This window comes from Pseudomonas sp. ABC1, from assembly GCF_013395055.1.
Taxonomy (GTDB): domain Bacteria; phylum Pseudomonadota; class Gammaproteobacteria; order Pseudomonadales; family Pseudomonadaceae; genus Stutzerimonas.
Genome location: NZ_CP058349.1, coordinates 287423 through 402765, shown reverse-complemented (window position 1 = coordinate 402765; position 115343 = coordinate 287423). Strand labels below are relative to the sequence as shown.

Here is a 115343-nt window from a genome sequence, read left to right as displayed (position 1 = left end):
GTGTTTTTCGATCAGCGCGGCCAGTTGGTGCGGCCTGGCGCGCAAGCCGTTGATATTGAAGGAGACGAGTTTCATGGTCGGGCCTTTCAGTATGGAAGCGCCATTTTAGGCAGGCCGGGTGGATGGAGGGAACCTCGGCAGCGCCAGCGGTTCGAACATGCACAATGGGCGCCTGCACTGCACGGATAGGGCCGGCCGGAGCCGTCGTCGATGCCATCGATGTCATTAAGGAAGAACGACAATGTCTGCCGATATTCACCTGCTCGACAGTGCCCATGCACGTGAAGCCCGTACCCTGTTGTACCAGGCTTACCTGCATGACCCGACTTTCACCTACCTGTTCGAGTCGGAGCGTCCCGGCTACGAGCAGCGCCTGCGGGCGACGATCCGTGCCTTGGTCGACCAGCATTTCACCCAGGAGCAACCGGCCATTGGCCTGTTGCTGCGTGACCGGCTGATCGCGGTGGCCCTGATCGCGCCGCCCCAGCGTCGTCTGGCGATCACCGACAGCTGGTTGTGGCGGTTGCGCATGCTGCTTTCTGTCGGTGTCGGCAGTACCCGACGCTACCTCGAATACCAGCGCACCCTGCTGGGCAGCCTGCCGCCAGGCGCCTTCCATATGCTGCCACTGCTCGGCGTGCACCCTCAGTTCCAGGGGCAGCAGCATGGCGAGCGGCTGTTGCGGGCGGTGCATGACTGGTGCATGGCGGACGAGCAGTCCCAGGGGCTGGTCATCGATACCGGCAATTCGCGCTACCTGGAGTATTTCCGCAAGCGTGGCTATGAGGAGCTTGGGCAGATCGCCATCGGCCCGGTGGTCGAGCATGTGTTCTTCTACCCGATAGCGTCGAGCTGATTGCACGGTCCAGGGCCGCGACACCCGCCGCCAGAGCCAGCATGTCCGCTTGCGAGCGGACCTCAACAACCCCTAGCATTCGCCCCCATGAAAGAACTCAAACGCTACGGCGCCTGCCTTGGCCTCTTCCTGTCGCTGGCAGGTGCCGAGGCGTTTGCCGCTGAACTGAACGTCAAGGTCAAGCCGGGCAACCGCGAACTGCGGCAGAACATCGAGAATTATGTCGGCGAGCTGGGCGATCGCGATGAGCGGGAGTTGCTGCGTTACAGCCGGATAGCCTTGCAGCAGGCGGAAAAAGCCCTGCAGGCCCTCGGCTATTACCAGGGGCAGGTGAGCAGCGAGGTGATCGCCGGTGAAACGCCTCGCCTGGTGTTGAACGTGGTTCCGGGCGAGCCGGTGCGTTTGCGCAGCGTGGTGCTCGGGCTGGATGGCGAGGCTGCCGACATACCGACCTTTCGCGTACCCCGGCGCCTGTTGAAAGAGGGCGAGGTGCTCAACCACGGGCACTACGAGGATGCCAAGCAGCAGTTCCTCAACCAGGCTTCGCGATACGGCTTCTTCGATGGGCGTTTTACACGCCAACAACTGCAGGTCGATCCCCACGAAGGCGTTGCCGATATCGAACTGATCTTCGACAGCGGCCCGCGCTATCGCCTGGGCGATGTGAGCTTCCAGGGGGAGTTTCCCTTCGAAGAAAGCCTGCTGGCGCGCATGGTGCCGTTCCAGCCCGACACGCCCTACGATTCCGAACTGATCGCCGACCTGAACCAGGCGTTGCAGTCCAGCGGCTATTTCGCCGGGGTGCGGGTCGACGCCAACCCGAGCCGTGCAGAGGCGCAACGCATTCCCGTGGACGTGCTGCTGACCACCCGCGAGCCGCGCACACTGGGCCTGGGCTTTGGGTTCTCCACCGATGTCGGGCCGCGCATGCGCTCCGACTGGACGCGGCACTGGGTCAATCCCCAGGGGCACAGCTATGGCGCGGAAGCCGAGCTGTCGGCGCCGAGGCAGAACGTTGGGCTCTGGTACGAAGTGCCGCTCGATCCGCCCTTGAGCAACAAGCTGCGCTATGCCGGCGGCTACCAGTATGAAGAGCTGGCCAACACCGACAGCCTTAGCCGGCTGTTGACCCTGGGGCCGGAATGGCACCGTGACCTGCCCAATGGCTGGCAGCGGGTGCTGTCGCTCAAATGGCAGCGCGAGGAGTATCGCCTGGGCGATGACTCGGGATTGAGCACGCTGCTGATGCCTGGCATCGCCTACAGCTACCTGCGCAGCGACAACCGCATGGACCCGAGCGAGGGCTATCGGTTGCAGTTCGAGTTGTCGGCGGCCAAGGAAGGGCTGCTGTCGGACGCCAACCTTATCCACGGCAACGCCACGATCAAGGGCCTGACCACCCTGGCACGCAATCACCGCTTCCTCGGGCGTGTGCAACTGGGTGGCAACCTGACCGACGGTTACACCAAGGTGCCACCGTCGCTGCGTTACTTCGCCGGTGGCGACCAGAGCGTGCGCGGTTACGACTACCAGAGCCTGTCGCCGACCAACTCCGATGGCGACCGTATCGGTGGGCGCTACCAGTTCGCCATGAGCGTCGAATACCAGTATTCCATCGCCGAGCGCTGGCGCCTGGCGAGCTTCGTCGACCAGGGCAATTCCTTCAACTCGCTGGATTTCCCCTCGCTCAAGAGCGCCGTGGGCCTGGGTGTGCGTTGGGTTTCCCCGGTGGGACCGATCCGTATCGACCTGGCACATCCGCTGGACGGCGACGGCGGCGTTCGCCTGCACTTCTCCATGGGGCCTGAATTATGAAGCGGGGTATCCGCATTGGCCTGGCGCTGTTGCTGGCCATCGTGCTGGCCGCAGTCCTGGCGCTCGCGAGCCTGTTGGCCAGCGAGGCGGGCAGTCGTTGGCTGCTCGGCTGGGTGCCCGGTTTGCAGGTCGAGGGGTTCGAGGGGCGCCTGGGGGGGCGCTGGCAGGCGCAGAGCCTGCGTTGGCAGCAGGGTGAGCAGCAGGTCCAGGTGGATGGGCCGCGTTTCCAGTGGTCGCCGTCCTGCCTGTTGCGTCTGCGCCTGTGCATCGACGAGTTGGCCGCAGACAAGGTCGAACTGGTCTTCCCGCCCTCGACGGAGCCGGCCAGTGACGAGCCTTTCGAGCTGCCGGATATCCGCCTGCCCGTCGGCATCCAACTGTCCCGGGTCGACATCGGCCCGGTCAGCCTGAATGGTGATGAGCTGCTGCGCAGTGCCCATCTGGAGGCCGACTGGCTGGCGCAGGGGGTGAAGATTGCCGCCCTGCGTGTGACGCGCGAAGACCTGCAGGCCGAACTGACGGGTACGCTGCGCCTGGACGGCACCTGGCCGCTGGATTTGACCGGGCAGGCCAGCCTGCCGGCACCGGATGCGCGCCCCTGGCAGGTGACCTTCGCGCTGTCCGGTGACGTGCGTGAAAACCTGGCGCTCAAGCTCGACAGCGAGGGTTATCTGGTGGCTGCCCTGAACGGCAGCCTGCAACCCTTGCATGAGCATTTGCCAGGCAGCTTCCTGGTGCAGGTGCGGGACTTCAAGGCCGCTCCCGAACTGCCCGAGACCTTGCGTCTGGATGAACTGGAACTGACCGCCCGAGGCGATTTGCAGGATGGCTACGCCGTGCTCGGAACGGGGCGTTTCCCTGGCCAGGGCGGCGCGGTTCGCCTGGCGCTGGAGGCGCGGGCCACGGCGCAGGGCGCACAGGTGCAGGTACTGGAGCTGGACGCCGGCGAGCAGCAACGCCTGGAGCTGAAGGGCGATTTCGACTGGGCCCAGGGCCTCAAGGCGGACGCCTCGCTGCACTGGAACGAATTCCCCTGGCAGCGCTTGTACCCGCTCGACGAGGCGCCGCCGGTCACGTTGCACCGCTTGACGACACAGGTCCAATACGACGATGGCCGTTACCTGGGCAACCTCGACGCCAACCTGAGCGGTCCGGCGGGTGCGTTCACCCTGGTCAGTCCGTTCAGCGGCACCTTGCAGGAGATCCATCTGCCGCAACTGGCGCTGGTGGCCGGGCAGGGGCGTGTCGCCGGCAGCCTGAGCGCGGGCTTTGCCGACGCCATCGACTGGAAGGCCGACCTGACCCTGAGTGATTTCGATCCGGCCTATTGGCTGGCCGAACTCCCCGGCAAGCTGGCAGGCACGTTGAAGAGCCAGGGTGGCGTGCAAGGCGGTGTCCTGCGGGCGGACGCCGACCTGAACCTGCAAGGCGAACTGCGTCGCCGCCCCGCACGCCTGGCCCTGCAGGCCAATGGCGCGGGCGAGCAGTGGAACGTGCCGCAGCTACAGCTGCAACTGGGCGATAACAGCGTCAAGGGCAGCGGTCGCTGGGCCGAGCGCCTGGCTGGCCAGCTCGATCTCGACCTGCGCAACCTTGGCCAGCTCTGGCCAGGGCTGGCGGGGCAACTGTCCGGTGCATTGAAGCTGGCCGGTACCGCCACGGCACCTGAAGGTGAATTGAACCTCGGCGGGCAGCGCCTGGCTTTCGAGGACAACAAGGTCGGGCAATTGCAACTGGACGCTGTGCTGGACGCGGGCGAGCGTGCACGGCTGGGTCTCAAGGCCGATGGCATCCGGGTGGGCGAGAACGATCTGGGGCAGGCGACACTCAGCGCCAGCGGTACCCGCCAGCGCCATGAGGCGGCCCTGGCGCTGCAAGGCCCGCTGCTGAAACTGGCGCTGGGCCTCGACGGCGGTCTGCGCGGTGACGCCTGGCATGGACAACTGGAGCGGCTGGACCTGGATGCCCAGCAACAGCGCTGGAGCCTCCAGGCACCGGCGACCTTGTCGCGCCTGGCGAATGGCCGTATCGACCTGGGCGCCCATTGCTGGGTCTCCGGGCCTGCCAGCCTGTGTGCCGAGAAGCAGCGCTTGCTGCCCGACACCCAGGTTCGCTATCGCCTGCGGGATTTCCAACTGGCGAGCCTGGAACCCTATCTGCCCGACGATTTCGCCTGGCAAGGCGTGCTCAGTGCCGATATCCACCTCGACCTGCCGAGTGCCGGGCCGTCCGGGCGCATCACCCTGGATGCCGGGCCGGGGCTGCTGCGTCTGCGCGAAGCGCAGGAATGGGTCGACTTTCCCTACCAGACCCTGGCCCTGGACAGCCAACTGACACCGCGTCGTGTCGACGGCACCCTGCGCTTCAAGGGCGCCTCGCTGGGTGAGCTGGAGGTCCGTGTCGGCATCGATCCGCGCAGCGAGCTCAAGACGCTCTCCGGTGATTTCCAACTGAGCGGGCTGGACCTGTCCGTGGCGCGTCCCTTCGTCGAGCAGATCGACCGACTGGAAGGCAAGCTCAATGGTTCCGGGCGCTTGTCCGGTAGCCTGATGAAGCCGGTGGTCAACGGGCGGCTGGTGCTCAGCGACGGAGAGATCGCAGGAAACGAATTGCCGCTCTCGGTCGAGGCCCTGCAGGTGACGGTATTGATCGATGGCGAGCGCCTGCAACTGGACGGTGGCTGGCGCAGCGGTGAGCGCGGCCAGGGGCAATTGAGCGGGCGCCTCGACTGGCACGAGGCACTCGATCTGGAGCTGAGTGTTACTGGCAGCGACCTGCCGGTGGCCGTCGAGCCTTATGCCGAACTCGATGTCACGCCAGACCTGCGGATCACGCTGCTCGACCAGCAACTGTCGATCAGCGGCAAGGTTGCCGTGCCGCGTGGCAGCATCACCGTGCGTGAGCTGCCGCCCTCGACGGTGAAGGTGTCGCAGGATGCGCAGATCGTCGGGCAGGACGTGGAGGGCGAGCAGGCTGGCATGGCCATGCGCATGGACATCGCCGTGGAAGTCGGCCAGGAGCGGTTGCGCTTCTCCGGGTTCGGCCTGACGGCGGACCTGGCTGGCCACCTGCACATCGGCAACGATCTGGATGCCCGGGGCGAGCTGAATCTCAACAATGGCCGCTACCGCGCCTATGGCCAGCGCCTGACCATCCGGCGTGCGCGCCTGCTGTTCACCGGCCTGCTGTCGCAACCCTACCTGGATATCGAAGCCATCCGGCGCATCGATGCGGAGAACGTGGTGGCCGGGCTGCGTATTTCCGGCAGTGCCGAGCAGCCGCGCATCGACGTGTTCTCCGAACCGACGATGAGCCAGGAACAGGCGCTGGCCTATCTGGTGCTGGGGCGCGCCCTCGGTGCTGATACCGGCGACAGCAACCTGCTGGCCCAGGCGGCGCTGGGGCTCGGCCTGATGGGCGGTTCCTCGGTGGCCGGCGGGCTGGCGGAGCAACTGGGGATCGAGGACTTCATGCTGGATACCGAAGGCACCGGCAACAGCACCAGCGTGGTCGCCAGCGGGCAGATCACTGAGCGTTTGTCGCTGCGGTATGGGGTCGGTGTGTTCGAACCGGCCAATACCATCGCCCTGCGTTATCGGCTGACCCGGCGCATATTCCTGGAAGCGGCCAGTGGGCTGGCCAGCTCGCTGGATATCTTCTACCGGCGTGATTTCTAGGTTTCGCATGGAAAGCGCCCGGCGGACTGTCGGGACGCGGCGATGCGCCTGTCGGCGCCATGCGGCTCGCATCCTGTCCGGGCTGAGCCTAGAATGCCCGTCTTTGCCTGGGGCCGATGATGCGTATTGTCGCCGATGAAAACATCCCACTGGTCGATGAACTGTTCTCGGCCTTCGCCACCATAGAGCGCAAGCCTGGACGTGCGATCGACAGGAGTATGTTGCAAGCGTGTGATGCGCTGTTGGTGCGCTCCGTGACCACGGTGGACCGCGAACTGCTGGGGGGCAGTCCGGTGCGCTTCGTCGGTACCTGCACCATCGGCACCGATCATCTCGATCTGGACTTCTTCCGGCAGGCCGGCATTCAGTGGGCCAGTGCGCCGGGCTGCAATGCACGTGGCGTGGTCGACTATGTACTGGGCTGCCTGCTCGCACTGGCCGAGCGCGAGGGCAAGGCGCTGGCCGAACGGCGCTACGGCATCGTCGGCGTTGGTCAGGTCGGTGGGCGCCTGCTGCAACTGCTGCGTGCTCTCGGCTGGCAGGTGCTGGCCTGCGACCCACTGCGTGAAGCGCGTGAGGCAGGCGATTTCGTTTCCCTCGATGAAGTGCTCGAGACCTGCGACGTGATCAGTCTGCACACGCCGCTGACGCGCGAAGGCGAAGCGGCCACCCGTCACCTGCTGGACGAGCGCCGCCTGGAGCGGCTGTTGCCGGGAACCTGGCTGATCAATGCCAGCCGTGGCGCAGTGGTGGACAACCAGGCCTTGCTGCGGACGCTGCGCAAGCGGCCGGACCTGCAGGTCGCACTGGACGTCTGGGAGGGCGAGCCATTGGTGGATACCGAGCTGGCCGCGCTCTGCCGGATCGCCACGCCGCATATCGCCGGTTACAGTCTGGATGGCAAGCTGCGCGGCACCTGGCAGGTCTATCAGGCATTCTGCGCGGCGATGGGGATCGCGCCACGGTCGCATATGGACGATCTGGTGCCGCCCCGGCAATTGCAGTCACTGGCGTTCGACGCAGCGGCGCCTGCCGAGGACGTCATGGCGACCTTGTGCCGTGCCGTCTATGACCCTCGCCGGGACGATGCGGATTTTCGCCGCAGCCTGATCGGGGACGAGGCGCAGCGGCGGGCAGCGTTCGACTGTTTGCGCAAGGCTTATCCACCGCGCCGAGAGATCGAGGGGCTGGCTGTCGGTGTTCGGGGCGGGAGTGCCGGGCTTGAGCGACTGGTTGCCGCGTTGGGCGCTCGCTTGGCCTGATTGTGCCGCGCCGGATGCAATTTATGGCCTGCTCCGCTAGCATTGGCCGTCTTTGGTTTTAACCCGTGATGGTGCTATGAGTTATCAGGTTCTTGCCCGCAAATGGCGTCCGCGCTCGTTCCGTGAAATGGTCGGGCAGACGCATGTGCTCAAGGCCCTGATCAACGCGCTGGACAGCCAGCGCCTGCACCATGCCTACCTGTTCACGGGTACGCGTGGCGTGGGCAAGACCACCATCGCCCGTATCATCGCCAAGTGCCTGAACTGCGAAACCGGTATCAGCTCCACGCCCTGTGGGCAGTGTTCGATCTGCCGTGAGATCGACGAGGGCCGTTTCGTCGACCTGATCGAAGTCGATGCCGCCAGCCGCACCAAGGTCGAGGATACCCGCGAGCTGCTCGACAACGTGCAGTACTCGCCCAGCCGTGGCCGCTACAAGGTCTACCTGATCGACGAAGTGCACATGCTCTCGACCAGTTCCTTCAACGCCCTGTTGAAGACCCTGGAAGAGCCGCCACCCCACGTCAAGTTCCTGCTGGCCACCACCGATCCACAGAAGCTGCCGGCCACCATCCTGTCGCGTTGCCTGCAGTTCTCCCTGAAGAACATGCCGCCGGAGCGTGTGGTCGAGCACCTGACCCATGTGCTGTCGGCCGAGCAGGTGCCCTTCGAGGAAGATGCGCTGTGGCTGCTCGGTCGCGCCGCCGACGGTTCGATGCGCGATGCCATGAGCCTGACCGACCAGGCCATTGCCTTCGGCGAGGGGCGGGTACTCGCAGCCGATGTGCGGGCCATGCTCGGGACCCTCGATCATGGGCAGGTCTATGGCGTGCTGCAGGCGTTGCTCGAAGGTGATGCGCGGGCATTGCTGGAAGCGGTTCGTCACCTGGCCGAACAGGGGCCGGACTGGAGCGGTGTACTGGCTGAGATGCTCAACGTATTGCACCGTGTCGCGGTCGCCCAGGCATTGCCTGAAGCGGTCGACAACGGCCAGGGTGACCGCGAGCGCGTGCTGGGCCTGGCCCAGGCGCTGCCCGCCGAGGATGTGCAGTTCTATTACCAGATGGGCCTGATCGGTCGTCGCGACCTGCCACTGGCCCCTGATCCACGCAATGGCTTCGAGATGGTGCTCTTGCGCATGCTGGCCTTCCGGCCGGCGGGGCAGGGGGCAGCACCGCAGGTGCCGCTAAAGCCACTGGGAGTCACAACGGCCACGACTGACTCCCGGACGACTCGGGAGGCCACGCCAGAGGCGGTTCCCGCGCCGGTGGCCGTGGCGTCTGCTGACGAAACCGTTGAGCCCGTTGCCACGGTCGCCCCCGCGACGGTCGATACTCCCGTAGAGCCAGAGCCAGAGCCAGAGCCAGAGCCAGAGCCAGAGCCAGAGCCAGCGTATGCGCCTGTGCTGGAGGATCTGCCGCCGCCCATCGATCTGCCCTGGGAAGAGTCGCCTGCTCCGCCGATGCCTGAACTGGGCAGTGTGCCGGCCCCTGCGCCGGATGAGCGCGATGACGGTGATGACGAAGAGCCGCCCGTCTCGGATGAAGACTACTTCGTGGCCGACAGTTACGCCGATGCGTTTGTCGATGCCCTGGAACACGCCCCCGAGCGAGCCGATGCCGCGCCACAACTGGCCATCGAGCCGGCGACCGGCCTGGCGGCGGATTGGCAGGCGCTGTTCCTCAAGCTTGGGCTGTCCGGCCTGACGGGCAGTATCGCGGCCAACTGCACCCTGATTTCCGTGGAAGGCGACCGCTGGCTGATGCACCTGGACCCGGCCCAGAGCGCCTTGTTCAACAGCACCCAGCACCGTCGCCTGAACGATGCCTTGAACCAGTACCACGACCGCACGCTGACGCTGGTGATTGAGCTTGAGAAGCCGCGTCAGGAGACACCGGCCCAGGCCGCCGCACGCCGGCGCCTGGAACGACAGAAAGCGGCCGAGGCGTCCATTCATGCCGATCCGCTGGTGCAGCAATTGTTGCAGCAGTTCGATGCGAGCATCCGCGATGACAGCATCGAACCCGTAGAACAACAGTAAAACGACCGATCCAACCCGATTAGGAGATTCCCACATGATGAAAGGTGGCATGGCCGGCCTGATGAAGCAGGCGCAGCAGATGCAGGACAAGATGCAGAAAATGCAGGAAGAGCTGGCGAATGCCGAGGTGACGGGGCAGTCCGGCGCAGGCCTGGTCAGTGTGGTGATGAATGGCCGTCATGACGTCAAGCGCGTCAACCTGGATGACAGTCTGATGCAGGAAGACAAGGAAATCCTCGAAGACCTGATCGCCGCAGCCGTCAACGACGCAGTGCGCAAAATCGAACAGAACAGCCAGGAGAAGATGTCCGGTATGACCGCCGGCATGCAGTTGCCACCTGGTTTCAAGATGCCCTTCTGATTGAGTTTCAGGCCTCGGATAACCGCCGGGGCCTGAGCGCGCGCAACGACCGAGATACCTATGAGTTTCAGTCCCCTGATTCGGCAGCTTGTCGAAGCCCTGCGTGGCCTGCCCGGTGTCGGGCAGAAGACCGCCCAGCGTATGGCCTTGCACCTGCTGGAGCGTGACCGCAGTGGCGGGCTGCGTCTGTCCGAGGCGTTGTCCCGGGCCATGCAGCACGTTGGCTATTGCCAGCAGTGCCGCACCCTGAGCGAAGACCCTATCTGTGCACTGTGTGCGGATCCACGGCGCGACGACCAGTTGCTGTGCGTGGTGCAGAGTCCGGTGGATGTGTTCGCGGTGGAGCAGACCGGCTTTCGCGGACGTTACTTCGTGCTCAAGGGGCATCTGTCGCCGCTGGATGGCCTCGGGCCGGAGGCCATCGGTATTCCCGAACTGCTGGCGCGGATCGCCGAAAGCGCATTCGTCGAAGTGATCCTGGCCACCAACCCGACGGTGGAGGGCGAGGCGACTGCCCATTACATCGCACAGATGCTGAGTGATCGCGACATCGTCATCAGCCGTATCGCCCATGGCGTGCCACTGGGTGGCGAGCTGGAACTGGTCGACGGTGGAACGCTGGCCCATGCCCTGGCGGGGCGCAAGCCGATCAGCCTGGGTTGATGGCTGTCTTGTGTAGGGTGCGCTGTGCGCACCAGGAATGACGGCGCTGATGGTTCAGGTGCGCATGGCGCACCCTACAGGAGGGTCGGTGTGTGTCGCGACCCTAGCGTTCGTCGAGGCTGAAGGCGGTGAGGGTGTAGGTGGTGAGGCCGGCTTCCTGCAGTTTCTGCGAGCCGCCCAGCTCAGGCAGGTCGATCACCGCTGCGATTTCGTGCACCTTGGCATTCATGCGTCGCACCAGTTGTGCGGCGGCCAGCAGGGTGCCGCCGGTGGCGATCAGGTCGTCGACCAGCAGCACGGAGTCGCCTTCGCACAGGCTGTCGGCATGGACTTCCAGAAAGGCTTCGCCGTATTCGGTGTTGTAGCTTTGGCTGAGTACTTCGGCCGGCAACTTGCCTTGCTTGCGGAACAGGATCAACGGCTTGTTCAGCTCGTAGGCGAGGATGGAGCCGATGATGAAGCCACGGGCATCCAGGGCGCCGATATGGCTGAACTCCGTTTCCACATAACGCTGGATCAGGCTGTCGGCCACCATGCGCACGGCACGGGGCGACTGGAACAACGGGGTGATGTCGCGGAAGATCACGCCAGGCTTCGGAAAGTCAGGTACCGGACGTACCAGTTTCTTGATGCTGAACTCGTCGAAGATCATCCGCCGTTCCTCTTGTGTCAGCTATCCAGGGTGCCGCCGGCCAGTGCACAAAGGCTGGTCGAATCGAGAATGCGCACTTCCTTGCCTTCCGCCTCGATCAGGCCGTTCTGCTGGAAGCGGGTGAACACGCGGGAAACGGTTTCCACCGCGAGGCCCAGGTAGTTGCCGATCTCGTTGCGCGACATCGGCAGGCGGAACTGGTTGGCCGAGAACCCACGGGCGCTGAAACGCGCCGACAGGTTGATCAGGAAGGTGGCGATGCGCTCGTCGGCGGTCTTCTTCGACAGCAGCAGCATCATCTGCTGGTCGTCGCGAATCTCGCGGCTCATGATGCGCATCAACTGGCGACGCAACTGAGGCAGGGAGACGCTCAGTTCATCCAGGCGCTCGAAGGGAATCTCGCAGACGGAGGTGGTCTCCAGTGCCTGCGCGGACACCGGATAGCTCTCTGTATCCATGCCGGACAGACCGACCAGTTCGCTGGGCAGGTGGAAGCCGGTGATCTGCTCCTCACCGCTGTCGGTGACGCTGAACGTACGCAGCGCACCCGAGCGCACCGCGAATACGGAGTTGAAGGTCTCGCCCTGGCGGAACAGGCTTTCACCCTTCTTCAGAGGACGGCCACGCTTGACGATCTCATCCAGCGCGTCCATGTCCTGCATGTTCAGGGAGAGGGGCAGGCACAGGGCGGAAAGGCTGCAATCCTTGCAGTGAGCTTGTCGCTGCGTGCGGACCTTGATCGACTCGGACATTCGGCATTCCTGAAAAACCTTACTGGCCGTGCAAGGTTACCCCACCCTGGCGTGTGTAGCCAATTGTCTATGGAACTTAGCACCGCACGCCGAGTCGTCAGGCCGGTTGATACCAGTCCTTTGGCTCCAGTTGGCTGGCCTGGTAGTGGTCGAACAGCATGCACACCGCACGCACCAGTAGGCGTCCGGGCGGCAGTATCAGCAGGCGTGCTTCGGACAATGCGATCAGTCCGTCGCTTTCCATCTGGCCGAGCTGAGGGCGGATGTCCGCGAAGTAATCGCCGAAGTCGATCGAGAAGCGGGTCTCCAGCGCGGCGATGTCCAGTTCGAAGTCGCAGATCAGCGAATGGATGATCGAGCGGCGCAACAAGTCGTCCTTGTTGCAGTGCAGGCCGCGCTGGGTGGCCAACTGGTCCTGTTGCAGGCTCTGCTGATAGCGATTCAGGTCGGTGTGATTCTGGCAATAGAGTTCGCCGACCTGGCTGATGGCCGAAACTCCAAGGCCCAGCAGGTCGCAGTGGCCGTGGGTGGTGTAGCCGAGCAGGTTGCGTTGCAGCGTGCCGTCTTCCTGGGCGATGGCCAGGTCGTCATCCGGCAGGGCGAAGTGGTCGATGCCGATATAGCGGTATCCGGCCTCGGTGAGGCGTTCGATACCATGCTGGAACATGGCGATCTGTTCGCTGGCATCGGGCAGGGCTCCTGCGTCGATGCGTCGCTGGCTCGCATGCTGCTCTGGCTGGTGCCGGTAGCGGCTGATCGAGAGGCTGTCCGGCTGCAGCTCGATGATCGAGTCCAGCGTCTGCGAGAAGTTGTCCAGGTTCTGCCGGGGCAGTCCGTAGAGCAGGTCGATATTGACCGAGCGGTATTGCAGGGTGCGCGCGGCTTCGATGATGGCGCGGGTCTGCTCCGGGGTCTGCAGGCGGTTGATTGCCTGCTGCACGTCGGCGGACATCGGCTGGGCGCTGATGCTGATGCGGTTGAAGCCCAGTTCGCGCAGCAGGCCGATGGTCGGCCAGTCCGCTTCGCGCGGGTCGATCTCGATGCCGTAGTCGCCGGAGCCGTCGTCCAGCAGGTTGAAGTATTTGCGCAGCGACGCCATCAGGCGACGCAGTTCCTGGTGGCTGAGAAAGGTCGGCGTACCGCCGCCCAGGCGCAACTGCTCGACGCACTGGCCCGGGCCGATGTGCCTGGCCAGCAGCGCCATTTCCCGCTCCAGGCTGTCGAGGTAGGCCTGGGTGCGACCACGGTCCTTGGTGATGACCTTGTTGCGATTGCAGTAGTAGCAGGCGTTGGCGCAGAACGGCAGGTGCAGGTAGAGCGATAGAGGGCGACCGGCCCGGCGGCTGTCGCGCAGCGCGTGCAGGAGGTCGAACGAGCCAATGCCACCGTCGAACCTGACCACGGAGGGGTAGGCAGCATAACGAGGCGCCGCCTGATCGTAGCGGCGAATCAGGTCGGCGTCCCAACGGATGGCGTCTAGCATGTGACTTTTCCGGTTTGGGTGGCGGTGACCGGATTCTAGGTTGGAGGTTGCCGAGCTGACTTGACCTGTATCAAGCTTGTCTTGACCCTTGGCGGCCTTTGACGCCGCCCGAATGAGTTCCCTCGATCACCAGGAGAATAGAGATGCAGAGTCGCCAGCAGGAAATCGCCGTTGCCCTGGGGGTGCGTGGCCCTCTGGAGAATGATGCCGCTGTGGCTGCCGAGATCGAGCGTCGCGTGGCGTTCATCCAGGACTGCCTGCGCCAGTCGGGCATGAAGACGCTGGTGCTGGGGATCAGCGGTGGCGTCGACTCGACCACGGCAGGGCTGTTGTGCCAGCGTGCCGTCAGGGAGTTGCGCGAGGCCGGCGAGGGGGATGACTACCGCTTTATCGCCGTCCGCCTGCCTTATCAGGTCCAGCATGACGAGGAAGAGGCTGCCCTGGCCGTGGCCAGTATCGCCCCGGACGAGGCCCATACGGTGAACATAGGCCCGTCGGTGCAGGCGCTGGCCGGTGTGGTCGATGCCTTGCAAGGGCTGTCGCCCGCCGCCCGGGATTTCGCCCTGGGCAATACCAAGGCACGCATTCGCATGGTCGCCCAGTACACCATTGCCAATGCCCGCCAGGGCTTGGTTGTGGGCACCGACCATGCGGCGGAAGCGGTCATGGGGTTCTTCACCAAGTTCGGCGATGGCGCGTGCGATCTCACGCCATTGGCTGGCCTGGTCAAGGGGCAGGTGCGGCAACTGGCTGCCGCACTCGGTGCGCCGCAACAATTGGTGCACAAGGTGCCGACCGCCGATCTGGAAGAACTGGCGCCCGGCAAGCCCGATGAAGAAGCCCATGGCGTGAGCTACGCGGATATCGATGCGTTCCTGCTCGGGCAGCCGGTGAACCCGGACGCAGCCAGGGTGATCATTGCCACCTACGACAAAACGGCGCACAAGCGCCAGCAGCCGAAAGAGCCGCAGGCCTGAGGCCTGGCAGGCCATGGAAAGCGTGCTATGGCCGCCAAGACGCAGTCTTGCGCCCGGATTGGCAAGTGAGTCACTGATTAGGCATAGAAGCAATTGCAGTGCCCTTGATTCCTGCGACATTGCGATCCCGGCCAACCCCTCTACGAAACACGCATAAACCCATCCATGGGGCTCTTCGTCGGCGTCCCTGCCGACGAAGGTTTCTCCGAGGGGTTGACCGGGATCGCAGTCAATACTGAAGTGGCCATAAGAAAAAACACCGATACCCGTCGCTCCCGCGCAGGCGGGAGCCCAGGTGCGCAGGCTCATGACCGACGAATGTCTTCCTACAGTCGCCACTAAAGATGGCTGTGCGGGAGCGGGACGGGGCCTTCGCCGCCAGGGATGGCGGCGAAGAGCTACAGGGATGTATTCACGCGTGCCCCGTTCCGCTACCTGGCATTCGCACAGGAGCGATGACCGCAAGGCCACTGCATCGAAACGTATCGACGGCATGAGCATGTACGCCCGCTCAGTGCCCCATCAGCCAGTGCTGGTGCGGGCCTGGCAGTGTCCACAGGCCGAAGAGCATCACGAGCAGCCCGGCTGCCCGGCGTACGTTGCGGTTCTTCAGGAATGCGCCGAGGCGCTCGGTGGCAAGGCCGGTGGCCAGTAGCAGCGGCCAGGTGCCGAGGCCGAAGCAGAACATCAGCAGGGCGCTGTCCAGGGCGTTGCCCTGGCTGGCCGCCCAGAGCAGGGTGCTGTAGACCAGCCCGCAGGGCAGCCAGCCCCACAGGGCGCCCAGCAGCAGGGCGCGGGGCAGGCTGCTGACTGGCATCAGTCGGCTGGCCAGTGGCTGGATGAGTTTCCACAGGCCTTTGCCGATGGCTTCCACCCGTGTCAGCCCGCTCCACCAGCCCGCCAGGTAAAGCCCCATGCAAATCAGTAGCAGCCCCGCGACGATGCGCATGGCGGTCGCCAGGGGGCCGCTGGCGATGGCCCAGCCCGCGAGACCGAGGAGAAAGCCCGCGAGGGCATAGCTGAGGATGCGACCGAGGTTATAGCCCAGCAGCAGGCCGAAGCGGCGGGCCCGCTGCTCCGCTGGAATGGCCATGGTCAGGGCACCCATCAGGCCACCGCACATGCCCAGGCAGTGGCCGCCGCCGAGCAGGCCCAGCACCAGCGCGGAAATCATCAGCGGCAGCAGTTCAATCACGCTTCGGCGGCTCTTCAGGTTCAGCGGGTGGCTCGTCGCCCGACACGGCTTTTTGCTCGGGCCGTGGTGGCAGGTCGTCGTCGAACAGGACGCTGTGTGCCGGCCCTTCCAGGTCGTCGTACTGGCCGCTGTCGACCGCCCAGAAGAAGATCCAGATGGCCAGCCCGACCAGGGCCACCGCGACGGGAATCAGGATATACAAAGCTGCCATGGGTACTCCGGGGCGACCAGCGTCAAAAGGGCCGTAGCGGCAGGTGTGGTGTCGAGTGCATCGGGGTCAATGCCGGGCCAGCCGCAAGGCATTCAATACTACCAGCAGTGAGCTGAGCGACATGCCCAGTGCGGCCCAGAGTGGCGTGACCCAGCCCAGTGCGGCGAAGGGCAGTACCAGGCCATTGTAGAGGCTGGCCCAGAGCAGGTTCTCGATGATGATGCGGCGGCTGCGGCGGGCGATCGAGAATGCCTGGATCAGGCTGCCCAGTCGATTCGACAGCAGCACCGCATCGGCGCTGGTCTTGGCCAGGTCGGTGGCCGAACCCATGGCGATGCTGATGTTGGCGGCGGCCAGTACCGGCACGTCATTGACACCATCGCCGAGCATCAATACGCGCTGCCCTTGTGCTTGTAAGGCTTGCAGGCGTTGCAGCTTGGCGTCCGGCGTCAGTCCGCCGACGGCCTCGTCCATGCCCAGTTGTTCGGCGATCTGGCCGACCATCGGCGAGCTGTCACCGGAGAGCAGGACCGTGCGCCAGCCCTGGTGTCGGCAGGCATCGAGCAGGGCCGGCGCGTCTTCGCGCAGGCGGTCGTCGAGGACCAGCCAGGCCAGTGCGCCCTGGTCATCGCCCAACAGTAGCCATTGGCCCTGTTCGCCCGGGATCACTGGTGTTTCGCCGCCATAGCCGGCTGCGACGAAGGCGGGCTGGCCGATACGCAGGTGGCGCCCGCCGAGGGTGCCGGACAGGCCCAGGCCCGGATGGCTTTCCACACCGTCGGCGGCCTCCGGAGCGCGGCCGAAGGCTTTGGCGATGGGGTGTTCCGAGCGGTTTTCCAGCGCGGCGGCAAGGCCCAGGCAGGTGTCGGCATCCAGTTCGCGCAGGGGGTGTACGGCGCTCAGGGTCAGGCGGCCTTCGGTCAGGGTGCCGGTCTTGTCGAAGATGACCGTGTCGATATGGTTCAGGCCTTCCAACACATGGCCTCGTGTCAGCAGCAGGCCAAGCGTGTGCAGCGTGCCGGTGGCGGTGGTCAGGGCGGTTGGCGTGGCCAGCGACAGCGCGCAGGGGCAGGTGGCGACCAGCAGGGCCAGGACGATCCAGAAGGCTCGCTGCGGGTCGATCTGCCACCAGATCAGGCCGACTGTCGCCGCGACCAGCAGAACCACCAGCAGGAACCATTGCGCGACCTTGTCGGCCAGTTCGGCCAGGCGTGGTTTTTCCGCCTGTGCCCGCTCCAGCAACCGGACGATTGCCGACAGCCGCGTGTCGTCGCCCAGGGCACGCACGCGAATCACCAACGGGCCTTCGACGTTGAGGGTGCCGGCGGTCACCGTATCGCCGGCGGCGCGTGGCAGCGGCAGGTATTCGCCGGTCAGCACGGATTCGTCGATGCTCGACTGACCTTCGAGGATGTCGCCGTCCGCCGGGATCAGGGCGCCAGGCTGTACCAGCACGCGGTCGCCGATATTCAGTTCACTGAGCAGGATGCGTGTGCCTTGCCCGCCTTCTTCCAGGCGCAGGCAGGAGGTGGGCAGCAGGTTGACCAACTGGGCGGTCGCCGAGGCGGTACGTTCCCGCGCCCTGCGTTCCAGGTAGCGGCCGGCCAGCAGGAACAGCGCGAACATGCCGACCGCGTCGAAGTACAACTCGCCCTGGCCGGTGATGGTCGACCAGATGCCGGCCAGGTAGGCGCCGCCGATGGCCAGCGAGACGGAGACATCCATGGTCAGGTGGCGCGTGCGCAGGTCGCGTATGGCGCCACGGAAGAAGTCGGTGCAGCAATAGAAGACGATCGGGGTGGTCAGCAGCAGGGCGGTCCAGCGCAGGATGCTGGCCATGCCCTCGGAAAGGTCGAGGTTGAACTCCGGCCAGGTGGCCATGGTGGCCATCATCACCTGCATCCACAGCAGGCCGGCGGCTCCGAGCTGGCGCATGGCGCGACGGTTCTCGCTGGCGATGCGTTCGGCGGCCTGGTCGGGCTGGTAGGGGTGGGCGGCGTAGCCGATACGGCGCAACTGCGCGAGCAGCTCGCTGAGTGGCAGCCGTGCATCATCCCAGTGGATGCGCAGGCGGTGGTTGGAGAGGTTGAGGCTCGCCTCGCTGACGCCTTCCATCGAACGCAGGTGGCGTTCGATCAGCCAGCCACAAGCGGCACAACTGATACCTTCTATATGCAGTGCGGTGCTGGCCAGTTCGGTGTCGTGGCTGACGAAGGGCTGCTGCACGTCCGGACGGTCGTAGAGCGCCATCTCCTCCGAGAGCACCTGGGGCAGCTCCTGGGGGTTGATCGCGGTGTCGCTGCGTTGCTGGTAGTAGCTTTCCAGGCCGCCGGCGACGATGGTCTGAGCCACCGCCTGGCAACCAGGGCAGCAGAAGTCACGGGTCTGGCCCAGCACGTCGGCATGGAAGGCGCTGCCGGCGGGAACCGGCAGGCCACAGTGGTAGCAGGGAGTCGGCTGGGCCATCGTGCACTCAGGGGGTCAGTTCGACGGCTTGTCCGCTGACGATGGTTTCTTCCTCGTAGAGGCGCCATTCCTGGTCGCCTTCGCGGCCCAGCAGTTCGATGAAGCGACGCCCGGTCACGGCTTCCTGCATGAGTCCTTCATAGTTGCCAGCCTCGCCCTGGGGTTGCAGGACGATGCGGCGGTCCTTCTCCGGCTGGGTCGGGGAGATCAGGTTGAGCACCAGTTGCGGTGGGCGGCTGATGCCTTCGAGGGTCAGGCGGGCGGTGCCGGTGTCCTCGTCGAGTTGCAGGCGCGCCTGGATGCCGTAGCGCGCAGCCAGTTTCTCTCGCTCCAGCGAGGTGTTGATGCCCTTGCCCACGTCGTAGTAGTTCTCCACCACCAGCGACACCGGGTTACGGATGGCGATGGTCAGCAGCGAGGTGCCGAGGATCACCGAGGTCGCCAGGATGGCGATGATGAACCAGGCCCAGGGCTGGGTGTACCAACGGGTGACTTGCTCGTTGTCGGAACGCATGTGTGGCCTTGTTTTCAGCGGACGCTCGGGCCGATGAATCGGCTGTCTGCGTCGTCGTTGATGGATGCATCATCTGCCGACTGGACGTGGAAGATGATCTCGTTGGTGCTCGATGGCAGTTTTTCCGGCGCGATGGACAGTTCCACGGGCAGGGTGACCAGCTCTCCGGCATTCGCGCGGACTTCGGTACGCCCTTCGTAGCTCAGGCCATCCAGCCCCGACGCACGGATGGTGAAGGTCTGTGCGTGCTGTGCCTTGTTCATGATCTTCAGGGTGTAGACGTTCTCGACATAGCCCTTTTCGTTCTCGCGATAGAGCACGCGGTCTTTCAGCACGTCCAGCTTGACCAGCGGACGCTCGGCCACGGCATAGGCGAAGATGCTCATCATCGTGACCAGGGCGATAGCATAGCCGATCAGGCGTGGGCGGATCAGGTGGGTCTTCTGTCCCGACAGGTTGTGTTCAGTGGTGTAGCTGATCAGCCCTTTGGGGTAGTGCATCTTGTCCATGATGGCGTCGCAGGCGTCGATACAGGCCGCGCAGCCGATGCATTCGATCTGCAGGCCGTCGCGGATGTCGATGCCGGTGGGGCAGACCTGCACGCACATGGTGCAGTCGATGCAGTCGCCGAGGCCGGCGGCCTTGTAGTCGGCATCCTTCTTGCGCGGGCCGCGTGTTTCGCCACGGCGCGGATCGTAGGAAACGATCAGGGTGTCCTTGTCGAACATCACGCTCTGGAAGCGTGCATAAGGGCACATGTGGATGCACACCTGCTCGCGCAGGTAGCCGGCGTTGCCGTAGGTGGCGAGGGTGAAGAAACCGATCCAGAAGGCGGCCCAGCCACCGACCTGCAGGGTCAGCAGGTCGCTCACCAGCTCGCGAATCGGGGTGAAGTAGCCGACGAAGGTGATGCCGATCAGCAGGGAGACGCCGAGCCATATGGCGTGCTTGGCGATCTTGCGGGTGATCTTGGTGCCGCTCATGGCGGCCTTGTCGAGTTTCATGCGCTGGTTGCGGTCGCCTTCGGTGACCTTTTCCGCCCACATGAAGACCCAGGTGAAGACGCTCTGCGGGCAGGTGTAGCCGCACCAGACGCGACCGGCGAATACCGTGATGAAGAACAGGCCGAAGGCACAGATGATCAGCAGCGCGGACAACAGGATGAAGTCCTGCGGCCAATAGGTGGCGCCGAAGATGTGGAATTTGCGTTCCGGCAGGTCCCACCAGACAGCCTGACGGCCATCCCAGGTCAGCCAGGCCGTACCGAAGAACAGAAGGAAGAGGAAGGCGCCACCAACCCGTCTCAGGTTCCGGAACAAGCCGGTGAAGGCGCGGGTGTAGATCTGGGCGCGAGAGGCATAGAGGTCGGTGGAGGCGTTCTTGGTGTTCGGTGGTGTGACATCCCGAACGGGTATCTGCTGCTCAGTCATCTAATGCGTACCACGGCGAAGTGTGGGTGTCCCGGTCGATACGTGCCGACCGGGATCTCTTTGGTTCCGCGCCAATGGTACTCCCGAAATCCCGGGGTCAGGTGCGACAGTGCGTCACTGACTGCCACACCCTGGGGGGTATTGCACTGATCCGGGGATCAGTCCTCCGCTTTCTGGGACAGGCTGTACACATAGGCTGCGAGCAAGTGCACCTTGTCGTTACCCAGGATGCCTTCCTGCGCTGGCATGCGGCCGTTGCGTCCATGGCGGATCGTCTGCTGGACCTGGGCGAAACTGGAACCGTAGAGCCATATGTTGTCGGTCAGGTTCGGTGCGCCAAGCATGGCGACGCCCTTGCCTTCAGGACCATGACAGACTACGCAGTTGGTCGCGAAGATGTTTTGACCACGCTCAAGGTCGACGTCGATTCCCTCGGGATTCTCGCGGCCGGACAGGCTACGCACGTAGCCGGTGACATTGCGGATACCGTCTTCACCGATCACGTCGCGCCAGGCCGGCATGGTGGCGATGCGGCCATGCAGGATGGTGGTCTTGATGGTCGCGGCATCACCGCCCCACAGCCAGTCGTCGTCGGTCAGGTTGGGGAAGCCGTAGGCACCCTTGGCGTCCGAGCCGTGGCAGACCGAGCAGTTGGAGGCGAACAGGCGTCCGCCCATCTTCAGCGCTTGAGGGTCCTTGGCGACATCCTCCACCGACATGGCAGCGTATTTCGCGTAGAGCGGGCCGTACTGTTCGTTGGCCTTGTCCATCTCCCGTTGCCAGGCCTTGGCCTGGGTCCAGCCGCCTTCATATCCCGGCAGCAGGCCTTTCCAGTTGCCCAGACCAGGGTAGAGGGCTAGGTAGCCGAGGGCGAACACGACGGTGCCGACGAACAGCATGAACCACCACTTGGGCAGTGGGTTGTCGTACTCCTCGATGCCATCGTAAGAATGGCCGACGGTTTCTTCGGTACCGCCGATGCGTTGCCCCTTGCGTGTTGCAAGCAGCAGCCACACCAGTGCAACGATGGTGCCCAGGGTCAGCAGCGTTATGTACCAACTCCAAAACGACGTCATTTATTTTTCTCCGGATGCTTCTTCATCACGCTTCTTGGGTACGGGCTCGTCGTCTGCGAAAGGGAGGTTGGCGGCTTCGTCGAAGCTTTGCTTGCGCTTGCTGCTGTAAGCCCACACCACGATGCCGGTGAAGGCGACGACGACCAGTAAAGTGCCCAAACCGCGAAGAGTCCCGATATCCATCATGCGTTACCGTTTATTAGTGAGTGCAGTGCCGAGCACTTGCAGATAAGCGACCATGGCGTCCATCTCGGTCTTACCCTTGACGGCGTCTTTGGCGCTGGCGATGTCTTCGTCGGTATAAGGAACGCCAAGGGCGCGCAGCGCCTGCATTTTCTTGGCGGTGTCCTTGCCGTCGAGTACGTTTTCGACCAGCCATGGATAGGCTGGCATTTTCGATTCGGGGACCACGTTGCGCGGGTTGTACAGGTGCGCACGCTGCCAGTCGTCGGAGTAGCGACCGCCGACACGGGCCAGGTCCGGACCGCGACGATTGGAGCCCCACAGGAAGGGGTGGTCGTAGACGCTCTCGCCGGCGACGGAGTAGTGGCCGTAGCGCTCGGTTTCGGCGCGGAACGGACGGATCATCTGCGTGTGGCAGCCGACACAGCCTTCCTTGATGTAGAGGTCGCGGCCTTCCAGTTGCAGTGCGGTATAGGGCTTCATGCCCTCGACCGGTTCGTTGACCACATCCTGGAAGAACAGCGGAACGATCTGCGTCAGGCCGCCGATGCTCACGGCCAGCACCATGAAGATGGTCAGCAGGCCGATGTTCTTTTCGAGTACTTCATGATTCTTCATTGCACGTTCCTCAGGCGATCTTCGCGGCGGCTTCGTATTCGGCCGGTTTGGCGGCACGCACGGTGCGCCAGGTGTTGTAGGCCATCAACAGCATGCCGGTGAGGAAGAACGCGCCGCCGAGGGCACGGATGATGAAGCCGGGGTGGCTGGCTTCCAGCGCTTCGACGAAGGAATAGGTCAGGGTGCCGTCGTCGTTGACTGCACGCCACATCAGGCCCTGGGTGATGCCGTTGACCCACATCGAAGCGATGTAGAGCACTGTACCGATGGTGGCCAGCCAGAAGTGCGCGTTGATCAGGCCGATGCTGTGCATCTGCCCACGAGCGAAGACCTTCGGAATCAGGTGGTACATGGAGCCGATGGTGATCATCGCCACCCAGCCGAGGGCGCCGGCGTGTACGTGGCCGATGGTCCAGTCGGTGTAGTGGGAGAGGGCGTTGACGGTCTTGATCGCCATCATCGGGCCTTCGAAGGTGGACATGCCGTAGAAGGCCAGGGACACCACCAGGAAGCGCAGGATCGGGTCGGTGCGCAACTTATGCCAGGCGCCCGAGAGGGTCATCATGCCGTTGATCATGCCGCCCCAGCTCGGAGCCAGCAGGATGATCGACATCACCATGCCGAGGGACTGCGCCCAGTCAGGCAGTGCGGTGTAGTGCAGGTGGTGCGGACCGGCCCAGATGTACAGGGTGATCAACGCCCAGAAATGCACGATGGAGAGGCGGTAAGAATAGACCGGACGCTCGGCCTGCTTGGGCACGAAGTAATACATCATGCCGAGGAAGCCGGTGGTCAGGAAGAAGCCCACGGCATTGTGGCCGTACCACCACTGGACCATCGCATCGGTGGCGCCCGCGTAGATGGAGTAGGACTTGGTCAGGGTGACCGGGATTTCCAGGTTGTTGACGATGTGCAGCATCGCCGTGACCAGGATGAAGGCACCGAAGAACCAGTTGCCGACATAGATGTGGCGCGCCTTGCGCTTCATGATGGTGCCGAAGAACACCACGGCGTAGGTGACCCAGACGACCGCCAGCAGGATGTCGATCGGCCATTCCAGCTCGGCGTACTCCTTGGAGCTGGTGAAACCCAGCGGCAGGGTGATGACCGCCAGTACGATGACCAGTTGCCAGCCCCAGAAGGTGAAGGCGGCGAGGGCATCGGAGATCAGGCGAGTCTGGCAGGTGCGTTGCACCACGTAGTAGGAGGTGGCGAACAGGGCGCTCCCGCCGAAGGCGAAGATCACCGCGTTGGTGTGCAGGGGGCGCAGACGGCCGAAGCTGGTCCACGGCAGGTCGAAGTTGAGTTGAGGCCACACCAGTTGTGCGGCGATCAGCACGCCCAGACCCATCCCGACGATTCCCCATATCACCGTCATGATGGCGAATTGGCGAACCACTTTATAGTTATAAGCAGTTTCTGTTATCGCAGTGCTCATACAAGGCTTCCACGCTATAGGCATTTTTTTATTAAGGGCAAAAATCGGCGGCAAGTATGGAGAAAGGAGGGGGGCAATGCAAACCACGCCCGCCGCCGTTTCTGGCCGCTCAGGCCCTGATTTCAAGCGTCTTCCGTTCGCTATTCAGGGGGCCCTGGCACCAGGCCGGTGCTTGCTAGGAAAGGTTTCGCCTTGTGGTTATGCGGTGTGTGGCGAATGACGAAAGCTTAGAAGCTGGGGCGGAAAAGGGGAAAGGTGTTTATCGAAGTAACTGTGCGTCAGAGAGTCGCACGGACAAGGAAGTAGTACTTCAGAGGGAGGGGGCGGTACTTGCGTACCGCCCGTGCGGAGCTTATTGCTCGTCCGCTTTTTCACTGCCATGGGACAGGTTGTAGACATAGGCCGCCAGCAGGTGGACCTTGTCGTTGCCCAGGTATTGCTCTTGTGCAGGCATCTGGCCGTTGCGGCCGTGGCGGATGGTCTGCTGCAACTGAGGCAGGCTGCTGCCGTAGATCCAGCCAGCCGGGCTGTTCAGCGCAGGTGCGCCGAGTGCGGCCATGCCGTCGCCAGTCGCGCCGTGGCAGACCGAGCAGGTCTGGGCGTAGATGGCTTTGCCGGCTTCCAGATCGACTGCGGTGCCTTCCGGCAATGCCAGGCCGCCCAGGTCCTTGCGGACGAAGGCCGCGACGTTCTTCACGCCTTCCTCACCGATGACCGCGCCCCAGGCCGGCATGACGCCGATACGGCCATGGAGGATCGACATCTTGATGGTCTCCGGCTCGCCGCCCCAGCGCCAGTCCTTGTCAGCCAGGTTGGGGAAGCCCACCGAGCCCTTGGCATCCGAACCGTGGCAGATCGAGCAGTAGGTCGCGAAGAGGCGGCCGCCCATTTTCAGTGCCTGCTCATCCTTGGCCACCTCGGTGATGGGCATGGCGGAGTACTTGGCGAAGATCGGGCCGTACTTCTGCTCGGCCTGGGCCATTTCACGCTCCCATGCCTTGGCCTGGGTCCAGCCACCTTCGTAACCGGGCAGTACGCCTTTCCAGTTACCCAGGCCCGGATAGAGGATCAGGTAGACGATGCCGAACAGCAGGGTGCCGATGAACAGCATGAACCACCACTTGGGCAGCGGGTTGTCGTACTCCTCGATGCCATCGAAGGCATGTCCCATGGTCTTGTCGGTGGTCGTGGCCGACTCGCCCTTGCGCGTGGCGAAGATCAACCAGAACAGAGCGACAATGGTGCCCAGCGTCAGCAGGGCGATGTATCCACTCCAGAAAGTGCTCATGTGCTACTCCTGGACAGCCTGAGCAACTCCGACTGTCCGCGATTTTAGTCCCAGGCGGCCGTCAGGCGGCCGCCGTCCGATGATCAGCGCTTGTGCTGCAAGGCAGTGCCGAGCACTTGCAGGTAGGCAACCATTGCGTCCATCTCGGTCTTGCCCTTGACGGCATCGGAGGCACCGGCGATGTCCTCGTCGCTGTAAGGCACGCCGAGGGTACGCAGCGCCTGCATCTTCTTGGCGGTGTCCTTGCCGTCGAGTACGTTCTCGACCAGCCACGGGTAGGACGGCATCTTCGACTCAGGCACCACGTTGCGCGGGTTGTACAGGTGCGCACGCTGCCAGTCGTCGGAGTAGCGACCGCCTACACGGGCCAGGTCCGGACCGCGACGGTTGGAGCCCCACAGGAAGGGGTGGTCATACACGCTTTCACCGGCGACGGAGTAGTGGCCGTAGCGCTCGGTTTCAGCACGGAAGGGACGAATCATCTGGGTGTGGCAGCCGACGCAGCCTTCCTTGATGTAGAGGTCACGGCCTTCCAGCTGCAGCGCGGTGTAGGGCTTCATGCCCGCCACCGGCTCGTTGACCACATCCTGGAAGAACAGCGGGACGATCTGCGTCAGGCCACCGATGCTCACGGCGAAGATCATCAGAATGGCCATGAGGCCGATGTTCTTCTCGATTTTCTCGTGTTTGGTCTCGTTATGCGTTGTCATTTCAGGTCGGCTCCTCAGGCAATCTGCGCAGCGGCATCGTATTCAGCCGGTTTGGAGGCCTGCACGGTCTTCCAGGTGTTGTAGGCCATCAGCAGCATGCCGGCGAAGAAGATCGCGCCGCCGATCACACGTACCACGAAGCCGGGGTGGCTGGCTTCCAGCGCTTCGACGAAGGAGTAGGTCAGGGTGCCGTCGTCGTTGACTGCGCGCCACATCAGGCCCTGGGTGATGCCGTTGACCCACATCGAGGCGATATAGAGCACGGTGCCGATGGTGGCCAGCCAGAAGTGGCTGTTTATCAGGCCGGTGCTGTACATCTGCTCGCGTCCGAAGACTTTCGGGATCAGGTGGTACAGCGCGCCGATGGACACCATGGCAACCCAGCCGAGGGCGCCGGCGTGTACGTGGCCGATGGTCCAGTCGGTGTAGTGGGAGAGGGCGTTGACGGTCTTGATCGCCATCATCGGGCCTTCGAAGGTGGACATGCCATAGAAGGCCAGGGACACCACCAGGAAGCGCAGGATGGGGTCGCTGCGCAGCTTATGCCAGGCGCCGGACAGGGTCATCATGCCGTTGATCATGCCGCCCCAGCTCGGAGCCAGCAGGATGAGCGACATCACCATGCCCAGGGATTGCGCCCAGTCAGGCAGAGCGGTGTAGTGCAGGTGGTGAGGGCCGGCCCAGATGTACAGGGTGATCAGCGCCCAGAAGTGCACGATGGACAGGCGATAGGAATAGACCGGACGCTCGGCCTGCTTGGGTACGAAGTAGTACATCATGCCCAGGAAGCCAGCGGTCAGGAAGAAGCCCACGGCGTTGTGGCCGTACCACCATTGCACCATGGCATCGGTTGCACCGGAGTACAGCGAGTAGGACTTGGTCAGCGTGACCGGGATTTCCAGGTTGTTGACCACGTGCAGCAGCGCGACGGTCAGGATGAAGCCACCGAAGAACCAGTTACCTACATAGATGTGGGAGACCGTGCGCTTGACGATGGTGCCGAAGAACACCACGGCATAGGAAACCCAGACGATGGTGATCAGGATATCGATCGGCCATTCCAGCTCGGCGTACTCCTTGGAGCTGGTGAAGCCCAGCGGCAGGCTGATGGCCGCCAGCAGGATCACCAGTTGCCAACCCCAGAAGGTGAAGGCTGCCAGCTTGGGTGCGAACAACACGGTGCGGCAGGTGCGCTGTACCGAGTAGTAGGAGGTGGCGAACAGGGCGCAACCACCGAAGGCGAAGATCACCGCGTTGGTGTGCAGTGGTCGCAGGCGGCCAAAGCTGGTCCAGGGGAGGTCGAAGTTGAGTTGCGGCCAGGCCAATTGTGCTGCGATGAAAACGCCGAGCCCCATCCCGACGATTCCCCACACCACCGTCATGATGGCAAATTGGCGGACCACCTTGTAATTGTAGGCGGTACTGGTTGCTGTGTTCATGTATGGGCTTCCATCCACGGCTAATGAGCGGTTTTTTTCTTTCTAAAAGAAAGCGGGAGCAAGCATGGAGAAAGGGCAAATAAGCGGTATTGACCCGGATCAATACACGTCGGGCGCACATTTAGTTGCTGGTATCTGGGCCCGCCCCGAAGCGGCTCCGTGGCATACCCTGATCCTCGCCCACGGCGCGGGCGCGCCCATGGACAGCGCCTTCATGAATGACGTGGCCGAGCGGCTCGCAAGCCTAGGCGTGGCGGTGTTTCGCTTCGAATTCCCCTACATGGCGCAACGGCGCGAAACGGGTCTTCGGCGCCCCCCGGACACCGCCCCGAAACTGCTGCAGGCGTGGCGTGAGGCCCATGCCTTCGTGCGACAGCAAACCGCAGGGCCATTGGCCATCGGCGGCAAGTCCATGGGCGGCAGAATGGCCAGTCTGCTGGCGGACGAGCTTGAGTGCGACGCACTCGTCTGCCTGGGCTATCCATTCCACCCCGCCGGGCGCAAGGACAAGCCCCGGGTAGAACACCTGGCCAACCTGAATACGCCGACCCTTATCGTGCAGGGCGAGCGCGATGCGCTTGGTGGTCGGGAGACGGTCGCCGGTTATGTCCTGGCCCCAGCGATCGGCGTCGTCTGGCTGGAGGCCGCGGATCACGACCTGAAGCCACTCAAGCGCTCCGGTTTCACCCATGAAGCGCATCTGGCCCGCACGGCACGGGAGATCGCCGTTTTTCTGCGTGGATTGGCTGCATAATTGCGACTTTCGTATAGCAGCCAAGAATGCTGAGGGCTCTAGAATCGGGGAGACTTTGGGGGCGAATCATGTTATCCATCGACGACGGGCAGGACCTTGGTACAGGTTCCCGCCTGCACGCTCGGGACGTGGAATGTGCGCTATCGTTCCCACCGTGCTCCGCTTCTATTGCAGCGTTCCATCGCTGTAGCCATCACAAAACAGACAAACACGGCTATCGAGAGGTGCTTTATGGAAACTGACCTGAACCAATTCATCCGCAACGAGGCGTTCCGCGACAAGATCGTCTCCGCAGAAGAGGCGGCATCCTGGATCGAGGATGGCATGAGCCTCGGGATGAGTGGCTTCACGTTGTTCGGCGAGCCGAAGGAATTTCCCAGGGCACTGGCCGAGCGTGGCAAGCAGGAAAAATTCAAGGTCAACCTGTACACCGGCGCCTCCATGGGTCCGGCCGCTGACCAGGCCATGGCCGAGGCGGGCATCATCAACCTGCGCCTGCCCTACCAGGGCAACCCGGTGCTGCGTGGCAAGATCAACAGCGGCGAAGCCTTCTACATCGACCAGCACCTTTCCCACACCGCCGAGTGGATTCGCCAGGGCGTACTGCCGGCGGTCGATTACGCGATCATCGAGGCGGCTGCGATCACCGAAGACGGTCAGATCATCCCGACCGGCTCCGTCGGCAACTCGCCGATCTTCGTGCAGACCGCCAAGCACGTGATCATCGAGCTGAACACCTCGGCGCCGCGTGAATACGAAGGCATGCACGACATCTACGTGCCCGAGCCTGCCGGCCAGCGCAAGGACATCCCGGTCTACGACATCAGCAAGCGCATCGGCACCAAGGGTATTCCGGTCGATCCGGCCAAGGTGCGCGGCATCGTGCTGTCGAGCCAGCCGGACATCCCGTCGCCGCTGTTCGAGCCCAATGCCGAAACCCAGCAGATCGCCGACAACCTGCTGGATTTCCTGCGCGCCGAGGTCAAGGCCGGGCGCCTCACCGAGAGCCTGGCGCCGTTGCAGTCGGGTGTGGGTTCGGTGGCCAACGCGGTGCTCAACGGCATGAAGACCTCCGAATTCCGTGACATCGTGGTCGCTTCGGAAGTGCTGCAGGATGGCATCTTCGACCTGATCGACGCTGGCGTGGTGAAATTCGCCGCGGCCACGGCGCTGTCGCTGTCGAAGAAGCGCGTGGAAACCCTCGGCAAGGACCTGGCGCGCTACAAGGACAAGCTGGTCTTCCGCCCGCAGGAAATCTCCAACCACCCCGAGGTCATTCGTCGCCTGGGCATCATTTCCTTCAACACCGCGCTGGAAGTGGATATCTACGGCAACGTGAACTCCACCCACGTTGGCGGCACGCGCATGATGAACGGAATCGGCGGCTCCGGCGATTTCGCCCGCAACGCCCGTATCACCATCTTCGTCACGTCCTCCACGGCGAAGGATGGCAAGGTGTCGTCCATCGTGCCGTTCGTGTCCCATGTCGACCATACCAACCACGATGTCGACGTGATCGTCACCGAACAGGGCTATGCCGACCTTCGCGGGCTGGCGCCGGTGCAGGCGGCGGAGCGGATCATCGAGAACTGCATGCACCCGGACTTCCGGGCCCAGGCCTACGAGTACTTCAACGAGGCCAAGGCGCGTGGCGGCCATACCCCGCATATCCTGGAGAAGGCGTTCTCCTGGCATACGGCACTGGCCGAGAAGGGCACCATGCGCAAGGAGTGATCCTGCGTAGTTGAGTCGCGACGAAGGCCATGGGCAGCGATGCCCATGGCCTTTTTCTTTCAGCGGTTGAAGCGCTCGACCAACGAGTACTGGCTTTGCGCCGTCGAGGTCAGCTCTTCGCTGAGCAGCGCTGATTTCTGCGCGCCCACGGTGGTTTCCCCGGCCAGTTGCGCGATGGTGGCGACGTTCTGGCTGATTTCTTCGCTGACGCTGCTTTGCTGCTCGGTGGCCGAGGCGATCTGGGTCGTCATGTCGATGACCTGCTCCATGGCCTGGTTGATCGCGTTCAGTGCCTGGTCGGCCTGGACGATATGTTCCACGCCCTGGTCCGCCTCCACATGGCCCAGGCGCGTGGTGTCCACCGCATGCCGCGCCTGCTGTTGCAGTTGCTCGATCAATGTGTGGATCTGCCCGGTGGCGTCGGCGGTACGTTGCGCCAGGTGACGCACTTCGTCGGCGACCACCGAGAAGCCGCGCCCGCTCTCGCCGGCGCGGGCGGCTTCGATGGCGGCGTTGAGTGCCAGCAGGTTGGTCTGTTCGGCGATGCTCTTGATCACGTCGACCATGCTGCCGATCTGCTCGCTGCCACTGGCCAGTTGTTCCACGGCATTGCCGGTCTTGGCCACCGAGTCGGCCAGGCTCTCGATGGTGCGGCGCGTCTTGGCGGTGACGTCGCGGCCTTCGCGGGTCAGGTCGCTGGCCTGGCGTGTGGCACTGGCGGCCTGGGCGACGTTGCTGGCGACTTCCTGGGTAGTCGCGGTCATCTGGTTGATGGCGGCTGCGACCTGTTCGGTTTCCTGGCTCTGGCGCGACAGCCCGGACGAACACTCCTGTGCCAGCCGGTCAGCCTCGCTGGCCTGTTTCTGCAGTTGCACGGCGCTGTCCTGCAAGCGTGTCAGACACGTCTTCAAATGTGCCTGCTGGCTGAGCATGGCCAGTTCCAGTTGTGCCTCGGAACCCCTGCTGTCGGTGTACATCTGTGCGATCAGCGGATCGCAGGTCGCCTGCCGGGCCAGTTGCAGCAGGCGTTGCATGCCGCGCTGCTGCCAGCGCATGCCGGCCAGACCCAGGGGGACCGACAGCAGGGCGGCGAAGATGAAGCCCCAGTAATGGTCCAGCCAGATACCGACCATGAAGCCGATCTGGCTGATCAGGATGAAGGGTAGCCAATTGAGTATGAACGGCAGCCAGCGGTCCCGGCGCGGGACGCCAGTCTTGCCGGCATTCAACCGGTCGTAGAGATTCCGGGCGCGCCGTACCTGTTCTTCGGTCGGTTTCGTACGCACCGATTCATAGCCGATGATCTCGCGCCTGTTGTCGAGAATGGGCGTGACATAGGCGTTGACCCAGTAGTGATCGCCATTCTTGCGGCGGTTCTTGACGATGCCCATCCAGGGCTTGCCCTGTTGCAGGGTCTGCCACATATGGGCGAAGACCGCCGCAGGCACGTCCGGGTGGCGAATCAGGTTGTGCGGCGCATTGATCAGTTCCGCCCGTGTGAAGCCGCTGACTTCGGCGAAGATGTCGTTGCAGTAGGTGATCTGCCCCTTGAGGTTGGTGGTCGAGATCAAGCGTTGCTGATCCGGGAACGAGTATTCGCGCTGTGTGACAGGTTGGTTGTTACGCATTGGAAAAGGCGCCTGGCAAGGGGACGGGCGGACACACCTCGTTGGGCGCGTCTCGTTCTTCGAATGGATGGAAGTGACAATGAACGGGTAACGTAAAATCTGGCGTCAAATTTTACGGTATTGTGACCGGCCTGTATTCCAGAATCCTCTCTGGGACGTTACGACCAACGTCGCGATACGGGTTTGCCTTTGGAGCGAACACGTCCGCTCCAAAGGCCTCACACGTCAGTGTTCGCCAAGCAGTTGGCGCAGGACGAAGTGCAGGATGCCGCCTGCCTTGAAGTATTCGACTTCGTTGAGGGTGTCGATGCGGCTCAGTACTTCGAAGCGGTCCAGCGAACCATCGCTGCGTTCTACCGTGACCCGCAGGCGCTGGTGCGGTGCAAGTCCGCCTTCCAGTCCTTCGATACTGAGCTTCTCGTCACCCACGATGCCCAGTGTCTGGCGTGTCTGCCCCTCCACGAATTGCAACGCCAGCACCCCCATGCCGATGAGGTTGGAGCGGTGTATGCGTTCGAAGCTCTCGGCAATCACCGCCTTGACGCCCAGCAGGTTGGTGCCCTTGGCCGCCCAGTCGCGGCTGGAGCCGGTGCCGTATTCCTTGCCGGCGATGATCACCAGGGGTGTACCGGCCTGCTGGTAGCGCATGGCGGCGTCGTAGATCGGCAGTTTTTCCGCGCCGGGTTGGAAGAGGGTGTTGCCACCTTCCTCGCCGCCGAGCATTTCATTGCGGATACGGATGTTGGCGAAGGTGCCGCGCATCATCACCTCATGGTTGCCGCGCCGCGAGCCGTAGGAATTGAAGTCCTGTGGCGCGATGCCCAGGTCTTGCAGGTAGAGACCGGCCGGCGAGCTGGCCTTGATATTGCCGGCGGGGGAAATATGGTCGGTGGTGATGGAGTCGCCGAACACGGCGAGTATGCGGGCACCGTGGATATCCGTCGGTGGCGGCGCTGGTTTGTCGATGTCTTCGAAGAACGGCGGGTTCTGCACATAGCTGGAGTCGGCATTCCATTCGTAGGTGGTGCCTGCGGTGACCGGGATGGCTTGCCAGTCGGCATCGCCGCTGAAGACGTCGGCATAGCGCCGGCGGAACATCTCGCCGTCGATCGTCGCGACCGCCTTGGCGATTTCCGCGCTGCTGGGCCAGATGTCGCGCAGGAACACCGGCAGGCCTTGCCGGTCATGGCCGATTGGCTGTTTTTCCAGGTCGATGCGTGTGGTGCCAGCCAGCGCGAAAGCCACCACCAGCGGCGGCGAGGCCAGCCAGTTGGCCTTGACCAGTGGGTGCACGCGGCCTTCGAAATTGCGGTTGCCGGACAACACCGAGGACACGATCAGGTCATTGCCGGTGATCGTGGCGCCGATGTTCTCGTCCAGCGGGCCGGAGTTGCCGATGCAGGTGGTGCAGCCGTAGCCGACCAGGTTGAAGCCCAGTTCGTTCAGGTAGGGCGTCAGGCCGGCTCGTTCCAGATAATCCGTGACCACCTTGGAGCCGGGCGCCAGCGAGGTCTTCACCCAGGGTTGGCGTTGCAGGCCGCGCTCCAGGGCCTTCTTCGCCAGCAGGCCGGCGGCCATCAGCACATTGGGGTTCGAGGTGTTGGTGCAGGAGGTGATGGCCGCGATCACCACGGCGCCATGCCGGAGCGAGAAATCCTCGTCGGCCACCGGAAAGGCGGTATCGGCCTGGCCCATGCGTCCGCTGGTCTCCAGCAACAGGTCGAAGGACGCGCCGATATCGCCGAGGCTGACGCGATCCTGCGGGCGCTTCGGGCCGGCCAGGGATGGACGCACGCTGGCCAGGTCCAACGCCAGGCTGGCGCTGAACGAAGGTTCCGGGCTGTCGTGGTCGTGCCACAGGCCTTGTGCCTTGCTGTAGGCCTCGACCAGGGCGATTCGCTGCTCGTCTCGGCCGCTCAGGCGCAGGTAATCCAGCGTGACCTGATCGACCGGGAAGAAGCCACAGGTGGCGCCATATTCCGGTGCCATGTTGGCGATGGTGGCGCGGTCGGCCAGTTGCAGGTTGTTCAGGCCAGGGCCATAGAACTCGACGAATTTGCCGACCACACCTTGCTTGCGCAGCATCTGCGTGACCGTCAGCACCAGGTCGGTGGCGGTCACGCCTTCCTTCAGGCGCCCCGAGAGGCGGAAACCGACCACTTCGGGAATCAGCATCGACACCGGCTGGCCGAGCATGGCCGCTTCCGCCTCGATGCCGCCGACGCCCCAGCCGAGCACGCCGAGGCCGTTGATCATGGTGGTGTGCGAATCGGTGCCGACCAGGGTGTCGGGGTAGGCGAGGGTGTCGCCGTCTTCGTCGCGGGTCCAGACCACCTGGGCCAGGTACTCCAGGTTGACCTGGTGGCAGATGCCGGTGCCCGGCGGCACCACACGGAAGTTGTCGAAGGCCTGCTGGCCCCAGCGCAGGAACTCATAGCGCTCGCTGTTGCGCTGCATCTCGATCTCGACGTTGCGCGCAAAGGCCGCTTCATCGCCGAAGCGGTCGACCATCACCGAGTGGTCGATGACCAGGTCCACGGGCGACAGTGGATTGATCTTCTGCGGATCGGCACCGGCACGGGATACGGCATCGCGCATCGCCGCCAGGTCGACCACGCCAGGGACGCCAGTGAAATCCTGCATCAGCACGCGCGCCGGGCGGTACTGGATCTCTCGCTCCGAGCTGCGCGTCTGCAACCAGTCGACGATGGCCTTGAAGTCCTCGGGTCTGACACTCAGGCCATCCTCCCAGCGCAGCAGGTTCTCCAGCAGGACCTTGAGCGAAAAGGGCAGGCGGCTGATGTCGCCGAGACGGGCGGCGGCCTCGGGCAGGCTGAAATAGTCATAGCCCTTGCCGTTGACCTGCAGGCTGCGGCGGCAATCGAGGCTGTCCAGGGATGGCATACCATATCTCCTTGAGCCCGCACGGTCGGGCCTTCTGGGAATGGGCGCGTCTTTGACGGTGATCGCGGTCGTCTCGCCCTGAGTCTTGATGCCCGGTTGTCGTGGCGGTACGTGCGATCGGCAGGCGGTGCATGCTGTGCGCGCCCCTGTCTTACTGGACTGATACGGCGCGCGTCGGTTCCCTCTCTTCCGTTATCATGCGCGCCCCACGCCAGCATCCGGAACGTCCGCCATGAATACATTGCTACTGCATTGCCGCCCGGGTTTCGAAGGCGAGGTCTGCGCGGAGATCAGCGAGCAGGCGGCACGTCTGGAGGTCGCCGGATATGCCCGTGGCAAGGCGGGCAGTGCCTGCGGCGAGTTCGTCTGCCTCGACGCGGACGGTGCACAGAGGCTGATGACGCACCTGCGCTTCCAGCAACTGATCTTTCCCCGGCAGTGGGCGCGTGGCAGCTACCTGCCATTGCCGGAGCAGGATCGCATCAGCGTGCTGTTGCAGTACCTGGCCGATTACCCGGTGTGCTCCGGGCTCTGGCTGGAAGTCTTCGACAGCAATGACGGCAAGGAGCTGTCGACCTTCTGCCGCAAGTTCGAGGCGCCTTTGCGCAAGGCGCTGGTCGCGGCGGGGCGCTTGCGCGAGGGCGGGAGCGGCCCGCGTTTGCTGCTGACCTTCAAGAGCGGGCGCGAGGTGTTCGTCGGGCTTGCCGATGCGAAGAACAGCGCCCTGTGGCCGATGGGCATTCCCCGGCTGAAGTTCCCGCGCCAGGCGCCCAGCCGCTCGACCCTGAAGCTGGAAGAGGCCTGGCACCATTTCATTCCCCGTGATCAGTGGGACAAGCGTCTGGCCGAGGGCATGACAGCGGTCGACCTCGGCGCCTCGCCGGGGGGCTGGACCTGGCAACTGGTCAATCGCGAGATGCATGTGACCGCGGTGGACAACGGGCCGATGGCCGAAAGCCTGATGGGCAGCGGCATGGTCGAACACTTGCAGGCCGATGGCTTCGCCTTCCGCCCGCGGCGACCGGTGGACTGGATGGTCTGCGATATCGTCGAGAAGCCGGCGCGCAATGCCGCCTTGTTGGAAACCTGGATCGGCGAAGGCCTGTGCCGCGAGGCGGTGGTCAACCTCAAGCTGCCGATGAAGCAGCGCTATGCCGAGGTCACGCGATTGCTCGAGCGTATCGCTGATGGCTTGGCCGAGCGGGGTGTGAAGGCCCAGATCGGCTGCAAGCAGTTGTACCACGACCGAGAGGAAGTGACGTGCCACCTGCGGCGGTTGGGTTGAGTCGCTTGGTTCGTCGATGGCTTTGCGCAACAATCTTGCGCTTTCGTGTGCGCTTTTGCGCTCTTTTCCAAGGGGAGATGAATGATGACCGCCGATGAGGTGCTCGATGCCAGCGGGCTGAATTGCCCTGAGCCCGTGATGATGCTGCACAACAGTGTGCGGGGGCTGGAGGCTGGTGCCTTGCTCAAGGTCATTGCCACCGACCCTTCCACCCGGCGCGATATCCCCAAGTTCTGCCTGTTCCTCGGTCATGAGCTGGTCGAACAGCAGGAGCAGGACGGTACTTTCCTGTACTGGATTCGCAAGAAAATCGACGCCTGACAGGGCGTTTTCGAAGGGGCCGCGGGGACTTTTCAAGGTGTTCGCGTTATGACAGGGCCTGCGTCTACCTCTTTGGGCCCTATTACCTGGGCTGTTTGTCCCTGCGTCCCGATGCTCTTGTTTCTGCGTGTCGCGAGCCCGACCAGCCCCTCTACGCAACACGCATGAACCCATCCATGGGGCTCTTCGTCGGCGTCCCTGCCGACGAAGGTTGCTACGAGGGGCTGGCCGGGCTCGCGGTCAATACCGCAGTGACCCTGAGAAAAAGCACAGCATGAAAAACACACCTCGTCGTTCCCGCGCAGGCGCACTGCTGTCCGGTACGGGTTTTGCTTGGCCCACGATACGGTGGCCTTGCGCTCATCGCTCCTGTGCGAATGCCAGGTGGCGGGACGGGGCACGCGTGAATACATCCTTGTAGCTCTACGCCGCCATCCCTGGCGGCGAAGGCCCCGCCCCGCCACCTGGCATCCGCACAGCCGTCTGCGGCGGTGACTGTAGGAAGAAGCCCGCTGGCCTTAGCCTTGTGTACCTAGGCTCCCGCCTGCGCGGGAGCGACGGGTTGAGCTTTTTCCCCTGGGCCCCTTCGGTATTGACTGCGAGCCCGGCCAGCCACTCGGAGCAACCTTCGCCGACAGGGATGTCGGCGTAGAGCCTCAGGGATGAGTGCATGCGTGTTGCGTAGAGGGGCTGGTCGGGCTCGCGATACGCGGTCATGAGAGCGAACAGCCTAGGACGCGATATTGAGTCGGCAGAGCAAGCCTCAAACCGCACGTCCAGGCTTCATAAGCCTTGCCGCCCTCAGGAGCAAAACCCGTACCGGACAGCAGTGCGCGCAGGCGGGAACCCAGGTGCCACAGTCGCCTGTTCACCTGCGTTTATTCCATAGTCACCACCTAAGGTGGCTGTAGAAAGAGCTCGATAGCCATAAGCCTGCACGCCTGGGTTCCCGCCTGCGCGGGAACGACGAGTGGGCGGTGTTCTCATGCAGTGCTTACCCTCAGCATGCATGTCGGCAAGGATTGGACCGGGTTGCCCGGCAAAGCAATCAATCCCGCCTCACCCCCCGCGACTCATCCGCCCCAGCCGCTCCGAGAGCGCATGCATGTTGCCGCCCAGCTCGCGCAGGGTCGAGGCGTCGCGGGCGGCTTCTTCGCTGGAGGAGTGGATGCGGATGGCCAGCTCGCTAATCTCCTGGGCGACATGGCTCTGCTCTTGTGCGGCCACGGCGATCTGCTGGGCGCGCTGGACGATATCGTCGAAGCTGCTCACCGTGCCGCCGAGGGTTTCGGCCACGCCGCCTGCCTGGCGAACGGCGTTCTCGGTCAGGGTGACACCGGCCTGCATGGTCTCGACCGCGAGTCCCGAGGCCTGGCGCAGTTGCGTGATCATGTCCTGGATTTCGTTGGCGGAAGCCTGGGTGCGGCCGGCCAGTGTGCGCACCTCGTCGGCCACCACGGCGAAGCCACGGCCTTGCTCACCGGCGCGGGCAGCTTCGATGGCGGCGTTGAGCGCCAGCAGGTTGGTCTGTTCGGAAATCGACTTGATCACATCCAGCACGCTGCCGACCCGTTCGATATCGGCCCCCAGCTGAGTGATGGCCGAGGCGGCGCTGCCGATCTCGCCGGCCAGGGCCTGGATCGACTCGCTGTTGAGCCGCACATTGCTCTGGCCTTCATGGGCCAGGGTGAGTGAGCGCCCCGCTGTGTCCGAGCAATCGGTGGTGTTATGGGCGACTTCCTGGGCGCTGGTGGACATCTCGGTGATGGCGGTGGCCAGCATCGTGTTGTCTTCGCGCTGGGCTTCGGCGCGTTCGGCGATGTTGTGCGACAGGCTGGCCAACTCGGCGGACTGGCGCTCCAGGGTGCTGGATTCGTCGGCGATCTTCTGCAGCATCTGGCGCAGCGAACCGGCGTACTGGTTGACGGCCGTGCGCAGTTCGCCGATCTCGTCGGCGCGCAGGATGTCCAGCTCACGCGACTGACTGTCCTGGCCGAGGATATGGATCTGCCGGGTGGTTTCCCGGACTTGCGCCAGCAGGCGGCGGCTGGCGATCCAGGCCAGGCCGAGCAGTACGGCCAGCAGTGGCAACAGGAGCAGCAACAGCTCGCGGGTCAGGCTGGTGGCGAGGCCGGTGATCCAGCCTTCGGGCGTGACCAGGCCGACACGCCAGCCGGTGTCGCCGACGTTGTGCAGGGACACATAAGCCGGGCCATCCAGGCGTCCGTCGTGTTTCAGGTAAAGGGTCTGCGCGGTGTTCGGGTTTTTCAGTGCTTCGACCACCGGCTTGAACCAGGGCAGGCTGTCGCTCAATTGGGCGAGTGTCAGCAGGCCTTCGCTGGCGGTGCTGCCGGGGAAGAACAGCAGGTTGCCGGCGCGGTCCACGGCGAAAGCATAGCCACTGGTGACGTTACCCTGCTGTTGCAGGAAGCTGGCCAGGCCATCGAGGGTCAGATCGAGGGTCGCCACGCCGGCGAAGCGGCCATCGCGCTGGTAGGGCACGCTGCAGGTGGTCATGGCCTGCTTGCTGACCGGGTCCTGGTAGCCGTCGGACCAGACGCAACGACCGCCGGCCGCCGAGCGGACCGAGCGATACCAGGGCTCGTCGTGGTAGGCGGCGATGGCAGGGGCGTTGTAGTCGTCGGAATACTCCAGCCGGCCCTGTGCGTTGCGCGCCCAGAAGAAGCTGCGCCGCTCCACGCCGGTGGTGAATGCCCCAGGCTCCGGCCACAGGCCACCGCCGGTGATGGCCTGGTCGCCCTGGCTGTCGATGACGTTGGGCAGGCTCGCTTCGATCAGTGCCGGGTCCGTGGGCAGGGTTTCCGCCAGGTGCGCGGTGGCGGCCACGGTGCCTTCGATCCGGCTCAGTTGCACGTCGAGCTGGCGGGCGATGGCGGACACGGCCTGTTCCGCCGATGCCGTGCCGGCTGCGACCAGCCTGGGTTTGCCACGCAGTTCCATGATCGCGTAGATGCCCAGTGTAGTGAGAAACAGCAGCAACAGGATACCCAGGCTGATGCGATGGGTGATGCGGACGGGAAGCAGTGACATGGGTGGGTCCCTCACGGTGGCCCGGCGCATGGCGATGCGCAGCGCGGGCCTGTCGAAAAGCTCGAAAGCGAAGATGGTGGCAGAAGTGTCCCGGGTGCTGTCCCGTTTCGTCGCAAGCTGCGTTGTCGCGACGAAACGGGACAGCACCTTAGTGCTCTGGCGCAGCGCGGAGTCTACGCGGGCCTATATCGTTGTGCCACTATTCTGGCGCCACGAATGCGTCAGCTGCGTTACAGCGGAAACACCAGCGGCACCAGCAGCACACTGAGGAGCATCACCAGCAGTGTGAAAGGGACGCCGATGCGCACGAAGTCGGCGAAACGGTACTGCCCCGGCCCGAGTACCAGGGTGTTTACCGGTGACGAGATCGGCGTCATGAAGGCTGCCGAGGCGGCCAGGGCAACGATCATCGCGAACGGGTAGGGTGAGGTGCCGAGTTGCTGGGCGGTGGACAGCGCCACCGGGGCCATCAGCACCGCCGTGGCGGTGTTGGAAATGAACAGGCCGATCACCGCGGTCAGCACGAACAGGCAGGCCAGCAGCGCATGTGGGCCGGCATCGCCGACCAGGCCGATCAGCCCGGAAACCGCAAGGTCGATGCCGCCGGTCTTTTGCAGGGCGAGGGCGAACGGCAGCATGCCGACGATCAGGATCAGGCTTTGCCAGTGGATGGACTTGTAGGCGCTGTCCATATCGATGCAGCGGAACAGCCCCATGATCAGGCAGCCGATCAGCGCCGCCAGCACATTGGGCACCAGGCCGCTGACCATCAGCCCGACCATCACCGCCAGGCCGAACAGCGCGAACGGCGCCTGGCTGGCGGCAGGGGCCACCTCGTCGACCTCGGCCGGCAGGCTGAGCACCAGGAAGTCGCGGGACAGGCCTTGCAGGCGGTGGATCTGCTTCCAGCCGCCGGCGACCAGCAGGGTGTCTCCAGGCCGCAGACGCTCGTCCACCAGCACGCCTTGCAGGGCCTCGCGGTTACGCCGCACGCCGACCACATTGAGCTTGTGCCGGCTACGGAAGGCGATTTCCTGGATGCTCTTGCCGGGCAGGCGCGAGTCGGGCGGCAGGGCGACCTCAGCCAGCCCCAGCTCGCGGGCATGGGTGTCGTAGTAGCTGCTGCTCAATTGCAGGGGTTCCAGGCCCAGTTCCTGATAGGCCCCGAGGAGTCCGATGGCCGGGCTGGCCAGGTCCACCAGCAGCACGTCACCGGCCTGCAGCCGGGTATTGCCGGTGGCCATCAGCAGCAGTGTGCGGAACTTGTGCGGGCGTTCGATGGCGATCACGTTGATCCCGTACTCCGAACGCAGCCGCAGTTCGTCCAGCGCCTGGTTGGCCAGGGACGAGCCGGGCAGGACGCGCAGGCGCCGCTCGCGCTCGGAAAGGCGGTAGGCGTGGGCCATGTCCGACAGGGTCAGGCGGGCTTCGCCAGCACCGTCGTCCTTGCCATCGTTGCGCACCAGCCAGCGCCGGGCCAGCAGCATGTAGCCGATGCCCAGCACCAGCACCGCCAGGCCCACCGGGGCGAAGTCGAAGAAGGCGAAACCCTCCAGCCCGGCGCGGCGCAGCTCGCTGTGCACCACCATGTTCGGCGGGGTCGCGACCAGGGTCAGCATGCCGCTGATCAGCCCGGCGAAAGCCAGTGGCATCATCAGGCGGCCGGGAGAGACTTTCATACGCAGGGCGATGCTGAGAACCACCGGAATGAAGATCGCCACCACGCCGGTGGAACTCATCACCGAGCCGAGTCCCGCCACCGCCAGCATCAGCAGGATCAGCAGGCGCGCCTCGCTGCTGCCGGCAGCGTGCACCAGCCAGTCGCCCATGCGGTAGGCGATGCCGGTGCGCACCAGGCCGTCGCCGATGACGAACAGCGCGGCGATCAGCACCACGGCCGGGTCGCTGAAACCGGCCAGCACTTCATTGACGCTCAGTACGCCGGTCAGCGGCAGGGCGACGATGGCCAGCAGGGCGACCACGTCCATGCGCGGCTTGTTGAGGATGAAGCAACCGACGCAGGCCAGCAGCAACAGCAGGACGAGCAGCAGGTCGTGGTTCATGGGTAGCCCAGGGCATCGCGGATGGCGGGCAGGTTGCGCTCGACCCAGCCCCGGTCGATGGCGCCCCAGTCGCGGATGCGGTAGTGCCCGGCATTGTGTCGCTCGCCCTGGGCATGTTCGAAGACGCAGTCGATGTCCAGCTCGGCCAGTGCCGCCAGAGTGTCCTGGGCAGTACGGCGCGGCATGCCGGTGGTTTCCATCAGGGCCGGGACGCTGGTGGCGGCGCCACTGTCGATCAGCCAGGTGACGTACAGGCGCCGGTAGAAACTGCTGCGGGTCTTGCTGATCGACATGGTGGGCTCGCGCATGAGTCAGGGAATGGCGCGAAGTGTCCGGGGTTTGCGGGCGCCCGGCAAGGGCGCTCGCGGTGGTGCCTGTTCAGGCCAGTTCGCGCAGTGCCTGGTAACGCTGTGGCGAACGGCCTCGCAGCAGCAGGGCGCAGAGGCCGCCGATGGCGAAGGCGAGGACGACCAGCAGGCCCATCAGCGGTGCGACTTCGCCGGCGTTGTCGCCACCGATCAGCATCGGCAGGTTGTGGATGGCGATGGCCAGGCAGGCGAGGATGCCCAGCAGGCCGCCCAGCGGGGCGATGCGGGTGTGCCATAGGCGCCGGTCGGAGCCTTCGCGGCGGAAGAAGGCGAGGATCGCCAGGCTGGCCAGGGCCAGGATCACCATGTAGCCGAGGGTGCCGGCCGTGGCGCCCCAGGCGTAGATCTGGGTGATGGGGTCGAGGCCGATGAGCACCAGCAGCAGTGTACCCAGGGTGGCGAAGGTGCTCTGCGCGAGCGAGGCGACGTAGGGCGAACCGTGGCGGCGGTGGATGCTGGCGAAGCGCTCTGGCAGCACGGTGTATTTGCCGAGAATGTACTGGTAGCGCACGACGATGTTGTGCAGCGACAGCATGCAGGCGAACAGGCTGGTGATCAGCAGCACCTGGATGACATCGCTGAAGGCCTTGCCCAGGTATTGCTCGCTGAGCAGCAGGTACATGTCGCCAGGGTGCTCGTTGGCGAAGGCGACCACCTTGTCGGCGCCGATGCCGGCAACGGTGCACCACATGGACAGCACATAGAAGATGCCGACGGTGAATACCGCGGTGTAGGTGGCGATGGGGATGGTGCGCTCCGGATCACGGGCTTCCTCGCGGTAGATCACCGTGGACTCGAAGCCGATGAACGAGTAGATGGCGAACAGGATGCCCAGGCCCGGCGAGCCGGAGAGGATATGGCTGGGCTGGAAGGATTCCGCCGGCAGGCCGCCGAGGCCCTTGTCCGCCACGATCAGGGCATTCAACAGCAGCACCACGGCGATCTCCAGGATCAGCGCGATGCCGAGGAACCTGGAACTCATCTCGATGCGCCGGTAGCCCAGCACACCGATGATGGCGATGGCGGCGAGGGTCAGCAGCCACCAGGGCAGGTTCAGTCCGGTCAGGCTGTGCAGCAACTCGCTGGAGGCGTAGCCGACATAGGTGCCGATGGCGAGCAGGAACAGCGAATAGGAAACCATCGCCAGGGTCGCGGCGCCGAGCCCGGTGACGCGTCCGAGCCCTTTCTGGATGCAGGCGTAGAAGGCGCCGGCATTGCCGATATGGCGGGAAATGGCGACGAATCCCACCGAGAACATGAACATGATGAGCATGGCCACCAGGGCGTCGAAGGGCGCGGCGGCGCCATTGCCGAGGCCGATCATCAGTGGGGTGTTGGCCGCCATCACGGTCAGTGGCGCGGCGGTGGCGATCACCATCATGACGATGGGGGTGACGCCAAGTTCGCCGCTCAGGGACGGCGAGGATGAAGCGGGAGTCGATGGGTTTACAGGGTTCATGGTGGCTGTCCCGTTATGTCGTTTTCGGAACCGCGCAACGTCGGTTGCGCGGGCGGGCAGTGAAGTGCGGCAAGGCTGTGCGGCAAGTGGGTCCAGGTGTCAGTCGCTGGCGACGGCGATGGCGGTGATTTCCAGCAACTGGTCGGGGTGCAGCAACTTGCGCACCTCGACCGTGGTGCTGGTGGGACGGTGCGCGCCGACCCAGGGCCCCAGGTGTTCCGGCAGTACGTCGGCCAGTGCGTCGATGTCGGTGGTATGGAAAGTCCATGCCACCAGGTGGCGACGTTGCAGGCCTGCCGCCTCCAGGCAGCCATCCACTACGGCGAGGATGTAGCCCAGTTGCGCGACCATGTCGTCCTTGCCGATCAGCTCAAGGTTCTCCAGGTCGCCGCGCAGCGGAGCGATGCCGGACAGGTAGAGGGTGTCGCCGGCGCGTACCGACTGGTGGAAGGCGAAGGCTTCGAACACCTGGGGCGCCAGGTAGTCGATCTCGGGGCTGTAGCGCTCGATCATGGTGCTTTCCTCAGGCGCTTGCGGGGTGCAGGTTGTGGCGGAATGAGCCGCCGTTGTCCTGCCGTTGCTCATCGACCAGTTGCACGCTCATCGGCACCTGCTGCACATCCTCGCGCAGGGCCACCAGCGGGTCCTCGAAGTCACGCGTATAGCCGATGGCGAAGCAGCCGTACTGGTAGCCCATGACCTTGAGCAGGTCGTCGGGCAGGGTGCGGGCGATCTCGCGGGGCGTGGACAGGTACTGGTTCTCCTCCTGGCGCACCCAGCCCACGGCATAGGTGATATTTATCGCCTGGCGGATGCCGTCGGAGCGGTTGGCGCCGGCGCCGTGGTAGATCTTGCCGGTGTAGAACAGTGCCGAGCCGCGCTTCATGACGGCGGGGATACTCTGCTCCAGGCTGTACTTCTGCTTGCGTCCGGCGAACTGGCTGCCGGGCACGATGCGGGTGGCGCCGTTCTCCTCGGTGTAGTCGGTCATGGCCCAGAGCAGGTTGCACTGCACCTGATAGTCGTCGGGGAAGGGGAAGAAGTCCCAGGCCAGCTCGTCCTGGTGCAGCATCTGCGCTGGCGAGCCGGGGAAGACGCTGATGATCTGCGTCAGGTGCAACTGGAAGGCCGAGGCGTGCTTGAGGAAACGCTCGGTGGTGCCGAGTACGCTGGGGTGCATCACCAGTTCGCGGGCGGCCGGCGAGCGGGCGATCAGCGCGCCGGTACGCTTGGTCTGGTGGCCGATGAAATTGTCCTGGCCGTACTGGGTGTCCTGGACGTAGGGCGCCATTTCGGCGGCGATGCGGTCCATCAGTTCATTGCTGGCCAGTTCTTCGACGATGACATAGCCATGCTCGCGCAGGGACTGTTCGATCTGCTCTGCGCTGGCGGTGTTGGGCAGGTGGGTGGGGATCATGACGACTACCTCGATGTTCATGGGAATGAAGATTCGAGGACAGGTTAGGTGGCGTCGGATACCCCAACAATCTATCCAAGGATGGACAAATTCGCGGCCGTTCGCCGGTATCACACTAATGGTGCGCGCTGAGCCGCGTGTGCCTCAGTGTGGTGCCGATTTCGACTGTGCCAGGGTGCTGGAGGCTGGTCCGGAGCTTGCTTGGGGCTTGTCGTCCGGCCCGCCATGGCAAGGTTCTGCGCCTGGGCGGACGCCGCCATCAGAAGAAGATCGGAGCCTTGCGCGATGAATGTCGAGAATTCGGACAGGAGCGATCGACTGGTCAGGGAGGCCATGCAATTCAGCCGTCATTACCTGAGCGCCACGGGCGTGCTGTTCTACTGGATCGACACCCGCCGGGACGAGATGCAGGTGCTCGACACCCTCGGCGTGCCTGCCGGGTTTCTGGAGCAGTACCGCAACGGCATGCAGCCGTTCGATCCGATGCGCGTCAGCCGCATGGTCGAGCGCCATGAGTGCGTCGGGGTATTGAGCCATGCCCGAGGCTTCCAGCGGGCGGATGAAACTTCGCACTACCAGGGTTACCTGCACGCCCATGGCGTGGTGGATACCATCGACCTGATGTTCTGGGCCGGGGATGCTGCCTTTGGTGGCGTGGGCTTTCTCAAGACCCATGACGATCCGCCACTACTGCTGGCGCCGGAGGCCCTCGGCGCCATTCAGCGTCTGCTCGAAGCCAGCTTCAGTGCGCATCCCCACGTCCAGCGCCTGCTGCTGGAGCAGCGCTTGCTGCGCAGCGGGCTGAGCCATCGGGAGAAGCAGGTGGCCTGCCTGATCGGCGCGGGCGCGTCGAACCGGGACGTGGCCGAGGCCATGGGGATTGGCCTGGGCACGGTGAAGACCTACGTCGTGCGTATCTTCGACAAGCTGGGGGTAGAAAGCCGTACCGCGTTGGCCGCCTACCTGGCCGGGCGGCATTGAGCCAGTCGGGGCTGCTGGCAGCCCCGGGGCGGATCAACCGAGCAGCAAGGCGTCGTCGCTGACCTTCTCGCCACGCACTTTCTCGAACATCAGCAGCAGGTCCGGTACGTCCAGTCCCTGGCGTTGCTCGCCCGAGACGTCCAGTACCACCTGGCCCTGGTGCAGCATCACCGTGCGGTCGCCGACGTCCAGCGCCTGGCGCATGCTGTGGGTGACCATCATGGCGGTCAGGCGTTTCTCGGCGACGATGCGCGCGGTCAGTTGCAGCACGAAGTCGGCAGTGCGCGGGTCGAGGGCGGCGGTGTGTTCGTCCAGCAGCAGGATGCGCGAGGGTTGCAGCGCCGCCATCAGCAGGCTGACCGCCTGGCGCTGGCCGCCGGAGAGCAGGCCGATGCGGTCGCCCAGGCGGTTCTCCAGTCCCAGGCCGAGGGTCGACAGGCTGGCGCGGAAGTCGTCGCGCATCGCCGCGCGCACGGCCCGACCGAGGCCGCGACGGTGCCCGCGTTCCTGTGCCAGGGCCATGTTTTCCTCGATGGTCAGGTCTTCGCAGGTGCCCGCCATGGGGTCCTGGAACACGCGGGCGACACGGTTGGCGCGCTCCCAGACCGGTTGCCGGGTGACGTCGGCGCCGTCGATGAGGATCGAGCCGCTGTCCACCGGCAGGTCGCCGGACACCGCGTTGAGAAAGGTCGACTTGCCGGCGCCGTTGGTGCCGATCACCGTGACGAATTGCCCGGTGGGGATGTCCAGGGACAGCCCTTGCAGCGCCCGCGTCTCGATCGGCGTGCCGGCGTTGAAGGTGATGTGCAGGTTGTTCGCGCTGAGCATGTCAGTTCCTCCGGCCGCTGGTCAGGCGTTTCTTCAGCATCGGGATCACCAGGGCGACGGTGACCAGTACCGCGGTGACCAGGTTCAGGTCCTGGGCCTGCAGGCCGATGAAGTCGCTGTTCAATGCCAGGGCGATGAAGAAGCGGTAGACGATGGCACCGAGGATCACCGCCAGGGTCAGGTAGAACAGCTTGCGCGCCGGCAGGATGCTCTCGCCGACGATCACCGCCGCCAGGCCGATGACAATGGTGCCGACGCCCATGGAAATGTCGGCGCCGCCCTGGGACTGTGCGAACAGTGCGCCCGCCAGCGCCACCAGGGCGTTGGAGACGGCCATGCCGAGCAGCACCATGGCCCCGGAGTTGATGCCCTGGGCGCGGGCCATGCGGCCGTTGGAGCCGGTGGCGCGGATTGCCAGGCCGATCTGGGTGGAGAAGAACCAGTCCAGCAGCAGCTTGGCCGCGATGATCACCAGCAGCAGGATCAGCGGACGGGCGATGTAGTCGTCCAGCCATTCCGGCTGCAGCACGCTGAACATCGTCGGCGAGGTGATCAGCGGGATGTTCGGGCCGCCCATGATGCGCAGGTTGATCGAGTACAGGGCGATCATGATCAGGATGCTGGCCAGCAGGTCCATGATCTTCAGCTTGACGTTCAGCAGCCCGGTGACCAGGCCCGCGCCAGCGCCGGCCAGGGTGGCGAGCAGGGTGGCGAGGAAGGGGTCGCTGCCGTTGGCGATAAGCACCGCGCAGACGGCGCCACCGAGCGGGAAGCTACCGTCGACGGTCAGGTCGGGAAAGCGCAGCAGGCGGAAGGAAATGAACACGCCCAGGGCGACCAGGCTGAAGATCAGACCGATTTCCAGGGCGCCGAGAAAGGAAAACAAAGACATGGGTTATCTGGCCAGGCTGGGTAGAAGAGCCGACCCGCCTGCCGGGCGGGTCGGCGGGGCGACAGCGTGAGTGTTACTCGATGACCTTGGTGGCCGATTCGAGCAGTTCGCTGGACAGCGTCACACCCTGCTTGCGGGCGGCGCCGGCATTGAGGAACAGCTCCAGGTTCTCGCTGGTCTGCGGTGCGATGCTGCCGGGTTTCTCGCCCTGGAGGATGCGCACGACGATGCGGCCGGTCTGCTTGCCGAGGTCCAGGTAGTCCACGCCCAGGGCGGCGATGGCGCCACGTTCGACGCTGCCGGTGTCGGAGGCGATCAGCGGGGTCTTGGTGTCGTTGCCGACCTTGACCAGCGCCTCGTAGGCGGACACCACGTTGTTGTCAGTGTTGCTGTAGATCACGTCGACCTTGCCGACCAGGCTGCGTGCGGCGCTGCCGACGTCCACCGAGCGCGGCGCGGCGGCTTCGACCAGGGTCAGGCCGTGCTTGGGCAGCAGTTCCTTGAGTTCCTTGACCACCACCGCCGAGTTGGCTTCGCCGGGGTTGTAGACGATGCCGACGCGCTTGGCTTCGGGCAGGATGCGCTTGATCAGGTCGACCTGGCGCTCCAGTTCCAGCTTGTCGGAGGCGCCGGTGACATTGGTGCCGGAGGCGTCCCAACTGGGTGTCAGTTGCGCGCCGACCGGGTCGGTGACGGCGGAGAACACCAGCGGGATGCTCTTGCTGGCAGCGACCACGGCCTGGGCCGAGGGCGTGCCGATGGCGACGATGGCGTCCGGACGGTCACCGATGTACTTGCGCGCGATCTGCGCGGCGGTGCCGGTGTTGCCCTGGGCGCTCTGGTACTGCCACTTGAGATTCTTGCCTTCTTCGTAGCCGGCTTCCTTCAGGACCTCGCGCACGCCATCGCGTACCGCATCCAGGGCCGGGTGTTCGACGATGGCGGTGACCGCGACGGATTTCTGCTCGGCGGCGAAACCGGAGAGCGGGGCGGCCATGGCCAGTGTCAGGGCCCCCAGGGACAGCCATTTGTTCTTGGCTAGCAGCATTGGTATCTCCTAGAAAAGGTCAGCGTTTGTTGTTTTGCCTGGGCTGGCTGTGAGGCGCAGCCCTTGTCCTTCGTGATACGTCGTGCAGTTTATGCGTGCCCGCCCGGTGCGGCCAGCGGGCGCGCCAGCCTGTCACAGACTGGCGATACGCTCGCGCTGTTCGAGCAGACGGGCCTTGGCCTGTTCCGCTTCGGCCAGCTTGGCGCGTTCCTTCTCGATCACCTCGGCGGGTGCCTTGTCGACGAAGCCGGCGTTGCCGAGCTTGCCGCCGACACGCTTGATCTCGCCGTCGAAGCGGGCGATCTCCTTGTCCAGGCGGGCCAGTTCGGCATCCTTGTCGATCAGGCCGGCCATCGGCACCAGCACCTGCAGGTCGCCGACCAGCGCGGTCGCCGCCAGCGGCGCTTCTTCGCCCTGGGCCAGTACCCGCACGTTGTCGAGCTTGGCCAGCTTGTTCAGCAGTGGCTCGTTCTCGCGCAGGCGGCGGATGTCTTCGGCGCTGGCGTTGCCCAGCACCACGTCGATGCGCTTGGCCATGGAGATGTTCATCTCCGCGCGAATCTGGCGGATACCCAGCATGAAAGCCTTGACCCACTCGATGTCGCCTTCAGCGGCGCTGTCCAGTCGCGCGGGGTTGAGTTCCGGCCAGGGTTGCAGCATCAGGGTCGGGCCGCTCTTGCCGGCCAGCGGTGCGACGCGCTGCCAGATTTCCTCGGTGATGAACGGCATGAACGGGTGTGCAAGGCGCAGGATGGCTTCCAGCACTCGCACCAGCGTGCGGCGGGTGCCGCGCTGGCGTTCGGCGCTGGCGTTCTCATCCCACAGCACCGGCTTGACCAGTTCCAGGTACCAGGCGCAGTACTCGTCCCAGACGAACTCGTAGAGCGCCTGGGTGGCGAGGTCGAAGCGGAAGGCTTCCAACTGGCGGTTCACTTCCATCTCGGTGCGTTGCAGCGAGGAAATGATCCAGCGGTCCACCGAGGACAGCTCGACCGGCGGTTCACCGTCGGTCGCTCCCTGTGCGACACCGGTGTCCTTGCTTTCGGTGTTCTCGAAAACGAAGTTGGCGGCGTTCCACAGCTTGTTGCAGAAGTTGCGGTAACCCTCGACGCGGCCCATGTCGAACTTGATGTCGCGACCGGTGGACGCCAGCGAGCAGAAGGTGAAGCGCAGGGCGTCGGTGCCGTAGCTGGCGATGCCCTCGGGGAATTCGTTGCGCGTCTGCTTGGCGATCTTCTCGGCGAGCTTGGGCTGCATCATGCCGCTGGTGCGTTTTTCCAGCAGCGTGTCGAGACTGATGCCGTCGACGATGTCCAGCGGGTCGAGCACGTTGCCCTTGGACTTGGACATCTTCTGCCCCTGGCCGTCGCGCACCAGGCCGTGGACGTAGACGGTCTTGAATGGAATCTGCCCGGTCAGGTGGGTGGACAGCATGATCATCCGGGCGACCCAGAAGAAGATGATGTCGAAGCCGGTGACCAGCACGTCGGTGGGGTGGAAGGTCTTGAGGAAGTCGGTCTGCTCGGGCCAGCCGAGGGTGGAGAAGGTCCACAGCCCGGAGCTGAACCAGGTGTCGAGTACGTCGTTGTCCTGGCGCAGCGGCTCGTCGTTGCGGATCGCGTACTTCTTGCGCACATCGACTTCGTCGCGGCCGACATAGACATTGCCGGCTTCGTCGTACCAGGCCGGGATGCGGTGCCCCCACCAGAGCTGGCGGCTGATGCACCAGTCCTGGATATCGCGCATCCAGGAGAAGTACATGTTCTCGTACTGCTTGGGCACGAACTGGATATCGCCGTTTTCCACCACTTCGATGGCCTTTTTCGCCAGCGGCTTGGTGGAGACGTACCACTGGTCGGTCAGCCAGGGCTCGATAATGGTGCCGGAGCGGTCGCCACGCGGCACTTTCAGCGCGTGTTCGTCGATCTTCTCCAGCAGGCCCATGGCTTCGAACTCGGCGACGATGGCCTTGCGCGCGTCGAAACGGTCCATGTGCGCATAGCCGTCCGGCAGGCTCGGATCGACCTTGTCGTTGAGCGTGCCGTCGATGTTGAACACCTGGGCCTTGGCCAGTACGGCGGCATTCTGGTCGAAGATGTTGATCAGCGGCAGGTTGTGGCGCTTGCCGACTTCATAGTCGTTGAAGTCGTGGGCAGGGGTGATCTTCACGCAGCCGGTACCGAACTCGCGGTCGACGTAGTCGTCGGCGACGATCGGGATCAGGCGGTTGACCAGCGGCAGCAGCACATGGCGGCCGATCAACTGGCTGTAGCGTTCATCCTCCGGATGCACAGCGACGGCGGCGTCGCCCAGCACGGTTTCCGGACGGGTGGTGGCGACCACCAGATGGTCCTTGCCTTCGGCGGTCTTCACGCCATCGGCCAGCGGGAAACGCAGATGCCAGAGGTGGCCTTTCTCGTCGTGGTTCTCCACTTCCAGGTCGGAAATGGCGGTGTGCAGTTTGGTGTCCCAGTTGACCAGGCGCTTGCCACGGTAGATCAGGCCGTCTTCATGCAGGCGCACGAAGGCTTCCTTGACCGCGTTGGACATGCCGTCGTCCATGGTGAAGCGCTCGCGCGACCAGTCCACCGAGGAGCCGAGGCGGCGGATCTGCCGGGTGATGTTGCCGCCGGACTCTTCCTTCCATTCCCAGACCTTGTCGAGGAATCTGGCGCGGCCAAGGTCGTGGCGGCTGATGCCCTGGGCGCCCAGTTGGCGCTCCACCACCATCTGCGTGGCGATCCCCGCGTGGTCGGTACCAGGCTGCCACAGGGTGTTGCGGCCCTGCATGCGGCGCCAGCGGATCAGCGCATCCATGATGGCGTTGTTGAAACCATGGCCCATGTGCAGGCTGCCGGTGACATTCGGCGGCGGGATCATGATGGTGTAGGGATCGCCGTTGCCTTGCGGGGCGAAATAGTTCTGCGATTCCCACTCGGCGTACCAACGGGATTCAATGGCGTGTGGCTGGTAGGTCTTGTCCATGCGGCGGGACCCTTGCATCAGGATGAACGGTAAAGCCGGGCAGTATAGCGAGGTAGGGGCGAAAAGCCGATAACGGCAAGGGATATCGGGTGAATCACCCATCCGAAGCAAAGCAGGCAGGATTTTTTGCCATCTTCGTGCCAGCAGGTGGCAATGCGTTGACCAATCTGGGCTCGCGGTCAATACCGAAGTGACCCTGAGAAAAAACACTGATACCCGTCACTCGTCGTTCCCGCGAAGGCGGGAACCCAGGTGCGCGGGTTTATGACCAACGAATTTCCTCTACAGCCACCTGTCATTCGCATAGGCGCAACGAGTGCAAGGCCACCGCGTCACGATCTCGGTAGAACTCACAGCGGGCGTACCTGTGCGGGGACGACGATCGAGCCACTGCTCCTGCGGCTATCCGACCGAGTTGAATACCGCTCGATACTTCTGATCAATAAATGAACAACCTCGCCAGGCTCAGGCGCCGCAAGGCCTGTGGCGCTTATTCCCAGTCTTATCCACAGTTTTCTCCACGGGAACAGGGCATAACTCGATACAGGTCCGTGCCGGAATGTGACAAAACGCCGACAGTGTGTTCGATCCGATAAAAATTCAATAAATCAAGGTGTTATAAGCTGTTTGTAGCGCTTTGCAGGAGCTTTGCTCACTAAGTGAGCAGTTGCCTGGAGGGTGCGCCAATTCACCGATGCGTGAATTCACTCAGGGCTTATCCACAATTCGTTCCACAGGATCTGTGGGCAAGATCGCGGGTTTATCGTGCAATCTGCAACTGGCTGCGTCCACGGGTGATATCGCTGAGCAGTCGTTGCAGTTCCGCGAGCTGTTCTTCCGGCAGGGCCAGCTCCAGGGTGGCGCCCAGCCCATCGAAATGCTCGCTTTCGAGCAGCGCCTCCAGGGCGGGCAGACGTGACTTGAGCAGGGGCAGTTCGCTGAAGTGGCAGTGGCAGCGACACTGGATGCGGGCGACCAGGGGCAGTCGCGTGCCGCCTTGCAGGCACTTGGCGGCCGAGCCGCCATAGGCGCGTGCCAGCCCGCCCGTGCCGAGCTCTATACCGCCGAACCAGCGGGTGGTGACGACCACGACCCGGTCGCAATCCTGGCTTTCGATGGCGGTGAGCATGGGGCGTCCGGCTGTGCCGCCAGGTTCGCCGTCGTCGCTGAAGCGGTACAGGTCGCCGATCTTCCAGGCCCAGCAGTTATGGTTGGCGCCGGGCTCACTGATGTCGCGGATGAAAGCCTGCGCCTGTTCGGGCGTCTCTACCGGTATCGCATGGGTCAGGAAACGGCTCTTGCGAATGATTTCCTGGTATTCGCAAGGCGCTGCAAGGGTGAAGGGCATGGCCTGTGTCGTTTGTAATAGGTCGTCGGGAAAATTCCGTATGGACGCCGGTCAGGCATCGAAGAACAGAATCTTGACGGAAATGCTCAAGGACACGCTGATCATCACGATGCGGATCAGCTTGTGTCCGCTGCGCACCGCCATCCTGGCGCCGAGGTTGCCGCCGAGCAGTTGCCCGGCCAGCATCACCAGCCCGATGGACCAGAGGATGCCGCCATGCAGTATGAAGAACAGCAGTGCGGCGAAGTTGCTGCAGAAGTTGAGCACCTTGGCATGCGCAGTGGCCTTGACCATGTTGTAGCCGAGCAGCAGGACGAAGGAGATGGACAGGAAGGCGCCGGTGCCGGGACCGAAGAATCCGTCATAGAAGCCGATGGCCGGTGCTACCAGCAATAAATAGTAGCGACGTGGTAGCAGTTGCTTCTTGTCCGCTTCCCCGAGCTTGGGCGACAGCAGGAAATAGACGGAAAAAGCGATCAACAGGCCGGGAATGACGCTCTTCAGGATCGAGTTGTCGATCTGGGTCAGCACCAGCGCGCCCACCAGTGAGCCCACGAAGGTGGTCAGCATCATGGGCCATATCTGGCCCAGTCGGACCTCGCGGATACGCACGAAGTACAACGCGGAGGAGAACGAGCCAGCGGCGGCGCCGAGCTTGTTGGTGGCAATGGCGGCAGCGGGTGGAATGCCGAGAGCGAGCAATGCCGGCAGGGTGATGAGACCGCCACCGCCGGCAATCGCGTCGATGCAACCCGCGACCATGGCGATCAGAAAGAAAACGAAGAGCAGCTCGGCGCTGAATTCCATGTGGGGCTCGTGGCGATTCGGGGGTGTGCAAGCCTAGGGGCTGTTGGTGTCTCGTCGCAAGCTGCGTCTGGGGGCTGTTTGCGATCTTGTGCGACAAGTACTTCTATAGGTGCGCTTGCTACGCCTGGCTGTGCGTCGCGGGGAGGCTGACCCAGGTCAGGATGTGCTGGCCTTGGACATGGAAACCGCCCTCGATCAGGCTGCCATGAGTGAACGTCTCGTTCAGGTGCTTGTGCAGGCGCAGGCAAGCCTTCCCGTCATTGGAGTGCTCCAGCAACTCTGCATCCTCGAAGTAGAAGTGAGTGCCCGTCAGCGGGTAGAGCGCCTTGTACAGGCTTTCCTTGAGGGAGAAGGTCAGGCTGAGCAGCCAGCCCCGCTGTTCCGTTGGCAGGCGCAGGAATCGCTCGCGCTCGCGGGATATCAGTATCTGTTCATGCAATTCGTGGGCCTTGCGCTCGTCCAGCCTGTGTTCGATATCGATGCCGACACAGGCCGTGCTATCGAGTGGGGCCACCACGGCCATGGCGATATCGCCGCAATGGCTGATGGAGCCGCAGACGCCTTCGGGCCACTGCGGCGCCCTGTCCGGGCCTATCGCCGGGATTGAGGCCAGCCCGGTGAGTACTCGCAGGGCTTCGCGGGCGCACAGGCGTCCGGCAATGAATTCTGCTTGTCGACGGGGGACCGAACGAACGATGGAGGCGGGCAGTGCGATACCGCAGGCTTCTATATGGGCAGGTGTCAGGCGGCTGTGATCGAAATGAAGCGAAACCAGTTGGCTACCAGGCACCGGGACCGGGTCGACAGTCCAGTGGTGCTCGGATACCCACATGCTCAGCGAGCCGGTTCGTACTTGACGCAGTGGCGGCAATGGATCAGTGCATCCCGGATCATGAAGTTGACCAGGGTCGGCGAGACGCCCAGCTCCTTGGCGATGTCTTTCTGCTGCTTGCCATGCACGCGGTACATAACGAAGGCATAGCGCGTGCGCTCGGGCAGTTGCTTGAGCGCCACTTCGACGAGGCCCAGGGTTTCCTGATTGAGACTTTCCGTCTCGGGTGTGCAGTTGTCGAGGGCTGCATTGGCGCCGTCTTCTTCACAGGTGGTGTAGCGCTGCTCGAGCGCCTGCTTGCGATAACTGTCGATGGCGAGGTTGTGGACGATGCGGAAGACATAACTGGCCCGGGCCTTGAGCGGCAATCCTTGCGCGGGTCCATTGGCCAGTCTGAAGAAAGCATCCTGGACGACATCCTCGGCACGACTGGGGCAACCGGTGATCCGGGTGGCTGCCTTGACCAGGTTGTGCCGGTTGTCGACCAGGGTTTTCAGCAGATCCGAAGATCCTTCGTCGCTTTCCGCGTTGCACTCTACGGTTCCAAATTCCTGCATGGCTGTACCTATGCGGCAAGAGGTTGCAAAAGTCTGTTTCCCTGAAACGCCAAGAAAAGTAGGCATTCCCCAAACAAGAGTCAAGTAATAATCATTATCTCTTTTAGGTGGTGTCAGACTGCTATTGCCGGGCCGCCAATGCTGGCAGTTCGCTCTGTCGAAGGACCGCCGGGGCCGCATGAACGAGCTTGCATCGCAATCATGACGAAACGCCTACAGCGCTAATTTCCCCCATTGCCTCTTCGTTTTCCCTGCATGAACAACACCGGTCCAAGGCTCGCCCGGCGACCGTTTTCGCATCGATTTCAGGGACAGGTACAGCCCCATGACGAACACCTTCGTACGCCCGCTTTCCATGGCTGACGCCCTGATGCGCCATGCGCTTTCCCGGCCTGAGCAGACGGCATTGCGCTTCCTCGGCGGAGAATCGGACGACGGGCTGGTACTGAGCTATCGGCAACTGGATCGACGCGCGCGTGCGATCGCTGCGGCGCTGGGTGAACGTGCGACTGTCGGTGACAGGGCGTTGTTGCTGTTTCCCAGTGGGCCGGAATACGTCGCGGCGTTCTTCGGTTGCCTGTACGCCGGGATCGTCGCGGTGCCGGCCTACCCGCCGGAGTCCTCGCGCCCGCAGCACCTGGGGCGCCTGCTGTCGATCATCGACGATGCGGAGCCGGCGCTGATCCTGACCACCGCCGAACTGCAGGCGCCGTTGCAAAGCCTGCCGGCGAAGCTGCCGTCGCTACTGGCCGTCGATCTGCTGGAGGATGCCTCGGGCAATGGCTGGCAGGGCGAACTCATGCCTGCCGACAGCATCGCCTTTTTGCAATACACCTCAGGCTCTACCGCGACGCCCAAGGGCGTGCAGGTCAGCCAGGGCAACCTGGAAGCCAACGAGTGGCTGATCCGCCAGGGCTATGAAATCGGCGAAGACGATGTGATCGTCAGCTGGCTGCCGCTGTACCACGACATGGGGCTGATCGGCGGGCTGTTGCAGGGTATCTACAGTGCCATCCCGGTGGTGCTGATGTCGCCGCAGCACTTTCTTGAGCGGCCTCTGCGCTGGCTCGATGCGGTCAGCCGCTATCGCGGCACCATCAGCGGCGGCCCGGACTTCGCCTTCCGGCTCTGCCATGAGCGTATCGCCGAAGGCAAGCTGGGCGAACTCGATCTGTCGCATTGGCGAGTGGCCTTCTCCGGCTCCGAGCCGATCCGCCAGGACAGCCTGCTGGACTTCGCCGAGCGTTTCTCTGCCTGTGGTTTCCGTCCGGGTGCCTACCTGGCCAGCTATGGCCTGGCGGAGGCGACACTGTTCGTCACCGGCGGGCGCCCTGGGCAGGGCATCGGTAGCCTGGAACTGGACAGTGCGGCGCTGGCGGAGAACCGCGCGCAGTTGGGTAATGGCTCGGTCCTGATGAGCTGCGGCTGGTCGCAGCCGGAACACCCGGTGATCATCGTCGACCCACAGAGTGGCGAAGTGCTGCCCGATGATCGGGTCGGTGAAGTCTGGAGCAGTGGGCCGAGTATCGCCCAGGGCTACTGGCGCAACCCAGTCGCCAGCGCCGAGAGTTTCCCGCAGCGTGATGGTCGTACCTGGCTGCGCACCGGCGACCTGGGTTTCATGCACCAGGGAGAATTGTTCGTCAGCGGCCGGCTGAAGGACATGCTGATCATCCGTGGGCAGAACCTCTACCCGCAGGATATCGAGCGCACCGTCGAGCAGCAGATCGAGGCCGTACGCAAGGGGCGGGTGGCTGCTTTTGCAGTGCAGCAGGCCGGCGAAGAAGGTTTTGCCGTGGCAGCCGAGATCAGTCGGCGAGCACAGAAGCAGCAGCCGCTGGAGCAGTTGCTGGCACAGATCCGCGACGCGGTGGCGGATGTGCACCATGAGTCGCCGGCACTGGTGGCGCTGCTCGACCCCGGCACCCTGCCGAAGACGTCCAGCGGCAAGCTGCAACGCTCGGCTTGCCGCACGCTGTTGCAGAGCGGCGAACTGGTGCCGGTAGCGCTTGGACAATTCGGTGAGACTTCGCAGCCACTCATGGCGCAAGGTGTGTCGAGCCTGAGTACCGGCGAGCGTGTTGCCGCTTACTGGCGCCAGTTCCTCAAGCTTGAGCGGATCGACGAGCAGGCCAGTTTCTTCGCCAGTGGCGGCAACTCGATCCTGGCGGTGCAGATGCTGGCGGAAGTCCGTGACGAGCTGGCTGCCACCGTGGAATTGCGCGATCTCTACGAGAACCCGACCCTGGCCGCATTCACTGCCATCGTAGAGCAGCGCCGCCAGGGCACATTGCCTGCCGAGCGTATTCCCCAGGTGGATCGCCGCCAACCATTGCCGCAATCCCCTGCACAGAATCGCCTGTGGTTCCTCTGGCGTCGGCAGCCGGGCAGTATCGCCTACAACATTCCGGGCGGTCTGCGCTTGCGCGGCGAATTGGACGTGGCAGCAGTGCAGCGTGCCTTCGAAACCCTGGTCGAGCGGCACGAATCCTTGCGCACGGTCTTTTCCGAAGATGCCGATGGCAATGGCCTGCAGTGCGTGCTGGAGCAGGGAGCCTGCCCGCTGCTCTACGAGAGTCTTGAGGAGTGGCCGGTCGAGCAACGTGAGCGACGCGCCCGGGCGGTGCAGGAGGAAGAGGCCAGGGCGCGTTTCGATCTGGAGCATGGCCCGTTGTTGCGGGTCAAGTTGGTCAGCCTGGACGAGCAGGACCACCTGCTGTTGGTGACGCTGCACCATATCGTCGCCGACGGCTGGTCCCTGGGGATCCTGCTGGACGAGTTCGCGCAACTCTATGCCGCTTTCAGCCAGGGGCAGCCATCCAGCCTGCCGGCCTTGCCGATCCAGTATGCCGACTATGCGGCATGGCAGCGCCGCGAGCAGGATGACGGGCACCTGCAGGGGCAACTGGACTACTGGCAGCATGTGCTGGAGGGCGAGGCCCAGCCACTCAACCTGCCCAGCGACGCGCCGCATCGCCGCGAGCAGGGCGCTGCCGAACGCTTCAGCTTGCGCCTGGACAAAGCCCTCGGCCAGCGCCTGCGGCAACTGGCCGAGGCGCAGGGCACCACCGTCTTCACGGTACTGCTGGCGGCCTTTCAGGTCCTGCTCTATCGCTATGGCGGGCAGACCGATATCCGTGTCGGCGTGCCCAATGCCAACCGCCGGCAGCGGGAAACCCAGGGGCTGGTCGGCTTCTTTATCAATACCCAGGTACTGCGTAGCCAGCTCGATGGCCTGCAGGGTTTCGACAGCCTGCTGGCAGCGCTGCACGAACGTGTGGCCGAGGCACAGGCCAACCAGTCGATCGATTTCGAGCGGGTGGCTGCCGTGCTGGAAGGCGAGCCATTCAGCGTGATGTTCAACCACTTGCAGCGGGACAGCGGCGCGTTGCGCCGTTTGCCGGGCCTGCTCGCCGAGGAACTGCCCTGGCACAGCCGCGAAGCCAAGTACGACCTGCAACTGCACAGCGAGGAAACTGCCCAGGGCGCGCTGCGGCTGTCCTTCGACTATGCCGTCGAGTTGTTCGAAAGCACCGCTATCGAGCACCTGGCCGGGCATATGCGGTTACTGCTGGAGCAACTCTGCGAGCAACCTGGCCTGGCGTTGGACGATTTTGCCTTGCTGTCTGCACCGGAGCGCAAGCAATTGCAGGGGTGGTCCGCACAGCCGCTCGAGCAGGCGTCGAGCCTGTTGCCGCAGCGCCTGAGGATACAGGTCGAGGCCAGCCCGCAGGCCATTGCCCTGGTCGCGGCGGAAACGACCCTGGACTACGCCAGCCTGGAGCGTCGCAGCAACCGCATGGCCCACTTCCTGCGCAGCCAGGGTGTGGTGGCGGAAGTACGGGTCGGGTTGTTCGCCGAGCGCTCCATCGAGCTGATGGTGGCGGTGCTTGGCATCATCAAGGCCGGTGGCGTGTACCTGCCGTTGGACCCCGACTATCCGCGCGAGCGCCTGCACTACATGATCGAGGACAGCGGCGCGGTGCTGCTGCTTGGTCAGCGCGCCACCCTGGATGGATTGCCGGATGGAATCAAGGCACTCGCCATCGACGAACTGACCCTCGACGGCTGGCCGGACACACCCTTGGCGCTGACGCTGCACCCGGACAATCTTGCCTACGTCATCTATACCTCTGGTTCCAGTGGGCAGCCCAAGGGCGTTGGCCTGACCCATGGCGGGCTGGCCAGTCGGCTGGACTGGATGCAACGGGAATATGCCTTCGGCCCTAGCGATGTATTCCTGCAAAAGGCGCCCTTGGGTTTCGATGTTTCCTTGTGGGAATGCCTGCTGCCGCTGATCTGTGGTGCCCGGCTGGTGTTGGCGGGCGACGGCCAGCACCGTGACCCGCGCAGCCTGGTGGAGCTGATCCGCCTGCATGGGGTGACGGCCGTGCATTTCGTTCCACCGTTGCTGCAACTGTTCCTCGATGAGCCGGCGGTGGGCGAATGCCAGAGCCTGCGCCTGCTCTTCGCAGGAGGCGAGGCGCTGCCCCTGGAACTGGCGCAGCGGGCTTGCGAACGCTTGCCGCAGGCGGTTCTGCACAATCGTTATGGACCGACGGAAACCACCATCAATGTCACCCATTGGTCTTGTGCCGGCGAAGCGGGTGCGCGGATGCCGATCGGTCGTCCGCTGGGCAATGTGTCATGCGAGGTGCGTGATGCCGGTTGGCAACTGGCGCCGGCTGGTGCTGTGGCGGAGCTTATCCTGGGTGGACAAGGACTGGCGCGGGGCTACCTGGGGAAACCGGGGTTGACCGCCGAGCGCTTCCTGCCGGCCCCCGAGGGTTCGCGTATCTACCGCAGCGGCGACCTGGCGCGTTGGCGTGGCGACGGCGTGCTGGAGTACCTCGGTCGTCTCGACGAGCAGGTGAAGTTGCGCGGTTTCCGCATCGAGCTGGAGGAAATCCGTGCCGAACTGTTGAGGCAGCCGGGCGTGCGCCAGGCGGCGGTCATCCTCGACGAAGAGAACGACAATGCGCGGCTGCTGGCCTATCTGGTCGTCGATGGCGATGCATCCGAACGGATAGAGCGGGTTCGCCAGGCCCTGATCCTCAGCCTGCCGGAATACATGCAACCCGCGCATATCCTCTGCCTGGAAGCGCTGCCGTTGACGCCGGCGGGCAAGCTCGACCGACGCGCGCTACCGCACCCGGAACTGGTTCGGCGGGTATTCCGCGAAGCGCTCGATGAGCCGGCACGCAGCCTGGCAGCGATCTGGAGCGAGGTGCTGAACGTACCGGCGATCGGCCTGGACGATGACTTCTTCGAACTGGGCGGGCATTCGCTGCTGGCCACCCGCATCGTGTCGCGGGCGCGCCAGGCGTTCTCCGTCGACCTGCCCCTGGGCAGCCTGTTCGAGGCACGTCGGCTGGAAGACTTCGCACGGCGGGTGGCGCGTGCGCAGGCAGAAGGTCGGGCCGATGGCTGGGGTGTGATCCAAACGGTGGACCGCAGCCAGCGTCTGCCGTTGTCCTACTCGCAGCAACGCATGTGGTTCCTCTGGCAGCTCGACCCGCAGAGCCCGGCCTATAACGTCGGTGGCATGGCGCGTATGACTGGCCCGCTGGATGCGGAAGCTTTCGAGCGTGCGTTGCAGGCGTTGATCCAGCGCCATGAAAGCCTGCGCACCACCTTCCCGGCGGAAGACGGCAAGGCCTGGCAGCGGGTGCGTGAAGCCAGCGATGTCATCCTGCAGCGTCTGGACCTCGGCGAACTGCCCGAGGCGCAGCGCCAGGCGCGTATCCAGGCCCTGGCGGAAGAGCAGGCACACCAACCGTTCGATCTGGAAAATGGCCCGCTGTTGAGGGCTTGCCTGGTGCGCAGCGGTGAACAGGAGCACCACCTGCTGGTGACACTGCACCATATCGTCACCGAAGGCTGGGCCATGGATATCTTCGCCCGTGAGCTGGCCATGCTCTATGGCGACTTCCTCGAAGGGCGCGAGTCGTCCCTGGCGCCCTTGCCGGTGCAATACCTCGACTACAGCGCCTGGCATCGCCAGTGGCTGGAGGCTGGCGAGATGCAGCGGCAACTGGACTACTGGCGTGGGCAACTGGGGGGTGAGCAGCCACTGCTGGCGCTGCCCAGTGACCGGCCACGGCCGGCGGTGCAGAGCCATTCCGGTGAGCTGCATCGTTTCGACCTGGACCCGGCGCTGGCGCGGCGCGTCATCGGCTTCAACAACAGCCGTGGCCTGACCCTGTTCATGACCATGAGCGCGGCCCTGGCTGCGTTGCTCTACCGTTATTCGGGGCAGGATGACCTGCGTATCGGCGTGCCCCAGGCCAACCGTATCCGCCCGGAAAGCGAAGGGCTGATCGGTGCCTTCCTCAATACCCAGGTGCTGCGTATCCGGCCCGACGGGCAGATGCGTGTCGAGGAACTGCTGGAGCAGGTGCGCCAGGTCGCCCTGGAAGCCCAGGCATATCAGGATGTGCCCTTCGATCATCTGGTCGAGGCGCTGCAGCCGCAGCGCAGCGCCGCCTGGAACCCGCTGTTCCAGGTGATGTGCAATGTGCAGCGCTGGGAGTTCCAGCAACGCCGGACCCTCGCTGGCGGGTTGCAGGTGGAGTACCTGGTCAACGATGCACGGGCGACCAAGTTCGACCTCAACCTGGAAGTCACCGACTTCGATGAACAACTGCGCTGCTGCCTGACCTACAGCCAGGACCTGTTCGACGCCGAGCGCATCCAGCGTATGGCCGAACACTGGCAACATGTGCTGATTGGCATGCTCGATGATCCGCAGGCACGTCTGTGTGACCTGCCGCTGCTGAATGCCAACGAGCGCAGTCAGTTGCTGGAAAATGGCCAGGGCGAGACGCCTGATGCAGCCCAGGCTAGTGTGGCCGAGCTGTTCGAGCGGCAGGCCGAGGCCAGCCCGGAAGCCCTGGCGTTGACCTGCGCCGGGCAATCCCTGAGCTATGCCGAGTTGAATCAGCGTGCCAATCGCCTGGCCCATCGCCTGCGAGAACTGGGCGTTGGCCCGGACGTGCGGGTGGGCCTGGCACTGCGCCGCTCTCTGGATCTGGTGGTCGGTCTGCTGGCGGTGCTCAAGGCCGGTGGCGCCTATGTACCGCTGGACCCTGAATACCCGCTGGAGCGTTTGCGCTACATGATCGAGGACAGTGGTATCGCGCTGTTGCTCGGCCATGACGATCTGCTGGAAACACTGTCGCCGCTGCCTGCGTCCGTGACGCCCTGGGGCCTGGAAAGCGATGGGCCAGGGTTGTCTGCCTATCCGCAGGAAAACCCGCCCCGACTCAGCCAGCCCGAGCATCTGGCCTACCTTATATACACCTCCGGATCGACCGGCCTGCCCAAGGGCGTGGCGGTGGAGCAGGGGCCGTTGGCAATGCACTGCCAGGCGGTGGGTCGGTTGTTCGGTACCACGGGCGCGGATCGCGAGCTGCACTTCTATTCGGTCAACTTCGATGCCGCCAGCGAACGCTTGCTGGTACCCCTGATGTTTGGCGCCGAAGTGGTACTGCGCGAGCAGGGGCAATGGGATGCCGAGGACATCTGCCGGCTGATCCGCGAGCGACGGATCAATGTGCTGGGATTTACGCCGAGCTACGGTAACCAGTTGGCGCAGTGGCTGGCGGGACAGGGCGAGTCGCTGCCGGTGCGCCTGTGCATCACCGGTGGCGAAGCGCTGACTCCCGAGCACCTGCACGGCCTGCGCGAGGCCTTCGCACCGCAGCAGGTATTCAACGCCTATGGCCCGACGGAAACCGTGGTGATGCCGCTGGCTTGCGTGGTCGAGGGCGATGGCCGTACGGGAATCCCCATCGGTCGGGTGGTCGGTGCGCGCAGGCTCTATGTGCTGGACGAGGACCTGTCGCTGCTGCCCGCGGGTGCCACTGGCGAACTGTATGTCGGCGGCTACGGCGTGGCCCGGGGTTATCACGAACGTCCCGGCCTGAGCGCCGAGCGCTTCCTGCCCGACCCGTTCAGCGTGGCCGAGGGCGGGCGCATGTACCGTACGGGGGACCTGGTACGCCAGCGGGCCGATGGGCAACTGGAGTACCAGGGTCGTATCGACCACCAGGTCAAGGTACGCGGCTTCCGTATCGAACTGGGCGAGATCGAGGCCAGCCTGTTGCAGAACCCGCAGGTGCGCGAGACGGTGGTCGTGGCGCTGGACGGGCCGTCGGGCAAACAGCTGGTGGGCTATGTGACCGCCGAGGGTGATGAGCTCGATGAGGCGACGTTGTGTGAATCCCTCCGACAGCACCTGGCGGAGCGGCTGCCGGAACATATGGTGCCGGCTCACGTGCTGGTCCTGGCGCAATTCCCGCTGACCAGTAACGGCAAGCTGGATCGCAAGGCCCTGCCCGAACCGGACCTGAGCATGGCGCGGCAGCAGTACCAGGCGCCACGCAATTCCGCCGAGCAGACCCTGGCGTCGATCTGGCAAGGCGTACTGGGTGTCGCTGCCGTGGGCATCGACGACAACTTCTTCGCACTGGGTGGTGACTCCATCCTGTCGATCCAGGTGGTCAGTCGGGCGCGCCAGGCTGGCATCCATTTCAGCGCCAAGGACCTGTTCCAGCACCAGAGTGTACGCACCCTGGCTGCGGCAGCACGTTTGAGCGAAGTAGTCGAATTGGCGCGTGGGCCGGTGACCGGGCCGAGCGAGCTGACACCGATCCAGCACTGGTTCTTCGAACAAGCGATGCCTTACCGCCAGCACTGGAACCAGTCGGTGCTGTTGCAGAGCCAGGAAACCCTGCAGCCAGAATGGCTGGAACAGGCCCTGCAAGCCCTGCTGGAGCACCACGATGCGCTACGCCTGGGGTTCCGCCGCAACGAGCAAGGTCAATGGCATGCCGAATACCGCTCGCCGTCGGAGCAACAGGGGCTGTTGCGCCTGGCCGATGAGGCGCGCCTGGAGCTGTTCGAGGACGTCCAGCGCAGCCTCGACTTGCAGGATGGGCCGCTGCTGCGTGCACTGCTGGTGCCGGGTACGCCGGACCGATTGCTGCTGGTGATCCACCACCTGGCGGTCGACGGGGTGTCCTGGCGGGTGCTGCTTGAAGACCTGCAACGGCTCTATCGGCAGTTCGAACATGGCGAGCCGGCGCAACTGCCGGCCAGGACCAGCGCCTTGGGCGAGTGGGCCGGACGTCTGCGTTCTTATGCCAGCAGCGAGTCGCTGCGTGAGGAACTGGGCTGGTGGCAGCATCACCTGGAGGGTGCGCGCAGCGATCTGCCTTGTGACTTCCCCGCTGGCGAAAACCTGCAACGGCATGCCCGCAGCCTGACCTTGAAGCTGGATGCCGAGACGACCCGCAAACTGTTGCAACAGGCGCCGCAAAGCTACCGTGCCCGCGTCGAAGACCTGCTGCTGACCGCGTTGGCGCGCACGCTATGTACCTGGAGCGGGCAATCCAGTGCGCTGTTGCAACTGGAAGGACACGGTCGCGAAGAGTTGTTCGATGATATCGACCTGAGTCGCACGGTTGGCTGGTTCACCAGTGCCTACCCGCTGCAACTGACGCCGACACGGGAGCCGGGTGCCAGCCTCAAGGCGATCAAGGAGCAACTGCGCGAAGTGCCGCACAAGGGCCTTGGATATGGCGTGCTGCGCTACCTGGCGGACGGCGAATGCCGAGCTGCTATGGCGCGCCTGCCCGAGGCGCGGGTCACCTTCAATTACCAGGGGCAGCTGGACCAGGGATTCAACGAACAGGCGCTGTTCGCACCGTCGCTGGAGCCAGCCGGCAGCCAGCACGATGGCGATGCGCCCTTGAGCGCCTGGCTGACCATCGACGGCCAGGTGCTTGGTGGAGAGCTTTCGCTGCGCTGGACCTACAGCGAGCGCCTGTACCGGGCCGAGACCGTCCAGCGCCTGGCGGAGAACTACCAGATTGAATTGACGGGGCTGATCGAGCACTGCCTGGCCGCTGAAAATGGCGGTATCACACCGTCCGACTTCCCCCTGGCCCGCCTGCAACAGACGCAACTCGACGTATTGCCACTGCCGTACCAGCAGATAGAGGACATCTACCCGCTGACGCCGATGCAGGAAGGCTTGCTGCTGCACACCCTGCTGGAGCCGGGCACCGGTATCTATTTCATGCAGGATCGCTACCGGATCGACAGTGCCATCGACGTCACGCGCTTCGAGCAGGCATGGCGCGCCGTGGTGGCTCGGCACGAGGCCCTGCGCGCGTCCTTCTGCTGGAACGCTGGCGAACAGATGCTGCAGGTGATCCACCGTGGCGACGGTGATGGCGTCGAATTCCTCGACTGGAGCGAGTTGCCGGAGGGCGAGCACGAATCGCGCCTGCAGGCACTGTTGAAGGACGAACGCCTGGCCGGCTTCGACTTGCTGGAGCGTCCGCCATTGCGCTTGCGGCTGATTCGCCTGGGGGCAGAGCGGCACTGGTTCATCATGAGCAACCACCACATCCTGATCGACGCCTGGTGCCGTTCGATCCTGATGGGGGACTTCCTGACCATCTACCAGGCGCTGGGAGATGGACGTGAAGCGCATCTGGACAACCCGCCGCGCTACCGCGACTTCATCGCTTGGCTGCAACGCCAGGGACTGGAGCAGACGCGCGGGTACTGGCGCAATCTGCTGGCCGGCTTCGAGCGACCCAGCCATATCCCCAGCGACCGGCCGATCCTGCATGACAACGGCGGCATGCTGGTGGGTGACTTGCACAGTCGCCTGAGTCGCGAGCAGGGCGCGCATCTGCGCGAACTGGCGCAGCGCCACCGGTTGACGGTCAATACTTTCGCCCAGGCAGCCTGGGCGCTGGTGCTGCGGCGCTATGGCGGCGAGCGCGACGTGCTCTTCGGCGTGACAGTGGCCGGTCGTCCGGCCAGCCTGCCGCAGATGCAGCAGTGCGTCGGCTTGTTCATCAACAGTATCCCGCTGCGTGTGGCCATGCCCGAGGCGGGCAAGGACCCGAGCGTGGCTCAGTGGTTGCAGCAGTTGTTCGAACGTAACCTGGAACTGCGCGAACATGAGCATCTGCCGCTGGTGGATATCCAGGAATGCAGCGAACTTCCGAAGGGGCAGCCGCTGTTCGACAGCCTGTTCGTGTTCGAGAACGCGCCGGTGGACGCCTCCGTGCTGGATGGGGCGCAAAGCCTGAATGCGCGCTCAGAGTCGGGACGGACCCACACCAACTACCCGTTAACCGTGGTCTGCTACCCGGGCGATGAGCTGGGCTTGCACCTGTCCTATGACCGGCGTTTCTTCGACGAACCAACCATTGCCCGCCTGCTGGAGGACTTCCAGCGCCTGCTGCTGGCACTGGGCGAGCACTTCGACGGACGTTTCGCCGACCTGCCGCTGCTGGCAGCCGATGAGCGCCGGCAACGGCTGGAGGACTGCAACCGTACGGCACGCGAGTACCCGTTGCAGCAAGGCTATGCCGCGCTGTTCGAGACGCAGGCGGCACGACATGCACAGTCCATCGCGGCATCCTGCCTGGATGAGCAGTGGACCTATTGTCAACTCAGTCACAAGGCCAACGCGCTGGCCAATCGCCTGCGCCAGGCCGGTGTCGGTGAAGATGTGCCGGTGGCGCTGCTGGCCGAGCGCAGCCTGCCCCTGCTGGGCATGATCGTCGGCAGCCTGAAGGCAGGTGCTGGCTACCTGCCGCTGGACCCGGCACATCCGCCACAGCGGCTCGCGCATATCCTGCGTGCCAGTCGTACGCCGCTGCTGGTATGCAGCCCGGCTTGCCGGGTGCAGGCGGAGGCACTCCTGGAGGATTGGGACGAAGCGCCGAGCCTGCTGGTCTGGGATGGCGAGGAAGACTCACGGGCGCCTGGCGTTGACGTTACCGGCGAGCACCTGGCCTATGTCATCTATACCTCGGGTTCCACCGGCGAGCCGAAGGGCGTGATGGTGCACCAGGCGGGCATGCTCAATAACCAGTTGAGCAAGATTCCCTACCTGGGGCTGGAGGCGAGCGATGTGATTGCCCAGACCGCCTCCCAGAGCTTCGATATTTCCGTCTGGCAATTCCTCACCGCTGCCCTGTGCGGTGCCAGGGTCGATATCGTTCCCGATGAGATCGCCCACGACCCGGCTGCCTTGCTCAGGCATGTACAGGAAAGCGGCATCAGCGTACTGGAAAGCGTCCCGGCGCTGATCCAGGGGCTGCTGGCCGAGGGCGTGGCGAGCCTGGGCAACCTGCGCTGGCTGCTGCCCACCGGTGAAGCGATGCCGCCGAGCCTGGCCCGGCAATGGTTGCAGCGCTATCCGCAGGTGCCGCTGGTGAATGCCTACGGGCCGGCGGAGTGCTCGGACGACGTGGCGCTGTTCGCCGTCGACGACGCATCGACTCGCGGTGCCTATCTGCCGATCGGTACGGCCACCGACAATAACCGCCTGTACCTGCTCGACGACGAGTTGCAGCCGGTCGCCTTGCTGGCGCAGAGCGAGCTGTTCATCGCCGGAACCGGTGTCGGGCGTGGTTACCTGGGCGATCCGCAGCGTACGGCGACGAGCTTCCTGCCCGATCCGTTCGCCGCCGATGGCAGCCGTCTGTATCGCAGTGGCGATCTGGCACGGTGTCGCCTGGACGGGGTGCTCGAATACATCGGGCGTGTCGACCACCAAGTGAAGATCCGTGGCTACCGGATCGAACTGGGCGAGATCGAGGCACGTCTGCGTGAGTTTCCGAAAATCGACGACGTGGCCGTGGCGGTGCAGAACAGTGCTGGCGGGCAATACCTGGTCGGTTATCTGGTCATGGCAACGGAGCCGGATAGCGAATCGCTCAAGCAGCACCTGCTGCAACGCCTGCCGGAATACATGGTGCCGCGTCACTGGCAACGTCTGGAGCGCCTGCCGCGCAATGCCAATGGCAAGCTGGACCGCAAGTCCCTGCCGACCTTCGAGTTCTCGGCCGGACAGGCCCATGTGACACCGCGCAATGAGCTGGAACGTAGCCTGGCGGGTATCTGGGCCGAGGTGCTCGGCGTCGACAGCGTGGGTGTGACGGACAATTTCTTCGACCTTGGCGGGCATTCCCTGTTGGCGACACAGATCGCGTCGCGGGTGCAGAAGACCCTGCAACGCGCGGTACCGCTGCGGGCGATGTTCGAGTGCGCGACGGTGGAGGAACTGGCCCGTTATATCGACGCGCTGGAGGGCGCCGAGCTGACCGAACAGAAGGTCAGCCGTATCGACGACCTGATGGCGCGCCTGGAGGCCTTGTGAACCGAACCCATTGCATAGGCGCGGGCTCGCCCGCGAAGCGTCTTCACCTGTCAGGCCGACTCGCGGACCATCCCGCTCGCCCTGGCTATTTCCCGGGAGATATACAGGCATGAGCACCGCGATACTGGAAAGAGAGCCGTTGGTCGAGGACGAAGAAAAGCATTACCACTTCGAAGACAACCCGATCCTGTCCCGGCAGAAGCAGCAGGAGTCCAATGCCCGCAGCTACCCACGACGGATTCCCCTGGCGCTCAAACGTGCCCGCGGCATCCATGTCGAGGATGTCGAGGGGCGTGTGTTCATCGATTGCCTGGCCGGTGCCGGAACACTGGCGCTGGGGCACAACCATCCAGTGGTGATCGCGGCGATCCACCAGGTACTCGATGACGAATTGCCGCTGCATACCCTGGACCTGAGCACGCCGGTCAAGGACCGTTTTGTCCAGGATCTGTTCGCAGTATTGCCACCGGCCTTCGCCAGCCAGGCGAAAATCCAGTTCACCGGACCCACCGGCACCGATGCGGTAGAGGCCGCATTGAAACTGGTGCGTACCGCCACCGGGCGCAGCACGGTACTGGCGTTCCAGGGCGGCTACCACGGCATGAGCCAGGGTGCCTTGAGCCTGATGGGCAACCTCAAGGCGAAGGTTCCGCTGGGGGCGATGCTCGACCACGGCGTGCAGTTCATGCCATTCCCCTACGACTACCGTTGCCCGTTCGGTCAGGGTGGCGCGGCGGGTGTCGAGATCAATCTGCTCTATCTGGAGAACCTGCTGACTGATCCGGAAAGCGGCATACAGCCACCGGCAGGCGTCATCCTCGAAGTGGTGCAAGGCGAGGGGGGGGTGATTCCGGCCAGCGATACCTGGTTGCGTGGTGTGAGGGAAATTACCAGCCGGGCGGGTATCCCGTTGATCATCGATGAGATCCAGACCGGCTTTGGCCGTACCGGAAAGCTGTTTGCCTTCGAGCATGCCGGTATCGTGCCGGATGTGGTGGTACTGTCCAAAGCCATTGGTGGCAGCCTGCCGTTGTCGGTGATGGTCTACCGTGACTGGCTGGACACCTGGCAACCGGGTGCCCATGCCGGTACTTTCCGTGGCAACCAGATGGCGATGGCCGCGGGCTCGGCGGTGATGCGGTATATGGAAGAGCACAACCTGATCGGCCACGCCGAAGCCATGGGGCAGCGTCTACGGGAACGCCTGCTGGCGCTGCAGGCGCAGTTCCCTCAGTTGGGAGATGTGCGCGGGCGGGGGCTGATGCTTGGGGTCGAGGTGGTCGATCCACTGGGGCAACGGGATGCACTGGGACATCCGCCTGCCTATGGCACGCTAGCCAGTCGCATCCAGCGTGAGTGCCTCAAACGAGGATTGATCCTGGAACTGGGCGGGCGCCATGGCTGTGTCGTGCGCTTCCTGCCGCCGCTGGTCATCACCGCAGAGCAGGTGGATCAGGTCAGTCGCATTTTCGGCAAGGCCGTTCAAGCCGCATTGGCATGACCGGGAGAGTCCGGCTATTGAGGATCATGGCCTTTGCCGGCATCGATTAATTTCCTCTGGCAGCGTTTCGTCCATATAGGCGATGCCCATCAGGGGTTGGCAACCACGGAGTAAATAGCATGACATCGGTATTCGATCGTGAAGACATCCTGTTCCAGGTGGTGGTGAACCACGAAGAGCAGTATTCCATCTGGCCCGACTACAAAGAGATTCCGCGCGGCTGGAGCAAGGTCGGCAAGAGCGGTTTCAAGAAAGAGTGCCTGGCGTACATCGAGGAAGTCTGGACCGACATGCGCCCGCTGAGCCTGCGCAAGCACATGGAAGAACAGGCCCGCAAGAAGCAGGAGCAGGAAGCCGAGGTGGTGCACTGACGCATGAGCACGCCACGTCTGCAATTGTTCTGCCTGCCGTATTCCGGGGCCAGTGCGATGGTCTACAGCCGCTGGCGGCGTAAAGTGCCCGAGTGGTTGAGTGTGCATCCGGTGGAACTGCCGGGGCGCGGGGCGCGTCTGGGCGAGCCGTTGCAGACGGACATGCAGGGCCTGGCCAGGCAACTGGCGCGGGAGATTGCGCGGCACCAGGACGGGCCTTACGCGCTGTTCGGGCATAGCTTGGGGGCCTTGCTGGCCTTCGAGCTGGCCCATGAACTGCGAGAACTGGGCGTGGCAGATCCGGTGGCGCTGATCGCTTCGGGAACCTCAGCGCCGACACGACGTGAAGACTACGACCGAGGTTTCGCAGACCCCAAGACCGATGATGAACTGAAGGCCGAATTGCGGGATCTGCAAGGCACGCCGGAGGAGGTTTTGGACAATCCCGAACTGATGGCGTTGACTTTGCCTATCCTGCGTGCCGATTTCATGATGTGTGGTCTGTACCGCTATCGCACGCGGCCAGGCTTGGAAGTGCCCATCCATGTGCTGGGTGGTCGTGAAGACAAGGCGACCCAGGAACAACTGCTTGCCTGGCAACTGGAAGGCAACAGCAGCTTTTCCCTCGACATGCTGGCGGGCGGCCATTTCTTTATCCACGAGCACGAATCGAAGGTGCTGCGTATCATCCGGGCCAACCTGGAGGTCGACCTGCGCAGGCACCGACAGTCCCTTTCAGGGAAGCATCAGGTCGCTGTGCCGGTGGGATGCTGAGTGCCCATTCGCGCTTTTCTCTACGTTCGCTTTACGCCTGTATAGGCTCTTGAAACGCGCCCACTATCGTCATGAGGTAGTGGGCATGGGTTTCAAGCCTTGCTGTGTTTCTGTTCCTTGCTCAGAAACGATCCTTCCAGGCACGCAGTTCGGCGAATACCTGTTCAGCACTTTCTAGCGAAGGATTGCGTTGCTGGCAGGCGTGTCTGACAGAGGCTTCCCTGGTGCGCAGGAACGGGTTGGTCGCCTTCTCCAGCGCGATGCTGGTGGGCAGGGTGATACGGTCTTCCTCGCGCAGGCGTGTGACTTCCTCCAATCGCCTGGTCACTTCCTGCTGGGTCGGTTCCACGGCATGGGCGAACCGCAGGTTGCTCAATGTGTATTCGTGGGCGCAGTAGACCAGTGTTCGTTCGGGCAATGCTGCCAGGCGCTCGAGTGAATGGAACATCTGCGCGGGCGTGCCTTCGAACAGCCGGCCACAGCCTGCGGCAAACAGGGTGTCCCCGCTGAACAGGCGCGGCAGTTCAGCGTCGTCCAGAAAAAATACGATGTGCCCGAGGGTATGCCCCGGTACGGCCAGGACCTGCAACTGCAGGCCGAGTACCTCCACGTGGGCGCCATCTTCCAGCGCATGGTCGCGCAGCGGGATCGTCTCGCGGGCGGGGCCGTGCACACGCGGTGCGCAGTGGGCTTTCAGGGCCGCGATGCCGCCGACATGGTCGGTGTGGTGGTGGGTGATCAATATGTCGCTCAGTCGCCAGCCTGGGTGCTGTTCCAGCCAGGCCAGTACCGGCGCGGCATCACCCGGGTCGACAACCGCGCAGGTCATTTTCTCGGGATCGGCCAGGAGCCAGATGTAGTTGTCGTTGAATGCGGGCAGGGCTTCTATCTGCAACATATGCCAGGTCGCCAAGTCATGGACAAAGGTGCATCCTAGGGTCTGTTTCCGTTTCGTCGCAAGCCACGTTGTCGCGACGACGGGAACAGACCCATGGCAAGCCATGGCGGGGGCAGGAGAGGATCATGACCGATGAAGTACGCCTGAAGGCCGATCCGCACTGGCTATCGCTGGTCGATGCGGCGGGTGGCTGGTTCGAGAGCGCACATGGCCAGCAGTTGCTGGCGCGTGAGCGTGGCCTGTTGGAGGCCGAGCTGGAGCGCTGCTTCGGCAGCTACCTCGTGCACTATGCGCCTTTTTCCGATAACCCCCTCGAATTGTCATCGATTCGCCACTGCGTACGCCTGGGCGCGCCTTTGAAAGGTGCCGATATCATCTGCGACGAGCAGGCCTGGCCATTGGGCGAGCATGCCGCCGACGTGGCGGTGTTGCAGCATGGACTGGATTTCAGCCTGTCGCCCCATGCGCTGTTGCGCGAAGCGGCTTTCAGCGTGCGCCCGGGCGGGCACCTGCTGGTGCTCGGCATGAACCCATGGAGTGCCTGGGGCGCGCGCAGGCTGGTCGCGGGTGGTGGTTTTCGCCAGGCTCGCTGCATTCGCCCGGCGCGTGTGGCGGACTGGCTGAGCCTGCTGGGCTTTGCACTGGAGAAACGCCTGTTCGGGTGCTATTGTCCGCCGCTTTCTTCGGCCCGCTGGCAGACACGCCTGACGCCGCTGGAAAACCTGGGGCAACGCTGGCAGGCACCGTGCGGCGGCTTCTACCTGTTGCTGGCGCGCAAGATGACGGTTGGCTTGCGACCGTTGCGCCAGGCGCGGCGCGAGCCGATGGGGCAGTTGCTGCCGATGCCGGTTGCCAAGGTCAGCCGGCGCAACACCGAATGATCCGATTTCAGAGAGTAGTGCTGTTCATATGAGCGATGAGCCGGTAGTGATCTATACCGATGGTGCCTGCAAGGGTAATCCCGGGCCGGGCGGTTGGGGGGCCTTGCTGGTCTACAAGGGGGTCGAGAAAGAACTCTGGGGCGGCGAGATCGAAACCACCAATAACCGCATGGAACTGATGGCGGCGATTCGTGCGCTGGCTGAACTCAAGCGCGGTTGCCAGGTGAAGCTGGTGACCGATTCGCAGTATGTGATGCAGGGCATCAATGACTGGATGCCCAACTGGAAGAAGCGCGGTTGGAAAACCGCGGCCAAGCAGCCGGTGAAGAATGCCGATCTGTGGCAGCAACTGGACGAGCAGGTCGGTCGTCACCAGGTGGCCTGGAGCTGGGTGCGGGGCCATACCGGTCACCCTGGCAATGAGCGCGCGGACATGCTGGCCAACCGTGGCGTCGACCAGGTGCGTCAGTCCAGGTGAAGCGCACCGTGCTTCCAATTCCATAATCCGTTCATGAGAGATTTCGCGCATGCGCAGCGTTGTACTGGATACTGAAACCACCGGTATGCCGGTGAGCGATGGTCACCGGATCATCGAGATCGGTTGTGTCGAGGTGATCGGACGTCGTCTGACCGGGCGCCACTACCACGTCTATCTGCAACCGGACCGCGAAGTGGATGAGGGTGCCATCGCCGTCCACGGGATCACCAACGAAGACCTGCTGGACAAGCCTCGTTTTCGTGAAGTGGCCGATGAATTCTTCGAATTCATCAAGGGCGCACAGCTGATCATCCATAACGCGGCGTTCGATATCGGCTTTATCAATAACGAATTCGCACTGCTCGGGCAGCAGGAACGTGCCGATATTACCGAGCACTGCTCGGTGCTGGACACCCTGTTGATGGCGCGTGAGCGCCATCCGGGCCAGCGCAACAACCTCGATGCGCTGTGCAAGCGCTATGGTGTGGACAACTCGGGCCGCGACCTGCACGGCGCCTTGCTCGATGCGGAGATTCTGGCCGACGTTTACCTGACCATGACCGGTGGCCAGACCAACCTGTCCCTGGCGGGCAATGGTGCGGATGTGGATGGAGGCGGGCGCGCCCAGCCTTCGCCGATCCGTCGCCTGCCCGCAGAGCGCGGCAAGGGGGTTGTGCTGGCGGCCAGCGAGCAGGAGTTGCAGGCCCATGCTGCACGCATGGCGGTCATCGAAAAGGCGGCGGGTGGTACCCCGCTGTGGCTGCAACTGGAGGCCGGGGAGCAGTAGTCCCGACCCGGCCGTAGGGTGCGCCATGCGCACCCATTACATGTATCGGTTGCCTACAGGCGCAACTGGCCGATTGCCTTGCTCAACTGGCCGGACAGTGCCGCCAGCTCCGAACTGGTGGTCGCGGAGTCCACCGTCTGCTGGACAGTGCGCTCGGTCACGTCACGGATACCGGTGACCGAGCGATTCAATTCTTCCGCCACCTGACTCTGCTCCTCGGCCGCTGCTGCGATCTGCGTATTGCTCTCGCGCATCTGCGCGACAGCGCCGGTAATCGCTTCCAGCGCCAGACCCGCTTCCTGAGCCTGCTGCACGCAGTCATCGGCCTTGAGCGAGCTTTCCTGCATGAACTCGACCGCGTCGCGGGTCATGCCTTGCAGGGCGGCGATCATTTGGGTGATTTCATCGGTAGAGACTTGCACGCGTTTGGCCAGGTTGCGCACCTCGTCGGCCACCACGGCGAAGCCTCGACCCATTTCACCCGCACGGGCGGCTTCGATGGCCGCGTTCAGCGCCAGCAGGTTGGTCTGTTCGGCAATGCTGTGGATGACACTCACCACACCATTGATCTTCTGACTGTCGGCCGCCAGTTGCCCGATGGTTTCGGCGGTCTGCTGAACGCCCCTGGAGAGGCTGTTGATGGAGTTCTCCACGCGCTCGACGACCCGGTGGCCTTCGCTGGCGAGGCGGTCGGCATTCTGCGACTGGTCCCGTGTATCCCGCGCATGTTCGGCGATGTGATGCACGGTAGTGGTCATTTCGTTGATGGCGGTGGCGGCCTGGTCGGTTTCGCTCTGTTGACCGAGCATGTCACGGCGCACTTCATTCATGTTCGCCGCCAGCCGACGGGCGTCCTCGTCCAGGCGTGCGGCTGAGTTGGCAACTGTGCCGACGATGCGCTGGTAGCCGGACTGCATGGCGTTGAAGGCGGTGGCCATCTGCCCGACTTCGTCCCGGCTGTTCAGGGGGACGCGGACCGAGAGGTCGCCGCTGCTTTCGACGTGCAGCATCACGTCCTTGAGGGTGTTCAGGTGGCTGAGCAGGAAGCGTATGAGGATCTGCGAGGCCGCCAGCAAGGCCAGCATGAGGACCATGACCGCGACGGCATAACTGAGGAAGTGCTGGCCCCAGACCTCGGGGAAGCCAGGGGCGCGTACCGCTACGGCGATATGCTGGCCATTCGGCCTGGCCAGGGTATAGGCCCCGATCAGGGGGTTGAGCTCGAAGAGTGCGTCGTGCTCGAGGGGCGTCCAGCCGGATGCCTGAAGGTTCTGCCCCTCCAGGCTCAGCGCCTGGCCTGCATCGAACCGATGAAGGTTGCTGGCCGAGGGCAGGGGCGTGTCGGCTGGCCAGCTTTCGAGCAGGGCAGCATATTGCCGGGCGGCACTCTGCGCATCGGTGCTGCGGGCCTGCTGTTCGATCTGTATGGCATACAGCACCAGCAGCAGGGTGGTGACGAAGGTCACCATGTTCAGCGCCCAGAACTTGTACTTCAGTGATAGGTCGCGCATCCAGACAATCATTGTGCTTCTTCTTCGATTGAGGGGTCGATCATCTATGCAATAGCGGCAGCTTCGCAAGTTGCTTTAGGTCTATCGTGCAGGCCGAAGAAACGACGTGCACAGGCGGTGGTGTGCGCCGCCAGCGCCTGCGGGCTTTCGCCCCGGTAGCGGGCCACGTCCTGCAGTACCTGGACGAGATAGGCCGGCTCGTTGAGGTTGCCTTTGGGGCGGGGCTTCAGGCTGCGTGGCAGCAGGTAGGGCGCGTCGCTTTCCAGCATCAGGCTGCCTTGGGGGATGTCGCGCACCAGTTCCTGCAAGTGGGTGCCGCGTCTTTCGTCGCAGACCCAGCCAGTGATGCCGATGTGCAGGCCCAGGTCCAGATAGGCATAGAGCGTCTTGCGCTCCCCGGTGAAGCAGTGGATCACCGCATCGCCGATATCGTCGCGGACGGACTTGAGGATTTCCAGCATGCGCTGGCTGGCATCGCGCTCGTGCAGAAAGACGGGCAGACCCGTTTCCGAAGCCAGTTGCAGTTGTGCTTCGAGTGCCGCCTGTTGCCGCTCCCGTGGGGAAAAGTCGCGATTGAAGTCCAGTCCGCATTCGCCGACCGCGCGTACCCGTTCTTCCTGCAACAGCAGCCGCAGTTGCCTTGCGCTATCCGTGCCCCAGTCCTTGGCATCATGGGGATGGACGCCGGCCGTGCAATAGAGGCGCGTGCCTTCAGGGTCCAGTTCATGACAGAGCGCCAGCGCCTTTTCGCTTTCATCCAGGCGGGTGCCGGTCAGCAGCATTTGCCATACCCCGGCAGCCTGGGCTCGTTGCAGGATGTCCTGGTGCCTGTTGGCGAAGCTGGGGTGCGTGAGGTTGACGCCGATATCCACCAGGGGCTCTGGCTGCTGGCTTTCACAGGTGCTGGGTGCGGTCATGGGGACTCTTTGGCAGAGGGTTGTGGCGGTATTGCCTGTGGTGGTCGATGAGAGGCTGTGCGAATCTTCGCACCGGTACCGGGTCAGCAAAAGCGGGAACGCCCCTTTTCATGCGCTTGCCTTCGATCATTCTGCTGCTTCTTCTGGCGCTGTTCATGTCGCCGGCCCACGCTCGCCTGGAAGGGCCACAGGCCTGGTTGCCGGTGGACCGTGGTGCGCGGCAGGTACGCGATCTTGCGCAGATTCGACGTGATGGAGTGCTGCGCGTGCTGGTCAACCAGAGCCGCAACAGCTCCGGCGAGGTCAAGGGCGAAGTCGTGGGTGTCGAGTATGCCCGCTTGCGAGCTTTCGAGCAGTTCCTCAATCGCGATGGACATCCCGGTCGCAGCATCACTCTGAAGATCATCCCCAAGGCCAAGGATCAACTGCTTGCCGCCCTGTTGCGCGGGGAGGGTGACATGGTCGCGCCAGGGGAGCGCCTGGGTATGCCCGCCGGTGCGGCGCTGAGCCGCAGCCGGGCGGTGGTCGCCGAGGTGCCGATGGTGCTGGTCGGGCGCAAGGGTGGCATGACCTATGCGAGCCTCGAACAATTGTCCGGGCGCAGCCTGGCATTGCCCGCCGGCAGTGCGGCCGGGCCTGCGCTGGCGCGTCTGAACGAAAGCCTGCTGGCCAAGGGCCGGGCGCCCGTGGTGATCGAGTGGGTCGATCCGAGCCTGGCGGTCGAGGACGTCCTGGAGATGGTGCAGGCCGGTATCTACCCGCTGACGGCGGTTGAGCTGACCATCGCCCAGCGCTGGGCCAAGGTGATGCCGAGGTTGCGGATCGAGCAGAAGATGACGCTGGGGGAAAAGGCTGGCATGCACTGGTTCCTGCCCAGGGAGACCAACATGCTGCAAGCCAGCGTGGATCGTTTTCTCAAGGAGTACCGTGCGCCGGCCAACCAGGACGCGGTGTTCGAGCGTGTCTATCGGCGCCTCTACCGCGTTCAGTACCCGCTGGACCGGACTGGCCGGCAGCGGCTGGATTCGGTGCGTACGGTGTTGCAACGGCATGCGCGCGAGCAAGCGTTCGACTGGTTGAACCTGGCTGCGCTGGCCTTCAAGGAGTCCACGCTCAACCCCGCCGCCCGTGGTGCCTCGGGCGCGGTCGGGCTGATGCAGGTGACGCCGGCGACCGCGCGCAGCATGGGCGTGGGGGATGTGCACCGGCTGGAAAACAATGTCCGCGCCAGCGCCAAATACCTGGCCAGTATCCGCCGGCAGTTCTTCTCCAGCCCGCGTCTGAACGAGCGGGAGCGCATGGCGTTCGTGCTGGCGGCCTACAACCTGGGGCCGCAACGGGTCCAGAGCATGCGCGCCGAAGCCCGTCGGCGGGGGCTGAACGCCGATCAGTGGTTCTTCCAGGTGGAGCGCGTGGCCCTGGAGAGCGTCGGCATGGGGGTGGTCAGTTACGTCAACAGCGTCAACAAGTACTACCTGGCCTATGCCCGTGAGCGCTACCGGTTGGAGCGCTAGCGCTCCTGCTCCGTCTCGTATTTGTCGAAGGCATCCCGGGCGATGGTCCGGCCCAGGGCGATCAGTTCGGGTGCCTTGTAGAATTCATAGAAGCGACAGGCGCGGCGCGGGACCGTGACCAGTACGTTGGGCGGGTAGCCGGCGATCTTGTACTGCGCGAGGGATGATTGCATCACCTCGAAGCTCTGGTTGATCAGCTCCAGCAACGACGCCGGTCCGCCGACGTCGATCACCACCGAGCCTTCGGCGGACTTCGGCGCGCCTTGGGTGGCCGGCGCGCTCGGCGGGTGTTCGTGTTGCAGCTTGGCGATCTGTTCTTCCAGCCCCTGGGCGCTGCGGCGCAGGAAGGGCAGGCGCGAGCTGATCGAATGAATGACCGTATCGAAACGCCCGGGCCGGCTGATCTCGGGCAACGGGTATTGCTTGTGGTTATTGCCGTTCAGGTTGACCGCGATGATCAGGTCGCAATGGCTGGAGACCACCGGGACGATGGGCAGCGGGTTGAGCAGCCCGCCATCGACCAGCATGCGCTTGCCCTGGATCACCGGGGTGAAGAGGCTGGGAATGGCCGCCGAGGCGCGCATGGCCAGCTCCAGGCTGCCTTCCTGGAACCAGATTTCCTGCTGGTTGGTCAGGTCGGTGGCGACCGCGGTGTAGGGGATCGGCAGGTCTTCGATGTCGATGTCACCGATGATCTCGCGCACCCGCGCGAAGACTTTCTCGCCACGCACCGCGCCGAGGCTGAAGCTCGGATCGACCAGACGCAGTACGTCGAGGTAGTCCAGGCTCTCGACCCAGGCACGGTACTCGTCCAGCTTGCCCGCGGCGTAGATGCCGCCGACCACGGCCCCCATCGAGCAGCCGGCAATGCAGCCGATCTCGTAGCCGCGTGACACGATCTCCTCGATGACGCCGATGTGCGCGTAGCCGCGCGCACCGCCGGAACCCAGTACCAGAGCCGCTCGCTTACCCATGTTTGCCTCCCCATCGACAGGGGCGCTAGCTTCGGGCCTGTGCGAATGAGGCGCAAGTGTCATCGTTCAAGGACCAGCCCACGCGCACGCATGTGCCGGCGCAGCAGCCATTTCTCCAGTTCCGAACCAAGCAGCACCACCAGCGCGGCGGCGCACACCTTAAGCCAGTCGCCGAGCGCCAGCGCGGTAGCGCCGAACAGGTTCTGCATCGGCGCGGTGTAGGTATAGAGCAACTGCAGTACCGCGCAGGCGGCGATGGTCAGCAGGATCCAGGGATTGCCCAGCAGACCTTCGCGGGTGAGCACACTGCCGTGGATATGCCGGCTGCTCAGCAGGTAGAACATTTCCGCCATGACCACGGTGTTCACGGCCAGGGTGCGGGCGGTCTCCAGACTGGCGCCCTGTTGCAGCTCCCAGAGGAACAGGCCGAGGGCACCGGCCATCATCAGCACGGACACCAGTACCACGCGCCAGACGAAGAAACCCGACAGCAATGGTTCGCTCGGTGGACGTGGCGGGCGACGCATGATGCCGCGCTCGGTCGGTTCGGCGGCAAGGGCCATGCCGAGGGTGCAGGAGGTCACCATGTTGATCCAGAGCACCTGGGCCGGCGTCAGCGGCAGGGCGAACTGGAACAGGATGGCGCTGATCACGATCAAGGCTTCGCCGCCGTTGGTCGGCAGCATGAACAGGATGAATTTCTTCAGGTTGTCGTAGATCGCCCGGCCTTCGCGCACGGCATTGCCGATGGTGGCGAAGTTGTCGTCCACCAGCACCACGTCGGCGGCTTCCTTAGCCGCTTCGGTGCCTTTCAGTCCCATGGCCACGCCAACGTCGGCACGCTTGAGGGCCGGCGCGTCGTTGACGCCGTCGCCGGTCATCGCCACCACCTGGCCGCAGGCCTGCATGGCTTGAACCAGGCGCAGCTTGTGCTCGGGGCTGGCGCGGGCGAACACGTCGATGTCCATCACCACCTGGCACAAGGCTGCATCGCTCATCAGTGCCAGTTCGGCACCGGTCAGCGCGGGCCGGCCAACGCCGATGCCCAGCTCGGCACCGATGGCCCGGGCGGTATCGGCATGATCGCCGGTGATCATTTTCACGCGGATGCCCGCCGCGTGGCACTCGGCCACGGCGGCGATGGCTTCCTCGCGAGGCGGGTCGATCATGCCGACCAGCGCCAGCAGGGTGAAGCCGCCCCGGTCGATGTCATCGAAGCCGAGCAACTGCTGGCTGTCGTCGACATGGCGGCTGGCCAGTGCGAGCAGGCGCAAGCCCTGGGCGGCGGTATCGGTGGCCATGCGCCGCCAGTAGTCCGGGTCCAGCGGTTGCTCGCCGTCGAGGCCGAGTTGGCGGTCGCAGATTTCCAGCAGTCGCTCCGGCGCGCCGACCATGAAGATGTGGCTCTGCCCCGGCCCCGCGTGGTTCAGGCTGGCGCGGAAGCGATGTTCCGATTCGAAGGGGATGCTGTCACGGCAGGGCCAGGCCGTCAGCACCTGTTGCGCCTGCAGGTCGAACTTGGCTGCCAGCACCAGCAGCGCGGCCTCGGTCGGGTCGCCTTCGATCCGCCAGCCCTGTGCTTCGGGATGGATGCGCGCATCGTTGCACAGCAGGCAGGCGTGGCCGATCCGTTGCAGGCGTTGCCGCTCCTCGGGCAACGGCTCCGTGCCGTCGCGACGGATCTCGCCCAGCGGGGCATAACCGACACCGGCGACCTGGTAGCGGGCGTCGGCGCAGATCACCCGCTGCACCGTCATCTCGTTGCGGGTCAGGGTGCCGGTCTTGTCTGAACAGATCACCGTCACCGAGCCGAGCGTCTCCACCGCTGGCAGGCGGCGAATGATTGCCTGGCGGCGCGCCATGCGCTGGACACCGAGGGCCAGCATCACCGTCATGATGGCGGGCAGGCCCTCGGGGATGGCCGAGGCGGTGAGGGCGACGGCCATCATGAACATCTCGCCGGGATCGTGGCCGCGCCACAAGGTGCCGAGGGCGAAGGTCGCCGCGACCAGACCGAGGATCGCCAGCGCCAGTGCACGACCGAAGCGGTCGATCTGCCGCAACAGCGGTGTGGAGATGGCCTGTACACGGGCCAGCATACTGTTGATCTTGCCCAGTTCGGTGTTGGCGCCAGTCGCCACCACCAGGCCACTGGCCTGCCCGTAGACCACCAGGGTGCCGGACCAGGCCATGCAGTAACGGTCGCCCAGGGCAGCGTCGGCGGGTACCGCGTGCTCGCTCTTTTCCATCGGCAGCGACTCGCCGGTCAGCGCGGCTTCGTCGACCCGCAGGTTGCGCACGTCCAGCAGCCGCAGGTCGGCGGGCACCTTGTCGCCGGAAACCAGCAGCACGATATCGCCGGGTACCAGCTCGCTGGCATCCACTTCGATGCGACGACCATCGCGCAGTACGCTGGCCCGGCTGCTGAGCATGTTGCGGATGCTGTCCAGGGCGCTTTGCGCCTTGCCTTCCTGGATGAAACCGATGATGGCATTGACCAGCACCGCGGCGAAGATCACCCCGGTATCGACCCAGTGCCCGAGCAGTGCGGTGACCACGGCGGCGCCGAGCATCACGTAGAGCAGGATATTGTGAAATTGCATCAGGAAGCGCAGCAGCGGCCCGCGGCGCGCCACTTCCGGTAGTCGATTGTCGCCGTGTTGCTGACGTATCCGGGTGGCCTGCTCCGTGGTCAGGCCGTTGCGCTCGCTGCTCAGGGCCTGGAGACATTCACTGGCGGCAAGGCTGTGCCAGTTCGGGTCTTGGGGTGCGGGCATGCTGGACTCCTGTCGTGGCGCTGGGGCGGGATCGGTGAAAGACCCTACGCAAGACAAGGAGTACGGACAAGGCGCTTGCCTGCGTCTTTGTCAGAAAAGATTACCGTCCGTCGTCAGCACCCGGAAGGCGGTCTTGAGCGACACAGGGCTGGATCGTGAGCCAATTACGTCCACATCTGCAGGCGCCGCATCGAGCACTTTCGCGCTACTCTTGCCCCCCACGATTCGATCTGCGGAGGTGAGCATGACACTGGGCGAACTGCTGCAATGTGTACGGGCCAACCCGGACTCGGTACTGGTCCCTGCCAGTTGGGGGCAGGGACGGGCGGGCTTCGGCGGGCTGGTGGCGGCGCTGCTCTACGATGTCATGCGCTCGCGGGTCACGACTGGACGTCCCGTACGTTCGCTGTCGGTCAGTTTCGTCGGGCCGTTGCAGGTCGATGTGCCGGTCAGTTTTCAGGTCGAGGTCTTGCGCGAGGGTTCCTCGGTCAGCCAGCTTCTCGGGCGTGCCGTCCAGAATGGCAGTGTGGTCACCCTGATCCAGGGCAGCTTCGGCGCCGCGCGTGATTCGAGCGTCTCCGTGGATGCGGAGGCCGCCCCCGCCATGCCTGCGCCGGATGATTGCCGCGAGCTGCCTTATATCCAGGGTGTGACGCCCGAGTTCACGCGCCACCTGGCCCTGCGCTGGGCCGTGGGTGGCCTGCCGTTCAGTGGCAGCGATTCACGCGAGATGGGCGGTTGGGTGCGTTTGCGCGATGAAGCCCCGGCAGTGCCGCTGGACGAAACCCATGTGCTGGCCCTGGTGGATGCCTGGCCGCCAGCGCCCTTGTCGCACCTGCGCAGTGTTGCTCCGGGCAGCTCTCTGACCTGGACCATCGAATTCGTCCAGCCGCTGCCGCGTCTGGACACCCATGATTGGTGCCAGTACCGCGCCCTGATCGAGCATGCCCGTGACGGCTACGGCCATTGCGCGGCCGCACTGTGGGGGCCAGCGGGTGAATTGATCGCCTTGAGCCGGCAGACGGTGACGGTCTTTGGTTGAGGCCAGACGAATCCATAGGAGGTGCGAGCGATGAACGGATACAAGGCTTTCACGGTTGAACTGAGTGAGCAGGTCGCCCAGGTGACGATCAATCGGCCAGAAAAGCTCAATGCGATGAACGCCGACTTCTGGCGGGAAATCGTGGAAATATTTCGCTGGGCGGATGATACCGACGCGGTACGCGTGGTGATCCTGTCCGGTGCCGGTGAGCATTTCTCCTCGGGTATCGATCTGCAACTGCTGGCCGAGGCCGCCAGCCAGATGGGCCCTGACATCGGGCGAAATGCCGAGCGCCTGCGGCGGCGCATCCTGGAACTGCAGGCATCCTTCAATGCGGTGGATGCCTGTCGCAAGCCGGTCATCGCGGCGATCCAGGGCTATTGCCTGGGTGGGGCGATCGACCTGATCGCCGCCTGTGACATGCGCTATGGCTCCGAGGATGCGCGCTTTGCGATCAAGGAGATCGACATGGGCATGGCGGCCGATGTCGGTACGTTGCAGCGGCTGCCGCGCATCATCGGCGACGGTATGATGCGCGAGCTGGCCTACACCGGACGAACTCTGGACGGACACGAAGCGCAGGCCATCGGCCTCATCAACCGTTGCTATGCAAGCCCGGAGGAACTGCGGGCAGGCGTTCTGGAACTGGCGAGAACCATTGCCGCCAAGTCGCCGCTGGCGATACGCGGTACCAAGCAGATGATCCGCTACATGCGCGACCACCGTGTCGATGACGGGCTGGACTATGTCGCGACCTGGAATGCCGCGATGCTGCAGTCCGCCGACCTGCGTATCGCGATGGCGGCGCACATGGCCAAGCGCAAACCGGATTTCGAGGATTGATGAAACCTGACCTGATGCAGAGAGAAATCTGATGGGCTTGCGTTGGCAGAGCGCCTTGCTCGATCCTGCCGAGCCGGGCGGGCTGGCGCTGGTGCATTGCCGCCAGCACTTTCTGTGCGATGCGCAGGGCGTGCTGTTCCCGCGCGAATGGCTCAAGCGCCTGGCGTTGCCGTTACTCAGCGAGCAAGGGCTCGGTCATTTCGATGGTGAGCGGGTCTTCCTGCTGGTGCTGGAGCGCCAGGACGAAGTACCTGGCGCCACCTGGCAGGGTTTGCGTCAACTGATGCAGGAGGATGACGACCGCGAGCGTTATCGCATGCTCGCCTTCGCCGCACAGATCGCCACCTGGGCCAGCCAGCACCGTTTTTGTGGCAGTTGCGGCGCGCCCATGCGCCAGCGCTCGGATGAGCGAGCGATGCACTGCGAGGTTTGCGGTACGCATCACTATCCGCGTATCTCGCCGAGCATGATCGTGCTGGTGACCCGTGGCGACGAAATCCTGCTGGCCCGCTCGCCACGTTTCGTACCGGGCGTCTACAGCGCGCTGGCAGGCTTCGTCGAGCCGGGGGAATCCGTCGAGCAATGCGTTGCGCGGGAGGTGCGGGAGGAGGTTGGGCTCAGCATTCACGCGCCGCGTTATATCAGCAGCCAGGGCTGGCCTTTCCCGCATTCGCTGATGTTGGGCTTTCATGCCGAATATGCCGGCGGTGAGATCGTGCCGCAGCCCGAGGAGATCGAAGACGCTGGCTGGTTTCCTGTCGAACGTTTGCCGACGTTGCCTTCGCGGCGCTCCATCGCGCGCTACCTGATCGAGCTTTATGTCGCCAGGCGGCTGGGGACCATGGAGCCGGAACCGCCGGTCTGATGCCTGGTCGGCGTATGGGGCTGGAGAATCTCTATTCGAGTGTCTTCTGCCGGAGGATATAGATGCTGACCAGCACGGCACTGGTCAGCATTGCCAGGCGTGCCCAGGGCAGGGGCACGATCCAGCAGGAAAAACCGATGCTCAGCCACATCAGGCCGATGGCGTAGAGCTTGCCTTTCAGCGGAATGCCCCGGCCTTCGAGGTAATCGCGGAACCAGGGGCCAAGGCGGGGATGGCCGACCAGCCATTCGTAGAAACGTCGCGAGCTGCGCACGAAGCAGGCGGCAGCCAGCAGCAGGAAGGGCGTCGTCGGCAGGACGGGCAGGAATATGCCCAGCACGCCCAGCGCGACACTCAGACAACCCACCGTCAGCAGGACGCCGCGCAGCAGCGGGCTGCTGCTCAGCGGTGTATCGCGGTGAGCCATGGCAGAGCGGGTATCAGTGCCGACGGGGTTTGAGCAGGGCCGGTTTTTCTTCGGGGGCGTGGCAGATCAGGTAGAGCGTAGTCAGCAGCTCTGGAATCTGTCCGACCATTTCGTCGACAAGGTCGGCGTCGCTGGCGATATCGGAGAACTCTGGTTGGTCGTCGAACAGGCCGGAGCCGACCATGATCGGCAGCAGCAGCTCGCTGACTTCTTCCTCGGCGTCTTCGAACCAGACTTCTTCGCGCATGAAGACACCTTCCATGAAGCCGATGCACCAGCCGCGCAGGTCGGATTCGTCGGGCTCGTCGCCCAGCTCCAGCTCGCAAGGCAGGTCCATGTCTTCGTCGCTGGCCAGCTGGCGGGCGATATGCGCCTGGAGCTGGAGCAGGGTCGCCTCGATGGCTTCGCGCTCGGTGTCATCGCGGTAGTTGGGTGTCTCGGCGAACAGGGCGTCGATCCACTCGCGTTCCGGGACCTGCTCGGGGCAGATGCTCAATGCGGTCAGGTAGCCATGGGCGGCGATGTAATCGAGCGCTTCTTCATGCAGGTCGTCTGCATCCAGAAACACTTGAAGGCGTGCGAGTTGCTCGGCGAAAGACATCGTAGGCTACCTGGGCATTGAAAGTAGTTGGGGATTCTAGACGAGGGAGGAAGTACAGGCTACCGCTTTGGGGTGCCACGAAGCCGCGGTTCAGCCCGCATTCTCATTCATATGAATGAAGAATGCGGGCTGAACCCTTCGCTACTATTCGCGTTGCCCGTAGCGGTCGCCCACACAATGCCAACAATCGAGAGCCGTCCCATGACCTGCCATGCCCTCAGAAGCCGCTTTTTCCACATCATGCTATCCACCGTCACCCTGAGCCTCATCGGTGGCTGTACGACTTACAACGCCTCTTCTTCGTTATCGCGTGCGACGTCTGCCAAGGACTGTTCGGACAAGCTGGAGCACTATGACTGGGCGATCTATTACGAGCAGCGTGACGGCCATGTCAGCAGCGAAAAGCTTACAAAAGCCATTTCCGGGATCAAGGCCACTGCCCCTTACTGTGGCAGCAATCCTCACGAGGTCACGGGGCATCTGCTCCAGACGCTGAACCGGCTGGCAAGCACCCGGCATCCGCAGACCGAAGCCATGGCCACGGTCTATTTCAACTACCTGGAGCAGCATCCCTACGCCTATACCCGAATATCCATGGAGGACGTTTCCACCCTTGAAACGGTGAACAAGGCGCAGGCACGCAAGCTGCTGGACCTTGCCCTCGAGCGTGGTATCTGGAGTGTCGCTTACCTGCAGGAATACCGTGTTGTGACGGCCCGTGAGCAAGACCTGGACAGGCTCGAAGATCGCCTGGACGCGGTGGAAGCCAAAGCCCTTGCCGCAAACTCGGGCGAGTTCACGTTCGATCAGGATTACTCTCTGAAGTATCACGGCTATGTGGGTGACACCAACCAGAGGGCGGCCTATTACCTGCGGGCCTATGCTGGCGAAGCGCGCCAGCAGGGGGACGTCAAGCGCGCCCAGATCGTAGAGAGAATGGCGCAGGACAAAGACCGCCGATTCGCTGAGCAGGCACGTAAAGATGCGGAGTGGGCCGCAAAGTACGAGGCTTCCAGCCAGAACCATGCTGCCGTCATGAGTGCACTGGGCGCCGCCGCCTCCATCGCCGCGGCCAGTGATCCGGCCAACGCGGCGGCATATGGCGCCATCGGTGCCGGCACGACGGGCAACATGGCGGAAGTGAGCCAGGCACTGGCCACTGCGGCCGCCGCAAGCAACCAGGGCACTGCATCCTGCGATATTCCCAAGACCTCCATCGATAACGCAGTGCGTCAGTGCAATTGTGAGAAGGGCAAGGTCAGCAAGACCGTGGACGGCACCGGCACCAGCGTTGCCTGCCGCAAGCCGGGGCTGAGTTGGAGCTGCAAATACTTCAACGATGGCAGCAATCGCTCCTGTGGGATGGAGTCGCGTTGAGCTGAGCATTCGATCTGCCTTTGCTCGCTGGTGCTGGTTGCGCGCAGGCGTGCGAAGGCAGGTATGTCATTTTGAGCCTGGTTTTCACGGCCCTGGATGCGATCTTGTGTCGGCGCTGTCGACTCGATCACAGTTTGCTTCCTTCATCGTGTTTATTCTTTCGGTCAACTACCGCTTGCGATGCCTCCCGCGTCCGGGGCGTTGCGATCGTCGCTTCTGCGTGCCTCAGAGAGCACGCGGGATGCTCTAGCGGTCCGAGGCAAAATTGCCAATCCAGCTGTAATGCATTCCCCCTGCGTACCGCGCGCGATTGCTTGACCGGAGCCCTGGAGCATTTCTCCCCTCTCCCATTCATGGGAGAGGGGACGGGGGAGAGGGTGCTTGCGTCTGTCACCCTCTCCCCAGCCCTCTCCCGCAAGCGGGAGAGGGGGTAAAGCGGGTTCTGCCAATGAATATCCGTCTGGTCTGTTCATGCGAGCAAGTATGACGGTCTTCATACGATTGCCCGACCCAGGATTCTTCGCTTTGGAGCGATGCGTCAGGCAACTGGTATACTGCGCGCCTTGTTTTGGAGAACGGCATGCTCGAGAAGGCACAGCAAATCCTCAAAGAAGTCTTCGGTTATGACGCGTTCCGGGGCATGCAGAAGGCGATCATCGAGCAGGTTGCCGGCGGTGGGGATGCGCTGGTCCTGATGCCTACGGGCGGTGGCAAGTCGTTGTGTTTCCAGGTGCCCGCTCTGTTGCGCGAAGGCCTGGCCGTGGTGGTTTCCCCCCTGATCGCCCTGATGGATGACCAGGTCGCCACGCTCGAAGAGCTGGGCGTCAGTGCCGTTGCGCTCAACTCGATGCTGAGCGCGGAGGAACAGCGTGATATCGCGTTCCGCGTTCGTCGCGGTGAAGTGAAGATGCTCTACCTGGCGCCCGAGCGGCTGGTGCAGCCGCGCATGCTGGATTTCCTGCAGCAGCTCGATATTGCCCTGTTCGCCATCGACGAGGCTCACTGCGTCTCCCAGTGGGGGCATGATTTCCGCCCTGAGTACCTGCAGCTCGGGCAGTTGGCAGAGCTTTTCCCCAAGGTGCCACGGGTGGCCCTGACCGCTACGGCGGACCGCCGCACGCGAGAGGAAATCGTCCAGCGTCTGCACCTGGAGCAGGCCGAGCGTTTTCTATCGAGTTTCGACCGCCCCAATATCTTCTATCGCATTGTGCCCAAGGAGCAGCCGCGCAAGCAGTTGCTTGCGTTCCTGGCGGCACGTCGGGGTGACGCGGGCATCGTCTATTGCATGTCGCGCAAGAAGGTCGACGAACTGGCGGCCTTTCTCAGCGAGCAGGGTTTTCCGGCACTGCCTTACCATGCCGGCCTGCCGAACGACCTGCGGGCTTATCACCAGAAGCGCTTTCTCAACGAGGAAGGCCTGATCATGGTGGCGACCATCGCCTTCGGCATGGGGATCGACAAACCCAACGTCCGTTTCGTCGCCCACCTCGACCTGCCCAAGTCGCTGGAAGCCTACTACCAGGAGACCGGTCGGGCAGGGCGTGACGGCCTGCCCGCGGATGCCTGGATGGCCTACGGCCTGCAGGATGTGATCTTCCTCAAACAGATGCTCAACAATTCCGAGGGCGACGAACGGCATAAGCGCATCGAGCAGCACAAGCTCGATGCCATGCTGGCCTTGTGCGAGGAAACCCGCTGCCGTCGTCAGACGCTGCTGGCCTATTTCGACGAGGAGATGCCGCAGCCCTGCGGGCATTGCGACAACTGTGTCGACCCGGTTAAGACCTGGGATGCCACCGAGCCAGCGCGTCAGGCACTGTCGGCGATCCATCGCAGTGGGCAACGTTTCGGCGTCGGGCATCTGGTGGATATTCTGCTGGGACGCGAGAACGACCGGATGCGTGAACTGGGGCATCAGCACCTGTCCGTGTTTGGTATCGGCAAGCAGCGAACCGAAGCCGAATGGCGTTCACTGTTCCGCCAACTGGTGGCGCGCGGGCTGGCCGATGTCGACCTCGAGGGCTATGGCGGCCTGCGTCTGAGCGAGCATTGTCGGCCGCTCCTGCGGGGAGAAACCACCCTTGAGCTGCGCCAGGACATTTCCAGCAAAGCCACCAACACCAAGGTCAGCAGCAGCCCGGCCAGCCAACTGGTGCGTAACGATGAACGCGAGCAGTGGGAAGCTCTGCGAGCGCTGCGTCGAAAGCTGGCGGAAGAGCACAGCGTGCCACCTTACGTAATCTTCCCCGATGCGACCCTGTTGGAGATGCTGCGCAGCCAGCCGCACAGCCTGAGCGACATGGCGGCCGTCAGCGGTGTCGGCTCGCGCAAGTTGGAGCGTTATGGCGAAGCCTTCCTGGCCGTGCTCAAGGGGGGCGCCGCCCAGGTTGAAAAGCCCGTGGTGGACTTGCGCCATGAACTGGTTTCGCTGGCGCGTGCCGGCATGACGCCGGAGCAGATCGCGTCGCAGTTGTCCTGCACCGAGCGCAATGTCTACAGCCTGCTGGCCGAGGCGTTGACTCGCCAGGAGTTGACCCTGGAGCAGGCACTGGATATTCCCGAAGACCTGATGGGGCAGATACAGGATGTCTTTCTCGATGGCGAGGGCGAGTTGCCAGCCGTTTCCACCGTGGCCGCCCAATTCGCCGGGCGAGTGCCGGAGGGGGTGCTGTTCTGCGTGCGTGCGGCGCTCGAGTCCGAGTTCGAACTCTGAGGATACGGCGGCACGGCACCCACGGGTAACCCAGGATGGACAAGTGATGAGTGAACAAGGATCGTTATCATCCCCGCAGGGCGGTTTGCCGGGGATGTCACAGGGCCGGGTGATGATGCAGGTGAGCTTGCCGCTATTGGGTGGCTGTGTTTAGCTCGTCGCCGTCCGGAGCCTCTATTTCAGGTGTTTCCCGTATTTCAGTGCAGCGTCGTGTCTTTTCTGGACAGGCACTGCCATCGATTCGAGCAGGTTTCTTTCGAATGTCTTATCCCGATCAACACCGTTTCGCCATGCAACTGGCGCAGCTTTCTCGCGGCTGGCGTGCGGAGCTGGACCGGCGCCTGGCCGACCTGGGGCTTTCGCAAGCACGCTGGCTGGTGCTGCTGCACCTGGCGCGTTTCGCCCATGTGCCGACCCAGAGCGAGTTGGCCAAGAGCGTTGCGGTAGAAGGACCGACCCTGGCCCGTCTGCTCGATTCGCTGGAGGCCCAGGGGCTGGTGGAACGTCAGGCGGTTCCCGAGGACCGGCGGGCGAAGCGCATCGTGCTGACGCCCAGCGCGTTTCCGCTGATCGATCGCATCGAAGCCTTGTCGCGCCAGTTGCGTCAGGAATTGTTCAATGGCATCAGCGAGGATGAGTTGCGCAACTGCCAGCGTGTGCATGCCCGCATTCTGGATAACCTCGAGCGGCGCTGAAACCTTCTCGGTCAGAAGCTGCGGCCCAGGTTCAGGTAAAGCGCCCGCTCGCGTTCGTCATTGAAGCCATAGCTGAAGTTCAAGGGGCCAAGCGGCGTGTCGTAGCCGAGGAAGATGCTGGCTGCGTTGATATAGCCGCTGTCGAAGTCATTGTCGTTGTTCCAGGCGCGACCTCGTTCGAGCGAGGCGCCGAGGTAGAGCGGGAAGTCCAGTGGCAGGAACGAGCGCTCGCTCACCCGGCGGTAATAGAGCAGGCGTCCGAGGCTGATGTTCTGGCCTGAGAGTGCGTCCTGACGGAACCCGGACAGTTGGCGAGCACCGCCGAGCTGGAAGCTGGACGTCACCACTTCGGTGTCATCCAGGGTTCGGCCATAGCGGCCACCGATGACCCAGGTGTTGGGGCCATGGCTGAATGCCTTGTTCAAGTCGATCTGCCATTGGCGATAGGGATCGTCGGAGCCAAGGCTCTGGTCGTACTGGCGCAGTGAGAGTTCGATCTCTTCGCCTACATGGGGGAAGTCGACATTGTCGAGGGTGTCGAAGGCGTATTTCAGTTCGTAGTAGCCCTCGGCGAAGCTGAATTCCGGCAGTTCCTGCTCGCCAACGCGGACACGCGCTTCGCCCCAGGCCTGGTTGATGCCGAAGCGGATTTCGCCGTTGTTGGCGATCTGCCGTCCCAGATTCAGCTGGTAGCCGTAGCGTTGCAGCCGATACTCCGCAATCGGATCGTTATCCAGTATCGACTCCACGTTCAGGGCATCGACGAACAGGCTCGGGGCGACGAACCAGCGCGAGCCAATGTCCAGCGGTTGATAGAGCTCGCTGTAGAGTTCCTGGTGATCGCCAAGCTGTATGCGGGTCAGCCATTCCGCGCCTAACGGATTGAGGCCGTTCTTGCGATAGCTGGCGCCGATATTGAACGCGCTGTCGCCTCGGAAATTGTCCGACAGGTTGATGCCCAGGCGCAGGTAGTCGGTGCCCGAGCGTTTCCCCCGCGAGTCGATGACCAGGGTGTTGCCCTGCTTGCCATGTTCCACCCGGTATTCGATCTGCTCGAAGTAATCCAGCCCGTAGAGGGTGCCCATGTCCTTTTGCAACTGTTCCAGGTCCAGTGGCTCGCCCAGTGGCTGGCGCAGGTAGCGGCGAATGACCCGGTCATCGACTTTCGAGGTGTTGGTGATGCGTATGTCGTCGATGCGTGGAGTTCGCGGCTCGGCAAGTCCCTTTTGCATCAGTGCCGGTTCACCGCCGGTGCTGCTCATGCTCAAGAGACGGCTGTCCAGGGCGTTGGCTGCTCGGTAGCCTGCCTCGATGAGGTCACCGGCCCGGCCAAAGTCGGTCGAGCCAAAGCCGGCCAGTGCGGGTTGTACCAGCAGGTCTTCCGGTTGCAGGGTGGCCAGTTGGATCTCGGAGTTGCGGCGGGTCATCATCGTGATCGACTGGTTGAGCACGTCCACGACCGTCAGCAATTCCTTGCGCGATTTCAGCGGCGTGCCGATATCCACCACGATCAGGCGGTCGACGCCCATGGAGCGGGCGACATCCACAGGCACGTTGTCCACCATGCCGCCGTCGACCAGCAGGCGACCGTCGATCTCCACCGGGGCGAAGACCGCCGGGATCGACATGCTGGCCTTGATCGCCTGGGGAAGGTGCCCGCGTTTGAATACGACTTTCTCGTCATTGCCGATATCCGTGGCCACGGCCCTGAACGGAATAGGCAACTCGTCGAAGTCGCGCGTATCGCTGGCATGCACCAGCAGGCGCTCCAGCAGCAGAGCCAGGTTCTGCCCCTGGATGACGCCAAGCGGCAGGCCCAGGCTGCCATCTTCCTGGAAACTCAGACGGCGCTTCACCAGGAAGTCGCGGTCATCCTGCTTGCGCCGAAAGGGTACGTCGGCGCGGGGTGGATCATCGGAGAGTACCTGTTGCCAGTCGATTTCCATGGCCAGCACTTCCAGTTCGTCGGCGCTGTAGCCGGAGGCGTACAGACCACCGATCACGGCGCCCATGCTGGTGCCGGCAATCGCATCGATGCGCACGCCTTTCTGCTCCAGCGCCTTCAATACGCCGATATGAGCGAGCCCACGGGCTGCGCCACCGGATAGCACCAGGCCCGTCCTGGGTTGCGGCTGTTCCTGGGCCAGGCAGGGGAGGCTGAGGAGCATGAGCAGGATGGCAAGGGCGTGTTTCATGGCAGTGGCCGTGAGCGAGTCGATGAAAGGCCGCTATTATAGGCACCCACTTTGACGGTTAGAGGGTGCCATGGGCGAGAAGCCGAATATCGCTATCCATTATTGCTGCCAGTGCCAATGGCTGCTGCGGGCCGCATGGCTGGCGCAGGAGTTGCTGTCGACCTTTGCCGACGATCTTGGGCAGGTGGCGCTCGTACCCGGAAGCGGCGGGATCTTCCTGATTACCTGCGATGGGGTGCAGGTGTGGGAGCGCAAGCATGATGGTGGCTTCCCCGAAGCCAAGGTGCTCAAGCAGCGCATCCGTGACCTGATCGACCCTGAGCGTGCCCTGGGCCATATCGACCGCTGACAGCCGGCTTTACCCAATCCTTACATTTCGTTGACTAAATGTTTCGGCCTTGCATGCCTAGAATTCATTAGCGCCGATTGGGGCGTTTTCATGGAGTCTTTCATGCGCTCTTCGCTGTTTCGTTCTGCCGTTGCTGGCTGCCTGGTGCTGTTCTGTGGATTACCGGTTCAGGCCGAGCCCCACGGGCCTGGGCTAGGTGGCGGTCACTCCGGCAAAGGTCCGGGTGGTGGTTACCATGCGCCGGGGCCGCGACACGGGCATGGCCTGCCCAGTGCCGCACGGGAAATCTGGATTGGCAGTACGCTGTACTTTCTGGCTGCCGGAACTTATTACCTGTGGAATGCGGACCGCAAGACCTACGTCGTTGCCTCGCCGCCAACCGTGGCGAGTACGGAACCTGCCAACTATCAGGTTATCGCTTACCCATCCAATGGCCAGAGCAGCGAGCAACAGGCCCGGGACCGGTACGAGTGCCATAGCTGGGCGGTCGGCCAGAGTGGTTTCGATCCGTTGTCGGCGGCGGCCGCGTCGGAGACTGCACCGACGCTGTATCGACGAGCGCAGGTCGCTTGCCTGACAGGGCGCGGCTATAGCGTCAACTGAGGTTCAATAACCGAGGCTCAATGCAGCAGGTCGCCTTGTAGCTTTCTACTGGCCTGCTGCAGGGCATCGATGATGCGCTCTTTGTCGCTGTGCAGGATGCCGTTTGCGTCGAGGTACAGGGAAAAGCCTGGCATGTCATGCTCGATGAAGCTGTCGTTGCCATCCAGGCTGCCGTGCGGGCCTATGACCTGGTAGGCCTGTATCGGGCGTGCGATTCCTTTACCGCTGACCTGGCCGCGCTTGCGGCAGCGAATGGTGCGCCTGACCAGGGCGTAGGTCTTGTGGGATATGAGGATTTCCCCCGCTTCGGCTGCGGCTTCCAGGCGGCTGGCCAGGTTCACCTCTCGACCGATGACGGTGTAGTCCATGCGTGTTTCGGTACCGAAGTTGCCTACGCTGCAGTAACCAGTGTGGATGCCCATGCGGATTTCCAGGGAGCAATCGATGCCGCGTGCACGCCATTGCCGGCGCAGGGCTTTCATTCGCTCGCGCATGGCCAGCGCCATGGAGACTGCTGCGGTGGCATCCAGTCGCGCCCCCTGGCTCGTCGGGTCGCCGAAGAAGACCATGATGCAGTCGCCCACGAACTTGTCGAGGGTCCCGCCGTATTCATGGGTGATCTTCGACATTTCCCGCAGGTAGTGATTGAGCATGTCGGTCAGTGCCTCGGCTTCCATTTCCTCGGAAAGCTCGCTGAAGCCTTTGATGTCGGAGAAGAACACCGTCAGCTTGCGGCGCTGGGTTTCCAGCCGGGTAGTACGTCTGCCGTTGAAAATCGACTCCCGGATCTGGGGCGAAAGGTATTTGGCGATACAGACGGCCCGTGCCTGCTTCGCTTCGATTTCGGCATGGGAACGTGCGAGGTGTCGGCCGCGCTGGCAGACATGGTGGGCGCTGATGCAGATATACAATGCCGCGCTCAGGATGCTGGTCAGGTCGAACCATGCGGAATGTGGCGTGGCCCGCTGTATGGGAATCAGCATGGCGCACAGCAGAGCGCTTCCAGTCGTTACGCCCAGGATCATTGGCAGATAGGCCTGCTTGCTGGTGAGGAGGGCACTGAAGCCCAGTACGAGCATGAGCATCAGGCATGGAATCGGACTGAAGTCGGTGAGTGCGATAACGGCCCCGCCGTTCATTGCATCCAGGGTGAACGATAACCGTCGGTTTCGGCGGGTCGGTCTCCCCAGTGCGCGAGCCAGGTGCGGGTAAAGGAGCAGGTAGGGCAGTGCCCATAGTGTGATTGCCGGCAGGGCCTGGCTATAGACACCAGCCGCCAGTGTCGCGCCTGTCCCGCTATAGGCAAGGATGCGCGCGTGGTAGTCGCAGGGCGGCGGGATCGTTACAGGGCGGCATTCGGCGATGGCGGTTGTCATGTATCGATCGAGCTCCCTGCTCCATGAAGCTATCCGTGGCGGTCGTGCTGCAATGCGGCCGGTTGGGCACGGTTTGCCGTGGCCTCTGGCATATCGCCATCGGATCATAGCCAAGGGAAGGGAGGGCGCCAAACGCGAGAGCGGATGAATATGCCGTTTTGAGACACAGTTCCGTTTTTATCTTCCTGAGTGCGTTCAACGGCTCGCGAAAAGGGCCGATTGCGATGAGCCCTTCCGGCGGCACTCCGCAGCTAGTGCCGCCAGAACGCAGGGGTCAATACAACCAGTACTGTGATGATTTCCAGGCGCCCGAGCAGCATGCCGATGGACAGCAGCCACTTGGCTGTTTCCGGTAGCGAGGCGTAGTTGCCGACCGGGCCGATGATCGGCCCAAGGCCCGGACCCAGGTTGCAGACGGCGGATGCGGCGGCTGTCAGGGCCGTGATGAAATCGATGCCGAGCATGGCCAGGCACAGGGCGAGGAGGGCGATGGTGGTCGTGAAGAAGAAGGAGAACGTCAGGATGGAGCGTACGATTTCTTCGTCCAGGTTATGCCCGTTGTACTGCTGGCGGATGACTGCGCGCGGGTGAACCATCTGTTTGAGGCTGCCCCAGAGCAGCGCATAGGCGACCTGGAAACGGAAAATCTTCAGGCCGCCAGTGGTCGAGCCGGAGCAGCCGCCGAGGAACATCAGGTAGAAGAACACCATCACCGCGAAGCCGCCCCACTGGTTGTAGTCGACCACGGCGAATCCGGTGGTGGTCACCACCGAAACCACGCTGAAGGTCACCACGCGCAGCGAGTCGAGCAGGCTGTCGTCATGCTTGAGCCAGTACCACAAGGTGAAAAGCAGACTGGTCAGCAGCAGTATGCTGAGGAAGCCTCTGACCTGCTGGTCCTTGACGATGGCGCTGGTGTGCCCGCGCAAGGTGGCAACGTAAAGGGCGAAGGGCAGGCTGCCGAGGATCATGAAGACGACGGCGATCCAGTGCGAGGCCGGGCTGAACTTGCCCAGGGAGGCGTCCGACGTGGAAAAGCCGCCAGTGGCGACCGATGACATGGCATGGTTGATCGCATCGAACGGGCTCATGCCCGCCAGCCAGAAGGCCAGGGTGGCGGCCAGGGTGAAGACGACATAGATGACCACGAAGTACTTTGCAGCCATGTGCGAGCGCGGCATGACTTTTTCCGACCAGTCCGACGATTCCGTCTGGAACAGCCGCATGCCCCCCACGCGCAGCAGCGGCAGGATCGCCACGGCCATGCCGATGAAGCCGATGCCGCCCAGCCAGTGCAGCAGTGAACGCCACATCAGCAGGCCCGGCGAGGCATGGTCCAGGCCGACCAGAATGGTGGCACCGGTGGTGGTGATCCCGGACATGGTCTCGAAGAAGGCATCGGCGTAGCTGATATGGTGGATCAGCATCATCGGCAGAGCGGCGAAGCAGCAGACGGTGAGCCAACTGACCGTGGTCAGGAAGTACATGTCACGTGGTCGCAGTTGCGCGTTGGCCGGGCGGCCTGGAGCGACCAGCGCGGCACCGCACGCGAGAGTGATAAGGCTGCCCCAGATGAAGGCCTGGATGTCGTCGTTACGGTCGAAGCTCCACAGCGTCAGCATGGGAATGACCATGCTGATGGCCAGGGTGATCAGGAAAATGCCAAGGATGAAGCCGATGATGCGTAATGTCGGCAAAGCCATTGTCGTGATGCCTGGCGCTGAGACGGGGCGCACATTCTAACGGTTTTGGGCCTGGATGAGAGCCAGTCCGAGAAAGGGTGAGGCCTATCCTTGGTCGATAGGCCAGACAGCCTCTGCGCAGAGGTTGCGTTGCAACCAGTACTCCACGTCCGACTGCGACAGGCCGCAGCCCAGCAGGCTGAAGAGTTTGCCCAGCGCGGCCTCACGGGTCATGCCGCCGCCACATACGAGGCCGGCCTTGCGCAGCCGGCTGCCGGCGGCATAAGTCTCGAACACCACGCAGCCACTGGGGCACTGGCTGATCGCCAGCAGAACCACGCCTCTGGTATGCGCGTCATGCAGGGCGCGTAGCCAGTCATCGTCATCCACCGGGCCCGTGCCACTGCCGTAGCATTCCAGGATCAACCCTTGTACGCCGCTGTCCAGTACGGCGCGCAATTGGGTGCTTTCCAGGCCTGGATAGATCGGCTGGACGGCAATGCGGCTCAGGCTGCGGCGTACGCGATAGTCGAGGTGACTCGGTGCCGGGGCGGGGAGTGAGTGCTCGGGTGTACGGGGCAAGGCCTGGAAGGCTGCGAAGGATTCACTGTGGAATTTGCTGGTGCGAGTTCCCGGTAGCAACTGGCCGGCGAAGTAGATATGCACACCTGGGGCAACTGGAGCGGCGAAGTGCTCCGGAGGAATGCCCTGTTGCAGCAGGCTCATGGCGCCGAACAGATTGTCCCAGGCGTCGCTACCTGCCGCGTCGGCGGGCAGCATCGAGCCACTGAGCAGCACCGGGATGGGCAGCCCCATCAACAAGAAGGACAGTGCCGCCGCGGTATAGGCCAGGGTGTCCGTGCCATGCAGCAGCAGGATGCCCGAACAGTCGGTTGCCCCAGTCGCCTCGACAATGCTGTCGCGCATGGCAAGCCAATTGGTTTGTCGCATGTTGGCACTGTCGATAGGCGGTAACAGTTCGATGAAGCGCCATTCGGGCAGCCAGGCATCGTCGCCCAGGGTGGCTTGCGCCTGACGGATACGCTGCTCGAAGCCGGAGGTCGGCTCAAGGCCGTCCGGCCCTTGCTGCATGCCGATGGTCCCGCCGGTATAGAGCACGACAATCTGTGACGCCTGGTTCATGGTCTTTCCTGTAGGTAACCGAATGCGGGTTTGGCCGAGGTCTGGTGCCGGCATTCGATGATGCTATCGAATGGCTTTGGGATGCATCTTCTCAAGTCTCACACGATGAATAAAATAGGCGTTCTGGCGCCGGACCCTTTCCGGTATCTGAGTGTTCGCATCCATGTCGACCAATAACCCATGCCTTACCTGCGGCGCCTGCTGCGCGTATTTTCGTGTGTCGTTTTTCTGGGGGGAGTGTGTTTCCGCGGGTGGGCACGTTCCCGACCACCTGACCGTCCAGGTTTCGCCTTTTCATGTTGCAATGCGCGGTACGGAGGGCAAGCCGGCGCGTTGTACCAGTCTGATGGGCGATGTAGGGTGTGGCGTACGTTGCAATGCCTATGAACAGCGGTCGAGCACATGCCGGGAGTTCCAGTCGTCCTGGGAAGATGGCCAGTACAACCCTGACTGTGACGCGGCACGTGCAGCCCATGGCTTGCCTCCGCTGGAGCCACCCCTGCATCCGCAATTGTCTCCCGATCGCGTGGCCTGAGCCTGCCCGATCCAAACTGATTTTATAGATGAAGGATGAGTCGATGAACGCCGATGATCTGTTGCTGGAACGGGTTTCCGTCGCCCGGCTTGGCGAACCCGGGCCGAACGCGGTACAGCTCGACGCCATGTTCAGGGCGGCATTGCGAGCGCCGGATCACGGCCAATTGCGGCCATGGCGCTTTCTGACCATCGCAGGTGACGATCGCCTTCACCTGGGCCAGCTCTATGCGCAGGCGGTCTTTGCAAAAAGCCCCGATGCACCACTGGAGGCGCTCGAAAAAGCCCGCAACATGCCGCTTCGGGCACCGCTGCTGATCGTGGTCATCGCCTGTGTGCGAGCACACCCCAAGGTGCCTGAACTGGAACAACTGCTGGCGGCCGGTTGTGCTGCCCATGGTTTGCTGCTTTGCGCCCATGCCCAGGGCTTGGGTGCGATATGGCGAACGGGGGAGATGGCTTTCGATAGGGTGGTCGAAGAAGGCCTGGGCTTGCAGGAAGGCGAGCGAGTCCTGGGGTTCATCTATGTGGGAACGCCACTGGGGCAGCCTCGCAGTGCGCCACGCTTGGAACCTGGCGATTTCGTCAAAAGCTGGCCAGATGCCTAAAGCTATGGAAAAAAGCGCCGATAGAAGGAGTATTCGAGACTCACTGGAGCGCAATTTCCATGTACGCAATGGCAGCCATGAAGCAGTATCAATCGGTGAATATCCAGGCTCAGGTTTCCGATGCGACACCGCATCGCCTGATCCAGATGCTCATGGAAGGTGGCCTGACCCGTCTTGCCCAGGCCCGCGGTGCGATGGAACGTGGCGATATCGCGCTCAAGGGTACGCTGATCGGCAAGACAGTAGGCATTGTCAACGGCCTGCGCCAGGGGCTGGACCTTTCCGCAGGAGGGGAGGTGGCTACCAACCTGGACCGTTTGTACGTTTACATGAATACTCGATTGACCGAGGCGAATGTCAGGAACGACATCTCGATCCTTGATGAGGTCAGCAACCTGCTGCGCGAAGTGAAAAGCGGCTGGGATGGCATTGCCCAGTAAGCAATGCCACCTGAAAGTCGGTCAGCGGTATTCGCACAGATAGGCGGTATCGACGGCCACTTTCAATTGGAACTTGCTGTTGGCCGGTACGGTGAATTGGCTGCCGCTGGCGAATGTTTCCCAGGTGCTGCTACCTGGGAGCAGGACGACCAGCTCACCCGAAACCACATGCATGATTTCCAGCGCGCTGGTGCCGAACTCATACTCGCCTGCGGCCATGACGCCAATGGTCGCCTGGCCTTCCGGGCTTTCGAAGGCGATGGATTTGACGGAGCCAGCAAAATACTCGTTGACCTTGAACATGGGCACACCCTGGGTTGGAAAAATGGCCCGATAGTATGCCCAAGCGACTTCGTGTCGTCACCCGCGCCATTGGGCTGACGATAGCCTTCCGGGACGAACCTCCTGCTTCGGTTCGTGAGCCGCGCTGCAACCCTCTGCAGCATGGCGTCCACATCAATTCATCGATGTTATTTCCAGGCCGATGTTCTGTCGGCCATCCTCGTGGCGCGAAACCCGGACGACGGTCGCGGTGACATGCAGCCCCTTGAGTTCGGGGTGGCCTGATGCGATGAGCACCTCGACCTGCTCGCCGATTTGCAGTTCCGCCCGCGCCAGCAATTGCAGGCCGGTGCTGGACAGGTCCAGGCAATGTGCATCGAATTGTTGCCCGTTGGCCGTGAGGGTGGCACGGGAGTCCACGTTCATTCTGATGAAGTCCCGCTTCTCTGTGTACTGACGGTCATTGCTGGACATGGGGAATTCCTTTTTCATGGGGCAGAAGGCCTTATAACCCCCGCCAAATCGCTCTGTAAAGCCGCCGAATGTCAGGGGTGCATGGCTTGAAACGCCGCACATATGGGAGTACCGTCTGCGCCTTGAAAAGCTTCACGCCCTGCGCTGTGCGCCGGCCTTTTGTTTTCTCCAATCATCCTGGCGGGCTCCGCCTGGTAGAGACATGCAGAACCCAAGCGCAACGTTGCTGATCATCGATGATGACGATGTGGTGAGAGCCAGTCTTGCCGCCTACCTGGAAGACAGTGGCTTCCATGTCCTGCAAGCGGCCAGTGGCCCCCAGGGCATGTCATTGTTCGAGTCAGAATCCCCCGACCTGATCATCTGTGATCTGCGCATGCCGCAGATGGACGGTCTTGAACTCATCCGTCGCGTGAGCGAGCGCCAGAGCGAACTGCCAGTCATCGTGGTGTCCGGTGCCGGTGTCATGGGGGATGCCGTCGAGGCCTTACGCCTGGGGGCAGTCGATTATCTGATCAAGCCTCTGGAAGACCTGGCCGTACTCGAGCACTCGGTGTATCGGGCCCTGGAGCGTTCGCGCCTGCGCATGGAGAACCAGCGTTACCGCGAGCAACTGGAAACCGCCAATCGCGACCTCCAGGCAAGCCTGCACCTGTTGCAGGAAGATCAGGATGCCGGGCGCCAGGTGCAGATGAACATGCTGCCGGAAAGCCCGTGGGTCGTGGATGATTTCAGCTTCTCCCACCGGATCATTCCCTCGCTCTATCTGTCGGGGGATTTTGTCGACTATTTCCGTGTCGACGAGCATCGCATCGCGTTCTATCTCGCGGACGTTTCCGGCCATGGCGCTTCGTCGGCGTTCGTCACCGTACTGCTAAAGTTCATGACCACGCGGCTGCTCTACGAATACCGCCGGCATGCAGTACTGCGTGATTTCAGGCCCTCCGAGGTGCTTGACCATATCAACCGTGGCTTGATCAATTGCAAGCTCGGCAAGCACGTCACCATGCTGGGTGGTGTCATCGACCAGCACAGCAACACGCTTCATTACAGCATTGGTGGCCATTTGCCCATGCCTGTCCTGTTCAGCGATGGCGAAGCACGCTACCTGGAAGGTCGCGGCTTGCCTGTAGGGCTCTTCGTCGATGCCAACTACGAGAACTTCGAGCTGGCATTGCCGGACTCCTTCAGTCTGACGCTGCTGTCAGACGGGATACTCGACCTGCTGCCAGGCGATACGCTCAAGGAAAAGGAGCAGGTGCTGCCCGAGCTGGTCGCGCAATCGAAAGGCACCCTGGATGGCTTGAGCCAGACGCTGGGCCTGGCAGATCTCGAAGGAATGCCGGATGACATCGCCTTGCTGGTATTGAGCAGGAACCTTGCATGAGTACAGGTAAGATCCAGTTCGCCGAACTGGACGGCACATTCATCCTCAAGTTCATCGGTGAGATCCGCCTGACGCTCTGCTCGGCGCTGGATGACACCATCGACAGGATATTTTCCTCCCTCAACTTTTCCTCCATCGTCATCGACCTGACCGAGAGTCGCAGCGTCGACAGTACGACGCTCGGCCTGCTGGCCAAGCTCTCGATCCTGTCACGGCAGAAGGTCGGCCTGCTGCCCACTCTGGTTACGGTGCACCCGGACATCACGCGTCTGCTGCACTCAATGGGCTTCGACCAGGTGTTCAATATTGTCGACCGTCCGCTGCCATGCCCTGATTGCCTGGCCGACCTGCCTAGCCAGGACCAGTCCGAAGAGGTCGTGCGGGCCACGGTGCTGGAAGCGCACCGCATCCTGATGGGGCTCAATGAGTCCAATCGCGAGGCGTTTCAGGACCTGGTCAACGCGCTGGAACATTCCTGATCAGGAGTGCCGAAGCGAGTATTGATCACTCGCCTCGGCGGCAGTCTCATCAGCCCAGCAGAGCTTCCAGCTTTTCCTGATCCCTGGCGAATTGACGAATGCCTTCGGCCAGTTTTTCCGTGCCCATGGCGTCTTCGTTCAGACCCCAGCGGAAACGGCCTTCATCGAGCTCCATCCGTGCTTCAGCGGCGGCGCCAGGGCGCAGATTGCGTTCCAGTGTTCCACTTTCCGCGTCCAGTCGGGCCAGCAGTTCCGGGCTGATGGTGAGCCGGTCGCACCCGGCGAGCGCTTCGATCTGCCCCAGGTTACGGAAGCTGGCACCCATGACCACGGTGCCGTAGTCATGGGCCTTGTAATACTCGTAGATGCGCTTGACCGACTGCACGCCAGGGTCTTGTTCGGCGGCGAAGTCCCGGCCTTCGTGCAACTTGTACCAGTCGTAGATACGCCCTACGAAGGGCGATATCAGGAAGACGCCGGCTTCCGCACACGCCACGGCCTGGGTGAAGGAGAACAGCAGGGTGAGGTTGGTCTGGATACCTTCCTGTTCCAGCCGCCTGGCGGCCTGGATGCCTTCCCAGGTCGCGGCGATCTTGATCAGGATGCGCTCTTTGCCGACACCTTGCCTGGCGTACAGCTCGACCAGTTTCAAGGCGCGCTCGAAGGTGGCGTGACTGTCGAACGACAGCCGTGCATCGACTTCGGTGGAGATGCGGCCGGGGATCAGTCCGAGGATCTCCTTGCCGACCGCCACGGCAAAGAGGTCGCAGGCGCTTGCCCGATCACCCTTGCTCTCGGCTTTGGCCCGGGACAGATGCTCGGCGTAACGGGGCAGGGCGGCGGCCTTGAGCAGCAGGGATGGGTTGGTGGTTGCGTCGATGGGTTGCAGCCTGGCGATGGCGTCGACATCACCCGTGTCGGCAACGACCGTGGTGAACTGTTTGAGTTGTTCCAGCTTGGAGGTCATGGTGCATCTCTGTCCGGTGAGTGGGATGACATTACCCGAGCGCCCGCAGGCGCTCAATGCAGATGTGCGATTGATGATCTTCGCTGTATGGCGCGTGAGGTTTTGACGCCACGTGGGCGACGCCTCATCATTCGCACCCTTCGGCCAGCCAGGCTATCCAGCACTGGCCGGAATCGCCTGAATGTTTCAGATATAGAACGAGCCAGACCCAAGCCAATGCCACAGACCCTCGCCGCAACTCCGGACGCCAACCTCTCTCGCCGCTTCTGCGTCGCCCCGATGATGGACTGGACCGACAGGCATTTTCGCTACTTTGCGCGCACCTTGTCGCGGCATGCGCTGCTCTATAGCGAGATGGTGACCACCGGGGCCCTGCTGCATGGCGATGCCGAGCGTTTCCTGCGCCATGACGAGAGCGAGCATCCGCTGGCATTGCAGTTGGGCGGTAGTGACCCAGCGGCGCTGGCGGCCTGTGCTGGCATGGCCGAGCGGGCGGGTTATCGCGAGGTGAACCTGAATGTCGGCTGCCCCAGTGACCGGGTGCAGAACAATATGATCGGTGCCTGCCTGATGGGGCACCCCGGGCTGGTGGCCGATTGCGTCAAGGCCATGCGTGATGCGGTCAGTGTCGATGTGACGGTCAAGCACCGCATCGGTATCAATGGCCGCGAGAGTTACGACGAGTTGTGCGACTTCGTGGGCCAGGTGCGCGATGCGGGTTGCCGGACATTTATCGTGCATGCACGCATTGCCATTCTCGAAGGTTTGTCACCCAAGGAGAACCGCGAGATACCGCCATTGCGCTATGACGTCGCGGCTCGTCTGAAAGAGGATTTCCCTGAGCTGGAGATCATCCTGAACGGTGGTATCAAGACGCTGGATGAGTGCGCGGCACATCTGCAGCATTTCGACGGTGTCATGCTCGGTCGTGAGGCCTATCACAATCCTTACCTGCTGGCCGAGGTGGATCAGCGGCTCTTTGCATGCGACCAACCGACCATCAGCCGTGCGCAGGCGCTCACCGAGATTCGCCCTTATGTAGCACGCCATCTGGATGAAGGGGGCGCCATGCATCATGTCACGCGCCACGTGCTCGGGTTGGCCCAGGCGTTCCGGGGTGCACGGCGTTTTCGGCAACTGTTGTCGGTGGATATCCACAAGAGCGACGATCCTCTCGCATTGCTGGATCAGGCCATTGGGTTGCTCGAAGGGCATTGATGCACCTGGTAGCCGCGCGATCGGTTTTTCGCTTACCCGATGCCTGAGGCTCTGGTAAAATGCGCCGCCTTTCTTCTGTGCCAGAGACTGCCGTGGTTTTTACCTGGGTCGATTGGGCCATCATCGCCATCATCGTTGTTTCCAGTCTGATCAGCTTGAGCCGGGGATTCGTCAAGGAAGCCCTGTCGCTGCTGACCTGGATCGTGGCGGGTGTCGTGGCCTGGATGTTCGGCGGGGCCTTGTCCCACCACCTTGCGCCATTCGTCAGTACGCCTTCGGCCCAGGTCATCGGCGCCTGCATCATCCTGTTCGTGCTGACGCTGCTGCTGGGCGCCCTGGTCAATTTCCTGGTGGGCGAACTGATCCGCGTCACGGGCATGTCCGGTACCGACCGTTTCCTCGGCATGGTGTTCGGCGCCGCCCGTGGTGGGCTGTTGATCGTTGTCCTGGTGGGGCTGCTGAGCCTGGCGCCGGTCCAGGAAGACCTGTGGTGGCGCGAGTCCACTCTGATACCGCATTTTCTGTTGATTGCCGACTGGTCGAAAAACCTCATTCTCGGGGTGGGTGGCCAGTGGGTTTCGAGTTCGCTCAACGCATCGGGTTGAGCTGTTTGACCTCGGGGCCGGCCCTGGCCGCTACCCGGATAGCCTGAAATAACTGAGGGGTTCCTTGCATGTGTGGCATTGTCGGCATTGTCGGTAAGTCGAACGTCAATCAGGCGCTGTATGACGCGCTTACCGTTCTGCAGCACCGCGGGCAGGACGCAGCGGGCATCGTGACCAGTGACGGTGAGCGTCTGTTCCTGCGCAAGGACAACGGCCTTGTGCGTGATGTCTTCCACCAGCGCCATATGCAGCGCCTGGTCGGCCACATCGGTATCGCCCATGTGCGTTATCCGACGGCCGGCAGTTCGACCTCGGCAGAGGCCCAGCCGTTCTACGTCAACTCGCCGTATGGCATCACCCTGGCGCACAACGGCAACCTGACCAACGTCGAGCAACTGACCAAGGAAATCTACGAGGCCGACCTGCGCCACGTGAACACCAATTCCGATTCGGAAGTGCTGCTCAACGTCTTCGCTCATGAGCTGGCCCAGCGCGGCAAGCTGCAACCGACCGAGGAAGACATCTTCGCGGCGGTGAGCAAGGTGCATGAGCGCTGCCGCGGCGGTTATGCCGCGGTCGCCATGGTGACGGGCTATGGCATCGTCGGTTTCCGCGATCCGAATGCCATCCGCCCGATCGTCTTCGGCCAGCGCCAGACCGATGAAGGCGTCGAGTACATGATCGCCTCGGAAAGCGTCGCGCTGGATGTGCTCGGCTTCACCCTCATTCGCGACCTGGCACCGGGCGAAGCGGTCTATATCACTGACCAGGGCGATCTCTACACACGCCAATGCGCCACCGATCCGCGCTACGCTCCCTGCATCTTCGAGCACGTCTACCTGGCGCGCCCGGACTCGATGATGGACGGTGTGTCGGTCTACAAGGCGCGCCTGCGCATGGGCGAGAAGCTGGCGGAGAAGATCCTGCGCGAGCGTCCCGAACATGACATCGACGTGATCATCCCGATCCCCGACACCAGCCGTTGTGCCGCACTGGAGCTGGCGAACCGCCTGGGTGTGAGGTTCCGCGAAGGCTTCGTGAAGAACCGCTATATCGGTCGGACCTTCATCATGCCCGGCCAGGCGGCACGCAAGAAATCCGTGCGGCAGAAGCTCAATGCCATCGACCTGGAGTTCCGTGGCAAGAACGTGATGCTGGTGGACGACTCCATCGTGCGCGGCACCACCTGCAAGCAGATCATCCAGATGGCCCGTGATGCGGGCGCCAAGAATGTCTATTTCTGCTCGGCTGCTCCGGCGGTGCGCTACCCGAATGTCTATGGCATCGACATGCCCAGTGCCCATGAGCTGATTGCCCATGGCCGTACCACCGAGGAAGTCGCCGAACTGATCGGTACCGACTGGCTGGTCTATCAGGACCTGCCGGACCTGGTCGAAGCGGTCGGCGGCGGCAAGATCAAGATCGAACATTTCGATTGTGCGGTGTTCGATGGCAAGTACGTTACGGGCGATGTCGATGAGAACTACCTGAACCGTATCGAGCAGAGCCGCAACGACCTGAACAAATCCCGTGTCGCACTCATCAGCGATGAAACCATCGGACTGCACAACACCCAGGCCTGAGGCCTGCGTGACGAGGGGAATGAGTCATGAGCACAGAGTGGAATGCCGGACGGCTGGACAGCGACCTGGAACAGGCTGCCTTCGACACCCTGGCGGTTCGCGCCGGGCAGCACCGCACCGCGGAAGGTGAGCACAGCGAGGCGCTGTTCCCGACCTCCAGTTATGTCTTCAGGAGCGCGGCGGATGCCGCGGCACGTTTCGCCGGCGAGCAGCCGGGTAATGTCTATTCGCGTTATACCAACCCCACCGTGCGTGCCTTCGAGGAGCGCATTGCAGCACTTGAAGGCGCGGAGCAGGCCGTTGCCACGGCATCCGGCATGTCGGCGATCCTGTCCATCGTCATGGCGCTGTGCAGTGCTGGCGACCATGTGCTGGTTTCGCGCAGCGTATTCGGCTCGACCATCAGCCTGTTCGAAAAGTACCTCAAGCGCTTCGGCGTTCAGGTCGACTATGTGCCGCTCTCCGACCTGACGGCCTGGGAAGGTGCCTTCAAGCCCAATACTCGCCTGCTGTTCGTCGAGTCGCCTTCCAACCCACTGGCCGAGCTGGTGGATATCGCGGCCCTGGCTGATATCGCCCATACCCATGGCGCGCTGCTTGCGGTCGACAACTGCTTCTGCACCCCGGCGTTGCAGCAGCCGCTGTCGTTGGGCGCGGATGTTGTCATGCACTCGGCGACCAAGTACATCGACGGCCAGGGCAGGGCGCTGGGCGGCGTGGTGGCTGGCAGCGCCAAGCTGATGGAAAGTGTCGTGGGCTTCCTGCGCACGGCCGGGCCGACGCTCAGTCCGTTCAATGCCTGGATATTCCTCAAGGGCCTGGAAACCCTGCGTATCCGTATGCAGGCCCACTGCGCCAGTGCCCTGCAACTGGCACAGTGGCTGGAGCAGCAGCCGGGTGTCGAGCACGTCTATTACAGTGGCCTGGCGAGCCATCCGCAGCATGAGCTGGCCAAGCGTCAGCAGAAGGGCTTCGGTGCCGTGGTCAGCTTCGAGGTCGCTGGGGGCAAGGAGGCGGCGTGGCGCTTCATCGATGCCACCCGGGTGATTTCCATCACCACCAACCTTGGTGACACCAAGACGACCATCGCTCACCCGGCCACCACTTCCCATGGCCGCCTTTCCGCCGAAGAACGGGCCAGTGCCGGCATCAAGGACAACCTGATCCGCGTGGCTGTCGGTCTGGAAGACATCGCCGACCTGCAAGCCGATCTGGCTCGGGGGCTGGCGGCGCTGTGATCACTTTGTCCGTCCCTGGCAGGTGCGTTCTGCTGCCAGGGACGGGAAAGACGAAGCATGCGATGGAAAAAGAGCGGACAGGTGTTGACTTGCTCGCACGGGATGAGTAAATTGCGCGCCTCGCAGGATGAACGGCTCTACGAAGTGCTTGAAAATCCTGGGAAATGGACGAAAGTCCAACCGACGCGCAGCGGTAGTTCAGTCGGTTAGAATACCGGCCTGTCACGCCGGGGGTCGCGGGTTCGAGTCCCGTCCGCTGCGCCATACAGTGATGTTTGTGCATGTTCCATGCGCGGGGCATCGACAAAAAAGCGACCTCAGGGTCGCTTTTTTGTTTCTGTGATTTCCTTCCTTATCCCTTTCTGTTCGTTGCATTTGGCAACAAGGGTATCTGGCCGTTCGCCAGGTCCTGTCCTATACCCTCTATTCCATCGATAGCCTGTGGAGGGTGAACAATGACAATAAACAGACTCCATGTCGGTCAGCGCGTGCGTGTCCCTGAGCACCGCATTCCAGCGGGTCTTCCGCGTGAGTCGCGGGAAGGTACGGTCGTCGAAATCGAGCCGCTGTGTATCAATACGCAGCGTGCGCTCGTGCTGCTGGAGGGCGAGCCGGGAGGGTTGGTCGCCTGCATCTCGGGCGATGTGGAGTGTCCGCGGGACGGCTGAGGCTGCCCGGATCATGACGTGCCGTTCGTCAGGCCCCTGCGAACCCTGTGGATCGAGCCCTAGTCAAGATCATGGACCGTGCCATCCGGCACTACCTGAAAGTCTTGATTAAGGAGTGAACACCTATGCGCATGAGCGGACTTGCGGCAACAACAGCTCTGGGCGTCTGCATGGCCGGAGCCTCGCATGTCTATGCGGATTCGGTGACCGGCCCTGTTTCCAACATCGGCCTGATCGGTTCGCACAATCAGTACAAGCTGACCGTGGATGGCGAGAGCGACAAGGACAGGGTCAACCAGGGTGGTCTGTACTACAACTTCGGCAACAAGCTCACCGGGCAGGAAGGCGTCATCTACCAGATCGGCGCGGAAGGGCAATACGGCGAGGAGGGCGACACCGAGTTCAAGGCCGCCAAGGCCGAGTTCGACGTTGGTCTGCGTGCTCCCCTGAGCACCAATAACTACCTGGACTTCGTTGTCGGTGGTGGTTACGACTGGGGGCGTATAGAGCAGGATGACGTTCGCATCGGCCTGCTGCGGGAAGATGTCAAGCTGACCACCAAGCAGCCGTTCGCCAAGGCGGGCGTTGGCTACAACTATCTGACGCCCGGCTACACCGTGCGCCTGGAGCTGGGGGCTCGCTACTCCATCGATGGCCGTAGCAAATTGAAGATCGATGGTGACAGTGAGTCGGTCGACCTCAAGGACAAGGTCAATCCCTATGGCGAGCTCAGCTTCCTCTGGAACAAGGGCCCCTACAATCTGCCGGTAAGCGCAGGCCTGTACTACACCCAGACGCGCTACCAATTGGATAGCGGCAATCTCGTCGCCGAGCGCACCAAGCTCAAGCAGGAACAGGTTGGCCTGAAGCTGGGCCTGGCATTCTGACCTTGAGGTAATCGAGAAGCCCTGGCCGGAAACTGCCGGGGCTTTTGGTCTGCAGAGTAGACATTTTCGCAGCACAAACAAAAACGCCGTATTGCGTGCGCAATACGGCGTTTTTGTTTGTTTGGTTGCGGGAGCCGGATTTGAACCGACGACCTTCGGGTTATGAGCCCGACGAGCTACCAGACTGCTCCATCCCGCGTCTGTGGGCGGCATTCTACAGAATTTTCTCGGCTTGTCACGGAAAAAGTCCAATAAATTTCGATACTTGTACTCACCTGGCAAATCCTGGCTGTTCGCCGGCAAGCGGCTGAGTACAATGCGCGCTTTTGCGTGGATGAGTTCTGGATGCAAATTGCCCTGGCGCCGATGGAGGGGTTGGTCGACGAAATCCTGCGCGACCTGCTGACGCGCTGTGGCGGCGTCGACTGGTGCGTGACGGAGTTCATCCGGGTCTGCGACCGCCTGCTACCGGCCGCCAGCTTCCATAAGCTCGCACCGGAATTGCAGAGGCGCTCGCAGACCGCCGCGGGTGTGCCGCTGCGCCTGCAACTGCTCGGCTCTGATCCGATCTGCCTGGCGGATAACGCAGCCTTTGCCTGCAAGCTCGGTGCGAGAGCCATCGACCTGAACTTCGGCTGCCCAGCTAAAACCGTCAACAAGTCCCGGGGCGGAGCGGTCCTGCTCAACGAGCCGGAGCTTCTCTGGCGCATCCTGCGCGAGGTGCGCAGCGCCGTCCCCGCGAATATTCCGGTCACCGCCAAGATGCGCCTGGGTTTCAGTAGCACCGATGGCACCCTGGAGTGCGCGCGGGCGCTGGTGGACGGCGGTGCACAGCAATTGGTGGTGCATGCCCGCACCAAGGTCGATGGCTACAAGCCGCCGGCCCACTGGGAATGGGTGGCGCGGGTGCAGGACGTGGTGGCGGTGCCGGTCTACGCCAATGGCGAGGTCTGGACCCTGGAAGACTGGTTGCGCTGCCGCAGTGTCAGTGGCGTGGACAACGTCATGTTGGGCCGTGGGCTAGTGTCCCGGCCGGACCTGGCACGGCAGATCGCAGCCTGGCGCGAGGGGCGGCCTGTATCGCCCATGAGCTGGACGGAGCTCAAACCCCTGCTCGAAGATTTCTGGCAGCAGGCGCGGCGCAAGATAGCGCCACGCTACGCACCGGGCCGGCTTAAACAGTGGCTGGCAATGCTGACGCGCAACTATCCCGAGGCAAAGCGCCTGTTCGACGCGCTTCGCCGTGAGAATGATTGCGAGCGGATAGATGCGCTGTTGATGCGGGCTTGAAACCCTGGCTCTTCGTTCATGCCTGGGGATCGGCACTGGCGTCGAGCAGTGCCATGAAGGTGCGCGCGGCATTCGACAGGGTACGCTCCGTGTGTAGGATATAGCCCAGGCGCCGGCTCAATTGCAGGCCAGGCAATTCCAGTCGCACCACCTGTTCGTCGACCATGGTGCGCGGCAACAGGCTCCAGGCGATGCCGATGGAGACCATCATCTTGATGGTCTCCATGTAGTTGGTGCTCATGGCGATGTTCGGCGTCAGCCCCTCACGCTCGAACAATTGCCGGGCGATATGGTGGGTGAAGGTATTGCCGCCAGGAAAGACTGCCGGGTAGCCGGCGATATCCGCCAGCCTGAGGTCTTGCTTGTGCGCCAGCGGATGCTCCGGGGCGACCACGAAGTCCAGCGGATCGTCCCACACCGGCACTGCCCGCACCGGTTCGCGGGTTTCCGGGGCAAGGGTGATCACCGCCAGTTCGGCCCGTCCATGCAGCACCTGCTCGTAAGCCACTTCCGAATCGAGGAACTGGATGTCCAGTGCCACGCCAGGGTGGTCGCGGGTAAAGGCCCGTAGCAGCGGAGGCAGGCGATGCAGGCCGATATGGTGGCTGGTGGCCAGGGCCAGGCGGCCGGATATTTCGCCGGACAGGTTGCTCAGGGCGCGCCGGGTATCGTCCAGCACGTTGAGAATGCGGTAGGCGCGCGGCAGCAGTGCACGACCGGCCTCGGTCAGGCTGACTTCGCGGCCCAGGCGGTCGAACAGGCGTACGTCGAGTTGCTGTTCGAGGCCGGCGATACGCTTGCTCACCGCCGGTTGGGTCAGGTGCAGGCGCAGTGCCGCTTCGGAAAAACTGCCGGTTTCGGCGATGGCGATAAAGGCGTTGAGATTGGCCAGGTCCATAGAGCGCTCCAGGCTGCAGGCCTCAGGCTACAGGAGTGATGCCAGGCTGCAAACTCAAACTGCCTCGCTGCCTTCACGCCTTCTCGTGCCGTTGGCAAGCAGCGCGACAATGAACACCAGGCTCAACAGCAGCACGATGGTCGGTGCAGGGGCGCTGTCGAGGAAAAAGCTCAGGTAGACACCGCTGGCGGCACAGGCGATGGCGATGCCGGTGGCCACCAGTAGCATGCTGCCGAAGGTGCGGGTGAGCAGGAAGGCGATGGCGCCGGGTGCGATCAGCAGCGCGATGGAGAGGACGATGCCGACGGCCTGCAACGAGGCGACCACCGACAGCGAGACGGCGGTGAGCAGGCCATAGTGTAGCAAGTGGACCCGCAGGCCGGCGGTGCGGGCCTGTACCGGGTCGAAGGCGTGCAGCAGCAGGTCGCGCCATTTCAGCAGGATCCACAGGCTGATAAGCAAGGCGATTGCGCCGCTTTCCAGCAGGTCCGGCCAATGCGCACCCAAGGCGTCGCCGAAGAGAATGTGATCGAGGTGGATATCGCTTCGGGTCCAGGTGTAGAGCAGCAACCCCAGGGCGAACATGCCCGAGAACACGATGCCCATCACCGTGTCCTGCTTGATACGGCTGTTCTGGTGCAGGTAGCCGGTGACCAGCGCGCAGCTCATGCCGGCGAAGAAGGCGCCCAGGGCGAAGGGCAGGCCGAGCAGATAGGCGATCACCACCCCGGGGAACACCGCATGGGAAATGGCATCACCGAGCAAGGCCCAGCCCTTGAGTACCAGAAAGCAGGACAGCAGCGCAGTCGGTATCGCCACGATCACGGCAATCGCCAGGGCGAACTGCATGAAGTCGAACTGCAGCGGTTGCAGCAGCAGATTGAGCGTATTCAGGGCAGGCTCCTTTGCAACGCGATGCGGCTGCGCCGGCGTGCCGCGAGCAGGCCATGCCTGGGTGCGAACAGGAAGGCGCAGAGAAAGATCAGGGTCTGCAGCAGTACGATGATGGCGCCGGTGGCGCCGTCGATGAAGAAGCTGCAATAGGTGCCGACCAGGCTGCTCGAGGTGCCGATGGCCATGGCGATGCAGATGATCCTGCCGAAGCGGTCGCTGAGCAGGTAGGCGGTGGCACCGGGGGTGACGATCAGGGCGATCACCAGAAAGGCGCCGACCGTCTGCATGGCGGCCACCGCACAGGCCGAGAGCAGGGTGAAGAACAGGACTTTCAGCAGGACCGGGTTCAGGCCGACGCTGCGTGCATGGTTTTCATCGAAGAACACCAGCATCAGGTCCTTCCACTTCAACGCCAGTACCAGCAGGCTGCCAAGGCCGATGATGAGCAACTGCAAGGTATCGCCGGGCGTGATGGAGAGGATATTACCGAGGATGATGGTCTGCACGTTCACGCTGCTGGGCGAGAGCGAGATCATGAACAGCCCGAGGCCGAAGAACGAGGTGAAGATCAGCCCGATGATGGTGTCTTCCTTGAGTCGCGTGTGCTGGTTGAGCAGCGCCATGGAGCCAGCCGCGAGCAACCCGGCGAAGAACGCCCCGGCGGAGAACGACAGCCCGAGCATATAGGCGCCAGCGACACCGGGGACGATGGAGTGGGACAGCGCATCGCCGATCAGCGACCAGCCCTTGAGCATCAGGAAGCACGAGAGAAAGGCGCAGACGCCGCCGATCAGGGCCGAAACCCACATGGCATTGACCATGTACTCGTAGGCGAAGGGGGCCAGCAGGGTCTGCATCATGGTGCAGGCGCTTCCTTGTCGTCGGTGGCGACCCCGCGCACCGAGGCGCGGCCGTCCAGCAGCACCAGTGGGCGTTCGTCGTCGGTCATGATGCCGACTACCGAGTTGCCGCCGTCACGCGGCTGGCGGGGCAGGTCGAAATGGCGCAGGACGCCGCCGAAGGTCTGGGCCAGGTTCTCATGGGTGAATATCTCGCTGGTCGGACCATGGGCCAGCACGGTATTGCGCACCAGCACGGTGCGGTCGCAGAACTCCGGCACACTGCCCAGGTTATGGGTGGACACCAGCATCACCCGGCCTTCGGCACGCAGTTCCATGAGCAGTGCGATGATCGCGTCCTCGGTGGTCACGTCGACGCCGGTGAAGGGCTCGTCGAGCAGGATCACCCGGGCATCCTGGGCCAGGGCGCGGGCGAGGAACACACGCTTCTTCTGCCCGCCGGACAGTTCGCCGATCTGGCGCTTCTCGTAGCCGCGCATGCCGACCCGTTGCAGCGCGAGGTCGACCGCTTCACGGTCGGCCTCGCGTGGGCGGCGCATGAACCCCATGTGGCCGTAGCGCCCCATCATCACCACGTCGCGCACCAGTACCGGGAAGTGCCAGTCGACTTCCTCGCTCTGCGGCACATAGGCGATCAGGTTGCGCCGCATGGCCGTGCGCACCGGTTGCCCGAGTACGCTGATGCGGCCCTGGGCCAGGCGCAGGAAGCCCATGATGGCCTTGAACAGGGTGGACTTGCCGCTGCCGTTGACCCCGACCAGGGCGGTGATACTGCCGCTCGGGATACTGAAACTGGCGTCATGCAGTGCGGTCAGGCCGTTGCGGTAGGTGACGCTGACATGCTCGACGAGCAGACCGTCGCCAGCGTCCTGCCCGGTAGTTTCGGGGGTGTCGTCACTCACTGGGACAGGCCCTCGGCGATCGTGCGGGAGGTGACGGTGAGCAGGTCCAGGTAGCTGGGCACCGGGCCGGTCGGCTCGCTCAGGGAGTCTACATAGAGCACGCCGCCATAGTGGATGCCCGCCTCACGGGCGACCTGGCGGGCCGGGGCGGGGGAAATGGTGCTTTCACTGAAAATGGCCGGGATACCCTGGCTGCGCACCACGTCGATGACCTTGCGCACCTGTTGCGGGGTGCCCTGCTGGTCGGCATTGATCGGCCACAGGTACAGCTCCTTCAAGCCAAAGTCGCGGGCCAGGTAGCTGAAGGCGCCTTCACTGCTGACCAGCCAGCGTTTTTCCGGCGGCAGTTGCGCGAGGCGTTCGCGGATGGGTTCGATGCTGGCGTTGATGCGTGCCTTGTAGGTCTCGGCGTTGGCCTGGTAGATGGCCGCGTTGGCCGGGTCGTGGCGGACCAGTGCATCACGGATGTTATCGACATAGACCAGCGCCGAGGCAGGCGACATCCAGGCGTGGGGATTGGGCTTGCCAGTGTAGGGCCCCTCGGCAATGCCGATCGGTTCGATGCCTTCGCTGACCACCACGCTGGGTACGTCCTTCATGCGCTGGAAGAACTTCTCGAACCACAGCTCCAGGCCCATGCCGTTCCACAGGATCAATTGCGCACCCTGGCCCTTGGCCAGGTCGCCAGGTGTCGGCTGGTAATTGTGGATTTCCGCCCCTGGCTTGGTGATCGACTCGACGATGGCGGCATCGCCGGCGACGTTCTGCGCGATATCGGCGATCACGGTAAAGGTGGTGACGACCTTGAATTTAGGCTGCTCCGGCTCCTGGGCGTTGGCCAGGAGACTGCTGCTGGCGATGCCGATCGCGGCCAGGCCGGTGGCCAGCCAGTGCAGGATAGAGCGGCGTGTCGTCGTCATCGGGATCTCCAAAGGTCGATTATCATGACTCATTCTTATTTTTATTTACGAATGGCCGCCAGCACAATGAAATAGTTCACTTGATGCATTCCTGATGGGAATCTTTTGGATAAAAAATATGAATTTGAGTAATTCGATATAAGCCCCTAGCATTGTCCTCATAAGCAGAGGGGCCATGTGCCCCGTGCATAGAAACGCCCTGATGAGGACCGATAGATGGCTGGCAAAACACTCTATGACAAGCTCTGGGAAATGCACGAGGTCACACGTCGCGACGACGGTTCGTCGCTGATCTACATCGACCGTCATATCCTCCATGAAGTGACTTCGCCCCAGGCTTTCGAAGGCCTGCGCCTGGCCGGGCGCAAGCCCTGGCGCATCGACGCCAACATCGCCACGCCCGATCACAACGTACCGACCACCCGCGCCGAGCGCCTGGGCGGGCTGGATGCCATCGCCGACGAAGTGTCGCGTATCCAGGTGCGAACCCTGGACGAGAACTGTGACGATTTCGGCATCCTCGAATTCAAGATGAACGACGTGCGCCAGGGCATCGTGCACGTAGTCGGCCCGGAGCAGGGTGCGACCCTGCCGGGCATGACCGTGGTCTGCGGTGATTCGCACACCTCCACCCATGGTGCTTTCGGTGCGCTGGCCCACGGTATCGGCACCTCCGAAGTGGAGCATGTGCTGGCGACCCAGTGCCTGGTGGCGAAGAAGATGAAGAACATGGTGGTGCGCGTCGAGGGCAAGCTGCCCGTTGGCGTCACCGCCAAGGACATCGTGCTGGCGGTGATCGGCGAGATCGGTACCGCCGGTGGCAATGGCCATGCGCTGGAGTTCGCTGGCAGTGCGATCCGCGACCTGTCGCTGGAAGGGCGCATGACCATCTGCAACATGTCCATCGAAGCTGGTGCGCGCGTGGGGTTGGTTGCCGTCGATGACAAGACCATCGCCTACGTCAAGGATCGCCCCTATGCGCCTAAGGGCGCCGACTGGAACAAGGCAGTAGCGCTCTGGGAAGGCCTGGTGTCCGACGAGGACGCGGTGTTCGACACCGTGGTCGAACTGCGTGCCGAGGACATCAAGCCCCAGGTCAGTTGGGGCACGTCGCCGGAAATGGTGCTGGCGGTCGATCAGAACGTGCCTGATCCAGAGCGTGAGAGCGACCCGGTCAAGCGTGACTCCATCGTTCGTGCGCTGAAATACATGGGGTTGACGGCCAACCAGCCGATCACCGATATCCGCCTCGACCGCGTCTTTATCGGTTCCTGCACCAACTCGCGCATCGAAGACCTGCGCGCCGCCGCCGAAGTGGCCAAGGGCCGCAAGGTTGCCGCGACGGTCAAGC

General features: G+C 63.4%; 93 protein-coding genes, 2 tRNA genes and 2 pseudogenes (2 of these 97 running past the window's edge). 43 read left to right on the top strand and 54 right to left on the bottom strand.

The window, feature by feature from the left end; genetic code table 11:
* A protein-coding gene (xthA, locus tag HW090_RS01550) for an exodeoxyribonuclease III (RefSeq protein WP_179111822.1) crosses the window boundary here: on the bottom strand, positions 1 to 75 show its beginning. Its footprint begins 741 nt before the window's first position; 75 of the gene's 816 nt are visible here — the first part of the coding sequence; the start codon lies at positions 73 to 75; its stop codon lies beyond the left edge, outside the window.
* Positions 76 to 241: 166 nt separating this feature from the next.
* Here xthA and HW090_RS01545 point away from each other — a divergent pair, with 166 nt between their 5' ends.
* The 7 genes from HW090_RS01545 to recR all read left to right on the top strand — a co-directional run bounded on the left by HW090_RS01545 (position 242) and on the right by recR (position 10675).
* Positions 242 to 856: a GNAT family N-acetyltransferase gene (locus tag HW090_RS01545; RefSeq protein ID WP_179111821.1), complete on the top strand. Its 615-nt coding sequence runs from the start codon at positions 242 to 244 to the stop codon at positions 854 to 856.
* A gap of 87 nt (positions 857 to 943) precedes the next feature.
* Entirely contained in the window at positions 944 to 2671 is a 1728-nt protein-coding gene (locus HW090_RS01540) for an autotransporter assembly complex family protein (protein ID WP_179111820.1), read from the top strand.
* Entirely contained in the window at positions 2668 to 6348 is a 3681-nt protein-coding gene (locus tag HW090_RS01535) for a translocation/assembly module TamB domain-containing protein (RefSeq protein ID WP_179111819.1), read from the top strand. The genes HW090_RS01540 and HW090_RS01535 overlap by 4 nt, the downstream gene beginning before the upstream one ends.
* Before the next feature lie 119 nt (positions 6349 to 6467).
* A complete protein-coding gene (gene pdxB, locus HW090_RS01530) occupies positions 6468 to 7610 on the top strand; it encodes a 4-phosphoerythronate dehydrogenase PdxB (protein ID WP_179111818.1) in 1143 nt (380 codons plus the stop codon).
* Positions 7611 to 7686: 76 nt separating this feature from the next.
* A complete protein-coding gene (gene dnaX, locus HW090_RS01525) occupies positions 7687 to 9651 on the top strand; it encodes a DNA polymerase III subunit gamma/tau (RefSeq protein WP_179111817.1) in 1965 nt (654 codons plus the stop codon).
* A 34-nt stretch (positions 9652 to 9685) separates the two neighbouring features.
* A complete protein-coding gene (locus tag HW090_RS01520) occupies positions 9686 to 10012 on the top strand; it encodes a YbaB/EbfC family nucleoid-associated protein (protein WP_179111816.1) in 327 nt (108 codons plus the stop codon).
* 60 nt (positions 10013 to 10072) lie between these two features.
* Positions 10073 to 10675: a recombination mediator RecR gene (recR, locus tag HW090_RS01515; protein ID WP_179111815.1), complete on the top strand. Its 603-nt coding sequence runs from the start codon at positions 10073 to 10075 to the stop codon at positions 10673 to 10675.
* A 103-nt stretch (positions 10676 to 10778) separates the two neighbouring features.
* On the opposite strand, the gene HW090_RS01510 is transcribed toward recR, so the two are convergent.
* From HW090_RS01510 to hemN, 3 genes are all read right to left on the bottom strand, one after another.
* Positions 10779 to 11327, bottom strand: a complete 549-nt coding sequence (locus tag HW090_RS01510) for an adenine phosphoribosyltransferase (RefSeq protein WP_179111814.1) — start codon at positions 11325 to 11327, stop codon at positions 10779 to 10781.
* 17 nt (positions 11328 to 11344) lie between these two features.
* Entirely contained in the window at positions 11345 to 12079 is a 735-nt protein-coding gene (gene fnr, locus HW090_RS01505; protein ID WP_179111813.1) for a fumarate/nitrate reduction transcriptional regulator Fnr, read from the bottom strand.
* Positions 12080 to 12176: 97 nt separating this feature from the next.
* Positions 12177 to 13562: an oxygen-independent coproporphyrinogen III oxidase gene (gene hemN, locus HW090_RS01500; RefSeq protein WP_179111812.1), complete on the bottom strand. Its 1386-nt coding sequence runs from the start codon at positions 13560 to 13562 to the stop codon at positions 12177 to 12179.
* Positions 13563 to 13705: 143 nt separating this feature from the next.
* Between hemN and nadE the strand changes: the two genes are divergently transcribed.
* Complete coding sequence (gene nadE / locus HW090_RS01495; protein WP_179111811.1) at positions 13706 to 14539, top strand: ammonia-dependent NAD(+) synthetase; 834 nt, start codon at positions 13706 to 13708, stop codon at positions 14537 to 14539.
* Between the two features lie 511 nt (positions 14540 to 15050).
* Here nadE and HW090_RS01490 read toward each other — a convergent pair.
* From HW090_RS01490 to ccoN (HW090_RS01435), 12 genes are all read right to left on the bottom strand, one after another.
* Positions 15051 to 15734, bottom strand: a complete 684-nt coding sequence (locus HW090_RS01490) for a sulfite exporter TauE/SafE family protein (protein WP_179111810.1) — start codon at positions 15732 to 15734, stop codon at positions 15051 to 15053.
* Positions 15727 to 15945 (bottom strand): cbb3-type cytochrome oxidase assembly protein CcoS, encoded by a 219-nt coding sequence (ccoS, locus tag HW090_RS01485; RefSeq protein ID WP_179111809.1) that lies wholly within the window; start codon positions 15943 to 15945, stop codon positions 15727 to 15729. The genes HW090_RS01490 and ccoS overlap by 8 nt, the downstream gene beginning before the upstream one ends.
* 66 nt (positions 15946 to 16011) lie before the next feature.
* Positions 16012 to 18411 (bottom strand): heavy metal translocating P-type ATPase, encoded by a 2400-nt coding sequence (locus HW090_RS01480; RefSeq protein ID WP_179111808.1) that lies wholly within the window; start codon positions 18409 to 18411, stop codon positions 16012 to 16014.
* A gap of 7 nt (positions 18412 to 18418) precedes the next feature.
* Complete coding sequence (locus HW090_RS01475; protein WP_179111807.1) at positions 18419 to 18925, bottom strand: FixH family protein; 507 nt, start codon at positions 18923 to 18925, stop codon at positions 18419 to 18421.
* Between the two features lie 14 nt (positions 18926 to 18939).
* Positions 18940 to 20355, bottom strand: coding sequence for a cytochrome c oxidase accessory protein CcoG (ccoG, locus tag HW090_RS01470; protein ID WP_179111806.1), 1416 nt, complete (start codon positions 20353 to 20355; stop codon positions 18940 to 18942).
* Between the two features lie 158 nt (positions 20356 to 20513).
* Positions 20514 to 21431 carry a cytochrome-c oxidase, cbb3-type subunit III gene (ccoP, locus tag HW090_RS01465; RefSeq protein WP_179111805.1) on the bottom strand — a complete coding sequence of 306 codons (918 nt, stop codon included), beginning with the start codon at positions 21429 to 21431 and terminating at the stop codon, positions 20514 to 20516.
* Complete coding sequence (locus tag HW090_RS01460; protein ID WP_179114785.1) at positions 21432 to 21614, bottom strand: cbb3-type cytochrome c oxidase subunit 3; 183 nt, start codon at positions 21612 to 21614, stop codon at positions 21432 to 21434.
* A 6-nt stretch (positions 21615 to 21620) separates the two neighbouring features.
* Entirely contained in the window at positions 21621 to 22232 is a 612-nt protein-coding gene (gene ccoO, locus HW090_RS01455) for a cytochrome-c oxidase, cbb3-type subunit II (protein ID WP_179111804.1), read from the bottom strand.
* 10 nt (positions 22233 to 22242) lie between these two features.
* Complete coding sequence (gene ccoN, locus HW090_RS01450; RefSeq protein ID WP_179111803.1) at positions 22243 to 23670, bottom strand: cytochrome-c oxidase, cbb3-type subunit I; 1428 nt, start codon at positions 23668 to 23670, stop codon at positions 22243 to 22245.
* 352 nt (positions 23671 to 24022) lie between these two features.
* Positions 24023 to 24958 (bottom strand): cytochrome-c oxidase, cbb3-type subunit III, encoded by a 936-nt coding sequence (ccoP, locus tag HW090_RS01445; RefSeq protein WP_179111802.1) that lies wholly within the window; start codon positions 24956 to 24958, stop codon positions 24023 to 24025.
* An 83-nt stretch (positions 24959 to 25041) separates the two neighbouring features.
* Positions 25042 to 25668 carry a cytochrome-c oxidase, cbb3-type subunit II gene (ccoO, locus tag HW090_RS01440; protein ID WP_179111801.1) on the bottom strand — a complete coding sequence of 209 codons (627 nt, stop codon included), beginning with the start codon at positions 25666 to 25668 and terminating at the stop codon, positions 25042 to 25044.
* Between the two features lie 14 nt (positions 25669 to 25682).
* Positions 25683 to 27107: a cytochrome-c oxidase, cbb3-type subunit I gene (gene ccoN, locus HW090_RS01435; protein ID WP_179111800.1), complete on the bottom strand. Its 1425-nt coding sequence runs from the start codon at positions 27105 to 27107 to the stop codon at positions 25683 to 25685.
* Between the two features lie 64 nt (positions 27108 to 27171).
* On the opposite strand from ccoN (HW090_RS01435), the gene HW090_RS01430 reads away from it, so the two are divergent.
* On the top strand, positions 27172 to 27861 hold the full coding sequence (locus HW090_RS01430) for an alpha/beta family hydrolase (RefSeq protein ID WP_179111799.1): 690 nt from the start codon (positions 27172 to 27174) through the stop codon (positions 27859 to 27861).
* Between the two features lie 231 nt (positions 27862 to 28092).
* Positions 28093 to 29595, top strand: a complete 1503-nt coding sequence (locus HW090_RS01425; RefSeq protein ID WP_179111798.1) for a succinate CoA transferase — start codon at positions 28093 to 28095, stop codon at positions 29593 to 29595.
* Positions 29596 to 29654: 59 nt separating this feature from the next.
* Here the strand turns inward: HW090_RS01425 and HW090_RS01420 are convergent, their stop codons facing one another.
* From HW090_RS01420 to acnA, 3 genes and pseudogenes are all read right to left on the bottom strand, one after another.
* Complete coding sequence (locus HW090_RS01420) at positions 29655 to 30728, bottom strand: methyl-accepting chemotaxis protein (protein WP_373416376.1); 1074 nt, start codon at positions 30726 to 30728, stop codon at positions 29655 to 29657.
* Positions 30729 to 30941: 213 nt separating this feature from the next.
* Positions 30942 to 31223, bottom strand: a pseudogene (locus tag HW090_RS18060) (PAS domain-containing protein); the annotation flags it as partial.
* A gap of 225 nt (positions 31224 to 31448) precedes the next feature.
* Complete coding sequence (gene acnA / locus HW090_RS01415) at positions 31449 to 34127, bottom strand: aconitate hydratase AcnA (protein ID WP_179111796.1); 2679 nt, start codon at positions 34125 to 34127, stop codon at positions 31449 to 31451.
* Between the two features lie 232 nt (positions 34128 to 34359).
* Here acnA and rlmM point away from each other — a divergent pair, with 232 nt between their 5' ends.
* Together rlmM and tusA are read left to right on the top strand one after the other, a co-directional pair.
* Positions 34360 to 35412 (top strand): 23S rRNA (cytidine(2498)-2'-O)-methyltransferase RlmM, encoded by a 1053-nt coding sequence (gene rlmM / locus HW090_RS01410; RefSeq protein WP_179111795.1) that lies wholly within the window; start codon positions 34360 to 34362, stop codon positions 35410 to 35412.
* A gap of 81 nt (positions 35413 to 35493) precedes the next feature.
* Positions 35494 to 35733 (top strand): sulfurtransferase TusA, encoded by a 240-nt coding sequence (tusA, locus tag HW090_RS01405; RefSeq protein ID WP_179111794.1) that lies wholly within the window; start codon positions 35494 to 35496, stop codon positions 35731 to 35733.
* Positions 35734 to 36792: 1059 nt separating this feature from the next.
* On the opposite strand, the gene HW090_RS18055 is transcribed toward tusA, so the two are convergent.
* From HW090_RS18055 to HW090_RS01375, 7 genes and pseudogenes are all read right to left on the bottom strand, one after another.
* Positions 36793 to 37491: a methyl-accepting chemotaxis protein gene (locus HW090_RS18055; RefSeq protein WP_373416375.1), complete on the bottom strand. Its 699-nt coding sequence runs from the start codon at positions 37489 to 37491 to the stop codon at positions 36793 to 36795.
* Between the two features lie 462 nt (positions 37492 to 37953).
* Positions 37954 to 38694 (bottom strand): annotated as a pseudogene (locus tag HW090_RS18050) (cache domain-containing protein); the annotation flags it as partial.
* A gap of 320 nt (positions 38695 to 39014) precedes the next feature.
* Positions 39015 to 40847, bottom strand: coding sequence for an SLC13 family permease (locus tag HW090_RS01395; RefSeq protein WP_179111792.1), 1833 nt, complete (start codon positions 40845 to 40847; stop codon positions 39015 to 39017).
* A complete protein-coding gene (locus HW090_RS01390) occupies positions 40844 to 41140 on the bottom strand; it encodes a helix-turn-helix domain-containing protein (protein WP_179111791.1) in 297 nt (98 codons plus the stop codon). Before HW090_RS01390 ends, HW090_RS01395 begins: the two co-directional genes overlap by 4 nt.
* Positions 41141 to 41225: 85 nt before the next feature.
* The gene (locus HW090_RS01385) at positions 41226 to 42674 is read right to left on the bottom strand and encodes an APC family permease (protein WP_179111790.1); all 1449 of its coding nucleotides are present in this window, start codon (positions 42672 to 42674) and stop codon (positions 41226 to 41228) included.
* Between the two features lie 99 nt (positions 42675 to 42773).
* Entirely contained in the window at positions 42774 to 43187 is a 414-nt protein-coding gene (locus HW090_RS01380) for a RidA family protein (protein ID WP_179111789.1), read from the bottom strand.
* Positions 43188 to 43197: 10 nt separating this feature from the next.
* Positions 43198 to 44112 carry a phytanoyl-CoA dioxygenase family protein gene (locus HW090_RS01375; RefSeq protein WP_256930714.1) on the bottom strand — a complete coding sequence of 305 codons (915 nt, stop codon included), beginning with the start codon at positions 44110 to 44112 and terminating at the stop codon, positions 43198 to 43200.
* Positions 44113 to 44424: 312 nt separating this feature from the next.
* Here HW090_RS01375 and HW090_RS01370 point away from each other — a divergent pair, with 312 nt between their 5' ends.
* A complete protein-coding gene (locus HW090_RS01370) occupies positions 44425 to 45072 on the top strand; it encodes a helix-turn-helix transcriptional regulator (protein WP_179111788.1) in 648 nt (215 codons plus the stop codon).
* A gap of 33 nt (positions 45073 to 45105) precedes the next feature.
* Here HW090_RS01370 and HW090_RS01365 read toward each other — a convergent pair whose 3' ends face one another.
* The 8 genes from HW090_RS01365 to HW090_RS01330 form a co-directional block, all read right to left on the bottom strand.
* Positions 45106 to 45900, bottom strand: coding sequence for an ABC transporter ATP-binding protein (locus tag HW090_RS01365; protein ID WP_179111787.1), 795 nt, complete (start codon positions 45898 to 45900; stop codon positions 45106 to 45108).
* 1 nt (position 45901) lies between these two features.
* Positions 45902 to 46792, bottom strand: coding sequence for an ABC transporter permease (locus HW090_RS01360; protein ID WP_179111786.1), 891 nt, complete (start codon positions 46790 to 46792; stop codon positions 45902 to 45904).
* Positions 46793 to 46865: 73 nt separating this feature from the next.
* Positions 46866 to 47840, bottom strand: a complete 975-nt coding sequence (locus tag HW090_RS01355) for an ABC transporter substrate-binding protein (protein WP_179111785.1) — start codon at positions 47838 to 47840, stop codon at positions 46866 to 46868.
* A gap of 132 nt (positions 47841 to 47972) precedes the next feature.
* Positions 47973 to 50825 carry a valine--tRNA ligase gene (locus HW090_RS01350; protein WP_179111784.1) on the bottom strand — a complete coding sequence of 951 codons (2853 nt, stop codon included), beginning with the start codon at positions 50823 to 50825 and terminating at the stop codon, positions 47973 to 47975.
* Between the two features lie 760 nt (positions 50826 to 51585).
* Entirely contained in the window at positions 51586 to 52173 is a 588-nt protein-coding gene (locus HW090_RS01345) for a YigZ family protein (RefSeq protein ID WP_179111783.1), read from the bottom strand.
* A 51-nt stretch (positions 52174 to 52224) separates the two neighbouring features.
* On the bottom strand, positions 52225 to 52980 hold the full coding sequence (locus HW090_RS01340) for a TSUP family transporter (RefSeq protein WP_179111782.1): 756 nt from the start codon (positions 52978 to 52980) through the stop codon (positions 52225 to 52227).
* 118 nt (positions 52981 to 53098) lie between these two features.
* Positions 53099 to 53812 carry a 4'-phosphopantetheinyl transferase gene (locus HW090_RS01335; RefSeq protein ID WP_179111781.1) on the bottom strand — a complete coding sequence of 238 codons (714 nt, stop codon included), beginning with the start codon at positions 53810 to 53812 and terminating at the stop codon, positions 53099 to 53101.
* A gap of 2 nt (positions 53813 to 53814) precedes the next feature.
* Positions 53815 to 54369: an RNA polymerase factor sigma-70 gene (locus HW090_RS01330; RefSeq protein ID WP_179111780.1), complete on the bottom strand. Its 555-nt coding sequence runs from the start codon at positions 54367 to 54369 to the stop codon at positions 53815 to 53817.
* 325 nt (positions 54370 to 54694) lie between these two features.
* Here HW090_RS01330 and HW090_RS01325 point away from each other — a divergent pair, with 325 nt between their 5' ends.
* The 4 genes from HW090_RS01325 (at position 54695) to HW090_RS01310 (ending at position 70210) form a co-directional block, all read left to right on the top strand.
* Positions 54695 to 67564: a non-ribosomal peptide synthase/polyketide synthase gene (locus HW090_RS01325; protein WP_179111779.1), complete on the top strand. Its 12870-nt coding sequence runs from the start codon at positions 54695 to 54697 to the stop codon at positions 67562 to 67564.
* Positions 67565 to 67673: 109 nt separating this feature from the next.
* Positions 67674 to 69065: an aspartate aminotransferase family protein gene (locus tag HW090_RS01320; RefSeq protein ID WP_179111778.1), complete on the top strand. Its 1392-nt coding sequence runs from the start codon at positions 67674 to 67676 to the stop codon at positions 69063 to 69065.
* A 119-nt stretch (positions 69066 to 69184) separates the two neighbouring features.
* Entirely contained in the window at positions 69185 to 69436 is a 252-nt protein-coding gene (locus HW090_RS01315) for an MbtH family protein (RefSeq protein ID WP_179111777.1), read from the top strand.
* Positions 69437 to 69439: 3 nt separating this feature from the next.
* Positions 69440 to 70210 (top strand): thioesterase II family protein, encoded by a 771-nt coding sequence (locus HW090_RS01310; protein WP_179111776.1) that lies wholly within the window; start codon positions 69440 to 69442, stop codon positions 70208 to 70210.
* 121 nt (positions 70211 to 70331) lie between these two features.
* On the opposite strand, the gene gloB is transcribed toward HW090_RS01310, so the two are convergent.
* A complete protein-coding gene (gene gloB / locus HW090_RS01305; RefSeq protein ID WP_179111775.1) occupies positions 70332 to 71108 on the bottom strand; it encodes a hydroxyacylglutathione hydrolase in 777 nt (258 codons plus the stop codon).
* A gap of 125 nt (positions 71109 to 71233) precedes the next feature.
* Here gloB and HW090_RS01300 point away from each other — a divergent pair, with 125 nt between their 5' ends.
* Genes HW090_RS01300 through dnaQ form a run of 3 tightly spaced genes read left to right on the top strand, consistent with a single transcriptional unit; the run spans position 71234 to position 73254 of the window.
* Complete coding sequence (locus HW090_RS01300; protein ID WP_179111774.1) at positions 71234 to 71989, top strand: SAM-dependent methyltransferase; 756 nt, start codon at positions 71234 to 71236, stop codon at positions 71987 to 71989.
* A 28-nt stretch (positions 71990 to 72017) separates the two neighbouring features.
* A complete protein-coding gene (gene rnhA, locus HW090_RS01295; protein ID WP_179111773.1) occupies positions 72018 to 72467 on the top strand; it encodes a ribonuclease HI in 450 nt (149 codons plus the stop codon).
* 49 nt (positions 72468 to 72516) lie between these two features.
* Positions 72517 to 73254, top strand: coding sequence for a DNA polymerase III subunit epsilon (gene dnaQ, locus HW090_RS01290; protein ID WP_179111772.1), 738 nt, complete (start codon positions 72517 to 72519; stop codon positions 73252 to 73254).
* A 53-nt stretch (positions 73255 to 73307) separates the two neighbouring features.
* On the opposite strand, the gene HW090_RS01285 is transcribed toward dnaQ, so the two are convergent.
* Together HW090_RS01285 and HW090_RS01280 are read right to left on the bottom strand one after the other, a co-directional pair.
* Positions 73308 to 74777 carry a methyl-accepting chemotaxis protein gene (locus HW090_RS01285; protein ID WP_179111771.1) on the bottom strand — a complete coding sequence of 490 codons (1470 nt, stop codon included), beginning with the start codon at positions 74775 to 74777 and terminating at the stop codon, positions 73308 to 73310.
* A 32-nt stretch (positions 74778 to 74809) separates the two neighbouring features.
* On the bottom strand, positions 74810 to 75682 hold the full coding sequence (locus HW090_RS01280) for a TatD family hydrolase (protein WP_179111770.1): 873 nt from the start codon (positions 75680 to 75682) through the stop codon (positions 74810 to 74812).
* A gap of 110 nt (positions 75683 to 75792) precedes the next feature.
* On the opposite strand from HW090_RS01280, the gene HW090_RS01275 reads away from it, so the two are divergent.
* Positions 75793 to 77196 carry a transglycosylase SLT domain-containing protein gene (locus HW090_RS01275; protein WP_179111769.1) on the top strand — a complete coding sequence of 468 codons (1404 nt, stop codon included), beginning with the start codon at positions 75793 to 75795 and terminating at the stop codon, positions 77194 to 77196.
* Here the strand turns inward: HW090_RS01275 and HW090_RS01270 are convergent.
* Both HW090_RS01270 and HW090_RS01265 read right to left on the bottom strand, forming a co-directional pair.
* Positions 77193 to 78170, bottom strand: a complete 978-nt coding sequence (locus tag HW090_RS01270) for a patatin-like phospholipase family protein (protein WP_179111768.1) — start codon at positions 78168 to 78170, stop codon at positions 77193 to 77195. The two genes, HW090_RS01275 and HW090_RS01270, sit on opposite strands and share 4 nt — an antisense overlap.
* Before the next feature lie 59 nt (positions 78171 to 78229).
* Positions 78230 to 80947: a cation-transporting P-type ATPase gene (locus HW090_RS01265; RefSeq protein ID WP_179111767.1), complete on the bottom strand. Its 2718-nt coding sequence runs from the start codon at positions 80945 to 80947 to the stop codon at positions 78230 to 78232.
* Between the two features lie 244 nt (positions 80948 to 81191).
* Here HW090_RS01265 and HW090_RS01260 point away from each other — a divergent pair, with 244 nt between their 5' ends.
* From HW090_RS01260 to nudC, 3 genes are read left to right on the top strand one after another with little or no spacing between them, the layout of a single operon-like run.
* The gene (locus HW090_RS01260; protein ID WP_179111766.1) at positions 81192 to 81989 is read left to right on the top strand and encodes an acyl-CoA thioesterase II; all 798 of its coding nucleotides are present in this window, start codon (positions 81192 to 81194) and stop codon (positions 81987 to 81989) included.
* Between the two features lie 30 nt (positions 81990 to 82019).
* Positions 82020 to 82832 carry a crotonase/enoyl-CoA hydratase family protein gene (locus HW090_RS01255; RefSeq protein ID WP_179111765.1) on the top strand — a complete coding sequence of 271 codons (813 nt, stop codon included), beginning with the start codon at positions 82020 to 82022 and terminating at the stop codon, positions 82830 to 82832.
* 31 nt (positions 82833 to 82863) lie between these two features.
* On the top strand, positions 82864 to 83697 hold the full coding sequence (nudC, locus tag HW090_RS01250; RefSeq protein ID WP_179111764.1) for an NAD(+) diphosphatase: 834 nt from the start codon (positions 82864 to 82866) through the stop codon (positions 83695 to 83697).
* 31 nt (positions 83698 to 83728) lie between these two features.
* Here nudC and HW090_RS01245 read toward each other — a convergent pair whose 3' ends face one another.
* Both HW090_RS01245 and HW090_RS01240 read right to left on the bottom strand, forming a co-directional pair.
* Entirely contained in the window at positions 83729 to 84124 is a 396-nt protein-coding gene (locus tag HW090_RS01245; RefSeq protein ID WP_179111763.1) for a YbaN family protein, read from the bottom strand.
* A 13-nt stretch (positions 84125 to 84137) separates the two neighbouring features.
* The gene (locus tag HW090_RS01240) at positions 84138 to 84725 is read right to left on the bottom strand and encodes a YecA family protein (RefSeq protein ID WP_179111762.1); all 588 of its coding nucleotides are present in this window, start codon (positions 84723 to 84725) and stop codon (positions 84138 to 84140) included.
* 201 nt (positions 84726 to 84926) lie between these two features.
* On the opposite strand from HW090_RS01240, the gene HW090_RS01235 reads away from it, so the two are divergent.
* The 3 genes from HW090_RS01235 (at position 84927) to HW090_RS01225 (ending at position 89510) form a co-directional block, all read left to right on the top strand.
* Positions 84927 to 86102, top strand: a complete 1176-nt coding sequence (locus tag HW090_RS01235; protein ID WP_179111761.1) for a hypothetical protein — start codon at positions 84927 to 84929, stop codon at positions 86100 to 86102.
* 580 nt (positions 86103 to 86682) lie between these two features.
* Entirely contained in the window at positions 86683 to 88815 is a 2133-nt protein-coding gene (gene recQ, locus HW090_RS01230; protein WP_179111760.1) for a DNA helicase RecQ, read from the top strand.
* 260 nt (positions 88816 to 89075) lie between these two features.
* Entirely contained in the window at positions 89076 to 89510 is a 435-nt protein-coding gene (locus tag HW090_RS01225) for a MarR family transcriptional regulator (RefSeq protein ID WP_179111759.1), read from the top strand.
* Between the two features lie 11 nt (positions 89511 to 89521).
* Here HW090_RS01225 and HW090_RS01220 read toward each other — a convergent pair whose 3' ends face one another.
* Positions 89522 to 91705 (bottom strand): patatin-like phospholipase family protein, encoded by a 2184-nt coding sequence (locus HW090_RS01220; RefSeq protein ID WP_179111758.1) that lies wholly within the window; start codon positions 91703 to 91705, stop codon positions 89522 to 89524.
* 70 nt (positions 91706 to 91775) lie between these two features.
* Here HW090_RS01220 and HW090_RS01215 point away from each other — a divergent pair, with 70 nt between their 5' ends.
* A complete protein-coding gene (locus tag HW090_RS01215; RefSeq protein WP_179111757.1) occupies positions 91776 to 92054 on the top strand; it encodes a SelT/SelW/SelH family protein in 279 nt (92 codons plus the stop codon).
* 102 nt (positions 92055 to 92156) lie between these two features.
* The gene (locus HW090_RS01210; RefSeq protein WP_179111756.1) at positions 92157 to 92657 is read left to right on the top strand and encodes a hypothetical protein; all 501 of its coding nucleotides are present in this window, start codon (positions 92157 to 92159) and stop codon (positions 92655 to 92657) included.
* Positions 92658 to 92674: 17 nt separating this feature from the next.
* Here HW090_RS01210 and HW090_RS01205 read toward each other — a convergent pair whose 3' ends face one another.
* From HW090_RS01205 to HW090_RS01195, 3 genes are all read right to left on the bottom strand, one after another.
* Complete coding sequence (locus HW090_RS01205) at positions 92675 to 94033, bottom strand: adenylate/guanylate cyclase domain-containing protein (protein ID WP_179111755.1); 1359 nt, start codon at positions 94031 to 94033, stop codon at positions 92675 to 92677.
* 251 nt (positions 94034 to 94284) lie between these two features.
* Positions 94285 to 95736, bottom strand: a complete 1452-nt coding sequence (locus HW090_RS01200; RefSeq protein WP_179111754.1) for a TrkH family potassium uptake protein — start codon at positions 95734 to 95736, stop codon at positions 94285 to 94287.
* A gap of 84 nt (positions 95737 to 95820) precedes the next feature.
* Positions 95821 to 96858 carry an asparaginase gene (locus HW090_RS01195; protein WP_179111753.1) on the bottom strand — a complete coding sequence of 346 codons (1038 nt, stop codon included), beginning with the start codon at positions 96856 to 96858 and terminating at the stop codon, positions 95821 to 95823.
* Between the two features lie 163 nt (positions 96859 to 97021).
* On the opposite strand from HW090_RS01195, the gene HW090_RS01190 reads away from it, so the two are divergent.
* Genes HW090_RS01190 through fliS form a run of 3 tightly spaced genes read left to right on the top strand, consistent with a single transcriptional unit; the run spans position 97022 to position 98440 of the window.
* A complete protein-coding gene (locus HW090_RS01190; RefSeq protein WP_179111752.1) occupies positions 97022 to 97393 on the top strand; it encodes a YkgJ family cysteine cluster protein in 372 nt (123 codons plus the stop codon).
* Between the two features lie 43 nt (positions 97394 to 97436).
* Entirely contained in the window at positions 97437 to 98000 is a 564-nt protein-coding gene (locus tag HW090_RS01185; RefSeq protein ID WP_179111751.1) for a nitroreductase, read from the top strand.
* A gap of 59 nt (positions 98001 to 98059) precedes the next feature.
* Positions 98060 to 98440, top strand: coding sequence for a flagellar export chaperone FliS (gene fliS, locus HW090_RS01180; RefSeq protein WP_179111750.1), 381 nt, complete (start codon positions 98060 to 98062; stop codon positions 98438 to 98440).
* Between the two features lie 21 nt (positions 98441 to 98461).
* Here the strand turns inward: fliS and HW090_RS01175 are convergent, their stop codons facing one another.
* Together HW090_RS01175 and HW090_RS01170 are read right to left on the bottom strand one after the other, a co-directional pair.
* Entirely contained in the window at positions 98462 to 98743 is a 282-nt protein-coding gene (locus HW090_RS01175) for a pyrimidine/purine nucleoside phosphorylase (protein ID WP_179111749.1), read from the bottom strand.
* Between the two features lie 153 nt (positions 98744 to 98896).
* Positions 98897 to 99196, bottom strand: a complete 300-nt coding sequence (locus tag HW090_RS01170) for a PilZ domain-containing protein (RefSeq protein ID WP_179111748.1) — start codon at positions 99194 to 99196, stop codon at positions 98897 to 98899.
* A gap of 202 nt (positions 99197 to 99398) precedes the next feature.
* Between HW090_RS01170 and rssB the strand changes: the two genes are divergently transcribed.
* Positions 99399 to 100583, top strand: a complete 1185-nt coding sequence (gene rssB / locus HW090_RS01165; protein WP_179111747.1) for a two-component system response regulator RssB — start codon at positions 99399 to 99401, stop codon at positions 100581 to 100583.
* Positions 100580 to 101062, top strand: coding sequence for an anti-sigma factor antagonist RssC (rssC, locus tag HW090_RS01160; RefSeq protein ID WP_179111746.1), 483 nt, complete (start codon positions 100580 to 100582; stop codon positions 101060 to 101062). The genes rssB and rssC overlap by 4 nt, the downstream gene beginning before the upstream one ends.
* 49 nt (positions 101063 to 101111) lie before the next feature.
* Here rssC and tal read toward each other — a convergent pair whose 3' ends face one another.
* On the bottom strand, positions 101112 to 102029 hold the full coding sequence (tal, locus tag HW090_RS01155) for a transaldolase (RefSeq protein ID WP_179111745.1): 918 nt from the start codon (positions 102027 to 102029) through the stop codon (positions 101112 to 101114).
* A gap of 216 nt (positions 102030 to 102245) precedes the next feature.
* On the opposite strand from tal, the gene dusA reads away from it, so the two are divergent.
* The 7 genes from dusA to HW090_RS01120 all read left to right on the top strand — a co-directional run bounded on the left by dusA (position 102246) and on the right by HW090_RS01120 (position 108228).
* Positions 102246 to 103247, top strand: a complete 1002-nt coding sequence (gene dusA / locus HW090_RS01150) for a tRNA dihydrouridine(20/20a) synthase DusA (RefSeq protein WP_179111744.1) — start codon at positions 102246 to 102248, stop codon at positions 103245 to 103247.
* A gap of 92 nt (positions 103248 to 103339) precedes the next feature.
* Positions 103340 to 103852 (top strand): CvpA family protein, encoded by a 513-nt coding sequence (locus HW090_RS01145; RefSeq protein ID WP_179111743.1) that lies wholly within the window; start codon positions 103340 to 103342, stop codon positions 103850 to 103852.
* Positions 103853 to 103920: 68 nt separating this feature from the next.
* Entirely contained in the window at positions 103921 to 105435 is a 1515-nt protein-coding gene (gene purF, locus HW090_RS01140) for an amidophosphoribosyltransferase (protein ID WP_179111742.1), read from the top strand.
* Positions 105436 to 105461: 26 nt separating this feature from the next.
* Positions 105462 to 106673: an O-succinylhomoserine sulfhydrylase gene (locus tag HW090_RS01135; protein ID WP_179111741.1), complete on the top strand. Its 1212-nt coding sequence runs from the start codon at positions 105462 to 105464 to the stop codon at positions 106671 to 106673.
* 187 nt (positions 106674 to 106860) lie between these two features.
* Positions 106861 to 106937 (top strand) — tRNA-Asp (locus HW090_RS01130).
* 191 nt (positions 106938 to 107128) lie between these two features.
* Positions 107129 to 107341 carry a hypothetical protein gene (locus HW090_RS01125; protein ID WP_179111740.1) on the top strand — a complete coding sequence of 71 codons (213 nt, stop codon included), beginning with the start codon at positions 107129 to 107131 and terminating at the stop codon, positions 107339 to 107341.
* A gap of 125 nt (positions 107342 to 107466) precedes the next feature.
* The gene (locus tag HW090_RS01120) at positions 107467 to 108228 is read left to right on the top strand and encodes a hypothetical protein (RefSeq protein WP_179111739.1); all 762 of its coding nucleotides are present in this window, start codon (positions 107467 to 107469) and stop codon (positions 108226 to 108228) included.
* Between the two features lie 122 nt (positions 108229 to 108350).
* Here the strand turns inward: HW090_RS01120 and HW090_RS01115 are convergent.
* Positions 108351 to 108427 (bottom strand) — tRNA-Met (locus tag HW090_RS01115).
* Between the two features lie 146 nt (positions 108428 to 108573).
* Between HW090_RS01115 and HW090_RS01110 the strand changes: the two genes are divergently transcribed.
* A complete protein-coding gene (locus tag HW090_RS01110; protein WP_179111738.1) occupies positions 108574 to 109518 on the top strand; it encodes a tRNA-dihydrouridine synthase in 945 nt (314 codons plus the stop codon).
* Positions 109519 to 109534: 16 nt separating this feature from the next.
* Here the strand turns inward: HW090_RS01110 and HW090_RS01105 are convergent, their stop codons facing one another.
* Genes HW090_RS01105 through HW090_RS01085 form a run of 5 tightly spaced genes read right to left on the bottom strand, consistent with a single transcriptional unit; the run spans position 109535 to position 113992 of the window.
* Positions 109535 to 110416 carry a LysR family transcriptional regulator gene (locus HW090_RS01105; protein WP_179111737.1) on the bottom strand — a complete coding sequence of 294 codons (882 nt, stop codon included), beginning with the start codon at positions 110414 to 110416 and terminating at the stop codon, positions 109535 to 109537.
* A 54-nt stretch (positions 110417 to 110470) separates the two neighbouring features.
* A complete protein-coding gene (locus HW090_RS01100) occupies positions 110471 to 111265 on the bottom strand; it encodes a metal ABC transporter permease (RefSeq protein WP_179111736.1) in 795 nt (264 codons plus the stop codon).
* Between the two features lie 41 nt (positions 111266 to 111306).
* Entirely contained in the window at positions 111307 to 112170 is an 864-nt protein-coding gene (locus tag HW090_RS01095; RefSeq protein ID WP_306299183.1) for a metal ABC transporter permease, read from the bottom strand.
* A complete protein-coding gene (locus HW090_RS01090) occupies positions 112167 to 113072 on the bottom strand; it encodes a manganese/iron ABC transporter ATP-binding protein (RefSeq protein WP_218673553.1) in 906 nt (301 codons plus the stop codon). Before HW090_RS01090 ends, HW090_RS01095 begins: the two co-directional genes overlap by 4 nt.
* Positions 113069 to 113992 carry a metal ABC transporter substrate-binding protein gene (locus tag HW090_RS01085; protein WP_179111735.1) on the bottom strand — a complete coding sequence of 308 codons (924 nt, stop codon included), beginning with the start codon at positions 113990 to 113992 and terminating at the stop codon, positions 113069 to 113071. Before HW090_RS01085 ends, HW090_RS01090 begins: the two co-directional genes overlap by 4 nt.
* A gap of 216 nt (positions 113993 to 114208) precedes the next feature.
* Between HW090_RS01085 and leuC the strand changes: the two genes are divergently transcribed.
* Positions 114209 to 115343, top strand: partial view of a 3-isopropylmalate dehydratase large subunit gene (gene leuC, locus HW090_RS01080; protein ID WP_179111734.1) — the 5' portion only. Its footprint extends 293 nt past the window's final position; the window shows 1135 of its 1428 coding nt (coding positions 1-1135); the start codon lies at positions 114209 to 114211; its stop codon lies beyond the right edge, outside the window.

Excerpts from the sequence above, each read along its gene's own strand:
- HW090_RS01235 (WP_179111761.1), top strand. The coding sequence starts at position 84,927 with ATGACCTGCCATGCCCTCAGAAGCCGCTTTTTCCACATCATGCTATCC.
- ccoO (WP_179111801.1), bottom strand. The coding sequence starts at position 25,668 with ATGACAACGCATAACGAGACCAAACACGAGAAAATCGAGAAGAACATC.
- HW090_RS01185 (WP_179111751.1), top strand. The coding sequence starts at position 97,437 with ATGAACGCCGATGATCTGTTGCTGGAACGGGTTTCCGTCGCCCGGCTT.
- fliS (WP_179111750.1), top strand. The coding sequence starts at position 98,060 with ATGTACGCAATGGCAGCCATGAAGCAGTATCAATCGGTGAATATCCAG.
- HW090_RS01095 (WP_306299183.1), bottom strand. The coding sequence starts at position 112,170 with ATGATGCAGACCCTGCTGGCCCCCTTCGCCTACGAGTACATGGTCAAT.
- HW090_RS01365 (WP_179111787.1), bottom strand. The coding sequence starts at position 45,900 with ATGCTCAGCGCGAACAACCTGCACATCACCTTCAACGCCGGCACGCCG.
- HW090_RS01265 (WP_179111767.1), bottom strand. The coding sequence starts at position 80,947 with ATGCCCGCACCCCAAGACCCGAACTGGCACAGCCTTGCCGCCAGTGAA.
- dusA (WP_179111744.1), top strand. The coding sequence starts at position 102,246 with ATGCCACAGACCCTCGCCGCAACTCCGGACGCCAACCTCTCTCGCCGC.
- HW090_RS01135 (WP_179111741.1), top strand. The coding sequence starts at position 105,462 with ATGAGCACAGAGTGGAATGCCGGACGGCTGGACAGCGACCTGGAACAG.
- gloB (WP_179111775.1), bottom strand. The coding sequence starts at position 71,108 with ATGTTGCAGATAGAAGCCCTGCCCGCATTCAACGACAACTACATCTGG.
- rnhA (WP_179111773.1), top strand. The coding sequence starts at position 72,018 with ATGAGCGATGAGCCGGTAGTGATCTATACCGATGGTGCCTGCAAGGGT.
- tusA (WP_179111794.1), top strand. The coding sequence starts at position 35,494 with ATGATGACCGCCGATGAGGTGCTCGATGCCAGCGGGCTGAATTGCCCT.
- HW090_RS01240 (WP_179111762.1), bottom strand. The coding sequence starts at position 84,725 with ATGTCTTTCGCCGAGCAACTCGCACGCCTTCAAGTGTTTCTGGATGCA.
- purF (WP_179111742.1), top strand. The coding sequence starts at position 103,921 with ATGTGTGGCATTGTCGGCATTGTCGGTAAGTCGAACGTCAATCAGGCG.
- ccoS (WP_179111809.1), bottom strand. The coding sequence starts at position 15,945 with ATGGCAGCTTTGTATATCCTGATTCCCGTCGCGGTGGCCCTGGTCGGG.
- HW090_RS01355 (WP_179111785.1), bottom strand. The coding sequence starts at position 47,840 with ATGCTGCTAGCCAAGAACAAATGGCTGTCCCTGGGGGCCCTGACACTG.
- fnr (WP_179111813.1), bottom strand. The coding sequence starts at position 12,079 with ATGTCCGAGTCGATCAAGGTCCGCACGCAGCGACAAGCTCACTGCAAG.
- HW090_RS01335 (WP_179111781.1), bottom strand. The coding sequence starts at position 53,812 with ATGTGGGTATCCGAGCACCACTGGACTGTCGACCCGGTCCCGGTGCCT.
- HW090_RS01370 (WP_179111788.1), top strand. The coding sequence starts at position 44,425 with ATGCAATTCAGCCGTCATTACCTGAGCGCCACGGGCGTGCTGTTCTAC.
- hemN (WP_179111812.1), bottom strand. The coding sequence starts at position 13,562 with ATGCTAGACGCCATCCGTTGGGACGCCGACCTGATTCGCCGCTACGAT.
- HW090_RS01430 (WP_179111799.1), top strand. The coding sequence starts at position 27,172 with ATGGAGAAAGGGCAAATAAGCGGTATTGACCCGGATCAATACACGTCG.
- dnaQ (WP_179111772.1), top strand. The coding sequence starts at position 72,517 with ATGCGCAGCGTTGTACTGGATACTGAAACCACCGGTATGCCGGTGAGC.
- HW090_RS01220 (WP_179111758.1), bottom strand. The coding sequence starts at position 91,705 with ATGAAACACGCCCTTGCCATCCTGCTCATGCTCCTCAGCCTCCCCTGC.
- HW090_RS01360 (WP_179111786.1), bottom strand. The coding sequence starts at position 46,792 with ATGTCTTTGTTTTCCTTTCTCGGCGCCCTGGAAATCGGTCTGATCTTC.
- ccoP (WP_179111802.1), bottom strand. The coding sequence starts at position 24,958 with ATGAGCACTTTCTGGAGTGGATACATCGCCCTGCTGACGCTGGGCACC.
- HW090_RS01105 (WP_179111737.1), bottom strand. The coding sequence starts at position 110,416 with ATGGACCTGGCCAATCTCAACGCCTTTATCGCCATCGCCGAAACCGGC.
- HW090_RS01175 (WP_179111749.1), bottom strand. The coding sequence starts at position 98,743 with ATGTTCAAGGTCAACGAGTATTTTGCTGGCTCCGTCAAATCCATCGCC.
- HW090_RS01260 (WP_179111766.1), top strand. The coding sequence starts at position 81,192 with ATGACACTGGGCGAACTGCTGCAATGTGTACGGGCCAACCCGGACTCG.
- HW090_RS01375 (WP_256930714.1), bottom strand. The coding sequence starts at position 44,112 with ATGAACATCGAGGTAGTCGTCATGATCCCCACCCACCTGCCCAACACC.
- HW090_RS01460 (WP_179114785.1), bottom strand. The coding sequence starts at position 21,614 with ATGGATATCGGGACTCTTCGCGGTTTGGGCACTTTACTGGTCGTCGTC.
- HW090_RS01330 (WP_179111780.1), bottom strand. The coding sequence starts at position 54,369 with ATGCAGGAATTTGGAACCGTAGAGTGCAACGCGGAAAGCGACGAAGGA.
- HW090_RS01510 (WP_179111814.1), bottom strand. The coding sequence starts at position 11,327 with ATGATCTTCGACGAGTTCAGCATCAAGAAACTGGTACGTCCGGTACCT.
- HW090_RS01085 (WP_179111735.1), bottom strand. The coding sequence starts at position 113,992 with ATGACGACGACACGCCGCTCTATCCTGCACTGGCTGGCCACCGGCCTG.
- HW090_RS01120 (WP_179111739.1), top strand. The coding sequence starts at position 107,467 with ATGCGCATGAGCGGACTTGCGGCAACAACAGCTCTGGGCGTCTGCATG.
- HW090_RS01205 (WP_179111755.1), bottom strand. The coding sequence starts at position 94,033 with ATGACAACCGCCATCGCCGAATGCCGCCCTGTAACGATCCCGCCGCCC.
- HW090_RS01420 (WP_373416376.1), bottom strand. The coding sequence starts at position 30,728 with ATGGTCGGTATCTGGCTGGACCATTACTGGGGCTTCATCTTCGCCGCC.
- HW090_RS01100 (WP_179111736.1), bottom strand. The coding sequence starts at position 111,265 with ATGCAGTTCGCCCTGGCGATTGCCGTGATCGTGGCGATACCGACTGCG.
- HW090_RS01480 (WP_179111808.1), bottom strand. The coding sequence starts at position 18,411 with ATGGCCCAGCCGACTCCCTGCTACCACTGTGGCCTGCCGGTTCCCGCC.
- HW090_RS01425 (WP_179111798.1), top strand. The coding sequence starts at position 28,093 with ATGGAAACTGACCTGAACCAATTCATCCGCAACGAGGCGTTCCGCGAC.
- recQ (WP_179111760.1), top strand. The coding sequence starts at position 86,683 with ATGCTCGAGAAGGCACAGCAAATCCTCAAAGAAGTCTTCGGTTATGAC.
- HW090_RS01215 (WP_179111757.1), top strand. The coding sequence starts at position 91,776 with ATGGGCGAGAAGCCGAATATCGCTATCCATTATTGCTGCCAGTGCCAA.
- HW090_RS01310 (WP_179111776.1), top strand. The coding sequence starts at position 69,440 with ATGAGCACGCCACGTCTGCAATTGTTCTGCCTGCCGTATTCCGGGGCC.
- HW090_RS01350 (WP_179111784.1), bottom strand. The coding sequence starts at position 50,825 with ATGGACAAGACCTACCAGCCACACGCCATTGAATCCCGTTGGTACGCC.
- HW090_RS01195 (WP_179111753.1), bottom strand. The coding sequence starts at position 96,858 with ATGAACCAGGCGTCACAGATTGTCGTGCTCTATACCGGCGGGACCATC.
- HW090_RS01245 (WP_179111763.1), bottom strand. The coding sequence starts at position 84,124 with ATGGCTCACCGCGATACACCGCTGAGCAGCAGCCCGCTGCTGCGCGGC.
- recR (WP_179111815.1), top strand. The coding sequence starts at position 10,073 with ATGAGTTTCAGTCCCCTGATTCGGCAGCTTGTCGAAGCCCTGCGTGGC.
- HW090_RS01390 (WP_179111791.1), bottom strand. The coding sequence starts at position 41,140 with ATGTCGATCAGCAAGACCCGCAGCAGTTTCTACCGGCGCCTGTACGTC.
- ccoO (WP_179111804.1), bottom strand. The coding sequence starts at position 22,232 with ATGAAGAATCATGAAGTACTCGAAAAGAACATCGGCCTGCTGACCATC.
- HW090_RS01395 (WP_179111792.1), bottom strand. The coding sequence starts at position 40,847 with ATGAACCACGACCTGCTGCTCGTCCTGCTGTTGCTGCTGGCCTGCGTC.
- HW090_RS01280 (WP_179111770.1), bottom strand. The coding sequence starts at position 75,682 with ATGACCGCACCCAGCACCTGTGAAAGCCAGCAGCCAGAGCCCCTGGTG.
- HW090_RS01540 (WP_179111820.1), top strand. The coding sequence starts at position 944 with ATGAAAGAACTCAAACGCTACGGCGCCTGCCTTGGCCTCTTCCTGTCG.
- HW090_RS01345 (WP_179111783.1), bottom strand. The coding sequence starts at position 52,173 with ATGCCCTTCACCCTTGCAGCGCCTTGCGAATACCAGGAAATCATTCGC.
- HW090_RS01520 (WP_179111816.1), top strand. The coding sequence starts at position 9,686 with ATGATGAAAGGTGGCATGGCCGGCCTGATGAAGCAGGCGCAGCAGATG.
- HW090_RS01190 (WP_179111752.1), top strand. The coding sequence starts at position 97,022 with ATGTCGACCAATAACCCATGCCTTACCTGCGGCGCCTGCTGCGCGTAT.
- ccoN (WP_179111800.1), bottom strand. The coding sequence starts at position 27,107 with ATGAACACAGCAACCAGTACCGCCTACAATTACAAGGTGGTCCGCCAA.
- ccoN (WP_179111803.1), bottom strand. The coding sequence starts at position 23,670 with ATGAGCACTGCGATAACAGAAACTGCTTATAACTATAAAGTGGTTCGC.
- ccoP (WP_179111805.1), bottom strand. The coding sequence starts at position 21,431 with ATGACGTCGTTTTGGAGTTGGTACATAACGCTGCTGACCCTGGGCACC.
- ccoG (WP_179111806.1), bottom strand. The coding sequence starts at position 20,355 with ATGACTGAGCAGCAGATACCCGTTCGGGATGTCACACCACCGAACACC.
- HW090_RS01380 (WP_179111789.1), bottom strand. The coding sequence starts at position 43,187 with ATGATCGAGCGCTACAGCCCCGAGATCGACTACCTGGCGCCCCAGGTG.
- HW090_RS01275 (WP_179111769.1), top strand. The coding sequence starts at position 75,793 with ATGCGCTTGCCTTCGATCATTCTGCTGCTTCTTCTGGCGCTGTTCATG.
- HW090_RS01475 (WP_179111807.1), bottom strand. The coding sequence starts at position 18,925 with ATGCGTTCCGACAACGAGCAAGTCACCCGTTGGTACACCCAGCCCTGG.
- nadE (WP_179111811.1), top strand. The coding sequence starts at position 13,706 with ATGCAGAGTCGCCAGCAGGAAATCGCCGTTGCCCTGGGGGTGCGTGGC.
- HW090_RS01255 (WP_179111765.1), top strand. The coding sequence starts at position 82,020 with ATGAACGGATACAAGGCTTTCACGGTTGAACTGAGTGAGCAGGTCGCC.
- tal (WP_179111745.1), bottom strand. The coding sequence starts at position 102,029 with ATGACCTCCAAGCTGGAACAACTCAAACAGTTCACCACGGTCGTTGCC.
- rssB (WP_179111747.1), top strand. The coding sequence starts at position 99,399 with ATGCAGAACCCAAGCGCAACGTTGCTGATCATCGATGATGACGATGTG.
- acnA (WP_179111796.1), bottom strand. The coding sequence starts at position 34,127 with ATGCCATCCCTGGACAGCCTCGATTGCCGCCGCAGCCTGCAGGTCAAC.
- HW090_RS01200 (WP_179111754.1), bottom strand. The coding sequence starts at position 95,736 with ATGGCTTTGCCGACATTACGCATCATCGGCTTCATCCTTGGCATTTTC.
- HW090_RS01285 (WP_179111771.1), bottom strand. The coding sequence starts at position 74,777 with ATGATTGTCTGGATGCGCGACCTATCACTGAAGTACAAGTTCTGGGCG.
- HW090_RS01225 (WP_179111759.1), top strand. The coding sequence starts at position 89,076 with ATGTCTTATCCCGATCAACACCGTTTCGCCATGCAACTGGCGCAGCTT.
- HW090_RS01110 (WP_179111738.1), top strand. The coding sequence starts at position 108,574 with ATGCAAATTGCCCTGGCGCCGATGGAGGGGTTGGTCGACGAAATCCTG.
- HW090_RS01535 (WP_179111819.1), top strand. The coding sequence starts at position 2,668 with ATGAAGCGGGGTATCCGCATTGGCCTGGCGCTGTTGCTGGCCATCGTG.
- rssC (WP_179111746.1), top strand. The coding sequence starts at position 100,580 with ATGAGTACAGGTAAGATCCAGTTCGCCGAACTGGACGGCACATTCATC.
- HW090_RS01300 (WP_179111774.1), top strand. The coding sequence starts at position 71,234 with ATGACCGATGAAGTACGCCTGAAGGCCGATCCGCACTGGCTATCGCTG.
- HW090_RS01315 (WP_179111777.1), top strand. The coding sequence starts at position 69,185 with ATGACATCGGTATTCGATCGTGAAGACATCCTGTTCCAGGTGGTGGTG.
- dnaX (WP_179111817.1), top strand. The coding sequence starts at position 7,687 with ATGAGTTATCAGGTTCTTGCCCGCAAATGGCGTCCGCGCTCGTTCCGT.
- HW090_RS01385 (WP_179111790.1), bottom strand. The coding sequence starts at position 42,674 with ATGAACCCTGTAAACCCATCGACTCCCGCTTCATCCTCGCCGTCCCTG.
- rlmM (WP_179111795.1), top strand. The coding sequence starts at position 34,360 with ATGAATACATTGCTACTGCATTGCCGCCCGGGTTTCGAAGGCGAGGTC.
- HW090_RS01325 (WP_179111779.1), top strand. The coding sequence starts at position 54,695 with ATGACGAACACCTTCGTACGCCCGCTTTCCATGGCTGACGCCCTGATG.
- HW090_RS18055 (WP_373416375.1), bottom strand. The coding sequence starts at position 37,491 with ATGTCCACCAGCGCCCAGGAAGTCGCCCATAACACCACCGATTGCTCG.
- HW090_RS01340 (WP_179111782.1), bottom strand. The coding sequence starts at position 52,980 with ATGGAATTCAGCGCCGAGCTGCTCTTCGTTTTCTTTCTGATCGCCATG.
- HW090_RS01125 (WP_179111740.1), top strand. The coding sequence starts at position 107,129 with ATGACAATAAACAGACTCCATGTCGGTCAGCGCGTGCGTGTCCCTGAG.
- HW090_RS01320 (WP_179111778.1), top strand. The coding sequence starts at position 67,674 with ATGAGCACCGCGATACTGGAAAGAGAGCCGTTGGTCGAGGACGAAGAA.
- HW090_RS01210 (WP_179111756.1), top strand. The coding sequence starts at position 92,157 with ATGCGCTCTTCGCTGTTTCGTTCTGCCGTTGCTGGCTGCCTGGTGCTG.
- pdxB (WP_179111818.1), top strand. The coding sequence starts at position 6,468 with ATGCGTATTGTCGCCGATGAAAACATCCCACTGGTCGATGAACTGTTC.
- HW090_RS01170 (WP_179111748.1), bottom strand. The coding sequence starts at position 99,196 with ATGTCCAGCAATGACCGTCAGTACACAGAGAAGCGGGACTTCATCAGA.
- nudC (WP_179111764.1), top strand. The coding sequence starts at position 82,864 with ATGGGCTTGCGTTGGCAGAGCGCCTTGCTCGATCCTGCCGAGCCGGGC.
- HW090_RS01270 (WP_179111768.1), bottom strand. The coding sequence starts at position 78,170 with ATGGGTAAGCGAGCGGCTCTGGTACTGGGTTCCGGCGGTGCGCGCGGC.
- HW090_RS01545 (WP_179111821.1), top strand. The coding sequence starts at position 242 with ATGTCTGCCGATATTCACCTGCTCGACAGTGCCCATGCACGTGAAGCC.